Source organism: Celeribacter sp., from assembly GCF_048261515.1.
Taxonomy (GTDB): domain Bacteria; phylum Pseudomonadota; class Alphaproteobacteria; order Rhodobacterales; family Rhodobacteraceae; genus Celeribacter.
Map to the genome: position 1 here is coordinate 343,893 of NZ_JBLXFZ010000002.1, position 101,138 is coordinate 445,030.

Annotated in this window: 105 protein-coding genes, 2 tRNA genes and 1 pseudogene (1 of these 108 only partly in view); 43 read left to right on the forward strand and 65 right to left on the reverse strand. The window is 61.0% G+C overall.

All coding sequences use genetic code 11. From position 1 onward, the window contains the following. From uppS to pyrH, 3 genes are all read right to left on the reverse strand, one after another. Window positions 1-713, reverse strand: partial view of a polyprenyl diphosphate synthase gene (gene uppS / locus ACN0SC_RS06510; RefSeq protein WP_417248848.1) — the 5' portion only. Its footprint begins 4 nt before the window's first position; only the first 713 of its 717 coding nucleotides appear in the window; the start codon lies at window positions 711-713; the stop codon falls past the left edge of the window. Between the two features lie 72 nt (window positions 714-785). Next, a complete protein-coding gene (frr, locus tag ACN0SC_RS06515; RefSeq protein ID WP_417248849.1) occupies window positions 786-1,349 on the reverse strand; it encodes a ribosome recycling factor in 564 nt (187 codons plus the stop codon). 77 nt (window positions 1,350-1,426) lie between these two features. Next, complete coding sequence (pyrH, locus tag ACN0SC_RS06520; RefSeq protein ID WP_417248850.1) at window positions 1,427-2,164, reverse strand: UMP kinase; 738 nt, start codon at window positions 2,162-2,164, stop codon at window positions 1,427-1,429. A gap of 117 nt (window positions 2,165-2,281) precedes the next feature. Between pyrH and miaA the strand changes: the two genes are divergently transcribed. After that, a complete protein-coding gene (miaA, locus tag ACN0SC_RS06525; protein ID WP_417248851.1) occupies window positions 2,282-3,211 on the forward strand; it encodes a tRNA (adenosine(37)-N6)-dimethylallyltransferase MiaA in 930 nt (309 codons plus the stop codon). 180 nt (window positions 3,212-3,391) lie between these two features. Next, window positions 3,392-4,351, forward strand: coding sequence for a helix-turn-helix domain-containing protein (locus ACN0SC_RS06530; protein WP_417248852.1), 960 nt, complete (start codon window positions 3,392-3,394; stop codon window positions 4,349-4,351). A 21-nt stretch (window positions 4,352-4,372) separates the two neighbouring features. On the opposite strand, the gene ACN0SC_RS06535 is transcribed toward ACN0SC_RS06530, so the two are convergent. Further along, complete coding sequence (locus tag ACN0SC_RS06535; protein ID WP_417248853.1) at window positions 4,373-4,960, reverse strand: lytic transglycosylase domain-containing protein; 588 nt, start codon at window positions 4,958-4,960, stop codon at window positions 4,373-4,375. 156 nt (window positions 4,961-5,116) lie between these two features. On the opposite strand from ACN0SC_RS06535, the gene ssb reads away from it, so the two are divergent. Then, on the forward strand, window positions 5,117-5,611 hold the full coding sequence (gene ssb / locus ACN0SC_RS06540) for a single-stranded DNA-binding protein (protein ID WP_417248854.1): 495 nt from the start codon (window positions 5,117-5,119) through the stop codon (window positions 5,609-5,611). Window positions 5,612-5,830: 219 nt separating this feature from the next. Here the strand turns inward: ssb and aroB are convergent, their stop codons facing one another. Continuing rightward, window positions 5,831-6,952, reverse strand: a complete 1,122-nt coding sequence (aroB, locus tag ACN0SC_RS06545; protein ID WP_417248855.1) for a 3-dehydroquinate synthase — start codon at window positions 6,950-6,952, stop codon at window positions 5,831-5,833. Between the two features lie 3 nt (window positions 6,953-6,955). Further along, window positions 6,956-7,498, reverse strand: coding sequence for a shikimate kinase (locus ACN0SC_RS06550; protein ID WP_417248856.1), 543 nt, complete (start codon window positions 7,496-7,498; stop codon window positions 6,956-6,958). 160 nt (window positions 7,499-7,658) lie between these two features. On the opposite strand from ACN0SC_RS06550, the gene ACN0SC_RS06555 reads away from it, so the two are divergent. From ACN0SC_RS06555 to ACN0SC_RS06575, 5 genes are all read left to right on the forward strand, one after another. Then, window positions 7,659-7,796 (forward strand): hypothetical protein, encoded by a 138-nt coding sequence (locus ACN0SC_RS06555; RefSeq protein ID WP_417248857.1) that lies wholly within the window; start codon window positions 7,659-7,661, stop codon window positions 7,794-7,796. After that, a complete protein-coding gene (locus tag ACN0SC_RS06560) occupies window positions 7,789-9,396 on the forward strand; it encodes a hypothetical protein (RefSeq protein ID WP_417248858.1) in 1,608 nt (535 codons plus the stop codon). The genes ACN0SC_RS06555 and ACN0SC_RS06560 overlap by 8 nt, the downstream gene beginning before the upstream one ends. A gap of 7 nt (window positions 9,397-9,403) precedes the next feature. Beyond that, window positions 9,404-10,333: a site-specific tyrosine recombinase XerD gene (locus ACN0SC_RS06565; protein ID WP_417248859.1), complete on the forward strand. Its 930-nt coding sequence runs from the start codon at window positions 9,404-9,406 to the stop codon at window positions 10,331-10,333. 99 nt (window positions 10,334-10,432) lie between these two features. Continuing rightward, the gene (locus tag ACN0SC_RS06570; protein ID WP_417248860.1) at window positions 10,433-11,761 is read left to right on the forward strand and encodes an HlyC/CorC family transporter; all 1,329 of its coding nucleotides are present in this window, start codon (window positions 10,433-10,435) and stop codon (window positions 11,759-11,761) included. Window positions 11,762-11,785: 24 nt separating this feature from the next. Beyond that, the gene (locus ACN0SC_RS06575; protein WP_417248861.1) at window positions 11,786-12,577 is read left to right on the forward strand and encodes a 23S rRNA (adenine(2030)-N(6))-methyltransferase RlmJ; all 792 of its coding nucleotides are present in this window, start codon (window positions 11,786-11,788) and stop codon (window positions 12,575-12,577) included. Window positions 12,578-12,592: 15 nt separating this feature from the next. Here ACN0SC_RS06575 and ACN0SC_RS06580 read toward each other — a convergent pair whose 3' ends face one another. Continuing rightward, a complete protein-coding gene (locus ACN0SC_RS06580) occupies window positions 12,593-14,179 on the reverse strand; it encodes a helicase HerA-like domain-containing protein (RefSeq protein WP_417248862.1) in 1,587 nt (528 codons plus the stop codon). A 531-nt stretch (window positions 14,180-14,710) separates the two neighbouring features. Here ACN0SC_RS06580 and ACN0SC_RS06585 point away from each other — a divergent pair. Next, entirely contained in the window at window positions 14,711-15,349 is a 639-nt protein-coding gene (locus ACN0SC_RS06585; RefSeq protein WP_417248863.1) for an invasion associated locus B family protein, read from the forward strand. Window positions 15,350-15,452: 103 nt separating this feature from the next. Here the strand turns inward: ACN0SC_RS06585 and ACN0SC_RS06590 are convergent, their stop codons facing one another. The 4 genes from ACN0SC_RS06590 to ACN0SC_RS06605 all read right to left on the reverse strand — a co-directional run bounded on the left by ACN0SC_RS06590 (window position 15,453) and on the right by ACN0SC_RS06605 (window position 19,829). Next, window positions 15,453-16,664, reverse strand: coding sequence for a beta-ketoacyl-[acyl-carrier-protein] synthase family protein (locus ACN0SC_RS06590; protein WP_417248864.1), 1,212 nt, complete (start codon window positions 16,662-16,664; stop codon window positions 15,453-15,455). Beyond that, complete coding sequence (locus ACN0SC_RS06595; RefSeq protein WP_417248865.1) at window positions 16,661-16,927, reverse strand: acyl carrier protein; 267 nt, start codon at window positions 16,925-16,927, stop codon at window positions 16,661-16,663. Before ACN0SC_RS06595 ends, ACN0SC_RS06590 begins: the two co-directional genes overlap by 4 nt. Before the next feature lie 114 nt (window positions 16,928-17,041). Next, window positions 17,042-18,115, reverse strand: coding sequence for a UDP-3-O-(3-hydroxymyristoyl)glucosamine N-acyltransferase (gene lpxD / locus ACN0SC_RS06600; protein WP_417248866.1), 1,074 nt, complete (start codon window positions 18,113-18,115; stop codon window positions 17,042-17,044). Between the two features lie 145 nt (window positions 18,116-18,260). Then, on the reverse strand, window positions 18,261-19,829 hold the full coding sequence (locus tag ACN0SC_RS06605; RefSeq protein WP_417248959.1) for a L,D-transpeptidase family protein: 1,569 nt from the start codon (window positions 19,827-19,829) through the stop codon (window positions 18,261-18,263). Between the two features lie 591 nt (window positions 19,830-20,420). On the opposite strand from ACN0SC_RS06605, the gene ACN0SC_RS06610 reads away from it, so the two are divergent. Beyond that, window positions 20,421-20,990, forward strand: coding sequence for a YcbK family protein (locus ACN0SC_RS06610; RefSeq protein WP_417248867.1), 570 nt, complete (start codon window positions 20,421-20,423; stop codon window positions 20,988-20,990). 154 nt (window positions 20,991-21,144) lie between these two features. Here the strand turns inward: ACN0SC_RS06610 and ACN0SC_RS06615 are convergent. The 14 genes from ACN0SC_RS06615 to ACN0SC_RS06680 all read right to left on the reverse strand — a co-directional run bounded on the left by ACN0SC_RS06615 (window position 21,145) and on the right by ACN0SC_RS06680 (window position 30,927). Then, a tRNA-Arg gene (locus ACN0SC_RS06615) sits at window positions 21,145-21,221 on the reverse strand. An 81-nt stretch (window positions 21,222-21,302) separates the two neighbouring features. Then, on the reverse strand, window positions 21,303-21,779 hold the full coding sequence (locus ACN0SC_RS06620; protein ID WP_417248868.1) for a hypothetical protein: 477 nt from the start codon (window positions 21,777-21,779) through the stop codon (window positions 21,303-21,305). Between the two features lie 37 nt (window positions 21,780-21,816). After that, on the reverse strand, window positions 21,817-23,034 hold the full coding sequence (locus ACN0SC_RS06625) for a cysteine desulfurase (RefSeq protein WP_417248869.1): 1,218 nt from the start codon (window positions 23,032-23,034) through the stop codon (window positions 21,817-21,819). Further along, complete coding sequence (locus ACN0SC_RS06630) at window positions 23,027-23,527, reverse strand: YIP1 family protein (RefSeq protein WP_417248870.1); 501 nt, start codon at window positions 23,525-23,527, stop codon at window positions 23,027-23,029. The genes ACN0SC_RS06625 and ACN0SC_RS06630 overlap by 8 nt, the downstream gene beginning before the upstream one ends. Before the next feature lie 3 nt (window positions 23,528-23,530). Then, window positions 23,531-24,826 carry a Fe-S cluster assembly protein SufD gene (sufD, locus tag ACN0SC_RS06635; protein ID WP_417248871.1) on the reverse strand — a complete coding sequence of 432 codons (1,296 nt, stop codon included), beginning with the start codon at window positions 24,824-24,826 and terminating at the stop codon, window positions 23,531-23,533. Next, window positions 24,826-25,590: a Fe-S cluster assembly ATPase SufC gene (sufC, locus tag ACN0SC_RS06640; RefSeq protein ID WP_417248872.1), complete on the reverse strand. Its 765-nt coding sequence runs from the start codon at window positions 25,588-25,590 to the stop codon at window positions 24,826-24,828. Before sufC ends, sufD begins: the two co-directional genes overlap by 1 nt. Window positions 25,591-25,808: 218 nt before the next feature. Continuing rightward, a complete protein-coding gene (locus tag ACN0SC_RS06645) occupies window positions 25,809-26,075 on the reverse strand; it encodes a hypothetical protein (protein WP_417248873.1) in 267 nt (88 codons plus the stop codon). Window positions 26,076-26,225: 150 nt separating this feature from the next. Continuing rightward, window positions 26,226-26,729 (reverse strand): hypothetical protein, encoded by a 504-nt coding sequence (locus ACN0SC_RS06650; protein WP_417248874.1) that lies wholly within the window; start codon window positions 26,727-26,729, stop codon window positions 26,226-26,228. 175 nt (window positions 26,730-26,904) lie between these two features. Next, window positions 26,905-27,111, reverse strand: coding sequence for a hypothetical protein (locus ACN0SC_RS06655; RefSeq protein WP_417248875.1), 207 nt, complete (start codon window positions 27,109-27,111; stop codon window positions 26,905-26,907). A gap of 63 nt (window positions 27,112-27,174) precedes the next feature. Further along, on the reverse strand, window positions 27,175-27,486 hold the full coding sequence (locus ACN0SC_RS06660) for a heavy metal-binding domain-containing protein (protein WP_417248876.1): 312 nt from the start codon (window positions 27,484-27,486) through the stop codon (window positions 27,175-27,177). Continuing rightward, window positions 27,483-27,752: a hypothetical protein gene (locus ACN0SC_RS06665; protein WP_417248877.1), complete on the reverse strand. Its 270-nt coding sequence runs from the start codon at window positions 27,750-27,752 to the stop codon at window positions 27,483-27,485. The genes ACN0SC_RS06660 and ACN0SC_RS06665 overlap by 4 nt, the downstream gene beginning before the upstream one ends. Before the next feature lie 3 nt (window positions 27,753-27,755). Beyond that, window positions 27,756-29,276, reverse strand: coding sequence for a Fe-S cluster assembly protein SufB (gene sufB, locus ACN0SC_RS06670; RefSeq protein WP_417248878.1), 1,521 nt, complete (start codon window positions 29,274-29,276; stop codon window positions 27,756-27,758). Between the two features lie 57 nt (window positions 29,277-29,333). Beyond that, complete coding sequence (locus tag ACN0SC_RS06675; protein ID WP_417248879.1) at window positions 29,334-30,401, reverse strand: cysteine desulfurase family protein; 1,068 nt, start codon at window positions 30,399-30,401, stop codon at window positions 29,334-29,336. A gap of 34 nt (window positions 30,402-30,435) precedes the next feature. Continuing rightward, complete coding sequence (locus ACN0SC_RS06680) at window positions 30,436-30,927, reverse strand: Rrf2 family transcriptional regulator (protein ID WP_417248880.1); 492 nt, start codon at window positions 30,925-30,927, stop codon at window positions 30,436-30,438. 313 nt (window positions 30,928-31,240) lie between these two features. Between ACN0SC_RS06680 and ACN0SC_RS06685 the strand changes: the two genes are divergently transcribed. From ACN0SC_RS06685 to ACN0SC_RS06695, 3 genes are all read left to right on the forward strand, one after another. After that, window positions 31,241-31,894, forward strand: a complete 654-nt coding sequence (locus ACN0SC_RS06685; RefSeq protein WP_417248881.1) for an alpha/beta hydrolase — start codon at window positions 31,241-31,243, stop codon at window positions 31,892-31,894. Window positions 31,895-31,993: 99 nt separating this feature from the next. Then, on the forward strand, window positions 31,994-32,263 hold the full coding sequence (locus ACN0SC_RS06690) for a hypothetical protein (protein WP_417248882.1): 270 nt from the start codon (window positions 31,994-31,996) through the stop codon (window positions 32,261-32,263). Between the two features lie 33 nt (window positions 32,264-32,296). Then, on the forward strand, window positions 32,297-33,511 hold the full coding sequence (locus ACN0SC_RS06695) for an HD domain-containing protein (RefSeq protein WP_417248883.1): 1,215 nt from the start codon (window positions 32,297-32,299) through the stop codon (window positions 33,509-33,511). Between the two features lie 3 nt (window positions 33,512-33,514). On the opposite strand, the gene ACN0SC_RS06700 is transcribed toward ACN0SC_RS06695, so the two are convergent. The 4 genes from ACN0SC_RS06700 to ACN0SC_RS06715 all read right to left on the reverse strand — a co-directional run bounded on the left by ACN0SC_RS06700 (window position 33,515) and on the right by ACN0SC_RS06715 (window position 37,626). Further along, window positions 33,515-33,943 (reverse strand): PaaI family thioesterase, encoded by a 429-nt coding sequence (locus ACN0SC_RS06700; RefSeq protein WP_417248884.1) that lies wholly within the window; start codon window positions 33,941-33,943, stop codon window positions 33,515-33,517. Window positions 33,944-34,109: 166 nt separating this feature from the next. Then, a complete protein-coding gene (locus ACN0SC_RS06705; protein WP_417248885.1) occupies window positions 34,110-35,591 on the reverse strand; it encodes a carboxypeptidase M32 in 1,482 nt (493 codons plus the stop codon). A 1-nt stretch (window position 35,592) separates the two neighbouring features. After that, window positions 35,593-36,738, reverse strand: coding sequence for a heme A synthase (gene ctaA / locus ACN0SC_RS06710; RefSeq protein ID WP_417248886.1), 1,146 nt, complete (start codon window positions 36,736-36,738; stop codon window positions 35,593-35,595). A 117-nt stretch (window positions 36,739-36,855) separates the two neighbouring features. Continuing rightward, window positions 36,856-37,626: an RNA methyltransferase gene (locus ACN0SC_RS06715; RefSeq protein WP_417248887.1), complete on the reverse strand. Its 771-nt coding sequence runs from the start codon at window positions 37,624-37,626 to the stop codon at window positions 36,856-36,858. Window positions 37,627-37,751: 125 nt separating this feature from the next. On the opposite strand from ACN0SC_RS06715, the gene ACN0SC_RS06720 reads away from it, so the two are divergent. Next, the gene (locus tag ACN0SC_RS06720; protein ID WP_417248888.1) at window positions 37,752-38,378 is read left to right on the forward strand and encodes a thiamine phosphate synthase; all 627 of its coding nucleotides are present in this window, start codon (window positions 37,752-37,754) and stop codon (window positions 38,376-38,378) included. Window positions 38,379-38,381: 3 nt separating this feature from the next. On the opposite strand, the gene ACN0SC_RS06725 is transcribed toward ACN0SC_RS06720, so the two are convergent. The 3 genes from ACN0SC_RS06725 to ACN0SC_RS06735 all read right to left on the reverse strand — a co-directional run bounded on the left by ACN0SC_RS06725 (window position 38,382) and on the right by ACN0SC_RS06735 (window position 40,407). Continuing rightward, window positions 38,382-39,227 carry a lysophospholipid acyltransferase family protein gene (locus ACN0SC_RS06725; RefSeq protein ID WP_417248889.1) on the reverse strand — a complete coding sequence of 282 codons (846 nt, stop codon included), beginning with the start codon at window positions 39,225-39,227 and terminating at the stop codon, window positions 38,382-38,384. Then, window positions 39,224-40,003, reverse strand: coding sequence for a GNAT family N-acetyltransferase (locus ACN0SC_RS06730; RefSeq protein WP_417248890.1), 780 nt, complete (start codon window positions 40,001-40,003; stop codon window positions 39,224-39,226). Before ACN0SC_RS06730 ends, ACN0SC_RS06725 begins: the two co-directional genes overlap by 4 nt. A 215-nt stretch (window positions 40,004-40,218) precedes the next feature. Further along, the gene (locus ACN0SC_RS06735; RefSeq protein WP_417248891.1) at window positions 40,219-40,407 is read right to left on the reverse strand and encodes a DUF3553 domain-containing protein; all 189 of its coding nucleotides are present in this window, start codon (window positions 40,405-40,407) and stop codon (window positions 40,219-40,221) included. A gap of 46 nt (window positions 40,408-40,453) precedes the next feature. Here ACN0SC_RS06735 and ACN0SC_RS06740 point away from each other — a divergent pair, with 46 nt between their 5' ends. Then, window positions 40,454-41,056: a histidine phosphotransferase family protein gene (locus ACN0SC_RS06740; protein WP_417248892.1), complete on the forward strand. Its 603-nt coding sequence runs from the start codon at window positions 40,454-40,456 to the stop codon at window positions 41,054-41,056. A 72-nt stretch (window positions 41,057-41,128) separates the two neighbouring features. On the opposite strand, the gene ACN0SC_RS06745 is transcribed toward ACN0SC_RS06740, so the two are convergent. The 7 genes from ACN0SC_RS06745 to ACN0SC_RS06775 all read right to left on the reverse strand — a co-directional run bounded on the left by ACN0SC_RS06745 (window position 41,129) and on the right by ACN0SC_RS06775 (window position 47,773). Continuing rightward, window positions 41,129-42,397: a glutamate-5-semialdehyde dehydrogenase gene (locus tag ACN0SC_RS06745; protein ID WP_417248893.1), complete on the reverse strand. Its 1,269-nt coding sequence runs from the start codon at window positions 42,395-42,397 to the stop codon at window positions 41,129-41,131. Window positions 42,398-42,433: 36 nt separating this feature from the next. Further along, a complete protein-coding gene (proB, locus tag ACN0SC_RS06750) occupies window positions 42,434-43,534 on the reverse strand; it encodes a glutamate 5-kinase (RefSeq protein WP_417248894.1) in 1,101 nt (366 codons plus the stop codon). Further along, window positions 43,522-44,571 (reverse strand): GTPase ObgE, encoded by a 1,050-nt coding sequence (obgE, locus tag ACN0SC_RS06755; RefSeq protein WP_417248895.1) that lies wholly within the window; start codon window positions 44,569-44,571, stop codon window positions 43,522-43,524. The genes proB and obgE overlap by 13 nt, the downstream gene beginning before the upstream one ends. Before the next feature lie 250 nt (window positions 44,572-44,821). Beyond that, entirely contained in the window at window positions 44,822-45,376 is a 555-nt protein-coding gene (locus tag ACN0SC_RS06760; RefSeq protein WP_417248896.1) for a GNAT family N-acetyltransferase, read from the reverse strand. 250 nt (window positions 45,377-45,626) lie between these two features. Beyond that, complete coding sequence (gene rpmA / locus ACN0SC_RS06765; protein WP_417248897.1) at window positions 45,627-45,896, reverse strand: 50S ribosomal protein L27; 270 nt, start codon at window positions 45,894-45,896, stop codon at window positions 45,627-45,629. A 22-nt stretch (window positions 45,897-45,918) separates the two neighbouring features. Then, window positions 45,919-46,560, reverse strand: a complete 642-nt coding sequence (locus ACN0SC_RS06770; protein ID WP_417248898.1) for a 50S ribosomal protein L21 — start codon at window positions 46,558-46,560, stop codon at window positions 45,919-45,921. 331 nt (window positions 46,561-46,891) lie between these two features. Next, window positions 46,892-47,773 carry a DUF2059 domain-containing protein gene (locus ACN0SC_RS06775; protein WP_417248899.1) on the reverse strand — a complete coding sequence of 294 codons (882 nt, stop codon included), beginning with the start codon at window positions 47,771-47,773 and terminating at the stop codon, window positions 46,892-46,894. Window positions 47,774-47,969: 196 nt separating this feature from the next. Between ACN0SC_RS06775 and ACN0SC_RS06780 the strand changes: the two genes are divergently transcribed. Further along, window positions 47,970-48,059, forward strand: a tRNA-Ser gene (locus ACN0SC_RS06780). A gap of 133 nt (window positions 48,060-48,192) precedes the next feature. Here the strand turns inward: ACN0SC_RS06780 and ACN0SC_RS06785 are convergent. Further along, complete coding sequence (locus ACN0SC_RS06785) at window positions 48,193-49,140, reverse strand: aldo/keto reductase (RefSeq protein WP_417248900.1); 948 nt, start codon at window positions 49,138-49,140, stop codon at window positions 48,193-48,195. A gap of 268 nt (window positions 49,141-49,408) precedes the next feature. On the opposite strand from ACN0SC_RS06785, the gene ACN0SC_RS06790 reads away from it, so the two are divergent. The 7 genes from ACN0SC_RS06790 (at window position 49,409) to ACN0SC_RS06820 (ending at window position 56,083) form a co-directional block, all read left to right on the forward strand. After that, entirely contained in the window at window positions 49,409-50,182 is a 774-nt protein-coding gene (locus ACN0SC_RS06790; protein ID WP_417248901.1) for an ATP-binding cassette domain-containing protein, read from the forward strand. Then, window positions 50,175-51,164, forward strand: a complete 990-nt coding sequence (locus tag ACN0SC_RS06795) for an ABC transporter permease (protein WP_417248902.1) — start codon at window positions 50,175-50,177, stop codon at window positions 51,162-51,164. Before ACN0SC_RS06790 ends, ACN0SC_RS06795 begins: the two co-directional genes overlap by 8 nt. A 63-nt stretch (window positions 51,165-51,227) precedes the next feature. Next, window positions 51,228-52,139, forward strand: coding sequence for a sugar ABC transporter substrate-binding protein (locus ACN0SC_RS06800; RefSeq protein WP_417248903.1), 912 nt, complete (start codon window positions 51,228-51,230; stop codon window positions 52,137-52,139). Window positions 52,140-52,196: 57 nt separating this feature from the next. Continuing rightward, the gene (locus tag ACN0SC_RS06805; RefSeq protein WP_417248904.1) at window positions 52,197-53,225 is read left to right on the forward strand and encodes a zinc-binding alcohol dehydrogenase family protein; all 1,029 of its coding nucleotides are present in this window, start codon (window positions 52,197-52,199) and stop codon (window positions 53,223-53,225) included. Then, window positions 53,226-54,002 carry an SDR family NAD(P)-dependent oxidoreductase gene (locus ACN0SC_RS06810; RefSeq protein WP_417248905.1) on the forward strand — a complete coding sequence of 259 codons (777 nt, stop codon included), beginning with the start codon at window positions 53,226-53,228 and terminating at the stop codon, window positions 54,000-54,002. It abuts the gene before it with no gap. Between the two features lie 81 nt (window positions 54,003-54,083). Beyond that, window positions 54,084-54,977, forward strand: coding sequence for an FCD domain-containing protein (locus ACN0SC_RS06815; RefSeq protein WP_417248906.1), 894 nt, complete (start codon window positions 54,084-54,086; stop codon window positions 54,975-54,977). Between the two features lie 161 nt (window positions 54,978-55,138). Continuing rightward, window positions 55,139-56,083, forward strand: a complete 945-nt coding sequence (locus ACN0SC_RS06820) for an ornithine cyclodeaminase family protein (protein ID WP_417248907.1) — start codon at window positions 55,139-55,141, stop codon at window positions 56,081-56,083. A 130-nt stretch (window positions 56,084-56,213) separates the two neighbouring features. Here ACN0SC_RS06820 and nfsB read toward each other — a convergent pair whose 3' ends face one another. The 3 genes from nfsB to ACN0SC_RS06835 all read right to left on the reverse strand — a co-directional run bounded on the left by nfsB (window position 56,214) and on the right by ACN0SC_RS06835 (window position 58,326). Next, window positions 56,214-56,909 carry an oxygen-insensitive NAD(P)H nitroreductase gene (gene nfsB, locus ACN0SC_RS06825; RefSeq protein WP_417248908.1) on the reverse strand — a complete coding sequence of 232 codons (696 nt, stop codon included), beginning with the start codon at window positions 56,907-56,909 and terminating at the stop codon, window positions 56,214-56,216. Window positions 56,910-57,013: 104 nt separating this feature from the next. Further along, entirely contained in the window at window positions 57,014-57,928 is a 915-nt protein-coding gene (locus tag ACN0SC_RS06830) for a LysR substrate-binding domain-containing protein (RefSeq protein ID WP_417248909.1), read from the reverse strand. A gap of 29 nt (window positions 57,929-57,957) precedes the next feature. After that, the gene (locus tag ACN0SC_RS06835; RefSeq protein WP_417248910.1) at window positions 57,958-58,326 is read right to left on the reverse strand and encodes a winged helix-turn-helix transcriptional regulator; all 369 of its coding nucleotides are present in this window, start codon (window positions 58,324-58,326) and stop codon (window positions 57,958-57,960) included. 140 nt (window positions 58,327-58,466) lie between these two features. Here ACN0SC_RS06835 and ACN0SC_RS06840 point away from each other — a divergent pair, with 140 nt between their 5' ends. Further along, window positions 58,467-58,853, forward strand: coding sequence for a nuclear transport factor 2 family protein (locus ACN0SC_RS06840; RefSeq protein ID WP_417248911.1), 387 nt, complete (start codon window positions 58,467-58,469; stop codon window positions 58,851-58,853). 33 nt (window positions 58,854-58,886) lie between these two features. Here ACN0SC_RS06840 and ACN0SC_RS06845 read toward each other — a convergent pair whose 3' ends face one another. The 3 genes from ACN0SC_RS06845 to ACN0SC_RS06855 form a co-directional block, all read right to left on the reverse strand. Then, window positions 58,887-60,011 (reverse strand): hypothetical protein, encoded by a 1,125-nt coding sequence (locus tag ACN0SC_RS06845; protein WP_417248912.1) that lies wholly within the window; start codon window positions 60,009-60,011, stop codon window positions 58,887-58,889. Further along, window positions 60,004-60,708, reverse strand: a complete 705-nt coding sequence (locus tag ACN0SC_RS06850) for an RlmE family RNA methyltransferase (RefSeq protein WP_417248913.1) — start codon at window positions 60,706-60,708, stop codon at window positions 60,004-60,006. Before ACN0SC_RS06850 ends, ACN0SC_RS06845 begins: the two co-directional genes overlap by 8 nt. A gap of 101 nt (window positions 60,709-60,809) precedes the next feature. Beyond that, entirely contained in the window at window positions 60,810-61,682 is an 873-nt protein-coding gene (locus tag ACN0SC_RS06855; protein WP_417248914.1) for an NAD(P)-dependent oxidoreductase, read from the reverse strand. 121 nt (window positions 61,683-61,803) lie between these two features. On the opposite strand from ACN0SC_RS06855, the gene ACN0SC_RS06860 reads away from it, so the two are divergent. Further along, complete coding sequence (locus ACN0SC_RS06860; protein WP_417248915.1) at window positions 61,804-64,266, forward strand: penicillin acylase family protein; 2,463 nt, start codon at window positions 61,804-61,806, stop codon at window positions 64,264-64,266. Between the two features lie 55 nt (window positions 64,267-64,321). Here the strand turns inward: ACN0SC_RS06860 and ACN0SC_RS06865 are convergent, their stop codons facing one another. From ACN0SC_RS06865 to dusB, 10 genes are all read right to left on the reverse strand, one after another. Continuing rightward, window positions 64,322-64,783: a hypothetical protein gene (locus tag ACN0SC_RS06865; RefSeq protein WP_417248916.1), complete on the reverse strand. Its 462-nt coding sequence runs from the start codon at window positions 64,781-64,783 to the stop codon at window positions 64,322-64,324. 74 nt (window positions 64,784-64,857) lie between these two features. Further along, entirely contained in the window at window positions 64,858-66,153 is a 1,296-nt protein-coding gene (gene hflX / locus ACN0SC_RS06870; protein WP_417248917.1) for a GTPase HflX, read from the reverse strand. A gap of 153 nt (window positions 66,154-66,306) precedes the next feature. Further along, window positions 66,307-66,546 carry an RNA chaperone Hfq gene (hfq, locus tag ACN0SC_RS06875; protein WP_417248918.1) on the reverse strand — a complete coding sequence of 80 codons (240 nt, stop codon included), beginning with the start codon at window positions 66,544-66,546 and terminating at the stop codon, window positions 66,307-66,309. Window positions 66,547-66,690: 144 nt separating this feature from the next. Beyond that, window positions 66,691-68,220 (reverse strand): TrkH family potassium uptake protein, encoded by a 1,530-nt coding sequence (locus ACN0SC_RS06880; protein ID WP_417248919.1) that lies wholly within the window; start codon window positions 68,218-68,220, stop codon window positions 66,691-66,693. A gap of 34 nt (window positions 68,221-68,254) precedes the next feature. Further along, window positions 68,255-69,631: a Trk system potassium transporter TrkA gene (trkA, locus tag ACN0SC_RS06885; RefSeq protein WP_417248920.1), complete on the reverse strand. Its 1,377-nt coding sequence runs from the start codon at window positions 69,629-69,631 to the stop codon at window positions 68,255-68,257. A 104-nt stretch (window positions 69,632-69,735) separates the two neighbouring features. Then, complete coding sequence (locus ACN0SC_RS06890) at window positions 69,736-71,139, reverse strand: sigma-54-dependent transcriptional regulator (RefSeq protein ID WP_417248921.1); 1,404 nt, start codon at window positions 71,137-71,139, stop codon at window positions 69,736-69,738. A 15-nt stretch (window positions 71,140-71,154) separates the two neighbouring features. Beyond that, window positions 71,155-73,437, reverse strand: coding sequence for an ATP-binding protein (locus tag ACN0SC_RS06895; RefSeq protein WP_417248922.1), 2,283 nt, complete (start codon window positions 73,435-73,437; stop codon window positions 71,155-71,157). Between the two features lie 164 nt (window positions 73,438-73,601). Then, window positions 73,602-74,978 carry a response regulator gene (locus ACN0SC_RS06900; RefSeq protein WP_417248923.1) on the reverse strand — a complete coding sequence of 459 codons (1,377 nt, stop codon included), beginning with the start codon at window positions 74,976-74,978 and terminating at the stop codon, window positions 73,602-73,604. Window positions 74,979-75,059: 81 nt separating this feature from the next. Next, window positions 75,060-76,136 (reverse strand): two-component system sensor histidine kinase NtrB, encoded by a 1,077-nt coding sequence (locus ACN0SC_RS06905; RefSeq protein WP_417248924.1) that lies wholly within the window; start codon window positions 76,134-76,136, stop codon window positions 75,060-75,062. Then, the gene (gene dusB, locus ACN0SC_RS06910; protein ID WP_417248960.1) at window positions 76,133-77,059 is read right to left on the reverse strand and encodes a tRNA dihydrouridine synthase DusB; all 927 of its coding nucleotides are present in this window, start codon (window positions 77,057-77,059) and stop codon (window positions 76,133-76,135) included. Before dusB ends, ACN0SC_RS06905 begins: the two co-directional genes overlap by 4 nt. A 274-nt stretch (window positions 77,060-77,333) precedes the next feature. On the opposite strand from dusB, the gene ACN0SC_RS06915 reads away from it, so the two are divergent. The 3 genes from ACN0SC_RS06915 to ACN0SC_RS06925 are packed head-to-tail and all read left to right on the forward strand — an operon-like array spanning window position 77,334 to window position 79,524. Continuing rightward, on the forward strand, window positions 77,334-78,494 hold the full coding sequence (locus ACN0SC_RS06915) for a bifunctional 2-C-methyl-D-erythritol 4-phosphate cytidylyltransferase/2-C-methyl-D-erythritol 2,4-cyclodiphosphate synthase (protein ID WP_417248925.1): 1,161 nt from the start codon (window positions 77,334-77,336) through the stop codon (window positions 78,492-78,494). Window positions 78,495-78,541: 47 nt separating this feature from the next. Beyond that, window positions 78,542-79,042 carry a phosphatidylglycerophosphatase A gene (locus ACN0SC_RS06920; protein ID WP_417248926.1) on the forward strand — a complete coding sequence of 167 codons (501 nt, stop codon included), beginning with the start codon at window positions 78,542-78,544 and terminating at the stop codon, window positions 79,040-79,042. After that, the gene (locus ACN0SC_RS06925) at window positions 79,039-79,524 is read left to right on the forward strand and encodes a CinA family protein (RefSeq protein ID WP_417248927.1); all 486 of its coding nucleotides are present in this window, start codon (window positions 79,039-79,041) and stop codon (window positions 79,522-79,524) included. The genes ACN0SC_RS06920 and ACN0SC_RS06925 overlap by 4 nt, the downstream gene beginning before the upstream one ends. 90 nt (window positions 79,525-79,614) lie before the next feature. On the opposite strand, the gene ACN0SC_RS06930 is transcribed toward ACN0SC_RS06925, so the two are convergent. Then, window positions 79,615-80,070: a type II toxin-antitoxin system RatA family toxin gene (locus ACN0SC_RS06930; RefSeq protein ID WP_417248928.1), complete on the reverse strand. Its 456-nt coding sequence runs from the start codon at window positions 80,068-80,070 to the stop codon at window positions 79,615-79,617. A 66-nt stretch (window positions 80,071-80,136) separates the two neighbouring features. Between ACN0SC_RS06930 and hpt the strand changes: the two genes are divergently transcribed. Next, window positions 80,137-80,688 carry a hypoxanthine phosphoribosyltransferase gene (gene hpt, locus ACN0SC_RS06935; RefSeq protein WP_417248929.1) on the forward strand — a complete coding sequence of 184 codons (552 nt, stop codon included), beginning with the start codon at window positions 80,137-80,139 and terminating at the stop codon, window positions 80,686-80,688. Between the two features lie 21 nt (window positions 80,689-80,709). Here the strand turns inward: hpt and ACN0SC_RS06940 are convergent, their stop codons facing one another. Continuing rightward, window positions 80,710-81,336, reverse strand: coding sequence for a LysR substrate-binding domain-containing protein (locus ACN0SC_RS06940; RefSeq protein WP_417248930.1), 627 nt, complete (start codon window positions 81,334-81,336; stop codon window positions 80,710-80,712). Then, entirely contained in the window at window positions 81,337-81,603 is a 267-nt protein-coding gene (locus ACN0SC_RS06945; RefSeq protein WP_417248931.1) for a LysR family transcriptional regulator, read from the reverse strand. Between the two features lie 175 nt (window positions 81,604-81,778). On the opposite strand from ACN0SC_RS06945, the gene ACN0SC_RS06950 reads away from it, so the two are divergent. Both ACN0SC_RS06950 and ACN0SC_RS06955 read left to right on the forward strand, forming a co-directional pair. Then, window positions 81,779-82,273 (forward strand): c-type cytochrome, encoded by a 495-nt coding sequence (locus ACN0SC_RS06950; protein ID WP_417248932.1) that lies wholly within the window; start codon window positions 81,779-81,781, stop codon window positions 82,271-82,273. A gap of 136 nt (window positions 82,274-82,409) precedes the next feature. After that, complete coding sequence (locus ACN0SC_RS06955) at window positions 82,410-83,294, forward strand: c-type cytochrome (protein ID WP_417248933.1); 885 nt, start codon at window positions 82,410-82,412, stop codon at window positions 83,292-83,294. Window positions 83,295-83,297: 3 nt separating this feature from the next. Here the strand turns inward: ACN0SC_RS06955 and ACN0SC_RS06960 are convergent, their stop codons facing one another. Together ACN0SC_RS06960 and lipA are read right to left on the reverse strand one after the other, a co-directional pair. Continuing rightward, window positions 83,298-84,422, reverse strand: a complete 1,125-nt coding sequence (locus tag ACN0SC_RS06960; protein WP_417248934.1) for a THUMP domain-containing class I SAM-dependent RNA methyltransferase — start codon at window positions 84,420-84,422, stop codon at window positions 83,298-83,300. 94 nt (window positions 84,423-84,516) lie between these two features. Beyond that, a complete protein-coding gene (lipA, locus tag ACN0SC_RS06965; protein ID WP_417248935.1) occupies window positions 84,517-85,470 on the reverse strand; it encodes a lipoyl synthase in 954 nt (317 codons plus the stop codon). Between the two features lie 254 nt (window positions 85,471-85,724). Here lipA and ACN0SC_RS06970 point away from each other — a divergent pair, with 254 nt between their 5' ends. Continuing rightward, on the forward strand, window positions 85,725-86,276 hold the full coding sequence (locus ACN0SC_RS06970) for a peroxiredoxin (protein ID WP_417248936.1): 552 nt from the start codon (window positions 85,725-85,727) through the stop codon (window positions 86,274-86,276). Between the two features lie 391 nt (window positions 86,277-86,667). Here the strand turns inward: ACN0SC_RS06970 and ACN0SC_RS06975 are convergent, their stop codons facing one another. Then, the gene (locus ACN0SC_RS06975) at window positions 86,668-87,666 is read right to left on the reverse strand and encodes a DUF6456 domain-containing protein (RefSeq protein ID WP_417248937.1); all 999 of its coding nucleotides are present in this window, start codon (window positions 87,664-87,666) and stop codon (window positions 86,668-86,670) included. A gap of 523 nt (window positions 87,667-88,189) precedes the next feature. Here ACN0SC_RS06975 and ACN0SC_RS06980 point away from each other — a divergent pair. Beyond that, on the forward strand, window positions 88,190-88,483 hold the full coding sequence (locus tag ACN0SC_RS06980; RefSeq protein ID WP_417248938.1) for a DUF6477 family protein: 294 nt from the start codon (window positions 88,190-88,192) through the stop codon (window positions 88,481-88,483). A gap of 57 nt (window positions 88,484-88,540) precedes the next feature. Here the strand turns inward: ACN0SC_RS06980 and ACN0SC_RS06985 are convergent, their stop codons facing one another. Then, window positions 88,541-88,714, reverse strand: a complete 174-nt coding sequence (locus ACN0SC_RS06985; RefSeq protein WP_417248939.1) for a hypothetical protein — start codon at window positions 88,712-88,714, stop codon at window positions 88,541-88,543. On the opposite strand from ACN0SC_RS06985, the gene guaA reads away from it, so the two are divergent. From guaA to ACN0SC_RS07030, 9 genes are all read left to right on the forward strand, one after another. Continuing rightward, on the forward strand, window positions 88,713-90,284 hold the full coding sequence (guaA, locus tag ACN0SC_RS06990) for a glutamine-hydrolyzing GMP synthase (protein ID WP_417248940.1): 1,572 nt from the start codon (window positions 88,713-88,715) through the stop codon (window positions 90,282-90,284). The genes ACN0SC_RS06985 and guaA overlap by 2 nt on opposite strands. A gap of 92 nt (window positions 90,285-90,376) precedes the next feature. After that, the gene (locus ACN0SC_RS06995; RefSeq protein ID WP_417248941.1) at window positions 90,377-90,658 is read left to right on the forward strand and encodes a putative quinol monooxygenase; all 282 of its coding nucleotides are present in this window, start codon (window positions 90,377-90,379) and stop codon (window positions 90,656-90,658) included. Beyond that, entirely contained in the window at window positions 90,655-91,566 is a 912-nt protein-coding gene (locus ACN0SC_RS07000) for a DMT family transporter (RefSeq protein ID WP_417248942.1), read from the forward strand. Before ACN0SC_RS06995 ends, ACN0SC_RS07000 begins: the two co-directional genes overlap by 4 nt. 181 nt (window positions 91,567-91,747) lie before the next feature. Beyond that, the gene (locus tag ACN0SC_RS07005; RefSeq protein ID WP_417248943.1) at window positions 91,748-92,803 is read left to right on the forward strand and encodes an OmpP1/FadL family transporter; all 1,056 of its coding nucleotides are present in this window, start codon (window positions 91,748-91,750) and stop codon (window positions 92,801-92,803) included. Window positions 92,804-92,991: 188 nt separating this feature from the next. Continuing rightward, the gene (locus ACN0SC_RS07010) at window positions 92,992-93,915 is read left to right on the forward strand and encodes a DMT family transporter (RefSeq protein WP_417248944.1); all 924 of its coding nucleotides are present in this window, start codon (window positions 92,992-92,994) and stop codon (window positions 93,913-93,915) included. A 60-nt stretch (window positions 93,916-93,975) separates the two neighbouring features. Continuing rightward, window positions 93,976-94,848 carry an ATPase gene (locus tag ACN0SC_RS07015; protein ID WP_417248945.1) on the forward strand — a complete coding sequence of 291 codons (873 nt, stop codon included), beginning with the start codon at window positions 93,976-93,978 and terminating at the stop codon, window positions 94,846-94,848. Window positions 94,849-94,881: 33 nt separating this feature from the next. After that, the gene (locus tag ACN0SC_RS07020) at window positions 94,882-95,805 is read left to right on the forward strand and encodes a homoserine O-succinyltransferase (protein ID WP_417248946.1); all 924 of its coding nucleotides are present in this window, start codon (window positions 94,882-94,884) and stop codon (window positions 95,803-95,805) included. Window positions 95,806-95,961: 156 nt separating this feature from the next. Continuing rightward, window positions 95,962-96,846, forward strand: a complete 885-nt coding sequence (ppk2, locus tag ACN0SC_RS07025; RefSeq protein WP_417248947.1) for a polyphosphate kinase 2 — start codon at window positions 95,962-95,964, stop codon at window positions 96,844-96,846. Continuing rightward, the gene (locus ACN0SC_RS07030) at window positions 96,846-97,466 is read left to right on the forward strand and encodes a TetR/AcrR family transcriptional regulator (protein WP_417248948.1); all 621 of its coding nucleotides are present in this window, start codon (window positions 96,846-96,848) and stop codon (window positions 97,464-97,466) included. The genes ppk2 and ACN0SC_RS07030 overlap by 1 nt, the downstream gene beginning before the upstream one ends. 21 nt (window positions 97,467-97,487) lie before the next feature. Here the strand turns inward: ACN0SC_RS07030 and ACN0SC_RS07035 are convergent, their stop codons facing one another. Further along, entirely contained in the window at window positions 97,488-98,750 is a 1,263-nt protein-coding gene (locus ACN0SC_RS07035) for a SulP family inorganic anion transporter (RefSeq protein WP_417248949.1), read from the reverse strand. Window positions 98,751-99,085: 335 nt separating this feature from the next. Between ACN0SC_RS07035 and ACN0SC_RS07040 the strand changes: the two genes are divergently transcribed. Then, window positions 99,086-99,454, forward strand: a complete 369-nt coding sequence (locus ACN0SC_RS07040; protein WP_417248950.1) for a hypothetical protein — start codon at window positions 99,086-99,088, stop codon at window positions 99,452-99,454. A gap of 443 nt (window positions 99,455-99,897) precedes the next feature. Here ACN0SC_RS07040 and ACN0SC_RS07045 read toward each other — a convergent pair. After that, a pseudogene (locus ACN0SC_RS07045) lies at window positions 99,898-101,047 on the reverse strand (IS3 family transposase). Window positions 101,048-101,138 lie beyond the last annotated feature (91 nt).

Below are 101,138 nucleotides of genomic sequence, written 5' to 3' on the forward strand. Positions count from 1 at the left end.
GCCTTAACCGCTCCGAAACGGCGGTCCCGCACAGCGTAGCGTTCGATACAGGAGGCAAAAACATCCGAGGTGAAATCGGGCCAGAGCGTGTCGATAAACTCGTATTCCGAATAGGCCGATTGCCACAGAAGGAAATTGGAAATCCGCGCCTCGCCGCTTGTGCGGATCACCAGATCGGGATCGGGCAAGAGGCGCGTGTCGAGGTAACGGGTCAGCGTGGTCTCATCGACGGTATCGGGGTCGAGATTACCCGCAGCTACATCGAGCGCCATTTCCTTGACCGCGCGGGCCACCTCGTCGCGGCCTCCGTAGTTGAGCGCGATGGTCAGGTGGGTGGTCTCGTTGTGGACGGTCTCGGCTTCAAGCTCGTCCATCAGGGCGGCCAGTTTGCGATCAAGACGCACGCGGTCCCCGATGAAGCGAACCCGCACGCCCTCGCGGATCAGCGCCTTCATCTCGGCACGGATATAGGTGCGGAACAGCGACATCAGCCCCGCGACCTCCGACTGGGTCCGTTTCCAGTTCTCGGTCGAAAATCCGAAGATTGTCAGATACTTGACGCCATGGTCAGGACAGGCGCGAACGATCTCCTTGACCCGTTTCGCGCCCGCATGATGGCCGAACAGACGCGGTTTGCCCTGCGCCTGTGCCCAACGGCCATTGCCATCCATAATGATGGCGACATGTTTCGGGCCTTGCGTGTTGTCCACCACAGCCACTGGTCCTTTCCGTTCCGCCAAATACCGTCAGGCGGGTTCACTCACACACCACTCAGCCAGAAACACTCAGACCTGCATGATCTCTTCTTGCTTCTGTTCGAGCATATCGTCGACTTTTTTGATGTGCGTATCGGTCAGGTCCTGCACTTCGGATTCCCAGAATTTCTGGTCGTCCTCGGACATGCCGTCGCCCTTGGCCTTCTTGATCTGCTGCATCCCGTCCTGACGCACGTTGCGGATCGCAACGCGGGCGTGTTCGGCATAGCCGCCCGCCACTTTGGTCAGTTCGCGGCGGCGCTCCTCGTTGAGTTCGGGGATCGGCAGCATGATGATCGTGCCGTTAAGCTGCGGGTTGATGCCAAGGCCGCTTTCGCGGATGGCCTTCTCGACCTTGCCGACAAGCCCCTTGTCCCACACGTTGATCGTCACCATGCGCGGCTCAGGCACGTTCACCGTGCCGACCTGGTTGATCGGGGTCATCTGGCCATAGGCGTCCACCTGAACAGGCTCCAGCATCGACGCGGAGGCACGGCCTGTGCGCAGGGATGCAAATTCGGTGCGCAGATTGGCCAGCGCACCATCCATACGGCGGCTCAGATCGCCAGTGTCGAGTTCGAAATCTTCGGACATGCCCTTTTCCTTCTCCTGTGCGCTCGGGGTCTTGTGACCTGCCCCGCTCGCGCGTCTTTTGCAAGCGTTCTACGCGGTTAGCTCACGGTTGTATAGGTGCCCTTGCCGGCCATGATCTCGCGGAAACCGCCTTCGGCATCCAGCGGGAAGACAATCAGCGGCAGGTTGTTGTCACGCGCCAACGCAATCGCGGAGGCATCCATGACCTTGAGGTTCTTGGTCAGAACCTCGGTATAGGAAATCTTGTCGTAGCGTTTGGCGTCGGGGTTCGTTTTCGGGTCTTTGTCGTAAACACCATCGACCCCGTTCTTGCCCATGAAGATCGCTTCGCAGTTCATCTCATTGGCACGCAGCGTGGCTGCCGTGTCGGTGGTGAAGTAAGGGTTGCCCGTGCCCGCGGCAAAGATACAGATCCGCTTTTTCTCGAGGTGACGCACGGCGCGGCGGCGAATGTAGGGTTCGGCCACCTCGTTCATCGTGATCGCCGAAATCACCCGTGTATGAAGACCAAGGCCCTCAAGCGCGGCCTGCATTCCGAGCGCGTTCATCACCGTGGCGAGCATCCCCATGTAGTCAGCCGTGGTCCGCTCCATCCCCTGCGCCGAGCCTTGCAGCCCGCGGAAGATGTTGCCGCCGCCGATCACCATGCAGATCTCGACGCCCATATCATGCACCGACTTGACCTCGCGCGCGATGCGCTCGACCGTCGGCGGATGCAGGCCAAATCCCTGATCGCCCATCAGCGCCTCGCCCGAAATTTTCAACAGCACACGTTTATATTTCGTGGAAGGTTTGTCCTGTTCCGCGTCCGCCATCGGTGTCCCCGCCTTGCATGTCTGAAATTGGACGCCAAAATGGGGCAAAAGCGGCGGAGGATCAATGCGCGACGTGGGAAAATTTATCATCGGAGCAATCGCGCGGAGGAACGGCGCGTGACGGGACCGTCAAAGGTGCGCACCGCCCCGACCCAGAACCCGCATCCCGACCCCGCGCTGCCCGTGTTGATCGCGGGGCCGACCGCGAGCGGAAAGTCGGCGTTGGCCCTTGAATTCGCCGAGCGCGACGGTGGGGTGATCGTCAATGCCGATGCCTTGCAAGTCTATGATAACTGGCGCGTTTTATCCGCCCGACCTTCTGACGACGATCTCGCCCGCGCGCCTCATGCGCTCTACGGCCATGTGCCGCGCGACGCGGATTATTCCGTTGGCCACTGGCTGCGCGAAGTGAAAGTGCTGCTCGATGACGCCGCCGAGGGCGGACCGCGCCCGATCATCGTGGGCGGCACAGGGCTCTACTTTTCCGCGCTCACAGACGGTTTGGCCGAAATTCCCCCGACCCCGCCAGAAATCCGCGCGCAGGCAGACAGGCGGCGCGCCGAAGACGGGGATCACGCGGGGCTTCTCGCCGAACTCGACGCCGAAGACCCCGAAACCGCGCAGAAAATCGACCGCCTCAACCCGATGCGCGTGCAGCGGGCGTGGGAAGTCCTGCGCGCGACGGGACGTGGCCTGTCCGCGTGGCAGGCAGAGACCCCCGCCCCGCTCCTGCCTCTTGATCGCTGCATGCCCTACGTTTTGGTGCCCGACCCGCAATGGCTCGGCGCGCGAATCGATTCCCGCTTTCAGGCGATGATTTCGGCGGGTGCGCTGGAGGAGGCACGGGCAAATCTGGCTGATTGGGATCCTGCGCGTCCCAGTTCAAAGGCCATCGGTGCCCCTGAATTAATCGCCCATTTGCGCGGAGAGTGTGATCTTGACGCCGCAATTGAGGCCGCCTGCACGGCAACACGGCAATTCGCCAAGCGGCAACGCACATGGTTTAGATCGCGTATGAAGGCCTACCACAAGATATCGTTAGGGTAGGCAGACCTTGGTATCCACTTAACTTTGCCCCCTACCCTATTGAATTTACAAAGATTTCTGGACTCGCGACGCGGGCCGCGTAAACTTGGACTAATTCAACATCCGCCTCGGGCCTCGGGTTACAGTGTATTTTCGTCTGCCCACGTGCCCGCGCGTCGGTCTTTAGAGAGATCCGCTGCCATGCCTGCCAATCGCATTTTCAATACGCCGCCACTGGGCAACTTAAGCGAATATCGCGATCCGCCGCGGGCCAAATCGCATGACCGGCAGGACGATCCCGCCACGCCGCCAAAGCTTAAGTGGAGCAAGACCACGCAGAAGGCCAAGCGCGTCGTGCGCGTGCCCGATATCCCCGAGCCAGCCGCCTACCGTGTCGAACCGCTGGCGCGCACCAATGGGCAGGGCGACAAATGGCGCACCAAGGCGATGCGCTCCCACCGAAGCCCGACGCTGATCTGGTTCACGCGCGGTCAGGGACGGCTGACCGTTTCTGGCGTTACCCGTGGCTTTGGTCCCCACAATCTCGTCTACCTGCCCACAGGCACCATGTATGGATTCGAGCCAATCGGTCAGGTCTACGGCTCCATCATCCACCTCCCGCAGGCCGATGTGGCCACCCTGCCCGACGAGCCGCTGCAGATGCGCTTTACCGAAGTCATCCAGCAAAACGAGATCACGGGCCTGATTGAAGGGTTGGCGCGCGAGATCGCCGATGACCGTCCCGAACGCGACCGTGCGATGGCGCTACAGGCGGGATTGATCTCGGTCTGGCTGGAGCGGCAAATTGCGGTGATGCCCGATTACGACCTCACGCCAGACGCCTCGCGCCGCCTCGTCGCGGCCTATACGTCGCTGGTCGAAAAGCAGTTCCACGAGAGCCATTCAGTCAGCCACTATGCTGCCGCCCTTGGCGTGACACCCACGCATTTGAGCCGCGCCTGCAACACGGCCAACGGTCAGCCTGCGTCGAAAATCATCGCGGATCGTGTGCAATTCGAGGCGCGTCGGCTGTTGGCGGAGACCGATCTTCCCGTGGCGGCGATTGCAGAGAAGCTGGGCTTTCACTCGCCCGCCTATTTCTCCCGCGCCTTCCACAAAGCGGCGGGCATGTCGCCGCGCGACTATCGCAAATCTCTGTAAAACACGCGCGGCGTTTGGGGCTTAGCTGCCCCAGATCACGCGCACGTAGTTGCGGGTTTCCTCATAGGGTGGAACACCGCCGTATTTCTCGACCGCCAGAGGCCCCGCGTTATAGGCCGCCAGCGCCAGACGCCAGTTGCCGAAGCGTTCATACATCTCACGCAGGTATTTCGCGCCGCCCGCCAGATTTTGATGCGGGTCGTTGATGTTGACGCCGAGGATGCGCGCCGTGTCGGGCATAAGCTGCGCCAGACCTGTCGCGCCCTTGTGGCTCTTGGCATTCGGGTTCCATCCGCTTTCCTGCTGGACGAGGCGCAGGAAAAGATCGGTGGGCACCCCGTGTTTACGCGCAGCCTCCTTGGCGGGATCAAGCCACGGACCGTCGTATTTTCCCAGGTAAGGCAGCCCGACGCCGCCGACCGCAACGCGCTCTGGCTGAAGGTTAACGGAAGCCTTGTATTGCTCCGAGGCGCGCCCTTCGAGCACCTTGATCTGCGAGGCATAAATGTCCTTGCGCCCCTTCGACGAGAAAATATCGTCCGCAAACGCAGGCACGGCAATAACCGCACAAAGCGCCAAAGCACTGACTTTTCGGCAAGAATTGGACATCTGTCCCCTCGTCACACCATATGGTTGCACGCCAATATAGGCATTGGCACCCCTCGCGCCAAGTGCGCAGGCACACAGGCGGCGGATTTGCCCCTTTCCATTCCGATCCCTGAATGGTGTAACGTCGAGCAAATAGATTCGAGTGGGAGACTGAATATGGCCGGTTCCGTAAACAAGGTTATTCTTGTGGGAAATCTGGGGCGCGACCCCGAAGTGCGCACGTTCCAGAACGGCGGCAAAGTGTGCAATCTGCGGATTGCGACCTCGGAAAACTGGAAAGACCGCAACACGGGCGAGCGCCGCGAGCGCACCGAGTGGCATTCGGTCGCCATCTTCTCCGAGCCTCTGGCGCGCATTGCCGAGCAATATCTGCGCAAAGGGTCGAAGGTCTATATCGAAGGCCAGTTGGAAACCCGCAAGTGGCAGGACCAAAGCGGCAATGATCGCTATTCCACGGAAGTCGTCTTGCGCCCCTATCGCGGGGAACTCACCCTGCTCGACGGTCGCGGCGAAGGCGGCGGCAGCGGCGGTGGCAACTATGGCGGTGGTGCCGACACGGGCTACAGCAATGACGGCGGATATGGCGGCGGCGAAAGCCAGTCCGCTCCCAGCCGCGCGCCGACGATGGACGACGACGAGATCCCGTTCTGATTTCATTGGGCCGCATCAGCGTGAAAGATGCCGGTTTAAGCGGCGCCATCACAACGGTAGATGCTCTAATTCAAAACCCCGCGGGTCCAGCCTGCGGGGCTTTTCTTTGCGGCAGTCCAATCAACGGCGAGGAAGCGACACTCGCCATGTCACTGACGCCCCCCCTCGTAAAGTTCTGCGACCTCACCGCGATCCGATTAAGCGCATCATCCGCGCCCGTCAGCGCGCCGCAAGCGCATCAATCAAAACGCCGCGCACCTGCTCTTTGGGCACCTCCGATGTGACGAAGGCCTCGCCAATTCCCCGCGCAAGGATGAAGCGCAACTGGCCGTCCTTCACCTTCTTGTCCTGCGCCATGAGATCGAGCAGACCATCGGCGTCGGGAAGCTCTCCCTCGATATCCGACAGATCGGTTTTCATCCCCATTTGCGACAGGTGGGCGCGCACGCGGGAGGGGTCTTCCTGCGCGCAAAGGCCCATGCGGGCGGAGAGTTCAAAAGCCAGAGCGCAGCCGATGGCCACCCCTTCGCCGTGCAGTAAACGCGCGGAATAGCCCGTCGCCGCCTCAAGTGCGTGGCAGAAGGTGTGACCGAGATTGAGCAGCGCGCGATCGCCCTGTTCGGTCTCGTCGCGGGCCACGATTTCGGCCTTCATCTCGACCGAGCGTTTGACGAGGTGGATGCGTTTGGCAACATCCCCCGCAGCCGCCTCAGCGCCGTTGGCTTCCAACCAGTCGAAAAACTCCGCATCTCCAAGAAGCCCGTATTTGACCACCTCGCCATAGCCCGAATGGTAGTCGCGCGGCGAGAGTGATCCCAACAGGCTCACATCGGCCAGCACGAGGCTGGGTTGGTGAAAAGCGCCGATCAGATTTTTGCCGTGGGGCGCGTTGATGCCCGTCTTGCCGCCCACGGAGCTGTCCACCTGCGCCAGAAGGGTCGTCGGGATTTGGACAAACCGCACACCACGACGCAGGATCGCGGCGGCAAACCCGCCCAAATCGCCGATAACGCCGCCGCCGAACGCCACGACGACATCCCCGCGTTCGACCTTTTCCGTCAGGAGCCATTCCACCGCGCGCGACAGTTCGGCCCAGCATTTGGTGGCCTCCCCCGCAGGCAGGGCAAGTGCGGCCATTTCGATCCCGCTCTGGGCCAGACCCGCGCGCAATGTCTCAAGGTGAAGCGCGGCCACACGCTCGTCGGTCAGCACGCAAACCCGCTTCTTCTTCCCTAGAAGCGGCGCGATCCGCGCGCCCGCGTTAGCGACCAGACCCTCGCCGATCACAACGTCATAGGCGCGGTCCCCGAGAGGGACGTGGACAGTTTCGAGTTGGGTCATGGGTCAGTCTCCTAGGATGCCGCCATAGGCGTCGAGCGCCTCGATCACCTTATCGGCCATGCCGTCAATGCTCAGTTCGGGCTCGGCCTCCACGATGATCCCCGCTTTGGCGTAATCGGGGGTGCGCGCGGCCACGAGGTCGCACAGGGTTTGATAGGGGTTGTCGGTGCGCAGAAGCGGGCGGGTGTTCTTGTGCCGCACACGCGACCAAAGGATGTCGGTGTCGGCCTTGAGCCAGACCGCGACGCCCTTTTCGGCGATCAAGCGGCGGTTTTCCTCTGACAGAAACGCCCCGCCCCCCGTCGAGAGCACAGCACGTTCGGTATCAAGCAACCGCGAGATCACCCGCGTTTCCTTGTCACGGAAGAAAGGTTCGCCGTATTTCGAGAAGATTTCGGCCACGGACGAATTGGCGGCCTTTTCGATTTCGGCGTCCGAATCGAGGAACGGCACCCCGAGTTTGAGCGCGAGCGCCTTGCCGACCGCGGTTTTACCCGCGCCCATCATGCCCACCAATGCCACCGTTTTTGCTAGTCCTGTGCCCATGACACCCCTTTTGCCCTGCCCTGAAAGGCACGGCAACATCCCGCTCACGAAAATTTCGCTCTTTCAATGACGTGAAACCCGCTAGAATGCCATATATAAACGCAGGCGAGAGGCGTGGAGATTGAACCGCGCCCCGTGAAAGACCGATGGAGGCAGTTGTTTGCGCAAATTTCTAATCCGACTGGTAGTCATGATCGTGGTGCTCGCCGCGATCGGATTCGTGGGCTTCGCCTATCTGGGCGACCTGACACCAGAACGCAGTGAGACACGTACACCCGTGACGATCACGCTTGAATAGGCATCCTGTGATCCGCCACACCCGACATAGGAGCACGCGCACCCGCGCGATGCTGGTGGCGCTTCTGGCGAGTGTCGCCCCCCTTGCCCATGCGCAGGAGGCGGCGGAGACCGTCGCAGTCGCCGCGCCGATCTCCGCGATCGACTGGTTGTCGGACAGTCTCGATGCGCCGCCGCGCAGCGTGCCTGTGGCGCCTGCCGATGACATTGCGACCAACGCCCTGCCCGAAGATGTGACGGTTGCGCCCCTTGGCGCGGTCAATGTCGATGGTGCGGGGCTGGTGTCGGCGGCACAGGTCGGCTTGCCCCGCAATCTGTGGGGCGCGTCGCAGGCCATTGATCTCGCGCAGCGGATCAACGCGATCGCGTCGCGCACAACCCTGCTTCCCGCTTCACGGCGGCTGCTCAACACATTGGTGCTGGCCGAACTGGACCCGCCGATACAGGCGAGCGAGAAAGGGCGGCTGTTCCTCGCGCGTGTCGATGCGCTTCTGGCGCAGGGGATGCTGGAGGAGGCGGATGCATTGATGGCGCAGGCGGGCGTGCCCAATGCCGCCATTTTCCGCCGTGCCTTCGACACGAAACTCCTGCTTGGCACGGAAAACAGCGCCTGCGAGACGCTGACCTCGACACCCGGACTGTCGCCGAGCCTTCAGGCGCGGGTCTTCTGTCTTGCCCGCTCGGGAGACTGGAACGCGGCAGCCGTGACGCTGGAGACCGCCGATGCGCTTGGCCTGATCGACGAGACGCAATCGGCGCTGCTGGCACGTTTCCTTGATCCCGAACTCTTCGAGGGTGAACCACCCCTGCCCGTGCCTGACAATCCAACACCGCTCACCTTCCGCCTGATGGAAGCCATTGGCGAGCCGCTGCCCACCGTCACCCTGCCGCTGGCCTTCGCGCGATCCGACCTGCGCGACACGGTGGGATGGAAAGCACGCGCAACCGCCGCCGAACGTTTGGCGCGAGTCGGTGCGCTTGATCCCAACCTCTGGCTCGGCATCTGGACCGAGCATCTGCCTGCGGCCTCGGGCGGAATCTGGGACAGGATCGACGCGCTCCAACGTTTCGAGACCGCGCTCAAGACAGGCGATCCCGTGGGCACCTCCCATGCGCTTGCACCTGCGTGGGCCGCGATGCGTGCCTCTGGGTTGCAGACGGTCTTTGCCCATCTCTTCGCTTCCCGCATCTCCGCCCTCCCGCTCACAGGGGACGCCGCAGAAATGGCCTTGGACGTGGGCCTGCTCTCGCCCGATTACGAGTTGATCGCAGACAGCTACGACGGGCCACAAACCGATCACACCGCACTTCTGCTCGCGCTTGCCCGTGGCGAAGTGCCCAACGTCCGTCCGCGCAACTCGCTTGAAAGCGCCATCATCGCAGGCTTCCGTGGCAAGGGCGTGCCCGTGCGGCTCAAGACCCTCGTGGACGAGCGCCGTTTGGGCGAAGCGATCCTGCGTGCGATCACCCTGTTGGAAGGGGGCGCGGCGGGCGACCTCGACGAGTTGACGGACGCGCTGCAATTCTTCCGCGCCGTGGGCCTTGGGGCCACCGCACGCCGTGCCGCGCTGGAACTCCTGCTTCTCGATTTTCGGGGGTGAGGCGCGCATGAGTGTCAACGACCGTTGGATTTCCGCCTATGTCGAGGCGCTTCTGGCCGAACAGGGCGCGTCAGAAAACACGCGGCTATCCTACGGGCGCGACCTCATCACCTTCTCGGACTGGCTGGCGCGGCGCGGCAGTGACTTCGAGCGCGCCACGCGGGCGGATGTCGAGAATTACCTGATCTCCTGCGAGGCCGAGGGGCTGGCCCAATCGACCCGCGCGCGGCGGCTTTCCTCGATCAAGCAGCTATTCCGCTTTGCCTTCGAGGAAGGCTGGCGCGGCGACAATCCCGCGATCCAGATCAAGGGACCTGGACGGGCCAAGCGCCTGCCCAAGACGCTGACCGAGGAGGAAGTCTCGCGGCTTCTGGAAGCGGCCCGTGAAACGGGACGCACTCCTGATGACCGCCTCCGCAACACAGCGCTTATGGAAGTGCTCTATGCCACGGGGCTGCGGGTGACGGAACTTGTCTCCCTGCCCGTCTCGGCAGTGCGCGGCGATCCGCGTCTGATCCTCGTGCGCGGCAAGGGTAACAAGGAACGCATGGTCCCGCTCTCCCCGCCCGCCCGCGCCGCCGTTGCCGCATGGCTGGAAGTACGCGATGCGGCGGAGGATCGTGCGCGAAAAGAAGGCGGCAAGGCCTCGCCCTTCCTCTTCCCCTCATCGTCCAAAGCGGGCCACTTCACTCGCGTGGGTTTCTACCAGCTCATCAAAGATGTCGCCGTGCGCGCGGGCGTGATGCCCTCCAAGGTGACACCGCACACCCTGCGCCACGCCTTTGCCACGCACCTCTTGGCCAATGGTGCCGACCTGCGCGCGATCCAGACGCTTTTGGGTCACGCCGATCTGTCGACCACGGAAATATACACCCATGTACTCGACGAGCGGCTCAAAGAACTGGTGCTGACCCATCACCCTCTAGCCGACGGGTGAGAGTTTGCCGCCTCAAAGGCGTCGCATCGGGGCATCTTCGCCCACTTAGTCACTGCGCCACCTCTTGCCTTGCGCCCTGCCTAACCCCATAACCTCATCATGGACAGTGTAACTTCATTCCTCGACCTCGCGTTCTGGCTCACCTGTGCGGCTATCATCGGCCTACTGGTGCTTTCAGGCTTCTTCTCCGGCTCCGAAACCGCGCTTACCGCCGCATCACGCGGCAAGTTGCGGGCGCAGGCGGATAAAGGCTCCAAAGGGGCTGACCGCGCCTTGGTCGTGACCGAGGACAGCGAGCGGCTCATCGGCTCCGTGCTTTTGGGCAACAACCTCGTCAACATTCTCGCAACCTCGCTGGCCACAGCACTCTTTACCCGCGTCTTTGGCGAAAGCGGCGTGGCGCTGGCCACCCTGATCATGACGGGGCTTGTGCTGATCTTCGCCGAGGTTCTGCCGAAAACCTACGCGATTACCAATCCCGAAGTGGCCGCCTCCCGCGTGGCGGGACCGATTTCCGTGATCGTTGCCGTCTTTTCGCCCGTGGTTTCCTTCGTGCGCATGTTGGTGCGTGCCATGCTCCGCCTTTTCGGGGTCGAGACCGATCCCGAAGCCGATGTTCTGGCGGTCAAGGACGAGATCGCAGGCGCGATTGCGCTTGGCCACAATGAAGGCGCGGTTGAGAAAGAAGACCGCGACCGCCTGCTCGGCGCGCTGGACCTTGGCGAACGCACGGTCGAGGAGATCATGCTCCACCGCTCGAAAATCGAGATGATCGATGTGGACAGCCCGCCCGCCCATGTGCTTGAGCAATGCCTCAAAAGCCCCCACACGCGCCTACCCCTCTATCGCGGCGATCCCGAAAACATCGTCGGCGTCATCCACGCCAAAGACCTGCTGCGCGCGATGTATGCCCTGCGCGGCAGTTCCGTCGGCGGCTCGGAGGAAGAGGCCAACGCGCTTGAAGGCTTTGATGTCCTCTCGGTCGCGATGAAGCCCTACTTCGTCCCCGAGACCACAACGCTGGACGACCAGATGCGCCAGTTCCTGCGCCGCCATACGCACTTCGCACTGGTGGTGGACGAATACGGCTCCCTGCAGGGTCTCATCACCCTTGAGGACATTCTCGAAGAGATCGTCGGCGAGATCACCGATGAATTCGACCCCACCGAGGCCATGCCCGTGAAATCGAAGGAAACGGGAGATTGGGTGATCGACGGAGGTATGACGATCCGCGACTTCAACCGCTCGACCGAATGCCACCTGCCCGACGAAGAAGCCAACACCATGGCGGGGCTGGTGATCCACGAAGCGCAGATGATCCCTGTCGCGGGACAGGTTTTCTCTTTCCACGGCTATCGTTTCGAGGTCGCCGCGCGCAAGGACAACCGCATCACCAAGCTCAAGATCCGCCCGCTCGACGACCTGTAACCCTGTTTTCGAAAGCGAGACGCAATGCTCTCCTACCAACACGGCTTTCACGCCGGAAATCTCGCGGATGTGCAAAAGCACGCGCTTCTCGCCGTCATGCTCGACTACATGACGAAAAAGGACAAACCGCTCTCCTATATCGAAACCCACGCGGGTCGCGGCCTCTATGACCTGCACGGGTCACAGGCGCAAAAGACGGGCGAAGCGGCCAAGGGGATCGAGGCCGTGGGCGAATGGTTCGGAAAGAACCATCCTTATACTCGCGCCCGCGCGGCCATTGCCGACACGCATACCCGCAACATCTATCCTGGCTCGCCCGCCATTGCGCAGGCGCTCTTGCGTCCGACCGACCAGATGCATCTGGCCGAGCTGCACCCGACAGAATTTGAGGAACTCAAGACCGCGATGGCTGCCTCCCCGTCGATGACGGGGCTGCACATCAAACAAGTGGACGGGATGCAATTCGCGCAATCCATCTGCCCGCCCGATCCGCGTCGGGGGCTGATGCTGATTGATCCCTCCTACGAGATCAAAACCGATTTCGAGACATTGCCGAGCGCGATCTACAAGCTGCACCGCAAGTGGAACGTGGGCGTCATCGCCCTGTGGTATCCCGTGCTGAAAAACGGCACGCACCTGCCGCTGGTGGACGGGATGCTCCGCGCCAATTTCCCCAAATGCCTGCACCACGAGGTACGCTTCAAACCTGCGCAGAAGAGCCATGGGATGCATGGCTCTGGCATGTTCGTGATCAATGCGCCTTTCGGGATCGAAGACGAGGCGCGGCGGCTGACCTCCCTGTTCAACCGCCTCTGACCCGCCGACGCGCGATCACCGCGCTTTGAACAACCCGCCCAGAATGCCGCGCACGATACGGCGGCCTGTGGTGCCTTTGAGTTCCTTGATCACCAGATTGGCCACCGTGCCGCCAATGCTGTCGTCTTTTTTCGTGCTGCGCGAGGTGGAGCGGCCATAGGATTTCGTCTCGTAACGGCGGGCCTTGGTAAACTCGCGCTCAAGAGCCGCGCGCTTCTTGTCCTCGGCCTTGGCCTCTTTCTCGGCCAATTCGGCAGCCTCTTCCGCCGCCTCCGCCTCTTCCGCGGCTTTCGCAGCATCTTCGGCGCGTTTGGACAGCACTTCAAAGGCGCTCTCACGATCGAGAACCGCCTCGTATTTCCCCGCAATCGGCGAGGCGTCGATCACTGCCTTGCGTTCGGCGGCGGTGATCGGGCCAAGCTGGCTTGATGGCGGGCGGATCAGCGTTTGCTCGGCAATCCCTGGAACGCCCTTATCCTCCAACATCGACGTGACCGCCTCGCCCGTGCCCACCGACTTGATCGCCTCTTCGATATCGAAACGCGGGTTCGGGCGGTAGGTCTCGGACGCCAGCCGCAGCGCTTTTTGATCCCGCGCGGTGAAGGCGCGCAGGGCGTGTTGGACGCGGTTACCGAGCTGGCCGAGAATATCCTCGGGAATGTCGTCGGGGTTCTGGGTGACGAAATAGACGCCGACCCCTTTGGAGCGGATCAGTCGCGCGACCTGTTCAACCTTGTTGACCAGCGCCTTGGGCGCGTCGTCAAAGAGCAAATGCGCCTCATCGAAGAAGAACACCAGTTTCGGCTTGTCGGGGTTGCCCACTTCGGGCAGTTCCTCGAACAATTCCGACAGCAGCCACAGCAGGAAGGTCGCGTAAAGCCCCGGCGCCTGCATCAGCTTGTCGGCGGCAAGGATCGAGATACGCCCGCGCCCGTCCGCGTCGGTGCGGATGATGTCAGACAATTCCAACGCAGGTTCGCCGAAGAGCTTGTCCCCGCCTTGATTTTCCAAGACCAGAAGCGACCGCTGGATCGCGCCGATGGTAGATGTGGCGACATTGCCGTAGCGCAGGGTCAACTGGTCGGAATTCTCCCCGCACCAGACCAAAAGCGCCTGCAAGTCCTTGAGATCGAGAAGCGGCAGCCCCTGCTCATCGGAGACACGGAACGCCACGTTGAGCGCCCCCTCCTGCGCCTCGGTCAGACCGAGCAGGCGCGAGAGCAGAAGCGGCCCCATCTCCGCGACCGTGGTGCGAATCGGATGGCCTTGTTCACCGTAGAGATCCCAGAAAGTGACGGGAAAAGCCTCGTAATTGTAATCGTCGGCAAAGCCGATGGTCTGCGCACGGCTCATGAAGGCATCGTGGAGTTTGAAATCCGCGCGCCCCGCCTTGGCCAGCCCCGATAGATCGCCCTTCACATCCGAGAGGAACACGGGCACGCCTTGCGCGGCGAACCCTTCGGCAAGGATTTGAAGCGTCACGGTTTTCCCCGTTCCTGTCGCTCCCGCGATCAGCCCGTGACGGTTGCCGTATTCCAGCAAGAGCCGCTGCGCTTCGCCGTAACCTTCACCGCCGCCGCCAACGAAAATTCCTTCGCCCATTTGCCCTGCACTCCTACCGCAAAATAACTGTTGCCCCTGTTATGACGGGGGAGCGTAAGGCGGAACAAGAGATATTTAACCTTTTTGCCCCACAGTTAACCCTGTTCGGGACGGCCCTCCCGCCCCGAACAGACTTCCTCCCTGTCAGACTGGCCGCGTGACTTGCTCACGCGGCATTTTCTGTTGCCCGCCCCTACGTCACCCTTTGGCGCGCAGACCGCCGCTCCTGACACCCCATGCGGCTTCCCGCAATTGCCATCAAAAAATCCGTTGACGGACCGTTTCTTCCCACGTAGCATTTTTGCCAATAAGTCGGCCAAGTCCGGCAGGGAGAAAATCAGATCACCAGATCTCGTGGAGGCTTCGGATCAGTCCGGAGCCTCTTTGTTTAACGGGATACGCGCACGCCACATGACATTTGTCGCGCGAGACTCCGCGCACAAGGCCGCGAAAAGGTGAATTGCGCACTGACACTGCTGCCTGCCCGTGCTACCACTTGCGCAAATCGACACGAGGAGTTCGTTTTCAACAATGGCACGTCAATTCAACACCCTACCTGCCCTCGCACAGAGCGCCGCTCTCGCCGCCCTTCTGGCACTGTCCCCCGCACTCTCCCCTGCCTTCGCGCAGGATGCCGATGCCGCGGGCGAGGCCGAAACCGCTGAGGCCGCAGAAAGCACAGAAGCCGCAGCGACCGATGGCCCCGCAGTCGGCGCGACCTACACCAAGACCACCCACAAGGATTGGCAAGTGCGTTGTGTCAAAGCCGACGAAGGCGTGAAAGACCCCTGCACCATCTACCAGCTTCTTGAAGATGCCGAAGGCAATGCCGTGGCCGAGATCACCATGTTCGCCCTGCCCGAAGGGAACGAAGCCGCCGCTGGTGGTTCGATCATCGCGCCGCTGGAAACCTACCTGCCCGCTGGCGTGTCGCTGATGATCCCTGGCTCCGAAGGCAAGCGCTACCCCTTCACCTTCTGTAATCCGATCGGCTGTTTCGCGCGCGTGGGCTTCACCAGCGCCGAAGTCGCGGCATTCAAAGGCGGCGTCTCCGTGCCTTTGCAACTGCGCCCACTTGGCGCGCCTGATGCAACCGTCGATCTCTCCGTCTCACTCTCGGGCTTCACCGCCGCCTATGACGAGGTTGCAGCCTATAACGCTGCCGAGTAAGCACCGACGCGCAGAACAATACAAAACGCCGCCCCTCATCAGGGCGGCGTTTTTCGTTTCAACTTGATGCTGTCTCAAAGCAATGCGCGGATAAATGCGCCGATCACGCCGCCTTGCGCAGCGCCAGAACCGCGTTCAGCCCGCCAAAGGCAAAGGCATTGGACAGCGCCACATCGACCTTTGCCTCCCGCGCCTCGTTGGGCACCACGTCCAGCGCGCATTCGGGGTCGGGCTCTTCGTAGTTGATCGTGGGAGCGATGACACCATCTTTCAGTGCCATGATACAGGCCAGAAGCTCAACCGCGCCCGTGCCACCAATTAGATGCCCGTGCATCGACTTGGTGGAGGAGATCATGATGTCATCGGCGTGATGGCCAAGCGCATCGGCCACGGCGGCACATTCGGTCTTGTCATTGGCGGCCGTTCCCGTGCCGTGGGCGTTGATATAGCCCACCTCACCCGCGTCGATCCGCGCATCATCCAAGGCTCCCGCAATCGCCCGCGCCGCGCCCTGTTTGGACGGCATGACGATATCGGCGGCGTCCGAGGTCATGGCAAAACCGATCACCTCGGCCAGAATTTCAGCACCGCGTTTCTTAGCGTGTTCGTATTCCTCGAAGACAAAGATCGCCGCACCTTCGCCCTGCACCATGCCGTTGCGGTTGAGCGAGAACGGACGACAGGCGTCTTTCGACATCACACGCAGCCCTTCCCACGCCTTCACACCACCAAAGCAGAGCATCGACTCCGAACCGCCCGTGACCATCGCCGTGGACATGCCGCAACGGATCATGTTGAAAGCCTGACCCATAGCGTGATTGGAGGAAGCGCAGGCCGTCGCAACCGTAAAGGACGGGCCTTTGAGATTGTATTCCATGCTCACATGGGAGCAGCCCGCATTGTTCATCAGCTTGGGCACGACAAAGGGATGGACGCGGTTTTTGCCCTCTTCGTAGACCATGCGGTAATTGTCGTCCTGCGTCGTCAACCCGCCGCCAGAGGTGCCAAGAATGACACCCGAAGTCGCTGCCAGATCACCGACGAACTCCAGCCCCGACTGCGCAATCGCCTCGCGCGCAGCCACCAGCGTAAATTGCGTGAAACGGTCGTAAAGCGCCATCTGCTGACGGTTGAAACGCCCTTCAGCGTTCCAGTCATGGATCTGTCCACCGATACGGATCGCCAGACGTTCGACATCGCGGAAATCGAGATCGGTGATCCCGCACCGCCCCTCGCGGAACCCCTCCAGCGTGGACGCCACATCAAGCCCGAGCGCGTTGACCGTGCCCGCGCCTGTTATCACAACCCTCTTCATGCGGATTGGTCTTTGATCAGTTGCTCAACCGCCGCCACGATGGCCGAGACCGAGGAAATGTCGAACTCGGATTGTTCGGGCTCATTGGCGTTGAAGGGAATGGAAATGTCGAACTCTTCCTCGATGGCGAAAATGCTTTCCACCAACCCCAGACTGTCGATCCCGAGATCCTCAAGGGATTGATCCATGGAAACATCCGCTGGCTCCAGAACGGCCTGTTCCGCCAGAATCCCGATGATCTTGCTTTTTACATCATCCGCCATATCTGCCTCCGAATGCATAAACTTTACCTGATTTAGTCTGTCTTCCGCGTGGTTGAAACAGGTTTTTGTGACACATTGGTATCACGACGCAAAGTCACGTCGGAATCGTGCGACCTATTCCTTGTCTGATCCGCCCTTGAGTTTGGCCAGAATACGCGGAAGGCGGCGCAGGGATTTATACATCTCCACATGTGTCTGCATCGCGACCGCAGGATACCCCATCATCGAGCGCCCCTTGGGAACATTGGACAGAACCCCCGTCCCCGCGCCGATAATGGCACCCGAACCGATGGTAAGGTTGTCCGCCGCACCCGCCTGACCGCCCATGACGACGTAATCGCCCAGAACCGTCGAGCCCGCGATCCCGACCTGACCGCACAGCAGGCAATGCTTACCAACAACCACGTTGTGTCCGATATGCACCTGATTATCGAGCTTGCTGCCCGACCCGATGCGCGTTGCGCGGATGGTGCCTTGGTCAATCGTCACATTCGCGCCGATCTCCACATCATCGCCGATCTCAACACCGCCGATAGAGGCAATGCGCTGCCATGCCTGCCCTTCGGCGGCCACGGAGGCACCGAGGCTTTCGCGCGCCTCCTCGACGTGGCTCTTCTCCACCGTGACAAAGGAAAACCCGTCCGCGCCGATCACGGCACCTGGCTGGATGATGATACGATGACCGATCTGCGCCCGCGCCCCGATCTTCGCACCTGCGTGGATCAAAGCATCATCACCGATCCGCACGCCCGCGCCAACGGAGACCTGCGCCGCGATACGTGCGTTCGCGCCGATCTGCGCGCCCGCGCCGATCACCACAAGCGGACCTATGGTGGCATTGGCACCAACCTGCGCCGTTGGATGGATCACGGCGGAGGGATGGATACCGTCCTCAAGCCCCAAGCCCTTGTCGAAAGCGGCGGTGATCCCCGCCATGGCCAAACGCCCGCGCCCCACAAGGATCGCCGCATCCAGCCCGAGCGCCTGCGCATCAGCATCCGCCCAAAGCACCGCCGCGCGGGCCTCGCCTGCGGCAATCGCATCGGCAAAGCGCGGGTCCATGGCAAGCGCAAGATCGTCCTTGCCCGCGTCCTGTGGCTCGCAAGCGCGCGCCACCGTTAGCGCCCCGTTGCCCACGAAAGGAGCCCCAAGGGCGGCGGCGAGTTCGGAAATGGTGATACGGGTCATGGCGGCCTCAAAATGTCAGTAGCCTCCGACATAAGGACTTTGGCGGCGCTTGGAAAGACTTGCCCCCGATCCGGCGCATCGAAACGAAAACGGGCGCCCCGCATTCGGGACGCCCGCACATCTTGATGACCTTGTGTCTCGCGGCTTAGCCGCTGACCGCGCGCAGCTGCACGCCCTTGTCTTGCAAGGCACGCCAGATCTTCGCATCGCGACCATAGACATCGCGGCGATATTCCATCCCGCCTTTGGGCAGTGCCACCGCCGTGCGGTAGACGATATGCACAGGAACCTGCGTTTCAAGCGGCACAGTGGTCTCGGTGCCCGTGTTCAGCCGTGCATGGAAGAAACCCTTCGGATCGCTCGTCTGTTTCGACAAGAGTTCGTAGGCGAATTCAAACGGCTGCTGAAGGCGAATGCACCCGTGGCTGAAGGCACGCGATTCACGGCCAAACAGCGACTTGGCGGGCGTGTCGTGCAGGTAAATGTTGTATTTGTTGGGGAACATGAATTTCACCAGACCCAACGAGTTGCTGCGCGAGGGCGGCTGCTTCATCGCGAAGGGGAAGGTCCGCGCGGTGTAGCTGGCGAAGTCCACTGCCGAACGCGGCACGGTGCGGCCTCGGCTATCAACAAGACGAAGATGGCCCGCAGCATTCGGGTTCTTCTGCATCATCGGCAGGTATTCCTTAACCGTGATGGAGCGCGGCACATGCCACGTGGGATTGATTACCATATGCTCCATAACGTCGGAGAATTCAGGGCTGCGACGGTCACTCTGGTTTTTGCCCACCACCGAACGGGTCTGGAAGGTCACACGGTCGTTGTCGATGATCTTCGCAGTGAAGTCGGTGAGGTTGACCCAGATATGGCGCTTGCCGCGCGGCATGTTGGTCCAGCGTTCGCGCTCAAGAGCGACAATCACGGAGGCCAGCCGTTCGGCGGGTTCCTTGTTGATCTCTTTGAGCGTGCCCGCACCCGCAACACCATCGGCCGCCAGACCGTGGCGAAGCTGGAACAGCTGCACGGCCTTTTGCATGTTGGCGTCATAGGTGGCGCTCGCGGTGCGCTTGAGATAGCCCATGGCTATCAAACGGTTACGCAGCGCAATCACGCCGTTTCCGCCCTGACCAGGCTCATATTTGCTACCTGGAACCTTCGGACCCCAGCCACCCTTGGCGAGCAGCGTTTCAAGTTTGGTCTTTTCCTTGAGAAGCCGCGCATATTCGGGCGAGGACGGGATCAGCTTGCGCAGGTAGCCCGCAGGGTTCGACTTGGCGAAATTGTTCAGAAGCGATTGCGCATCGCGGTAAGGCACCTGACGGACGATGCCGTTATCGACGCGCGAGGGGATCAACTGCCCCGTCTGGATGTCGCGGGCGTAGTCGAGGAACATCTGAGCCATCTGCACTTCGGCACGGCCCAGATCGCGCTCGGATTTGATACCGCGCAGATTGGCCTCCAGAAGCGATGTGTCATAAGGCGCCAACCCGTGTTCGGGCGCATCGTTGAGCGCACGCAGCAATGCGGTGCGTCGCGCACGGGCGCGGCTCGAGTTATCGACGAAGAGCGGCTTGTAGCCTGTCGTGCGATAGAATTCCGAGAGGTCTTTGGACTTCGCGGCAGCTTCGGCAATCGACTGCATCATCGCTGTGACCTGCTGCGCGGAGGCAGCGGAAGGAAGAACTGTCACGGCAAGCGACAGAACCACCGACATCGTGATGAACAGGCGGGCGACCGATTGAGCAATCGGGGTCCGTAGAACTGTGGAACGCATCATGGTGATACCTCTGGAAATTGTGCGGTGTTAGAGCGTTTAGCCCCCAACCTAGCTGACGCCTGCCCCATGCGGGAAGACCGCCCATCGGTTAAAAGCCGCACAATCGCGTGCAGTGACGACAAAAACACAGTTTCACCCGAAATCGCCCCTCTCTAGCTTGCCCCGCCCACGCTCTGCCCGTGAAATGGGCACTGTTACATCCCCGCAACAGGGCCAGTTCAGACGCACTTGCCTGCAAAATGCGCAAAATCCCGCCGATTTCGACGCGAAATCAGGCGTGTACCCACGGAACGCTTGGACAGAGAATCGCTTTGTGCCATAAAGCCGCCATCTGCTGAGAATATGGTTGGTTAACGAGACATCATGGTTGTTGGATCGCAGTAGGGAACAGGGATGTCCGCGACGGGCGAAAATGCCCACGACACGGAACACGTCATCCCGAAGAAAACGATGCTAAAACCGCGTGAAGCGGTGCATTAGAACACACCGCGTGAGGCGGGCTAGGTAAGCGACGGGACGCTTTGAGATATGACGAAGAACGGGTCTAGCGATATTTCGCGCCGCATGATTTTGCGCGGATTTGCAGCAGCAGCAGTTTCAGCAGCGCCAGTATATGCCAATGCCGCAGGGTTCCTGCGTGGCGCAGGCGACATCCGCAGGATCAAGATGTATTCGGGTCGAACCGGCGAAAGCATCGACACGATCTACTGGATCGAAGGCAAATACATTCAGGACGCCCTGAAGGAAGTCACCTACTTCATGCGCGACTGGCGCAACTCCGAAGTTAAATCGGTGGACGCGCGCACGGTGGACATCATGGCCGCTGCCCATAACCTGATGGATATCGACGAGCCGTACATGCTTCTGTCGGGCTATCGCTCCCCCGCAACCAACGCAATGCTGCGCTCCCGTTCGCGCGGAGTAGCCAAGAATTCGCTTCACATGAAAGCACAGGCCGCCGATCTGCGTCTCAAATCGCGCTCGGTCAGCCAGATGGCCCAAGCCGCGCAAGCCTGTTCCGCTGGCGGTGTCGGCACCTATCACGGTTCCAACTTCGTTCACATGGACTGCGGCCCCGTCCGCTCATGGCGCGGTTGATCCACTCCCGTTGACCACGGCGGCGCACCCGCGTCGCCACGACAACAACCACACCAAAGAAGAGCCGCCCCAATCGGGCGGCTTTCTGGTTTTCAGGCACCTGCGATCCCGCAGAGCCGCGAAACAGGCAATTCACAATGGTCGAAAAGAGAGTTGGTGCACCCAGTAGGATTCGAACCTACGGCCTCTGCCTTCGGAGGGCAGCGCTCTATCCAGCTGAGCTATGGGTGCACGTGGGGAGTTCTATAGTGAATGGCCCCGCGCGGTGCAATCGGTTTTGCACCCAGTTTCGCGATGACCTTTCCGCAGCCCCTACCCGCCCACGCGGGTGTGATCCACGCGACTGTCCACGACACAAGGCCCACCAACGCCGAGCATGTTGGCGAGCTTTTTCGGCAGGGTCATTTCAATGGTCGACCGCTGATCCATCTGCGTCTCCGACAAAACGGTGAGCGTATGGGTAAAAGCAAGTTTGACGCGACCCACGGGGGTTTTCTGAGTCTGCTTGTCGGACGCGGTCCAGACGTTCTCCCCCGTCCGCGTCCATTTGAAATCCCCCGCGATGGCTTCGGGGCCGAATGGATCGGGGAAGGTGATCTGCTCGTTCTCGTAGCCGCCTTGCGAAAAGGTATCACTCAGCCCCTGACGAATTTCCGTGGGGCAACCCCGCTCCCCCACCACATGCAGGGCGCCGCTCCAAAGACCCGATTGCGGCTGGATATCAGCCGCGGCATGGCTGGCGACAAAGGCAAGCGCAGCGGCGGCGGAGAGACGACGGATCATAGACATGGATTGACTCCTTGAGACGGGCAGACGCGCGGTCGCGTCAGGCGAAAAACTCGTGGCAAAGTTCCAGCGCATCGACCAGCGTGTCAACCTCTTCGCGGGTGTTATACATCCCGAAGGAGGCGCGACAGGTGGCCGTGACACCGAAATACTGCATCAACGGTTGGGCGCAGTGATGACCCGCGCGGACCGCAACGCCTCTCTTGTCCAACACCGTCGAGAGGTCATGAGCGTGGGCCCCGTCCATGGTGAAGGAGAAAATCGCGCCCTTCTCCTCGGCCGTTCCCTGAACCGAGAGCCAGTTGAGGTTTTGCAGCCGTGCCGCGGCATACCCCGCCAGATCGCGCTCATGGGCGGCGATGCGCTCCATGCCGATTCCCATCAGATACTCCAGCGCCACACCAAAACCGATGGTCTGCACAATACCAGGCGTGCCCGCCTCGAACTTCATCGGGGGCTTGTTGTAGGTCACGCTCTCGCGCGTCACCACGTCAATCATATCGCCGCCGCCCATGAAGGGGCGCATCTCCGCCTGACGCTCGGCGCGGATATATATCGCACCCGACCCCGTGGGGCCGTAGAGCTTGTGACCCGTGATCGGGTAGAAATCGCAGCCCAGATCCTGCACATCGACAGGCCCGTGAACCGAGCCTTGCGAGCCGTCCACCAGCGAGGCAATCCCGCGCTCGCGTGCCGCCGCGCAGATCGTTTTCACATCGACCCGCGTGCCCGTGACATTCGACATCTGCGTGACCGCGACCAGTTTGGTCTTCGGCCCCATGGCGTCAATCACCGCCTGCGCATCAAGGCTGCCGTCAGGCGCACAATCAACCCATTTGATCACCACACCCATCCGCTCGCGCAGGAAATGCCACGGCACGATATTGGCGTGATGCTCCAACGTGGTGAGCAATATCTCGTCACCCGCCTGCAATTGCTCCATCGCCCAAGCGTAGGCCACGAGGTTGATCCCCTCGGTGGTGCCAGAGGTGAAGACGATCTCACTCTCCGAGGCGGCATTAAGGAAGCGCTTTATCGTATCGCGCACGCCCTCGTATTTCTCGGTCGCAAGATTGGAGAGATAGTGCAAGCCACGGTGAACATTGGAATATTCGTGGCTGTAGGCATTGGTGATCGCGTCAATCACGACCTGCGGCTTTTGCGCCGAAGCCCCGTTGTCGAGATAGGTCAGCGGCTTGCCGTTCACCTCCCGCGCAAGGATCGGGAAATCGGCGCGGATTTTCTGAACGTCATACATCAGTCTCGGTGTCCTTCGCAAAAGCAACCTCGGTAAGGCCCGCGCCCCAGATCACCACAAAGGCAATCAGGGCAATCGCGCCTGTGAGGGATGTGGCCGCACTCGGTCCGACCAACCCGCCCGCAAGCCCCGCCAGAAGCCACAGGGGTGCGGCGGCGAGCAAGGCCCAGAATGTCGCAACCCGCACCGCGTAGCCCGTGACCTCGCGGCTGGCCACGCGCAACACGAGCGCGACAAGCGCGGCCAGAACGTAAAAGGCCAGAGGCGCGATGAACATCCAGCCGAGCAAAGCCCCGCCGATCAACATCTGCACCTCCTGCCCCGTCTCGAAGGCAATGCGCGACAGGCGCGGCCATTGCGCCACAAAGATCAGGCCACAGGCCAGCACAAGCGTGATCAACGCGCGCGCCTCGTCCTGCGTCTTGCCGACGCGATGACGGACCACGGCGCGCGGTTGTCGATAGCTGCGCAGGATGTCGGAGACGACGCCCACGCCCTAGCCCGCCCGCCGTGCAAGCCACGCCTCAAGACGCGTGACGATAGCCTCGGAAATGGCCTCGTCCTCGATCTCTTCGACCGCTTCGGCCAGAAACGCCAGCGTCAGCAGGTTCGTCGCCTGCGCCGCAGGCACCCCGCGCGAACGCAGGTAGAACAGAGCCGTGTCGTCAATCGCGCCCACCGTGGAGCCGTGCGAACAGGCCACGTCATCGGCGTAGATTTCCAACTCGGGCTTGGCGAGGAATTGGCTGTCACCGTCGAGCAAGAGCCCCTGACTGATCTGGTAGCCATCGGTCTTCTGCGCGCCTTCCTTAACGAGGATCTTACCTTGGAACACGCCCTCGGCCCCGTTGCGCAGCACCTTCTTGAACACCTGACGGCTTTCGCAGTTCTCGGCGTCATGGGTGATGAACACCGTGTCGTCGTGATGGAAATCGCCATCACCCATGGCCGCACCCGCAACATGCGCGGAGGCATTGTCGCCCGTGATCTCGATAAACACCTCGTTGCGCGTCAGGACGCCATTGGCGGTCATGGTGAAGCTCTTGAACAGGCTTTCCTCACCCACGGTGGCAAAGATATGCGTCACCGCGCGGCGTTCGTGGTCGCGCCCTTGGGTGCGGATATGGTGGAAGGATGCGCCATCGGCCACCTCCACTTCCATCACCTTGTTGAACCGCGCCGCCGCTGGACCGTTTTCCAGAAGCGTCATCTCCGCGCCCGCATCCAGCTTGACCACATGGTGCAGGATCGCATCCGAAGTCGTCATCTCGTGCAGGTAGGTGATGTTCACGGGACGGCTCACCTTGCCCGTTGCACGGATCACCACGCCATCGGTCGCATAAGCGGTGTTAAGCGTGGCAAGGGGACGCGGCACGGGGTCTTGTGCCTTTGTCTCCAGCACGCCGTAAAGGTCTTTTGCCCAATGGATATCGGCGGAAAGCGCCTCGGAAAGCCGCGTGATTTCAATGTTTTCGCCAGACAGGTCGTCCGAACGCGCCGCGTCGAACGCACCATCGACAAAGACGATCTCAAGACGGTCGATCCCCTCGAACACAGGCGCGTCATCAGAGCGGAACACCTCTGCTTCGGGCGCATCCACCGCCGTAAGGCTGTCGGGACGGGTCCAGCGCCAGTATTCGTCGCGTCCCTGCGGCAGACCGCTGGCGGCCAGTCGCGCCCGCGCATCCTCGCGCGCAGCCCGCGCCCATGCCGCCCCGTCAGGCAGCGTCATCGCCGCGACACGTGCGGCCGTGGCGTCGAGTTTTCGTTGCAATGCATCGGCCCGTTTCATTACGCCTCAACTCCCACGTCTTTGAGCAGGTCTTCGTAACCGTTGTGCTCAACTTCAAGCGCCAGTTCGGGGCCACCCGTCTTGATGATGCGGCCATCGGCCATGATGTGAACGACATCAGGTTTGATGTAGTCGAGCAGACGCTGGTAGTGGGTAATCACGAGGAAGGACCGCTTCCCGTCGCGCAGGGCGTTTACACCTTCAGCCACCAGTTTCATCGCGTCCACGTCGAGACCCGAATCCGTCTCGTCGAGGATGCACATCTTCGGCTCCAGCATCGCCATTTGCAGGATCTCGTTGCGCTTTTTCTCACCGCCCGAGAAGCCCACGTTCACAGGGCGCTTGAGCATATCGGCGTCGATTTTCAGCTCTTTGGCCTTGGCGCGGATTTCCTTGAGGAATTCACCTGCCGACAGCTCCTCCTCGCCGCGTGCCTTGCGTTGTGCGTTCACGGCGGTGCGCAGGAAGGTCATGTTGCCGACACCCGGAATTTCCACGGGGTATTGGAACGCGAGGAAGACACCCGCTGCAGCGCGCTCTTCCGGCTCCATGTCGAGCAGGTCTTCGCCCTCAAGCGTTGCCGAACCCTCGGTCACTTCGTAGCCGTCACGGCCAGAAAGGACATAAGAGGTCGTCGATTTGCCCGACCCGTTCGGCCCCATGATGGCGTGGACTTCGCCCGCGCCGACAGAGAGGTCGACCCCTTTGAGGATTTGTTTATCCTCTTCTTCAAGTTTGACGTGCAGGTTTTTGATTTCCAACATGGTTTAGCCTTTCAACATCGAGAGACCCCGTGCGCGGTGATCCGCGACGAGGTGCATGTGCGTGGGAGTTTTCTGATGGGTTTTGGACATGGGCCAGCCGTGCTGTGCGCCCGTGTCGATCGGGGCCACCGCCAGCGGATGCGGGCGGGGCATGATTTGAGTGGGGAGGCTGGCCGTGGCCGCCGCCCCTGTTTTGGTCTGCGCGACTGCGTTCGGGATCAGACCCCGACGTAGGCCACATAGAGGACGATGCACAGGCCGCAAGCCGCGACCTGCATCAGCCCTTTGAGCAATCCGCCACGCATCAGACGCGGGGCGCTGTCGGGATCGACCTCCACCGCGGCGACCGTCACGCCTTTGACCTTCTTGTTCTTGGGCGTATCCACATCCTGCACACCGCAATAGACCGTGCCGAAGGTATTCGGCCCGCCGCGCTCCACGCGCTTGATACGGTCGTGAAATTCCTGTTTTTGCGCCATCTGCATGGGCTCTTCCTTCCACCTGTCGGATCAATGATCCTCTTGTCAGGTGAGAGTCGCGGGAAAATCCGACCGAAGTTGGGCACGGATCTGGCGCTGCTGTGCCCATTGTTTCCAATGCGACAGGGAAATCACGCGCACAGGCTGTGCACGAAGTCAGATCGGATAGCTCTCGCCACGGAAGTAAAAGGAATGCGGATCGGTCGTGTCCTGCACATGGGCAACCCATTCGGGCGAAAACAGCCGTTCGAAGGGCACGGGATAGGCGTGGACCACGTTGTGCATAGTGACCAGCGCCAATGCGATCCCCGCGAATTGCGTACCCATCCGCTTGACCGCCGAGAGCGACAGCGCCTCGCGCAGCAGGAAGGCCACCGCGATGGCAAAGGAGAAGTCGACGATCAGCGACACATCCGCGCCGAAGCTGTCGATCGGCGTGGGCGCGATCAGGAATAGTATGAATTGCGACAGGAACACCGCCAGCATCCCGAGCGCAATCGCCAGAAACACCGACAGGTAGGGCGTCAGCCGCGCCACGGGATCGTAGGCCTCCGACATGCGTCCGATCAGCTCGTCGTGGCGTTCGAGCATCTCCGACAAATACCGGTTGCGCGCCGCGTTGCGGTGCTCTGATGGTCCGACAAAGGGGTTGCTCGTCATGGTCGAGGCTCCCGATCCAGGCGTGTGACAATGTGCTATGCGTCGCAACCAAGGGCGCGGATTGCACATCCTTAACCCTGTTGCTTACCCACAGGAATACACCCCGAATATGGCAAATATCGGGCGTCGGCGTCACGGCCATATGTGGATCGAAAAACGTCATGATTACAGATTGTTAACCGAGGATTCCCTTAAGCATAATGGCGATGAACCATGCCATCATCGAGGCCAGAAATGCCGTAGCGTAAACACTGTTTCGATACAGGAAACTCGTCTGCCCCCGCTTGGCGGCCACCGACAGGCCGATAAGCGCGCCGAGGAAGACGCCAACAGCGACTCCCATAGTGCCGAGTGCAGCGGCGGGGATTTGGTCGGGGGTCATGATCGTCTGTCTCCTGTCATCGCACCGCGCTATCGCGGCACCCATAGTCATCTGTCGCGTGGCCTAGCCCAGCGTCACGGCAGTGCCCGAGGCGGACACCATCAGCATGTTGTTGATCACCTCGTAGTCGAGATCGACACCCACCACCGCATCCGCACCCATTTGCGCGGCGCGTTGCTCCATCTCGCGCAGGGCGGTTTCGCGCCCTTCCCCGAGCTTCTGCTCATAGGCACCCGAACGGCCGCCGATGATATCGGTGATCCCCGCAAAGATGTCGCGCACGACATTGGCGCCCATGATGGCCTCGCCCGTCACGATGCCCTTATAGCCCGTGATGGTGCGCCCTTCGATTGAGGGGGTGGTCGTGGTGATCATTGATCCTGTCCTTCTACAGTCGGGCTTGCGGCCTGCTTCTGCACACGGCGAAAGAGAACCCGCGCGAAGAAAAGCTGCACGACGAAATAGATCGCGGCGAAGGTGAGCGCCTTGCTCATAAAGCCCTCGTTGACGCGCATCAGATAGCTCGCGCCGCCCGCCTCCTCGTCAGGCAACAGCGCGAACAGGAACGGAAAGAGCACCCCCGCCAGAAGCGAGGACACCCAAGCGTGCCTGAATTGTGCGCTGCGCCAGAAACCACTCATCGGTTAACCCACCGAGCCTTCAAGGGAGATCGCGACAAGCTGCTGCGCTTCCATGGCAAACTCCATCGGCAGCGCCTGCAACACGTCCTTACAGAAGCCGTTGACGACAAGCGCCGTGGCCTCCTCCTCGTCCATGCCGCGCTGGCGGCAGTAGAAGAGTTGATCCTCGTCCACCTTCGACGTGGTGGCCTCATGCTCGACGCGGGACGAATTGTTCTTCACCTCGATGTAAGGCACGGTATGCGCTCCGCAATCGGAGCCAATGAGCAAGCTGTCACACTGGGTAAAGTTACGCGAGTTCTTCGCCTTCGGGTGCATGGAGACCTGACCGCGGTAGGTGTTCTGCGCCTTGCCCGCCGAGATACCCTTGGACACGATCCGCGAGCGGGTGTTCTTGCCCAGATGGATCATCTTCGTGCCCGTGTCGGCCTGCTGGTAGTTGTTGGTGATGGCAATCGAGTAGAACTCGCCTTGGCTCTCATCCCCGCGCAGGATGCATGACGGGTATTTCCACGTCACCGAGGAGCCCGTTTCCACCTGCGTCCACATCACCTTGGCCCGATCACCACGGCAATCGGCGCGCTTGGTCACGAAGTTGTAGATGCCGCCCTTGCCGTTCTCGTCACCGGGGAACCAGTTCTGAACGGTGGAATATTTCACCTCCGCGTCGTCCATGATGACGATCTCGACCACCGCCGCGTGAAGCTGTGCGATGTCGCGTTGCGGCGCGGTGCAGCCCTCAAGGTAGGAGACATAGGCCTCCTTGTCACAGATGATCAGCGTGCGCTCGAACTGGCCCGTGTTCTCCGCGTTGATGCGGAAATAGGTGGACAGTTCCATCGGGCAGCGCACACCCGGCGGCACGTAGACGAAAGACCCGTCGGAAAAGACCGCCGAATTGAGCGTTGCGTAGTAGTTGTCGGAGACAGGAACGACCGAGCCGAGGTATTTCTTGACCAACTCGGGATGCTCGCGAATGGCCTCCGAGATGGAGCAGAAGATCACACCGGCCTTCTTGAGTTCCGCTTGGAAGGTCGTGCCGACAGACACGGAGTCAAACACCGCGTCCACGGCCACCTGACGCTCTGCATTCGGGTCGATTTCCTCGGCCCCTTCGACGCCCGCAAGGATCATCTGTTCCTTTAGAGGAATGCCGAGTTTCTTGTAAGTTTCCAACAGCTTGGGATCGACGTCGTCGAGCGACTTCGGCTTTTCGATCATCGACTTGGGACGGGCATAGTAATACTGGTCCTGAAAATCGATTTCGGGATAGTCGATCATCGCCCAATCGGGTTCCTCAAGGGTGAGCCAACGGCGATAGGCTTCAAGGCGCCATTCGGTCATCCATTCGGGTTCTTCGTTCTTGGCCGAGATCAGACGCACGATATCCTCGGTCAGCCCTTTGGGGGCGTATTCCATTTCGATATCGGTGTCCCAGCCGTATTTATACGTGCCTGCCAGAGATTTGACCGCCTCGACGGTCTCCTCTTCAACACCTTCTTTGACCTGAATGTCATCCACCATGGATGCCTCCTTCGTGTGCGTTTCGCGCGTGTTGCCCGCGCGGTTTTCTATTCTGTCTCACGCCGCGCGCATTTTGCGGGCGTAGGCGGCCAGCCATGCATCGGCAAACCGCTCAATCTCTTCCATCGTCGTCTCGGGACCAAGGGAGACCCGCATCGCGCAGGCCGCTTGCTCGTCCGTATATCCCATAGCGACCAGAACCTTGGACGCCTTGACCTTGCCGCTTGAACAGGCCGATCCCGCACTGACCGCAAAGCCCGCGAGGTCCATCTGCATCACCTGCGTCTCGCCCTTCCAGCCTTCGGTGACGATACTGGCCACGTTCGGCAGGCGCTTGTCCGCACCCTTCCCTACACAGATGGGGCCAGTTGTCTCCGCCTCAAGGCGCGCTTCGAGATAATCGCGCATTTCCGCTACGCGTTCCCAAACCCCGTCCGCAAGCATCTGCGCCGCCCGCTCGGCGGCTGCACCAAACCCCGCGATACCGATCACGTTTTCCGTGCCCGAACGGCGTCCCATTTCCTGACCGCCGCCCTTGATCGTCGCCGCCACATCAAACCCCTGCTTGAGCACCAGCGCGCCGATCCCTTTGGGACCGCCGATCTTATGCGCAGAGATCATCGCCATATCGCAGCCAAGCCAGTTGAAGGCCACGGGGATCTTGCCAAAACCCTGCGTTGCATCGCACAGCGCCAACCCTTGCGGCAGGTCTTGCACCACGCCCGTCTCGGAATTGGCCAGTTGCAGTGCACTTGTCGCGGGATCGCCCACCGTCACACGACCCTTGGCATCGACAGGCAGATCAGCCACGCCCCACGCCGTCACCGCCTCGTGTTCGATCCCCGCGCAGTGCAATTCCCGCCCCGCCATCGCAAGGCCCGCCGCCTCCGTCGCGCCAGAGGTAAAGACGATATCCGCCCCGCTCGCACCGAAAGCTTCCGCCACCTGCGCCCGCGCGGCCTCGATCAACCCCTTGGCCGCACGCCCCTCGGCATGGACGCTCGACGGGTTGCCCACCACATCCATCGCCGCAATCATCGCCTCACGCGCCGCAGCCGTCAGCGGCGCGGTGGCGTTGTGGTCGAGATATATGCGCGATTTGGGCACGCGGGCTCCTTTGCTCATGACCCGCAGGTCGTTGTTATCGTCGTCGAAATCGTCAGGCGTCAGTGGCGGCCGTGTCTGGTGCAGGTGACTCGTCTACCACCTCGAACAGATGCGGCACCGCAGGACAGGGGCGCAACTCGTTCTCGATCACATCCGAAAGCCGCGTCTGATGGAGGAAGACATAGACATGCGCCGAAAGCCCTTCCCACAGACGGTTGGTCATCGACTGCGCGCGACTGCCCGACACACCGCCTGAAGCGCCCGCGCCCGTGTGCATAGCCGAAACGGTCTCGTCCACCGCCTCCATGATATCGGAGACGCGGATCTCGGACGCAGGGCGCGCCAGCTTGTAGCCGCCACCTGGTCCACGCACGGATGTAACCAGTTCAGCACGGCGCAATTTCACAAAGAGCTGTTCGAGATAGGGCAGCGAGATGTCCTGACGCTTGGAAATCTCCGCCAGCGACAGCAATTGGCCCGCCTTCAGAAGCGCCAGATCGGCCAGTGCGACCATCGCATAGCGTCCCTTCGTAGATAGCTTCATTGCCCTATCCTTTCCAAAGCCCCGCCAAAGCAGTCAATTTAACACGCAAAACCGCGCAAATACATTGACGTAGGCGGCGCGCGGCCTTACCTCCATACCACTCACATGTGGCATGTGTTCGGGTAATTTAGAATGCTTCTAAGTAATCCGAGCAATTCCGTCAATTATAAAGCGGCGCGCCCGCATGTGCGAGTGCAAAAAGAATGCTGCAAGGGGAAATGCGTCGACGCGCCCCTAAGGCCCCAACCCGACCGCCCCGCCTCATGCGGATGCGACGAACGGGGCCGATGCGAGATGAGGAGACAGGGACGACATGCCCGAAGTTATTTTTCCCGGCCCCGAAGGCCGCCTGGAAGGCCGATACCACCCGCAAGCCGCCAAAGACGCACCAATCGCCATCATTTTGCACCCCCACCCGCAATTCGGCGGCACGATGAACAACCGTGTGGTCTACAACCTGCACTATGCCTTCCACAACATGGGCTTCACCGTGCTGCGCTTCAACTTCCGTGGTGTGGGCCGCTCGCAAGGTGAATACGACCAAGGTGTGGGCGAACTGTCTGATGCCGCCTCCGCGCTCGACTACCTGCAATCGCTCAACCCCAATGCCAAACATTGCTGGGTCGCGGGGTTCTCGTTCGGCGCATGGATCGGGATGCAACTGCTGATGCGTCGCCCCGAGATCACGGGCTTCATCTCGGTCAGCCCGCCTGCGAACATGTATGACTTCTCCTTCCTCGCCCCCTGCCCGTCGAGTGGCCTGATCATCAACGGCACCGCCGACCGCGTTGCCCCGCCCAAGGACACCCAAGGGCTGGTGAACAAGCTCCACGAGCAAAAGGGCATCACCATCACCCACGAGGAAGTCGAGGGCGCGGGACACTTCTTTGAAGATCCGCATATGGATACCATGATCAACAGCGTGGACACCTACGTGCGCCGCCGCCTGACCGAGAACACGCGCTAAGCGCCCCTCGGACAGATCGTAAAATCCTGCTGATCGGCGCACCCGCGCCGCAGCACCACAACACCAAAGACGACGATATCGAAGACGGAGACCGACCCCATGGGGATCATGGAAGACCTCGCCGACAAAATCGCCCAAGACACCATCGACGCGCTCGACGTGATCGAGGATGAGGAGTTGATTCAGGACGTGGCCCGCGTGATCGGCGCCTCCTCTGTGACGACGCAGGAAGCCTTCCTGACGGCCGTGCGCGTGCGCCTCTCGGTCAAACGCGCCTCCGATTATCTCGCCAATCGTGTGAAAGAGGCCAAGTTGGGACTGGAGGCCTCCGCGCCGCCGCCCTCCGAGGACGATGACATCCAATATTGAGGCTCCTATGCGGGTCACATTGAAAGCACCCTAATGAGCCAATCCGACCTTGCGACCCCCGACGTCATGACCGCCAATCTCACGGCTCCCGACATTGAACACTGCCTGAGCTTCCTGATCGAGGCCGATGCGCTCAAATCCGTGCTGCGCGCCAATCAGCTCATGGACCGCACACGGTTCGAGAACTCCGCCGAACATAGCTGGCACGCCGCGCTGGCCGCATTGATCTATGCCCCGTTGGCGGGCGCGGATGTGGATATTGCCCGCGCGATCGAGATGCTCATTGTCCATGATCTTGTCGAGATCGACGCGGGCGACCATCCGATCCATATCTCCCACGATCCTGCCTCCGTCCGCGCCTTGGAAGATGCCGCCGCCGACAGGCTCTTCGGCCTCCTGCCTGCCGAGATCGGAACGCGCCTTCGCAGCACTTGGGAGGCCTTCGAGGCGATGGACAGCCCCACGGCGCTCTATGCCAAATCCATCGACTTCCTCACCCCCGCGCTGCAATCCATCGGTGCGCCCGAGCAACTCGACGAGGAACGCGCCATCGTGGAGGCAAATCTGCGACAGGGTCGCGCCTCGCGCATCGCCCCGAACCTGCCCGCGCTTTTCGAGTTCACGCTGGCCAGCTTCGAGGGTCGCGCCACCGATCCCGTGATGCAGGCGCGTTTCGATTTCTGGTGCGAGGCCGACCGCCTGAAAACCGTTCTGCGCGCCACGCCGATCATGGACGGATCGCGCCCCGAAAACTCCGGCGAGCATAGCTGGCACGTCGCACTCTGGGCGCTGACCTTCGCCCCGCTTGCTGAAAAGAATGTGGATATCGCGCGGGTGATCTCCATGCTCCTGCTGCACGACATTGTGGAAGTGGACGCGGGCGACCATCCGATCCACGGCCATGTGACGCCTGAAGCCCTCGCCGCCCAAGATGCCGCCGAACAGGCCGCCGCCGACCGTCTCTTCGGCCTTTTGCCCGAGGGAGAAGGTGCGGCACTGCGTGCGATCTGGGAAGAGTTCGAGGCGGCCGAAACACCCGCCGCCATCTTCGGAAAGTCCATCGACCGCGCCCAGCCTGTGCTGCACAACCTCGTCAATGACGGTGGATCGTGGCGCGTCTATTCGGTCACGCTGGCGCAGATCGACACGCGTGTGGGCGTCAAGGTCGCACGCGGTGCCCCTGCCCTCTGGCCCGTTATCCGCGAGCGGATCACGCCGTGGTTCGCAGCCAATGCACTTGCCGATTGAGGCTCACCGTTCTGGCGGGATCGCGTAGGTCATCTGCGCCTGCGCCAGCACCTCATCGGCACCCGCATTGCGCAGCGCCACCGAGCAAACCGCCAGCCGCTTGCCCAGTTTCAGCACTTCCGCCCGCGCCTCTATCGGCGTCTCTGCGCTCGGCTTGCGCATGAAGTCGATATGCGCCCCCGTCGTCACGGCGAGCGCCACGGGACCGATCCGCGACAGGATGGCGAAGTAGACCGCCACATCGGCCAGCATGAACATCGACGGCCCCGACACCGTGCCGCCGGGTCGCAGGTGCCGCGCATCGGGTGTGAGCCGAAGCGTCACCCCGCCCGCATCCGCCGCCACCACATCCATCACATCGGCCACCTGTGCAAACTCGCGGGCCATGAATGCGTCGAGCGCGGCTTTGTCCATTTTCAGCGTCTGGGTCATAGGATCACCTGCTCCCCCTCATGTCATCCACGCACCACAATGCCGCCCGTCAGGACGCAGGACAAGGCTTTGGCGCGGCCGTTTTCAACCGCGGCACCGCGCCTGCCCGTGCCAGACGTTTGCCCGACAAATGTCCGACGGATAGCCGACACGCCTTTTCGCAGGATCAGAAGCCGTAGATCGCGCCGAATTTCTCTTCGAGATAATCGAGCAGCGGCACTTCCGAGGGCGCAAATCCGCAGGCATGTTCGATGGTCTCGCGCGGTGTGCGCAGCCCGCCGTGGCGTTGCAGATTTTCGCGCAGCCACCCCGTCGCAGCCCCCGTCTCGCCCTTGGCCAGATCAGCGTCCAGATCGGGCAACGCGCCGCGCATCGCCTGATGCAGACAGCCCGCGTAGACATTGCCGAGACTGTAGGTCGGGAAGTAGCCGAACAGCCCGACAGGCCAATGCACATCCTGCAAACAGCCGTTGGCAATCGTGTCCACCTTGACCCCGAAATCCGCCTCGAACCGCGCGTCCCACGCCTCTGGAAGATCGGCAATTTCAAGCCGCCCCGCGATGATGTCACGCTCCAGATCGAAGCGCAAAAGGACGTGAAGGTTATACTGCACCTCGTCGCTTTCGGTGCGGATATAGCCCGGCGTGACACGGTTCACGGCGGCGAAGAATGCCTCCTCGCTGTCGATACCCAGATCACCGAAGGTGTCGCGCATCCGCCCGTAGAGATAGCCCGTGAAGGCCCGCGAACGGCCCAGCTGGTTTTCGTAGATACGGCTCTGGCTCTCATGCACACCCATCGACACGCCTGCGCCAAGCGGCGTCAAAAGGTAAGCGTCATCAATGCCTTGCTCGTAGCAGGCATGGCCGACCTCGTGGATTGTGGAATAGAGGCAGTTGAAGGGATCGCTCTCGTTTGTGCGCGTAGTGATGCGCACGTCCTGACCCGAGCCCGAGGAGAAGGGATGCACCGCCTTATCGATGCGTCCTTGCGAGAAATCATAACCGAAGGTGCGGGCAACCTCCTCCGAGAGTGCCAGTTGTTTGGCTTCGTCGAACGTGCCGCTGACACCCTTGGGCTGGTCGGCACCGAGGATCTTGTCGCGCAGCGCCACCAGACGTGGACGCAGCGCGCCGAACATCGCGTCGAGTTCCGCACCCGACGAGCCAGGTTCATAGTCCTGATGCAGCGCGTCCCAGAGGTCCATCTCAGTCCCCTCGGCCAGTGCGGCGGCCTCCTCGCGGCGCAGACGGACCACCTCTTCGAAGGTCGGTGCGAAATGGGCGAAGTCGCCCTTGGCCCGCGCCTCGGCCCAGATGCCCTGCGCCATCGATGTGACCTTCGCCAGCTCAGCGGCCAGACGTGCGGGCACCTTGGTGTTGCGGGCGTAAGAGCGGCGGATGTGACGCATCTGCGCCTGCCCGACCGTGTCCAACGTGGTGTCGTCAATTGCGTCGAGCCATTCGCCCAGACGCGGATCAACACGACGCGCGTGCAGCACGCTTTCCAGCGCCGCAAACTCCTCGCCCCGTTGCTCCACCGCCCCGCGCGGCATCACGGTTTCCTGATCCCAACCAAGCCGCCCCGCGATCTGCGCAAGCGCCTGCGTCTCGCGATCAAAGGCCATCAAGTCATCATAAGCAGTCATATCAAAGCCCCTCTCGGACGGATTGTTGCGGCGCGTAACGGCTCATAAACCGCGCGCGCAGGATCAAGACGAAGAGCGCCACCGCGCCCACTTGGTGCGCCAGACCGAGGGCCAGAGGCGCCCCTTTGAGCACCGTGACAATGCCCAGCACCACTTGCAAAAACAGAACCGCCCCCATCAGGTTGAACGCGCCAGCCGTGGTGCGGTTGGCCGATTTGCGCCCCTTGAGCCAGACGGCAACGCCGAAAGCAAAGAGCAGGTATCCCGCCATGCGATGCATGAATTGCACGGTCGCCGCGTTTTCAAAGAAATTGCGCCAAAGCGGTGTCAGCTCGAAAGGATCGGGTGGCAACACCTGCCCGCCCATCAAAGGCCAGTCGGTATAGCCGCGCCCTGCGTCAATCCCCGCGACCAGAGCGCCGAGCAGGATTTGCAGGAAGGCAAAATGCAACATCCCCGTGGACATGCCAAAGAGCTTCGCATCGCCCGACCGCCGTGCCTGCATCAACTCCGCCTCGGTGCGACCAAGCAGGAAGACATACCACGCGATGAAACCGAGGATCACAAAAGCCAGACCAAGGTGCGTGGCAAGGCGGTAGGAGGCAACATCAAGCATCTCGCCCTCAAGGCCGCTGGACACCATCCACCAGCCAATCGCGCCCTGAAGCCCGCCAAGCGCACCGATCAAAAGCAGGCGCGAATGCCACCCCGCAGGCACCTTGCGCGCCAAGGCAAAGCCCGCGAACCCAAGCGCCCAGACAAGACCGATCACACGGCCCAACTGGCGATGGCCCCACTCCCACCAGTAGATCGACTGGAATTCGGAGAGAGACATGCCCTCGTTTTGCAACTGGTATTCAGGGATTTGCTGGTATTTCTCGAACTCCGTCTGCCATGCCTCATGCGACATCGGCGGCAGCGCGCCCGTGACAGGTTTCCATTCGGTGATCGAAAGCCCTGAATCGGTGAGCCGCGTCAGACCACCAACGGCAATCATCAGCATCACCAGAGCGAAAAGCACCATGAGCCACAGGCGAATGCCGCGCCGTGCGCCCTTGCCCCCCTTCTCGATCAACCCGCCACTCACGGGTGTCGATTGCTTTTCGGTCGTTGCGACCTCTTCGAAAATCGAGCGTTTCTGCGCCATGGGAGACCCCTGTCGTTGATTGCCTGAGAACCTATGCAGCGGCTCGGACAAGGGCAAGCGCATTGCCGCTTTTTCTTGGTGCAAACGGCCCTTGCGGCCTGCGACACGGGCGCGCGTCTAGCTGCGATCCTTCCAGCGTTTCATCTGGCGCATCATGCCGTGGAAAACCGCCACGTCCGATTGCGTGAGCGGCATACGGCTCCACAGGTTCCGCAGCACCGCTTTCATGCTGGCGGCCTTATGTTCGGGGAAGAAGAACCCCGCCTGATCGAGCATCTCCTCGTAGTGATCGCCCAGCTTCTGCACCTCGATATTGGAGGCCCAGTCCGTCTTGGCCATCTCGACCACTTCAGGCACGACATCGGCGGTCTGACGTTGCCACTCGTAGGCATTGAGCAGAACGGCCTGCGCGAGATTCAGCGAGGGGAAATCGGGATTCACGGGCACGGTGATAATCGCATTGGCCAGAACCACATCGTCATTTTCTAGCCCCGCACGTTCGGGACCGAAAAGCACGCCGACCTTGCCGCCCTGCGCCACGATTGCGCGGGCGTGTTCCATCGCGCGTTCGGGGCTCATGACGGGCTTGGTGATTCCGCGCATCCTTGCGGTGGTGGCAAAGACATAGTCGCAATCGGCCACCGCCTCGCGAACGCTGTCGAAATGCCCCGCCTCATCAAGAAGCCGCCCTGCACCGCTGGCCATCGCCACGGCCTTCTCATTGGGCCAGCCGTCACGCGGGGCCACCACGCGCATTCGGTCGAGGCCGAAATTCCACATCGCACGCGCCGCGCCGCCGATGTTCTCACCCATCTGCGGGCGCACGAGAACGAAGGCAGGTGTCGGCCCTGCGGTTACAGGGCTTTGGGCTGCAGGAGCGTCGGTCATGAATGGTCGGCCTTTCACATCAAATGCGGGTTGGGGCCTGATAGGGCGACAAAGCGGCGCTGGCAAGCCTTCCCGCCGCCAAACAAACCCGCTATAGAACGCGAAACTTCAGCCGGAGAGCCGCTATGTCCGACAGTCACGAGAAGCCGCAAATCTATCTGGTCAGCCCCGCCACTATCGACGTGCAGACCTTTCCCGACCGTCTGGCGGCGGTGCTCGACGCCCATGAGATCGCCTGTGTGCGCCTTGCCCTTGCCTCACGCGACGAGGACGAGTTGGGCCGTGCCGCCGATGCCTGCCGCGAGGTCTGTCACGCGCGCGATGTCGCCATCGTGATTGACACCCATGTTGCCCTCGCCGAACGTCACGGGCTTGACGGGGTGCATCTCACTGACGGCGCACGTTCGATCCGCAAGGTGCGCAAGACGCTTGGCGATGACGCGATCATCGGGTGTTTCTGCGGCGCCTCGCGCCATGACGGAATGACGGCGGGCGAGATCGGCGCGGATTACGTCGCCTTTGGCCCTGCGGGAGCCACCGATCTGGGCGACGGGACGCAGGCGGAGAAAGAACTCTTTGCATGGTGGTCGCAGATGATCGAAGTGCCCGTTGTGGCCGAAGGGGCGCTCGACACCGAAACGGTGCGCAACCTCGCACCCGTGACGGATTTCTTTGCCATTGGCGACGAAATCTGGCGCGAAGAAGATGCGGCCAAGGCGCTCGGCGATCTGATCGCGGCGATGGACGCCTGAGCCTTAAGCGCCTTCAAACTCTACGGGAGTGGGCGGCAAGCCTGAGCGCACCGCCACCTCGCAACGACGTGCGAGCTCTTTGCGATCCTTGACCGATGCCACCTCAATGGGGTCGTGGAACGTCACCTCCACCCGTCCCTGCGGCGCGGCCTTCAGCACGTCCATAAGAGACACGCCGAAGTCCATGTCGCCCCACCAGCCATAAAACCGCACATCCTGCCCCTCGGGCGCGATATAGCGCACGGTGACGGGCTGAACCCAACATTCGTGGCGCAACTGGGGATCGAAGAGCGCGGCGAAGAGTGTTGGTTTGAACGGCAGGACGCGCAGGCTGTCCGTGGATGTGCCTTCAGGGAAAAAGAGCAGCTTGTGCCCGAGCTTCAGGCGGTTTTCGAATATCGCCTTTTGCTCAGCGGCATGCGAACGGTCGCGGGTGATGAATACGGTCCCTGCCGCCTTCGCCATCGCTCCGACCCCCGGCCAGTTCGCAACTTCCGCCTTGGAGACAAAGAACACCCTTTGCTCCGCGTTGAGCACGAGAATATCGAGCCAACTTGAATGGTTCGCCACCACGACGCCATGCTGGCGCATTGGGGTGCCCGTCACCGTCAGCCGCAGCCCCAAGAGCCTTAGAGCGTTGCGCGATACGAAACGGGGAAAGACACTCGACCACGGGCGGCGCGCACCGACGAGAAGTCGCTCGATCCCGCGCGTTATGAGCAACAGGATCAGACAGACAACGATCATCAGGAAAAGCGGAATACCCCGCCGCAGCGCGCGCCACGTCCCGCCCCGTGTCGGTTTCGGTCGGGTCGGAGGAATGCGGCTATCCCACAGGGCCCCGCTCACAGGCCCTTCCCGCGGGTATACATCTCGCGCTGGCGCTCCGAGACATTGGCCACGTCGAGAATGAGGCAGACATCCACCGTGTTGAAGGCGTGATCGACAAAAGCCCCCTCGCCCACAGTGCCACCCATCCGCAAGTAGGCCTTGATCAGCGCTGGCACGGAACGCATGGCGCGGGCACGGTCGATCTCATCCTCGGGCACGAGGTCCATGGACTGGAAATGCTCCTCGACCGCACGCACGCGCAGGGCATCCGTTGCAAGATGGCGATGATGGAGCAACGACAACGGCTCGGCCAGCGCCTCTACATCGGTGCCGTGGAAGGAGGCCACGCCGAAGAGAACGTCAAATTCGTTCTCCAACACGTATTTCGCCAGACCGCCCCACATCTTGTAAAGCGCCGTGCCGCCGCGATACTCTTTGGCCACACAGGACCGACCAAGCTCCAGCAGACGCTTGCCCGATGCTTTGAGCGGCGCGAGGTCGTATTCGTCCTCGGTATAGAACCGCCCCAGCACATTGGCCTTTTCATCGGTCAACAGACGGTAAACGCCCACGCATTGCTCCAAAGGGTCATCGGAACGCTTCGGGTCCATCAGCATCAGATGGTCGTAATGTTCGTCAAAGGCGTCGCGCTCGAGGGCAGCCTCATGATCAACCATTTCTCCATCCGACCCCAATTCTTCGACAAAGACACGATACCGCAACCGCTGCGCGGCACGCAGATCGGCCTCGCTCTCGGCAAAACGCAGTTTCAGATCAGTCGCGGGTTCTTTCATATCGGGTCGGTTGTCCTAAAGGTGAGCGGGTCTTAGGGGCTTGTGGCGCCTATTGCAATGGCTGAGCCGCCCCGCGCGACACTGCCGCATCCTTGCAACACCCTTGGTTGGTTGCCACCGCTTAGCGGGACCGCACCAAAATTCCTGTTAAAGAGTCTTGATTTACTCTTCTTACGGTTGTTCAAATATTGCCAGAACACAAGTAAACCGAGCACTCACTCGTAGACAGGATGGACCGCAACACGCTTGCTATCAATCACGACCTTGCCTTCATGTTGGAACATGACCGTCAGCCGCCCGTTGATATTGGACTGCACCTGGCCCAAGCCCCAGTCCGCCTCGCGCGGATGGCGCACCATCTGGCCAGGTTCCAGCATCGCATTAAGATCGTTGGGATCGTGCATATTCTGTCTCGCATTTCCTGTCGCGCTCGGTGAAAGGAACGCTTAAATGGTCAAAGAGCCGATTTCTACCGTCGCCGCCCTGTTGGGCTCACGCATTTGCCACGACCTGATTTCGCCCATCGGGGCCATTTCCAACGGCGTGGAGCTTCTCGGCCTGTCGGGAACGTCCGACACCTCCGAACTTAGTCTTATTTCCGACAGTGTCGACAATGCAAACGCACGGGTGAAGTTTTTTCGCATCGCCTTCGGTCAAGCCAGCGCTGGCCAGTTTTCAAGCAGCGCGGAGATGTCCGCAATCCTAAGCGCACTCGGCACGGCGCGGCTCACCTATAGCTGGGCGGTAACAGGCGACCAATCACGCGACGAGGTCAAGATGGCCGCGCTCATGATGATGTGTCTGGAGACCGCTTTGCCGCGTGGGGGCAAGATCACGGTGGAGCGCAGCGACGACGGTCATTGGTCGGTCTGCGCGCGCGCCGAGCGCCTTGAGCCCGACCCTGCGCTTTGGGCGCGTCTGGGACAAATCACCGATATCGAGGACCTCCGTCCCGCCGATGTGCAATTCTTCCTCGCGCCCGTTCAGGCAGCACTTCTGGGCCGCCGCATTACACACATCGCCACGGAAGGCATGTTGCGCCTTTCTGCGTAGCACAATTGTTCACGTGAATTATCCGGCGCCGCGAGCTTCCCAACGACGCCGTTTCTGTGCCAGATCGTCGCTTCAGGCGCGGGTCGCGCCGTCGGATGTGACGAGGTATTTGAAGGAGGTCAGTTGCTCGGCCCCAACGGGTCCACGTGCGTGCATCTTACCCGTGGCAATCCCGATCTCCGCACCCATCCCGAATTCGCCACCATCGGCAAATTGCGTCGAGGAGTTGTGCATCAGGATCGCACTATCAATCCGCTCGAAGAACCGTGCAACCGCCGCATTATCCTCGGTGATGATGCAATCGGTGTGGCTCGACGAATACTTGCGGATGTGGGCAATAGCGTCATCAAGGCTTGAGACGGTCTTGGCCGCGATGATGCTGTCGAGATACTCGGTGCCCCAGTCGTCCTCACTCGCGGGCACAACCCCGTCGATCTGCTGCAGGGTCGCATCGCCGCGCACCTCGATGCCCTTTTCGACCAGCGCCGCAATCACCGCCGCGCCAAGGTCTTGCGCGATGTCCTCATGGATCAACAGACACTCCGCCGCACCGCAAATCCCCGTGCGCCGCGTCTTTGCATTCACCACCACGTCGAGCGCCTTTTGCGGGTCGGCAGACTTGTCGATGTAGATATGTACGATGCCTTCGAGGTGGGCGAATACTGGCACGCGGGCCTCGCGTTGCACCAGCCCCACAAGCCCCTTGCCACCGCGCGGCACGATCACGTCGATATAGTCGGTCATGGTCAGCAGCTTTTGCACCGCCGCACGGTCGCGGGTCGGAACCCGCTGGATCGCATCTTCGGGCAGACCCGCATCGCGCAGGCCCTTTTGCAGACAAGCATGGATCGCAGCCGAGGAGTGAAAACTCTCCGACCCGCCGCGCAGGATCACCGCATTGCCCGCCTTGAGACAGAGGGCACCCGCATCCGCCGTCACATTCGGGCGGCTTTCATAGATGACGCCAATCACGCCAAGCGGCGTGCGCACGCGTTGGATATGCAGGCCATTGGGACGGTCCCATTCCGCCAGTACCGCGCCAACAGGATCGGGCTGTTCGGCGATGGTGCGCAGACCGTCCATCATGGCGCGAATGCGGTCTTCGTCGAGCATGAGCCGATCCATCATCGCATCGGTCAGACCCTTTTCACGGCCAAAGGCGAGGTCTTTTTCGTTGGCCGCCATGATGTCCTCACGCGCGGCCCAAAGAGCATCCGCCGCCGAGATCAGCGCCGCGTGTTTGCGTTCGGCGCTGGCAAAAGCCAACTTGCCTGCCGCCGCCCGCGCCCGCTCGCCCAGATCACGCATTACCGCGCCAATATCCATATTGTCTGTCGTCATCATCTCAGCCCTGTTTTAAGCCGTATCATCCGTATCCTAGAGCACCATATCGTCGCGATGGACGAGCGCCGCCCGCCCCGCGTAGCCCAGAATACCTTCTATTTCGTCCGTATGCGCACCCTTGATCGCCTCCGCCTCATCGGCCGTATAGCGCGACAGGCCGATGCCAAGACGCGTGCCATCAGGCCCGAGGATCAACACAGGATCGCCGCGTCCGAAAGCGCCAACCACATCCTCAACGCCCGCAGGCAAAAGCGACTTGCCCGCCGAGAGAGCACGCGCCGCACCTGCGTCGATGGTGATTTCACCCTTGGGCTTCATCGCACCGATCCAGTTTTTGCGGGCGTGGACGGGATCACCGAGCGCCTCAAACACAGTCGACCGCGCCCCGCCATGCAAGGCCGCGAGCGGGCGCGTCACTGCGCCTTGGGTAACCGTCATCGCGCAGCCGCCCGCCGTTGCGGTTTTGGCGGCCATCAGCTTCGTCTTCATCCCGCCTTTGGACAGACCTGACACGGGATCGCCCGCCATGGCCTCAATCTCGGGCGTAATCGCGCAGACGCGCGGAATATGGGTGGCGGTCGGGTCCGTGGCGGGGTTGGCCGTATAAAGCCCGTCGATGTCGGAGAGCAGCACCAGATGATCCGCCCCCGCCATCACCGCAATCTGCGCGGCCAGTCGGTCGTTGTCGCCATAGCGGATTTCGTCTGTGGCCACCGTGTCATTCTCGTTGACAATCGGCACGGCCCCAAGCCCCAAGAGTGCCTCCAAAGTGGCACGCGAGTTGAGGTAGCGACGGCGGTCGGCGGTGTCTTCGAGTGTCAAAAGCACCTGCGCCGTGGTGATATCATGCGGCTCCAGCGCCTCCTGATAGGCGCGTGCGAGACGGATTTGCCCCACGGAAGCGGCGGCCTGACTTTGCTCCAGCGGCAGATCACCCGCCGCCAGCCCCAGAATGCCACGCCCCAAGGCAATGGAGCCCGAGGAGACAAGGATCACGCCCACGCCACGGGACCGCATCTCGGCCACATCCTCGGCCAGCCCGTCGAGCCAGTCGCGGCGCAGCTCGCCGCCCTCAACCAAAAGCGCCGAGCCGATCTTTATAACGACCAATCGCGCTGCGTTCAGGGCTGCCACGTCTCGTCCTCCTCCGCGTCCCCTCCTTCGGCCTTTTTGGTGCGAAGGCGGTCCATCGAAATCTCGGCCTTGAGCGCGCGCAGCACGGTTTCGGTGCCCTGCCCTGATACGCCTGACATGGTGTAAACACGGCCACCACTCGCCTCTTGCAAGGCGGCCTGCTTCTCCTCGATCTCCTCGTCGAGAAGGCTGTCCACCTTGTTGAGCACGGTCACGCGGGGCTTGTCGCCAAGCACATCGTTGTAGTTGGAAATCTCGGTGATGATGGTCTGGTAATCCGCGACCACATCTTCAACCGTGCCGTCCACTAGGTGCAATAGCACCGCGCAACGCTCGACGTGGCCAAGGAAGAGGTCGCCAAGACCCCGCCCCTCGGACGCGCCTTCGATCAGGCCCGGAATGTCGGCCACGACAAATTCCGCACCGTCCACACCAACCACGCCCAGATTGGGGTGCAGAGTGGTGAAGGGGTAATCGGCAACCTTCGGACGTGCATTCGAGGTCGCGGCCAGAAATGTCGATTTCCCCGCATTAGGCAGCCCCAAAAGCCCCGCATCCGCGATCAGCTTCAACCGCAGCCAGATGGTGCGATCGAGACCGGGCTGGCCTGGATTGGCCGAGCGCGGCGCTTGGTTGGTGGAGGATTTGAAGTGCAGGTTGCCCCAACCGCCGTTGCCGCCCTTGGCAAGCACCACACGGTCGCCCACCTCGGTGAGATCGGCAAGAACCGTCTCTTGGTCCTCGTCGAGGATCTCGGTACCCGCAGGCACGCGCAGGATGATGTCATCGCCATCCTTGCCCGTACGGTTGTTGCCCATGCCACCCTGCCCGTTCTGAGCAAAGAAGTGCTGTTGATAGCGGAAGTCGATCAGCGTGTTGAGACCGTCCACGGCCACGGCAATCACCGACCCGCCCGTGCCACCGTCGCCACCATTCGGACCACCGTATTCGATGTATTTCTCCCGCCGGAACGACACGCAGCCGTTCCCGCCCGAACCTGAGCGGATGTAGACCTTGGCGAGATCGAGAAATTTCATGTGTATATCCTTGTCTGCCCGCAAAGGGCGCGTTTGGCAGAGATGTATCCCGCGCAGGCCACAAACTCAATGCAGCTTTACTTGTTCGAGATATCACCGCATTCAATGAAAGGTGAAAACCCTGCAGGATCAGGACCAAACGCACTCCCCTCCCGTCAGGTAGAGCACCGACGGAACCTGCGGCTCTTGCAGCAAACACGAATTAAACATGGGGCAAGGCCGCTCAAACGGCCCCGCCCGTCACATCAGGTCAGAGTTTGCGCGTGTAGGTCCATGTTGGAGAGGTACTGCCACGCGAGACGGAATAGGCTTCCGCGTCCCCGAGATATTCAAAACCACAGGCAGTGACGACACGCGCCGAGGCCTGATTGTCCTGAAAGATCGAGGCGAACATCGTCTTTGCCTGCAAGGGGTTGGCCGCCACCAGTGCGCCGAGCGCCGTGCGCGCCAGACCAGTGCCCCAGAAACTCGGCGCAACCCAGAAGGACACTTCGCATTGCTCACGGTCGAGCGGTTTGAGCGTGATGACACCCAGAACTTCGCTCAGCCCCTGAACAGCGCCATCAAGAACCCAGGATTTCGTTTCTGTCTCGGGATCAAGCGCGCGATCGATGAAGGCTTCCGTTGCGCCAGGGGGCAAGGGATGAGGAATCGAGCGCGTGGCATCGGCCACACGTTTGTCACCCGCATAAAGCGCCAGCAAACCCGCATCAGAGGCTCGTGGCGGGCGCAGGGTGAACCGCTCTGTCTCGATCACAGCTTGCGCGCTGTCTTTCTCGGCTGCAGTCACAATGTCCATCGTCATAGTCTAACCTCCTAACACACCCACCATCTAAGGTGGGACGGGCGCAATTGCGACCCTTGGCGGGTATCGGGCACAGGCGGCGCTGCACCACAATCCGCTGGATGTGTCGCGCCGCTTACGGGCGGATCGACCTATATTAGCGGCCCTCAAAGCGGGGCCTGCATGTAGGATACCGCAAGAGTTTGTCCAATACATGAAAGGGGACCGGCTTTCGCCGATCCCCTTGATTTCTTACCGAATTCGGGTCGGCTTACTCAGCGGCCTCCGCCACGGGAAGCACGTCCACGAAGGTACGGTTTTTGAGACCTTTGCGGAAGGTCACTTTACCGTTCGCGGTCGCGAAGATGGTGTGATCCTTGCCAAGGCCAACGCCTTCGCCCGGCCAGAACTTGGTGCCGCGCTGACGCACGATGATGTTGCCAGCAATCGCTGCCTGACCACCGTAGAGTTTGACGCCGAGACGGCGACCAGCGGAGTCGCGACCGTTACGGGATGAGCCGCCTGCTTTTTTATGTGCCATGGTGTTCTCTCCTTAACGTGTCTTATTTGGCCAGTTCTTTGGCCTGTTCAACCCAGCCTTCGCGCTCGATGCGGCCTTTGAAGGACAGTTTCTCGTCCATCTCGGCAATATCGTCAGCGCCCCAAGCAGCGATCTGAGCGAAGGTGGTCACACCAGCTTCGTGCAGTTTCTTCTCAAGTGCGGGACCCACACCGGAGAGTTTCTTGAGATCGTCACCACCTGCGGATTTCGCAGGAGCGGCTTTTTTCTCGGCCTTCGGTGCGGCTTTCTTAGCAGCAGCCTTGGGCGCGGCAGCGGCAACAGCGGCACCCGAAACGGAGCCTGCACCAACGGCAGCTTTGACACCGGACTTGTCGGCGCCTTTTTCGAGAATGTCGGTCACGCGCAGGAGCGTGAGCTGCTGGCGGTGGCCTTTGCGACGCTGCGAGGAGTGCTTACGGCGACGCTTTACGTAGTGGATGAGTTTCTCACCCTTGATCTGGTCGATCACTTCCGCCTGAACAGCAGCACCCTCGACAAGAGGAGCGCCGATGGTGGAGCCGACCATCAGAATCTCGTTGAACTGGATTTTTTCACCAGCTGTGGCCGCAAGCTTTTCCACGCGCAGAACGTCGCCGCTCTGGACTTTGTATTGCTTACCGCCGGTTTTCAGAACCGCAAACATGCAGTCGTCCTTTCCATATACCCGCGTTCTTCGGCCCCGACTGTGTCGGCGTTTGATGCCTCGAACTGCGCGCCCCTCTCTTCGGGGACGAGATTATCATTTGGCTGCCCGCCTGCGCCCTGCGATAAACGCTCGGGCACAAAGAACAACACCCGGTCGAGCCGATCAGCCCACCAGGTGGCGCGTGTATCGTGAATCAGCGCCACCAAGTCAAGCTATTATTGGGGATTGCGCATCGGGCGTAACGGGTCGTGACAGATGTCTCATCCAACACGCGGGTGCTTTAGCCCCCACCTCGGCACAACCCTCGGCATCCTCAAACGCGCGGAAGTTACAATTCCTCGCCGTCAAACTGCGAAAGCAACTGCGCCGTTCCCGCGCCAAGCGCTCTCGAAATATCCGTATAGACCGCATCAAAGGCGGCAAACAGCGCGTAATTCAACTTCTGCCCTGCGGGCGTGCGCGCGAATGCGAGTAGCTCTTCGAACTCGTCATCAGAAAGCGGCTCGTAGGCCAACGTGGAAAACCCGTAAACCCATTCGGACACTTCGGCCCGCACATCGCCCTCGTAGGCCCATATCTCGCGCAGGATGTCCTCGTCGGAAAGAAGACCCTGCTCCTCCCCTGCGCCTCCCTGCGAAAGCGCACTAAGATAGGCGTAATCGGAGGTCATGGCCCCCGCAACATTCATCTCGACCATATCGTAGACTTCGACATAGTCCTCAATCAGCCGCGCCCGCGTGCTATCGGGATCAATCTCTGCCCAAGCCTGCGCCGCCATATCGCGCGCATCATCTCCCGACATGGCGCGGCGGGCATCAAGCTCCAACGTCGAGACCTTCATCCCCAACGGGCTTTCGAAAAAAGCGATCATCGGCACGATATCCGCCCCCTCCAGAGCCGCGGTCAATTCGGCCTGAAAGGCATCCTTCATCGTGTCGTCGCGATAGAGCGCATTGAGCATCGCCGCCCAAGCCGCACGCGGGATCATCGAACCCTGCGCTTCGAAATCGGGCGACACGCTGCGCCCTTCGCTGGCAAGCACCTCGACCATTTCATCCAGACGCATCGCATCAAACAGGGCCTCATACCCCTGCCCCGCGGCCTTTGCAGGACGGGCGATGGCGAAAACCATCAGAGCCGCCATCACCACCGCCAATATCGGTTTGAGACGGTGTAGAGACGAGTGGCGATCAGGCATTGCGCGTGTCATGGGCGTCCTTAAAACATGAAACCAGTGCATAAGAGGTAAACACCCGCCCGTGCTTTGCCAAGCCCGCGCCCGCCCCCACACGAAGATGTGCACCCTCCCGCGCAAACCCGCTCCAACAGCACCCTTTTGAGGATTTTTTCGAAAACCCCTTGCACCCCCCCCGCCACACCGCTAAATCGGCATCCCAGACCCCCGCGGAGAGGTGCCGGAGTGGTCGAACGGGGCGGTCTCGAAAACCGTTGTGGGTGCAAGCCCACCCAGGGTTCGAATCCCTGTCTCTCCGCCACTTCCCCCCGACAGAGTTTTTCTATCTCGCGAAAGCGTAGTGGCTGGAATTGGAACGCGCGACCTCTAGCGGCCTGCGCTCCAACCAAGCGAATTCACCTCTTTAGTCCAGAAGTTTCGATGCGCCGTGACTTTCAAGCGGCGCCTTCAAGTTCGGCCCAAAGCACATCGGGAATATCCGCGCCGAATTGCTGCACGTTACGGGTCAGGGAGCTGACCTTGGCAGTTCCGATGAGCGTCGATGCCACCAACGGATGGCGGTCAGGATAGCGCAGCGCCGCCGCGGCGAGCGGGGTATCATGACGTTTGCAAATCGCCTCCAGTCGCGCGGTGTGGTCAAGGATCTCCTGCGGTGCGGGGGCATAGTTGTAGTGTGCGCCCTCAACTGGACCTGTGGCAAGGATGCCCGAATTGAAGACGCCGCCAATAACAAAGCGAATTCCGTGCTTTTCAGCCATAGGGAACAACCGCGCCGTAGCGGATCGGTCGAGCAAGGTGTAGCGCCCAGCCAGCAAGATCAGGTCGATGGGCATCTTGCCGACCAGCTCTTCACATATCTCCACCGTATTGACGCCCAACCCCACTGCGCCAACCGTGCCCGAGGATTTCAACTCTTCCAGCGCCCGCACGCCGCTATCGAGAAGCTGCGCGCGATGCTCCGCCGTGTCCGTGCCGGCATCGGGATCCCCGATGTCATGGACATAGAGAATGTCGATCCGGTTCAACCCGAGGCGCTGATAGCTGTCTTCCACTGACCGCATGATGCCGTCGTAGGTGAAATCGAAATGCTGACGAAAAGGGAGCGCACTATGAAAGCCGTTCACTTCCGCCGGAGGATTGGCATCGGGGGTCAGAATACGTCCGACCTTAGTCGACAAAACCCACCCGTCGCGATCACGCAGGAAACGCCCCAGACGATGCTCGGAGGCGCCGTGCCCGTAATGCGGAGCGGTATCAAAGTAGCGGATACCCTGATCCCATGCGGAGGTCAGCACCTCCCATGAATCCGCTTCGCTCACAGGACGATAGAGCCCTGCAATCCCTGCGCAGCCAAAAGACAGGCGATGTTTCTCGGTCAGCATTCTATCTCTCCCCTTAAACTTGGCAGTTCGGCAAGGAGCCCCCTGCCCTCGTTTATCTCAAAACAAATTGGACCCGCGCCTCGGACTTGGCCCGCACCAGTGGGGAAGATCGCCGCATGAGCGCCACAGGCAATCAACGCGAACCCTCCCTTTCCAAAATTGTGCTAAATGCAAAAAAAACCTTTGACAAGAATTTTCTGTTCTTTAAGCATTTTAAACCTATTCGCTGCTCTACGCATTGCAGCACGAAAAAACGGGAGGGACCGCAATGGCGGCACAGCCAGTCTTGGAGGCGCGAGGAATATCCAAGCATTACGGGGGCATTGTTGCGCTCGACAATGTGGATCTTACTCTTGAAGAGGGCGAGGTTCTCGCAGTTGTTGGAGACAACGGAGCTGGAAAATCGACACTGATCAAAGCATTAACAGGCGCGATACCCCGCACCAGTGGCACAATTCGCTTCGACGGCAAAGAGGCCCATATCGAGACGCCCACGGACGCCAAGGCGGCGGGCATCGAAACCGTTTATCAAGACCTCGCACTGGTCAACGAAATCCCGATCACCCAGAATGTCTTTCTGGGAAGAGAGATTTTGCGCGACGACTGGCTCGGCCGCTTTTTCGGTGTACTCGACTTCAAAAAGATGGACCGCGAAATCCGCGATCTCTTTGGCAAGCTCGACATCCGCATCACTGACATTTACCGCGACGCGCAAGCCTTTTCCGGCGGACAGCGGCAGGCAGTGGCACTGTCGAAAACAGTCATGTTCGGCAAACGGGTCGCCATTCTCGATGAACCCACGGCCGCATTGGGGGTTCGTGAAAGCCAAATGGCGATGGACCTCGTGCGCTCACTCAAGGATCACGGCCTGTCCGTCATCATGATCACGCACAATATGCAGCACGTCCTGAACTATTGCGACCGCGTGATGGTGCTGCGGCTGGGCAAGCTTACCGCCGTGCGCAAGGTCAGCGAGGTCGACGGTGACACGCTGGTCGGCCTGATTACCGGAACACTGGAAGGAGATGCGGACAATGGCTGACGCAAAAAACAGTTCCAACGCCGTCTCCAACCCTGGTGCGACGTCCCGTTCATTTGATCGTCTGATCCATGAATTTATGCAGATATGGCAGGTCATCGCCGCTTTGGCCCTGATCTACCTCGTGTTTTTCATCCTCTCCCCGCCCTTCCGCAGCTTTGATACATTGCTGTCGATCTTCGGGCAGGCATCAATCCTCGCCGTTCTGGCCTGCGGCACCACAGTGGTGTTGATTTCAGGGGGCCTCGACCTGTCTGTTGGGTCGATCTTTGCCGTTGTCGGTGTCTCTGTCGGCATCCTGCTGGCCGAGATGGAATTGCCAGTCTGGCTCGCAGTGCTCGGTGGGCTCGGCATTGGCGCGGGTCTGGGGGCATTGAACGGCATCGTTCAGGTCGCAACTGGCGTCCCTGCATTCATCGTCACGCTGGGTGGTCTGACCGCCTACAAAGGTCTGGCCGAAATTTTGGCCAGCGGGCGGGATCTGTCGCGCTTCCCTGATGCGTTTCAAACACTGGGCTCGGGCTACGTGGTTCCCATGACAATCATGTTTGCAGCCGCCATCCTGACTGGCCTGTTCCTGACCAAGACCCGCCTCGGGAGTCGCGCCTTTGCCATTGGTGGCAACGAGGAGGTCGCGCGCTTGGCTGGTGTGCCCGTGAAACGCAGCCGTATCTACTACTACATGCTGGGCGGCATGATGGCGGCACTGGCGGCGATCATGGAGGTTTCCAAGCTGAACTTCGCCATGCCCGCCCGTGGCCAGAGCTACGAGCTTTTCGCCATCGCGGCAGTGGTCATTGGCGGCACCAGCCTGTTTGGCGGGCGCGGTGGTGTGGGCAAGACACTGATCGGGATGCTGATCATGCAGACCATCACCGTTGGCCTGTCCTACATGGGTGTAGGCACATCCTATCAGCGCATTGCCATCGGCATCATCATCATCGCCGCCGTCTACTGGGACGTCTGGCGCCGATCCGCGCGGTAGTTCTTCTACCGCGACGAAAGAAGCTCCGCACAAGGAGCACAACCCCAAGGGAGGACCTTGACCATGACACTTAACAAACTGAAGACCGCACTGGCGGCCACCACTCTGACACTGGCCGCGACCACCGCCGCTTTCGCTCAGGACATGCGCATCGCGTATACTGGCTACTCCACCGACAACACTTTCTGGATCGGTGTCGCCAACGCAGCCGCAGCCGAGGCCGAGAATCAGGGTGTGGAATTCATCGACATGACCGCCTCGTCGCCAGATTCCGCGGCACAACGCGACGCTGTGGACCGCGCGATCGACATGGGCGTTGACGGCATCATCATCGGCGCTGTCGACAACCGCGCCTTTGACTCCTCGCTCGACGCGGCCGCCCAAAAAGGCATCGCAGTCGTGGCCGTGGACACCTCCATCGACCATGATCATGTGTCCAGCCTTGTGCAGACCGACAACCTCGCCGCAGCGGGCATCGCGGGCGACTACATCGTGGACCAACTCGACGGCGGCAAGGTGCTGATCCTCGGCGGTTCGGCAGGCCACCAGACTGGCAATGCCCGTCGTGACGGCGTGAAAAATGCGGCCGAAGCAGCAGGTCACGAAGTGATCTTCCAGATTTGTGACTGGCAGGATGCCTGTGCATTCGAGACCGCAACCAACTTCCTGCAATCGGACCCCGAAATCAAAGCCATCTTCTCGGCTTGGGATCCGGGCGCGCTGGCTGCTGTCTCCGCGGCTAAAGCTCTTGGCAAGCTCGACAACCTCGTGATCGTTGGCTTTGACGGCAACCCCGCAAACCTCGTCGCCATCGCCGAAGGCGAACAGGACGCGACAATCAAGCAGGACAACACCCGCATGGGCACCGAAGCGGTTCAAAACCTGCTTAGCGTCATCAAGGGCGAAGAAGCTCCTGCCGTGGTGCCGATCGACGGTATCCTGATCACCTCCGACAATGTGGCCGAATACCAGTAAGCCTACCTCTGGCGGGCGCATCTCGCGCCCGCCACCCCCCTCACAGAAAGACCCACAATGAAGTCCCTCGTTATCGACAAGATCGGCCATACAACCTTCCGCGACATCCCTGCCCCGACCCCTGGCACGGGCGAGGTGTTGGTGGACGTTCGGCATGTGGGGCTTTGTGGAAGCGATCTGAGCACCTTTAATGGCGCCAACCCGCTGGTCGACCTGCCACGCACTCCCGGTCATGAGATCGGTGGTGTGATCCTTGAAACGGGCGCCGATGTGGCCGAGGACTTTGCGCCTGGCTCGCGTGTGGTCGTTATCCCCTACACCACCTGCGGCGAATGTCCTGCCTGCCTCCGTGGCCGCGCCAATGCCTGCCAGTTCAACCAGACACTCGGCGTGCAGCGTGACGGGGGTCTGTGTGATCGCATCGCCCTCCCCGCCGACAGGCTGATCCTCAACGACACGCTACCCGTGCATCATCTGGCACTGGTCGAGCCCCTATCCGTCGGATTCCACGCGGTCTCTCGCGGGCAGGTCAGTACGGATGACACTGTGCTGGTGCTTGGCGGCGGCATGATCGGTGTCGGAGCCATACTGGGCGCGAAAGCGCGCGGTGCGCGGGTCATCGTCAGCGAAATCTCGGCACGGAAATCCGAAACCCTGCGCAAGTTGGGCGCAGAAGCGGTGATCGACCCGACCAAGACCGACCTCGCGCAGGCAGTCGACGAAATCACCGAGGGCCGTGGCGCCGATGTTGTAATTGAAGCCGCAGGCGTGGCCCAGACATTTAGGCTGGCCGTGGACCTCGCGCCGTTCACTGGGCGGATCGTCTATATCGGCTATGCCAAGGGTGAAGTCGCGTATGAGACAAAGTTCTTCAACCTGAAAGAATTGGACATTCGCGGATCGCGCAATGCCACCCGCACCGATTTCGACGCGGTGATCGCCTATCTCGAACAGAACGGCCACCTCGCCAACCTGCTTATTTCCAAGGTCTTTAAATGGGAGGACGCAACGCAGGCCTTCGACCATTGGGTCGCGCACCGTGACGAGACCTTCAAAATCCTTATCGACTTCGGAAAGGACGCCTGAATGACCAGCGACATCCTGAGCCAGACCTACGGGCTACATGGTAAGACAGCACTTGTGACCGGAGGCGGGTCTGGCATTGGCAAGGCCATCGCGTCCTGCCTTGCACAATCTGGTGCCAAGGTCGTGATCGCTGGCCGCCGCGCTGATGTTCTGGAGGCCGCCGCCACCGAGATCGGCCACGGGTGCGAAACCGCCGTTCTGGACGTGACCGACATTGCCGCCCTGCCCGATGCCGAGGCCGCGATTGCCCGCAAATTCGGGACCATCGAAATCCTGATCAACAATGCGGGCAACACGCTGAAGAAACCCTTCGAAGAGTCGGACATGGCCGATTTCGATCAGGTGTTCGACGTGCATGTGCGTGGCGCGCTGGAACTAAGCCGCTGCGTCATCAAGCGTCTGTTGGCCGAAGAGCGCCACGGCTCCATTTCCTTCATCTCGTCCATGACCGCCTATATCGGTCAGCCTCTGGTGCATGGCTACACGATCTCGAAAACGGCAATTGATGGCGTCATTCGCGGCCTCTCCGCAGAATTCGCCGCGCGTGGAATACGGATCAACGGCGTCGCACCTGGCTGGATTGATACCGAGATTTTCCGCAAGGCGACCGACGGCGACCTGCCGCGCAAGCAAAAGATCATGAGCCGTATCCCGATGCAGTCCCTTGGCGAGCCCGAAGATATCGGTTGGGCCTGCGCCTTCCTGTCGTCGCCTGCCGCCAAATACATCAACGGTCAGGTGATCCTTGTCGACGGCGGAGGCGCAACAGGATTCTGAGCCGTCCGCGCCATACAGCCACCTATGGACTTGATCGTTCCTAAAGCGATAGTCTGTGCGCCAATTTGAAAGGCAAAGGCAATGTCTCGAGACAGTAGCACGTTCAAAGAGAGCTACAATCATGCGCTCGATATCGTCCGCGATATCGGCGTCTCCGAGACATTGCCGACCGAAAACGCGCTCTCGCAATCGCTGGCGGTCAGCCGCACCACCGTGCGCACAATTCTGAAGAACCTCAATAAGGCAGGGATCATCAAATGGGAGGGGCGGCAGAAACAGGTGCTGCGCGCCCCGAAACAGACCGACTATTTCGGCGACGACGAAACCGCGTCCGCCACCGAAAGGGTCTCGTCGCAATTCATGGAATATGTGCTCAACAGTGACTTGGCCCCTGGTACCGCGCTACATGAATCCGACCTCAAGAAGAGGTTCGACGTCAGTTCGTCGGTCATCCGCGAGTTCCTTATCAAGTTCTCGCGGTTCGGTCTGATCACGAAGGAACGCAACCGCTCGTGGGTGCTGCGCGGGTTCACACGGGAATTCGCCGAAGAACTCTTTGAAGTGCGCGAGATGTTCGAGATGCGGGCCTTTCGACACCTTATTGAACAAGGCGCGGATTCTCCGACGGCTCAGGCATTAATTGCTCTGGCGCCCAAACACGAACAGATTCTTGAGCAGATCGACACCAACTTCCTCGACTTTCCACGGTTGGACGAACGCTTCCACCGCACGCTGATCGAATACTACGACAACCGCTTCATGACCGATTTCTACGAAGTGGTGGCGATGGTGTTTCACTATCACTACCGCTGGCACCGCGCCGATGAAAAAAGGCGCAACCGTGATGCGCTCACGGAACACCTTGCGATCATCTATGCCCTTGAAGCTGGTGATTTCAAAAAAGCAGACGAGGCGTTTCGAGCCCACCTGTGTAATGCCAAGAAAACCATGACCGCCTCCGCACTCTGGGATTGAGCATATCTGAGGCCCAGCGTTGCGCTGACACCTGAAACGCGACGTCTCAGGTATCAGGCCCGACACGCTGGTTTGCACGTCCCAAGGCAATGGGCCTATGCTTCACGAAATCCGACACCACGTTTTCTTTTGTCTTCGACAGCAATGCATAAGGCGCATCCATGAGTGATACTCCCGAACTTCTGACTTTAGACCGCACGAACACCCCCTGCCCTTATGACTGGTTGAATTTCGTCGAAGCCATCAAGCGCGGACACCAACGCCCCAAGGCCGTATTGAAAGATGTGTTTCTCGGCCCCGCCAACAAGACCCTTCTAAGCCGCGCGGCATTAATCGAAGGGCTGGGATATGGCGTCAAAAGCGTGACCGTTATGGCCGAAAATTCAAAGCGGAACCTGCCCACGGTTCAGGGCGGCATGTTGGTTTTTGATCCCGACACAGGCGCCATGCGCGGCCTCATCGACAGCGGCCTCGTAACCGACTTAAAAACCGCCTCTGATAGCGTTCTGGGGGCCATGCTGCTTGCCAGACCTGACGCCAAGCACCATTTGATTATCGGTGCTGGTGCCGTGGCTCACAACATCGCTGTGGCCTATCAGACCTGTCTTCCCCATCTGTCCGAAGTGACGATCTGGAACAGAAACAGGACGAACGCCGAAGCACTTGTCGAGCAACTGGCGTCCGAGGGAATTACCGCACGTGTGGCGGATGATCTGCCTTCTGCTGCCGCTCAAGCAGACATCATTTCAACCGCCACAATGGCGACCGAACCTGTGCTACTGGGCGAGTGGGTCCAGCCTGGAACACATGTTGACCTGATCGGGGCATTCAAAGCGGACATGCGCGAAGCGGATGATACGTTGCTCCAGAAAGCACGGCTCTTCGTTGACAGCTTTGACACGACGATTTCGCATATTGGCGAAATTGCGATTCCACTGGCATCTGGAGCGATTTCTCGGGACGACATCCAAGCTGATTTCTACGACCTCATCGCGGGTCACACAGGCAGGGAAAACGCCAAAGAGATCACCGTCTTCAAGAACGGAGGCGGCGCGCATCTGGACCTGATGATTGCCGATACGCTTCTTCAGATGCACGCGGGGTAAAACCTAGCATCCATCCGACTGGACATGAGCGCTTTGCTACATAGTGACACCGCATCCGCCAAACTGACGGATGCGGCGTGCATCTCATTCAAAGGAGCGCAACAGCGCGCTGACTGCGTAAGCGGTGCACTCAGATTTCCGTCAGGATCTCATCCAAAGGCAAACGCGATTTCGGCAAGGCTGCGTTGAAGTCTTCAGCTGCATTCCTGTAGCCAATCGGAACAACCACAAGGCTTGCCAACCCCTTCTCGGTCAGCCCGAATTCAGCATCCACGGCCTCAGTGTCGATCCCTTCCATGGGGGTCGCGTCGATCCCGAGAGCAGCCACGCCGAGCAGGAACTGACCAACGTTTAGATACACTTGATGAGCGTTCCATTGAGCGACATCATCAAGCTCTTTGTGAATGTTCACAAACATGCTGCGCCCCGCATGCATCTGCGGCTTGTGTGTTTCGGGATCGGAGTCAAAGCGGCCATCTGCGTCTTCCTGTGCCAGTACGTGCAACAGGTAGTCTTCTGTGATGTCGGTCCGCGCCGCGAAGATAACGACGTGCGAGGCGTTGCGGATCGACGGGTTGTTGAACGGAAACTTGTTCTCGTTTGCCGTGGCAAGACGCTCTTTTCCCTCGTCGCTGGACAGCATCAAGAAATGCCATGGCTGCGCGTTGGTGCTCGACGGGCTGAATTGCAAAAGCTCTTTCACGCGCTTGATGTCTTGGTCCGAGATTTTGTTGCTCGGGTCATAGGACTTCGCCGAATAGCGGGCCTTGGCAATATCGGTGATGTTCAAGCCGGTGTATGCGGGAATTTCTGTGGCGGTGTTCATGTCAAACCTCATGTGAAAGCATTGCCGCACAGATAAAGACTTCCACGGCCAAGACTATCGCTGTGGAACGAAAATGATAATCCTGTCTCACGGGATAATACCGACTACATCAGCGCGCCGTACCGCGCTTTGTTTGTCGCAATGATCTTGGCCTGCATGAAACTCATAAAGGCGTGGACGCGGGCGGGCATAAGACGTCCGGGCGGGCGGACAGCCCAGATACTGCTGCGTGGCAGGATGTCGTAGTCTGGCAAAACCCGCACCAATCGCCCTGCCTCAAGATCCGGCCCCGCGTGCCACAGGGACGCCAGCGCAATGCCCATTCCCGCGACGACCCATTCCCCGATGGCATCCCCGAAATTGACACTCAATGGTCCGCCGACTTGCACATCATATTGACGCCCATCCGCCGAAGTCAGGTGCCAGTTCTGGACCTTTCCCAATGTAAGGCAAGCGTGGCGGGTTAAATCCTCGGGGAGTTGTGGCGTGCCTGCGCGCTCCAAATACGCAGGAGACGCCACCAGCCATGACGGATTGTCATCAATCTTTTGCGCCAGAAGGCTGGACGGCGGCAATGCACCGATGCGGAATGCCATGTCATAGCCCTGCTCAACAATGTCCACGACCGTGTCTGTCAGATTGAGATCAAGGGTCACATTCGGATAGAGGCGCATGAATTCCGGCACATACGGGATAATATGTGCCCGCCCGAAGGATGCCGAGGCAGTAACGCGCAAATGGCCCGATACGGATTGTGCGGTATGTGTCAGAACAGTGCGCAGGTCTTCCACATCATCCAAAATGCGTTTTGCATTTTCTAACAAGACCTCCCCATCAGGTGTGAGCGAGACAGCCCTCGTGGTCCTGTTCAACAGTTTGACGCCCAATTCGGTCTCAAGGGACTTGATCCGCTGCGAGGCATTGGTCGGTGACATACCGAATTCTTCCCCTGCCCGTCCAATCGCACCAAGAGTGGCCACTCGCACGAAAAGCTCGAGAGTTTTGAGATCAAAAGACATTGCATCGCCCCTTTGTACGGATCGTGCCCCTATCGCCCATCATAGGCTTCCCGCGCGTTGCGAATATGATCGTGATTTTCGGCCGCCCAAGTGACCAATGACTTCAGTGGTGACAGGAGTTCATACCCCAGCGGGGTCAACTCGTAGAACACCGCAAGTGGCGGACCCGCCTCAACCCTTCGGGTCAGATAGCCATCGCGCTCCAGACTGCGCAGGTTTTCGGTCAGAACGCGCTGCGTGATGTCGCCAACCGTTCGCTTGACCGCGCCAAAACGCAAAGGCCCATCCTCAAGGGCCAGCACAATCAGCACCTGCCACTTGCCCGTGACCTTGGACAAAACCTCCCTGATCGGACAGTTCTCGGCGTCCTCTTTTGAAAGGGCGGTTACCTGAAGCATACTTGGTTCCTAATTAGTGCGTAATTGTTACTTGGTTCTATATTGCTACTTACTTCTGACAGACGAAACAATCGAGTTGGAACAGGCGACATACGCCCTCGCCGCCTTCACACTCTTGTCCAAACAGCAGCAAGTGCAGCATGCCCCACGACCCGCAGGCAAATATAGAAAACGCAATCGCCTTCTATGATCTGATGTTCAACCAATGCAAACCGCGCGAGGCCGTCGCGCAGTTCGTGGGGGACGCCTACATCCAACACAATCCGCATGTTGCCGACGGCAAAAAGGCGTTTATCGACTACTTCGAGCGCATGGCCACTGAGTATCCAGGGAAAGTGACCCACTTCAAAAGAGCAATTGCAGAGGGCAACCTCGTGGTTCTGCATTGTCATCAAATCTGGCCAGGCAGTGACGATTACGCAGGCATGGACATCTTCCGCTTCGACGACAACGGAAAGATCGTTGAACACTGGGACGTTTTGCAGGTAATTGGGGACAGGTCAGAAAATGACAATGGCCTGTTCTAAATCTGGCCTCATCCACATCGCGCAGGCCCCAAGTCAGGCGAAGAACCCTTGATCAAAGGGAATGCCGATCTCCGTGCCCTGCGTGCCTGTAACCACCAGCCGCCCGCCCGCAAGTCGCACATCGGCCACACCTTCAAACCCCTCGGGACGCGGCAGGACAACCGTGGCGTGGCGTATCTCGTGCGTTGTTGCGGGCGAGAGGGGCAGCGCCGTCGGCACGCCTTCTCTGGCAATCGCATTGTCGGACATGGCAGCGCGATGGCCCTCTGCCCCTGCCGCGCGCCCGTCCTCGATCCCGAGCACGCCGCGATGCCGCCCGTCCCATGGCGCATATTTGCGCCCGCCGTTCGACATCCACAGCATCGTCACGGGACAAAGGCGCGGGTCTTTGAGGAAAATCACGATATCCCCCTCCGCCGCCCGCGTCACCGCCGTCCAGCCGATCCGCGCGACGCTGCGCATCTCGACCATGGTGAGGAAATCCTCTGTGCCGTCCTCGCCCTCTGGCACGGGCGCATAGTGCGTCAGGTCCAGCGTTCCACGATCGCGCGCGGCCACAGCATCCAGACTGGCGCTACGGGCGGGATAGGCGAGAGCGTGCGCAGGTTCCAACGGCGTCTCTGGCGTGAGAATGGCGCGTTTGCGCGAGGTCGCGATATGTGCGCTTTCGGCAATATGCAGCATCGGGTGATGCGCAAAGGTCAGCGCCCCCTGCCCGCCCGTGATAATGTGTCGCTGGTAGAGGACGGGCGCATTGGCGGCCAGCCGCAGCGCCATGCGGACATGCGCCCCCATGACAGGCTCCAGAAGTTCAAGCCGCATGGTCGCGGCATCAGCGGCCTGTGCCCGCGTATCGAGCCGCCATGCGCTGTTGGCGCAGGGTCCGTGGATCGGTCCATCAATCACATCGGAGGCGCCAAAAGGCGCGGCAAAGAAACTCCCGCACAGGGCACTCTCAATCGGCGCTCCCGCGAGATGCGCTGCAGGCGTTCCCACCCAGTGCGCCCGATGCAGAACCTCCCGCCCGTCGAGCGCCAGCGAGGTGATTTGCCCGAGCGCGGGGTCGAAGGTGAGCGACATCTTCTCGAAGTCAACGTCACGGATCGCAGGACGCGCCGCGATGTTGAGTGTTACGGGATGAGGAGTCTTCTCAGCCACGGAACCCTGTCGCCACAACGAATTTCTCGGAACTGTCGGACCGCGACGCAGGCGGCTTCATATGCACAACCTTGGTGAAGTTCTTCTTGAGCAGCTTTTGCAGATCACCCTCGGCACCACCCGCGAGCACCTTGGCCACGAAGGTCCCGCCAGGGGAAAGGACATCAAAAGCCAGATAGGCCGCCGCCTCGCAAAGCGCCATGATGCGGTTGTGGTCGGTCTGCTTGTGACCAGAGGCCGAAGCCGCCATATCCGACATCACCACATCGGCCTGACCGCCGAGCCATTCCTTCACCTTGTCGTCGGCGCCATCCTCCATGAAGTCGAGCTGATGGATTTCCGCGCCCGCAATGGGATCAACCGCCTGCAAGTCCACACCGAGGACGGTGCCGACCTTCTTGCCAGACTTCTCGCCCAGTGCATTGACGCGCTTGACCGCGACCTGACACCAGCCACCCGGCGCACAACCCAAATCGACCACCCGTGCACCAGGCACGAGGAAGCGGAATTTTTCGTCGAGTTCGAGGATTTTATACGCCGCGCGCCCGCGATAGCCCTCGGCCTTCGCGCGTTTGACGTATGGATCGTTCAACTGACGCTCAAGCCAGAGCGTCGAGGAGAGTTTGCGCCCGCGCGCGGATTTGACTTTGACACGCAGATCGCGCGCGCCACGGCCCGAGGTTTTCTTCGGAGGCATGGTAACATTCCTTTGTTGCCTGCCGTTTTACATGACGGTTGCGGCGGGCGAAAGGGGCGTTCACGGTTGCCCGCGCCGCCCCCCTGTCCCGCATCAGTCGATCAGTCCACCGCTTTGAGCCGCTTGAGCAGGCTCGATGTGTCCCAACGACCGCCGCCCATCTTCTGCACATCCTTGTAGAATTGGTCGACCAAAGCCGTCACAGGCAGGCTCGCGCCCACGTCATCGGCGGTTTCCAGACAGATCTTGAGATCCTTGCGCATCCAATCGACGGCAAAGCCATGCTCGTATTCATCGGCGAGCATCGTCTTGTGGCGGTTGACCATCTGCCAGCTTCCTGCCGCGCCACCAGAGATCACTTCGACCAGAGCCTCACCATCAAGGCCAGATTTCTCCGCCAGATGCAGCGCCTCGGCCAGCCCCTGAACCAGACCCGCGATGCAGATCTGGTTGCACATCTTCGCGGTCTGGCCCATGCCAACCTCGCCAAGCCGTTTGACGGTCTTGCCATAGGCGGCCATCACGGGTTCGGCGGCGGCGAAATGCTCTTCCGACCCGCCACACATGATCGCGAGCACACCGTTTTCGGCTCCTGCCTGCCCGCCAGAGACAGGCGCATCGACATAGCCGATGCCCTTGGCTGCAGCCGCCTCGGCCAACTCGCGCGTCACCGCCGCCGAAACGGTGGTGTGATCGACAAAGATCGCGCCTTCCTTCATCCCCGCAAACGCCCCGTCATCACCGAGACAGACCGCGCGCAGGTCATCATCATTTCCCACGCAGGCCATTACGAAATCCGCCCCAACGGCGGCCTCGCGCGGCGTGGAGGCGAAAGCGCCATCATGCGCCTTTGCCCATTTTTCGGCCTTCTGTGTGGTGCGGTTATAGACGACGACCTCGTGGTCCGCGGATGCAAGGTGCCCCGCCATCGGATATCCCATCACACCCAGTCCCAGAAATGCGGTCTTCGTCATGGCTTTTCCCCTGTGCAGACTTGTGCTTTAACGCAGGCCGAAACCTAACCGCATCCGCGCGGCGGTCAAGGCGAAACGCCGCCCGTCACGCGCCCTGCACACACCCCGTCAAGGAGCGCCCATGGCCCAGATTTTCCGATGGCTTTTGCGCATTGTCACGGGTGCGGTGGTATTGATCACCGCCGCCGTCCTGCTGGCCTACTGGCTGGCTGCACGGTCCCTGCCCGATTATGACGCCACGCATGAGGTTGCGGGGATTGCCGCCCCGCTGGAGATCGCGCGCGACACCGCCAATGTGCCCCATATTTTCGGTGAAACCGATGAGGACGTCTATTTCGGCCTCGGGTTTGCCCATGCGCAAGACCGCCTGTTCCAGATGATGTTGATGCGGCGCACGGTGCAGGGCAAGCTGTCGGAAGTCTTTGGCGAGCGCACGCTGGCCACCGACGAGTTGATGCGCCGTTTGGGCCTTTATGCCGCCGCCGAGGCCTCCGTGGCCCATCAGACGCCCGAGGCGCTGGCCGCGATGGAGGCCTATGCGCGCGGCGTCAACGCATGGCTTGAAGAGGTCAATGACGGCGCAAGGGGACGCGGGGCACCCGAATTCTTCCTCTTTCCCTCCGAGATCTCCTATTGGCGACCTGCCGACAGTATCGCGATCCTCAAACTCGTCGCCTTCCAGCTTTCCGATCAAGCCTCCAACGAAGTGCTACGCGCGCGGCTCTCGCTTCTGGTACCCGAGGAGCGGGTGGGCGATCTGTTGCCCGATGCGCCTGGGTCTAGCACAACGCTCCTATCCGACTATGCCGCGCTCTTCCCGACGATGCCGGCCTATACGCCTGACAACACGACCGACTACGCCTTGCTCGATTTGCCTCAATGGCCCTTGGGAGGCGCGTCGAATGTCTGGGCCGCCGCCCCCGGCCGCTCGGCGTCAGGCGCCACGCTTCTGGCCAATGACCCGCACCTCGGCCTGACCGCCCCTGGTGCAATGTATCTGGCGCGGCTGGAACTCTCGACAGGTGGCGTGATCGGTGCGTCGATCCCGGGTGTTCCCGCGATTGTCACAGGACGGAGTGAGGATTTCGGCTGGGGCATCACCGCCGCCTATCTCGACGACGCCGACCTCTATGTTGAAAAGCTCAACCCCTCGAACCGTGAGGAAGTGCTCACGCCCGACGGGTTTGCGCCGATGGTCTCGCGCCCGTCGATCGTGCGGATCAAGGATGCCACCCCCGTCACCCTTGATCTGCGCTGGACCGAGAACGGCCCCGTGCTGCCGAGTGCGGCCTTCAACGTGGGCACCGTGACGCCCCCCGATCATGTGATGAGCGTCAACTGGACCGCACTTGCGTCCGACGACACCTCCATGTCGGCGGCCATTGCGCTGATGCAGTCGAGCAGCATCGAAGAGGGGCTTGCCGCCGCTGAAGGCTTTGTCGCCCCCGCGCTCAACCTCACGCTGGCCGATACCTCGCGCGCTGTGCTCAAGGTGATCGGACGCGCCCCTGCCCGCGACCCGCGCCACCAAAGCGAGGGCCGCATTCCCACGCCAGGCTGGATCACCGCGAACCACTGGCAAGGCTGGCGCGATTTCGCCGACCTTCCGCTCTACGCTTCGGGGCCTGATGGGCTGCTCGGCAATACCAACAACAAGACCACCGACGCCCCCTTCCCCAACCACATCTCGCACCATTGGGGTGACACACAGCGCATCCAGCGCTGGCGCCGCCTGATGCAAAACCGCGAAGTCCACACCCGCGAGAGCTTCATTGAGGCACAGACGGATGTTGTCTCCTTCTCCGCCCGCGCGCTGCTGCCGCTTGTCGGGGCCGATCTGTGGTTCACGGGCGAGGCCGCGCCCGAAGGCACACCAGAGGCCTTGCGGCAGAAGGCGCTAACGCTCATGGCGGAATGGAACGGCGAGATGAACGAACACCTGCCCGAACCGTTGCTCTATTCGGCATGGATGCGCGAGCTGCAAAGCCGGCTGATCCGCGACGACCTTGGCCCGCTGGCGCGCGCCTTCACCCATGTGGAGCCTCTCTTCATCGAGCGGGTGTTCCGCGACATTGGCGGAGCGTCGAAATGGTGCGACGTGATCCAGTCGGCGGCCACGGAAACCTGCTCCGATATCGCGCGGCTGGCGCTCGACGATGCACTGGTCTGGGTGAGCGAGACCTATGGAACGGCGTTGGAATCGCTCCGCTGGGGCGATGCCCATGAAGCCCATCACGACCACGCAGTGCTGGGCGATGTGCCCTTCGTAAAATGGTTCGTGAACATCCACCAATCGACATCAGGCGGCGATAACACACTGATGCGCGGGGTGACGGCGGGAACAGGGGATGCGCCCTTTGCCAATGTCCACGGCGCAGCCTATCGCGGGGTCTATGACTTTGCCGATCCCGACAGCTCGGTCTTCATCACTGCGACGGGGCAATCGGGCCACCCGCTTTCACGCCACTACGACGATCTTGGCGAGATGTGGCGGCGGGGCGAATATGTGCCGATGAGCCTAGACCCCGATCTCGCCCGTGCGGCGGGTGTCGGCGTCACACATTTGATGCCTGAAGGGCAGTAAAAGGACAACGCGAGGCAGCGAGCGTCGCGCTCACGGGAATGGCTTCGGGGCAGTGCTACTGCCCTGACCAGCCCGTGACGTAGCCTACAGGCACGTTGCTGCGGTCAACGTCGTAGTCGGGCCGGAAGCTGTCGTAGATCGCCAGCCGCATCCCCTCTTCCGTGCGCGGCACGACCACCTCGTTTTCCCCGTTGAGAAAGACCAGATTGCGCGGCCGTATCTTGAGCCGCACCCCCTTCTCGATACGGGTCATCTCGAAGGTGAATTCCTCGGTTTCCATGGCATAGGGCACATCGACGGCACAGGTCCGCGACAGCGCGGCTGTAACCTCCTCGACCTGAACAAGCACGCCACATGGCACCGCGACCGCCTCCTGCGCAATCCCCGCAGCGGGAAGAACAGCCACGCCGAAAGCAAGAGCCGCGACCGATGCCATGGCCGAACGCGCCAGTTGATAACGCAGGCGTGCGGCGGAGCGACGGGATCGGCTTTGAATGCTTACGGGTGTGACTGTCATATGCAATGGTGTGGTGAATTTGGCGGAAACGGACCTTTTCCTCGCGCAATCACGCGCGTCAAACAAGTCCCCACTCACATCTCCCGAAACTGTTTTTCCTGTCGCGGCGTCCAGAGCACGGTGAGCGCATAGCCCTCCTCGGAGGCGCGTTCCTCCATGACCACGCCCTGATCGAACAGCCACGCGCGCTTCTTGCCCTCAGAGAAAGGCACGACCAGTTCGCGCTCGATCTTGTCCTCCTCGAAATGCGCGGAAATGGCGGCGAGAAGCCCTTCGACCCCCTCGCCCGTCACCGCCGAAATCGCGTGAACGCCCTCCTGCGCCTCGGCGCGGGCAAGGCGCGCGGCCTTGCTCTCCTCATCGAGCAGGTCGATCTTGTTCCACACTTCGATCATCGGCGCGTCATCCTTGATGCCCAGATCGCTCAGGATGGTCAGAACATCCTCTTTCTGCTCCTCGGTCTCATCAGACGAAATATCACGCACATGCACGATCAGATCAGCGTCGAGAACCTCCTCCAAGGTCGCGCGGAAGGCGGCGACAAGCTGGGTCGGCAGGTTGGAGATGAAGCCCACGGTGTCAGACAGGATGATATCCCGATCCCCGCCATGCGCGGTTTCGAGTTTCAACTGGCGCATGGTCGGATCGAGCGTGGCAAAAAGCATGTCCTTGGCAAAGACATCTGCCCCCGTCACCGTGTTGAAAAAGGTAGATTTTCCCGCGTTGGTATAGCCCACCAGAGCCACAATCGGGAACGGCACCTTGGCACGGGAGGCGCGGTGCAGTTCGCGGGTCTTGGCGACCTTTTCGAGCTGCTTGCGCAAACGGTTGAGTTGCTCGTCAATGGCACGGCGGTCGGCCTCGATCTGTGTCTCGCCAGGCCCGCCGACAAACCCCAAACCCCCCCGTTGGCGTTCAAGGTGGGTCCACGCCCGCACAAGGCGGGTCCGCTGATAGGACAGCGCCGCCATCTCCACCTGCAACACACCCTCACGGGTGCGGGCACGATCCGAGAAAATCTCAAGGATAAGCCCCGTCCGGTCGAGCAGTTTGACCTTCCATGCCTTCTCCAGATTGCGCTGCTGAACAGGGGTAACTGGACCATCAACTAGCACCAACTCAATCTCTTCGGCCTTCAGATTGGCGGCAATCTCGTCGATCTTTCCCGATCCGAACAAAGAGCCTGGCTGGATTTTCGACAGCCGAACGATCTCCGACCCAACAACCTCAAGATCAGGCAGAGCCGCCGCCAGCGCCACGCCCTCCTCCAGTCCCGCCTGCGCATCGCGGCGATCTCGGTCAGAGGTGATTTCGGGATGCAACACCCATGCGCGGGTCGGTTGCTCCTCGTGGTCGTAATAGTCGCCCAATATGCGGTCCTTTGGTGGTCGTGGTAAATGCTATGACGTCTTGAGCTATGTCACTCGCAGGGCAATGACAAGGGCAAGGGCTTTGCACAAATAGCACAAGGCCCGCGCGGGACATCGCCCGTGCAGACCTCGATCACGTCGTTTTTGTCAGACTTACTGCGCGTCTTCGCCGTCGTAGAGGTTAATCGGCTGGGCTGGCATGATCGTGGAGATCGCATGCTTGTAGACCAGCTGCGACTGACCGTCACGACGCAAGAGAACACAGAAATTGTCGAACCACGTAATAACGCCCTGAAGCTTTACCCCGTTGATCAAAAAGATTGTCACGGGAACCTTCGTCTTGCGGACGTGGTTGAGGAATGCATCTTGCAGGTTCTGTTTGTCACCGGCCATTGGGCTTGCCTTTTTCTTGCGCTTTTAATGCGGACTGTCCCTCGGGCGACAGTAGCTTGAGGCCACCACGCAACATCTTTAACGGATTGTCAAGATTTCAGCCTGCTTTTCAGGCGGTTGAGTGTCAGCGCGATAAAAACCGTGTCATCTGCGCCAAAACTCAGGGTTGAACAGAGCGATCATGGCCAGCAATTCGAGCCGTCCCAGAACCATCGCCGCCGCCAAGACCGCCTTGGCCACCGTGCCCAGATCACCGTAGCTATAGGGGACTTCCGCGGCCACTTGCGCCAGCGGCCCCGTGGTGGTGATCGCCGCGATGGTAAACACCGCCGCCTCTTCGAAATAGATCCCCGTGAGCGACAGTGTGATCATCACAATGGCGATGGTGAAGGCGAAGGCCATGAAATAGACCCATGCCACATAGGCCCCCTCACGACGGATGCGCCGCGCCAGAGCGCCTGCGCCGCCTACGGAATTGGGGGAGATGAGTTTCTCGATTTCGCGCTCGCCGTGACGCACAAGGGCATAGAGGCGCAGCAGTTTCACGCCCCCTGCCGTTGTCGCCACCCCGCCGCCGAAAATCGCCAGTCCCATCAGCAACACACCAGGTGCATGAAGCCCCGACCACATCCGCGCCTGATCCCACGAGGCGCTCTCGAACCCCGCCGTAGACAGGAAGGACAACACCATGAAGACACCGCCCCAAAGCGCCGACAAAGCCGCACCGAGATCCCAAACCTGATCCACTTCCAGCGCGCCATCCCAATGGCGCAAGAAGAGCAGCAGGGGCAGCGTTGCGATGAGCAGCAGAGCGATCTTCATTTCGGGGTCTTTGTGCAGCGGCGGCCCAGAGGCACGCACTTCCTCGGCGGTGAATGTCTTGCGCGATAAGGCGAGGAAGAGGAAGGCAAAGACCAGCACTTCGGCAGGGAAGCCCCCACCCGTCCCCGAAAGCCCACCCACAGGGCTGATACCGGAGGTCGCCATGACCGACATGGCATGGCAAAGGGCCACATAGGGTGTCGATCCCACCATCGACAGCGCAAGCCAGAGCGCCGCCGTGAGCCCTACATAGATCGGCACGAAGCGCATGGTGTAGCGCGCGATACGGGCAGGCGCTGCGGCGACACGAACGATCTGCGAAACATTGGTCACACCCTGCCCCGCCTGACGGGTCGAAAGCACTTCAAAGCCGCCGAGGTTCATCGGCGCCAGCACCGCAATCGCCGTGATCCACGCCAGCAACCCGCCAAACCAGCCCACCACCGCACGCCACAGATGCACCGTGCGCGACAGCCGATCAGGCTCGTCAAAAAGCGTCGCCCCCGTGGTGGTCAACGCCGAGACCATCTCGAAATAGGCGTTAAAAAAGGACGTGTCGCGCGTGGCCTCGACAAAGGGCACGGCCAGCGCCAGCGGCAGGATCGTATAGGCCGCCAGAAGTGTGAGAAGTTGTGTGCGCCCCTCACGGTCGCGGTCGCGCTTGCTGTCACGGTCCTCGGTCGCCTGAGGTCGGTTGCGCGCAATGGCCAGCATTGCCCCCAGCACCAAAAGCATCACGCCCGAGTAGAAAAACGCACGCGAATCCGCGTGCTCACCAATGGCGAGCCCGTAGATCGCGGGGATCATCATCGCCGCACCCGCCACCAGCATCAGCTGGACGAAAAAGGACATGCGCGCAAAGCGGTTCATTTCGGATCGTGGCCCATCAGAAGAAGTCGATCGACACCTGAAGGAGTCGTTCCACTTCGGGCACATCGGAGGCCAGCGAGAAGATCGTCACCACGTCGCCCTCTTCAATTCGCGTGTCACCCAAGGGTTTGACATAGGAACCCCCTTTCGTCAGCGCACCGATCAGCACGCCTTCGGGGAAATCCACGTCGCGGATCAACTGGCCCGCCAGCGGCGATGTGGAGAGCACCTGCGCCTCGATGACTTCCGCCTCGCCATCGCCCACCGAATAGACGTTGCGCACCCGCCCGTGGCGGATGTGGCGCAGGATGGAGGACACGGTCGTGGAGCGCGGGTTGATGTGGGCGTCGATGTCGAGCGCGGTCAGGATCGGCACCAGCGAGGGGTCATTGACCAGACAGATCGCCATGGCACAACCCGCCTGCTTGGCGCGCACGGCGGAGAGCATGTTGACCTTATCATCGTCGGTCACGCACAGCACGGCGGAGGCACGGGTCACGCCCGCCTCCTCCAGCAATTCCTGATCGAGCGCATCGCCGTGCAACACAATCGTGCGCTCCAGCGTGTCGGCGGCCTTCTCCGCGATGCGGCGGTCCTTCTCGATGATCTTTGCGCGGATGCGCTCGGTGCGCGCCTCCAGAGCCACAGCCACGCCCAGACCGACATTGCCGCCGCCAAGGATCACAACACGCTCCTGCTTGGCCTGCGTTTTCCCGAAGACCTCCAGCATACGGTTGATGTCTTCGGAGTGGACGAAGCAATACACTTGGTCGTCTGCGAAAAGTTGATCGGAGGGTTCGGGCGCGTAGAGATGGCCATCGCGGCGCACCCCCACAACTGTCACCCGCAGCGTCGAGAATAGTTCCGACAACTCGCGCAGCGCAGTGTTGAGCACGGGGCATTCCTCGCCCAGATGGATGCCCATCATCTGCACTTCGCCAGCCAGGAAACTCTGCGTATCGAAAGCAGCGGGCGCGGCCAAACGGCGCAATGCGGCCTCGGCCACCTCGCGTTCAGGGGAAATCACCACGTCGATGGGCATGTGATCGCGGCGGTAGAGATCGGAGTAGATCGCGGTCAGATAGCTCTGCGCGCGTAGACGTGCGATCTTGCGCGGCACGGCAAAGACCGAATGCGCGACCTGACACGTCACCATGTTGACCTCATCGGAGTGGGTCGCTGCGATGATCATGTCTGCGTCGCGTGCCCCCGCCTTGTCCAGCACATCGGGATAGGAGGCGTGCCCCTCGATCCCCTGCACATCCAACGTATCCGTCGCCCGCCGCACCAGTGCGGGGTTGTTGTCCAACACGGTAACGTCGTTGTTCTCGCCCGACAGTTGCTTGGCGATTTGCCAACCCACCTGCCCCGCGCCGCAAATGATGACCTTCATTGCATCACCCTTGTGAGCTTCATGTCCTTTGCCCCTTTATCGTCGCATTGCGACAGGGCTGCGCAAGCCATGGCACCAATCGTCCGCGCGGTCAACGCGCGCCGCTACTTGGCATCCTCTTCCACATAGGCCACGCGCCCACCCTGTTTGGAGCCTGTGACCACGCCAAGCGATTTGAGTTTGCGGTGCAGCGCGGAACGCTCCATGCCCACAAATGTCGCGGTGCGCGAGATATTGCCGCCGAAACGGTTGATCTGCGTCAGCAGATATTCACGCTCGAACATCTCGCGCGCCTCGCGCAGGGGCAATGTCGCGATCACGGGCGAGAGGATCGCACGGCCATCGTCCTCGGCCGTACCGTCCTGCTCGGGCAGTTCCGCCGCCTCGATCTCCCCCGTGCCTTCGCCAAGGATCAACACCCGCTCAATTACGTTCTTGAGCTGACGCACGTTTCCCGGCCATGACATCGTCTGGAGCAGCGCAGAGGCATCCTCCGAGAGCGTGCGCAGCGGGAGGCCTTGGGTGCGGTGGAATTCCTCGATGAAGCGCGCGGCCAGTTCGGGAATGTCCTCACGCCGCTTTTCAAGGCTCGGCACCTCGATCGGCACCACGTTAAGGCGGTGATACAATTCCTCGCGGAAACGCCCCTCGGCAATCTCCGTCTGGAGATCGCGGCTGGTTGAGGAAATCACCCGCAAATCCACCGTCACCTCCGAGGCCCCGCCGACACGGTTAAACCGCTGATCCACAAGCACACGCAGGATTTTCGACTGGGTGCCCAGCGGCATATCCGCCACCTCGTCGAAGAAAATCACTCCACCATTGGCCTCTTCCAAAAGCCCCTTCTCGATCCCGCGCTCGACGCTTTCGCGACCGAAGAGAACCTCCTCCATGCGGTCAGGCTCGATGGTGGCGGAGGAGACTGTCACGAAAGGAGCATCACGGCGATCCGAATGGGTATGAATGAACCGCGCGGCCACTTCCTTGCCCACGCCCGCAGGACCAGTGAGCATGACACGGCCGTTGGACTTGGTGACTTTATCGAGGTTGGATTTGAGTTGCTTGAAGGGCGCGGAGATGCCGAACATCTCGACCTCGCCACCGCCCGACCGTTTCAACGTGGCATTCTCGCGCCGCAGCGCGGCTGTCTCCATCGCGCGGCGCACCACAACCATCAACTGGTCAATGTTGAAAGGCTTCTCGATAAAATCATAGGCCCCCTGTTTGATGGCCGCCACCGCGATCTCGATATTTCCGTGGCCCGAAATGATGATGATCGGAACCTCGGGATGCTCGCGTTTGACGTGCTTAAGGATGTCGATCCCGTCCATCGAGCTGTCCTTGAGCCAGATGTCGAGAACCATCAGCGCGGGCACCGCCTCGCTGATCTCCTTCATGCAGGCATCAGAGCCTCCCGCCAGCCGCGTCTCATACCCCTCATCACGCAGGATATCCCCGATCAATTCGCGGATGTCCCGTTCGTCATCGACAATTAAAATGTCAGACATTGCTCAGCCCCCACATCAGCTTTCAACTGCAAGTTTACGTTTCAACTCTTCTTTTACCGATTTGGCACCTTCCGACTGCAACGACAGACGAATGGTTGCCATGGCGCCCACGCGCCCCGTGTCATCCAGCGGCGCGCCATCCTTGAGCGTCAGCGTGCCACCATGTTCCTCGATGATCTTCTTCACAATCGGCAGGCCCAACCCCGTGCCCTTTTCGCGCGTCGTCACATAGGGCTCGAACAGGCGCGAACGGTCTTCTGGCAGGCCGATACCATTGTCGGTCACGGTGATCACCGCATCCTCGCCATCCACATCAAGCGTGACCCGCACCCGCGCCGCATGACCCTCGGGTGCATCGCCGCTTTCGTGAAGGCTTTCAATGGCTTCTCCTGCGTTCTTTATCAGGTTTGTCAGGGCTTGACCGATCATGGTCGCATCCACTTCGGCCAGAGCGGTCTGAACGGAAATCTCGCACTGGATATCCACATCAGGCTGCGCATTGCGTTGCAACAGGACCGCGCCGTTCACCAACTCCACCAGATCCTGCTCCCGACGCTCAGGGCTGGGCATCCGCGCGAACTTGGAGAACTCGTCCACAATACGGCGAAGGTCGCCCGTCTGCCGCACGATCACACCCGTGTATTGCTCCAGATCGGCATAGGCATCCTCGTCGAGCCCTTTGCCGAACTTGCGAAGGATGCGCTCGGCTGACAACTGGATCGGGGTCAGCGGGTTCTTGATCTCATGGGCAATCCGCCGCGCCACATCGCCCCATGCCGCCATTCGCTGCGCACTTACAAGGTCGGTCACATCATCAAAAACGACCACATAGCCCTCAAGCGCGCCATTCACATCGCGCCGTGTCGCGATCCGCACCAGAAGGCTCTCCTGCGCCCCCGAGCGGATGAGCCGCAACTCTTCCTGCGCGATCTCGCGCCCCTGCGCGCGTAGCCCATCGTAGAGAGGACCAAATTCGGGCACGGCCACCGCAAGCGGCTCGCCCGACACATCGCGTTCACCCAGAGACAAAAGCGCGGTGGCAGACTTGTTGGTCAGCGTCACCTTGCCATCAGCATCAAGCGCAATCACGCCCGCCGTGACAGAGGACAGAACACTATCGAAGAGGCGGCGGCGGCGGTCGATCTGCTCGTTGCGCTCCAGAAGCGTGTCGCGCTGAACTTTAAGTTGCCCCGCCATCGCATTGAAAACACGCCCCAAAGTAGCAATCTCGTCGTCGCCTTTTTCTTCAATCACCCGCACATCCAGATCGCCCTCACCAACGCGCTGCGCCGCACCTGCCAGCCGCCCAACGGGCCGCGCAAGACGCTCGGCGAACCACAGGCCAAGCCATGTCGCGGCCAGAATGAGGATCAGCGCAAAGCCTATGTAGAGCAGACCGAACTCGAACAGCAGCCGCCCGCGCTCGCTTTCCAGCTGGTTATAAAGCGCGATGGTTTCCTGCGTTTCGTCAAGAAGGTTCAGGATGCCCCCGTCCACCTCACGGGTGACGTAGAGATAGCGGTCGGCAAAGCCCGACAGACGTTGCAGCGCACGGCTCTCGTTGCGGTCCCAATCGTCGATCAGCACCAACTCTCCCGATTCCGCGCGGTCCAGTTCTTCCTCTGTGGGGCGTTCGTAGTCGAAGAGATAGGAGCGTTCACCACGGGCACGGATCTCCCCCGCGCGGTCAATGACATAGGCTTCGCGCAACCCGCGCTGGATCAGACCCTGCCCCTGATTGAGCGCCACGCGCAACGCCCCGTCAGGCAGGATCGTCACATTGCGCCGCCGCTCGGTCAGGTAGGCAGCAAGTGCGCGGGTGTCTTCGGCCAGCCCTTCGCGGTGTTCCGATTCATAGGCCGTCGCGGCGGAAAGCGAGGAGCCGACCACGTTTCGCACCCGCTCCGAGAACCAGCCTTCGAGGCCGAAATTCACCGTCACAACGGCAAACACCGCCACCGTCACTGTCGGGATCAGCGCCAGAAGGACGAAAACCCCTGTCAGCCGCAGGTGCAACCGCGACCCCGCCGAATGGGCCCGCCGCGCCGCGATCATGCGCGCAACGCGGGCTGCAACCAGCCCCGCCACGACAAGCACATAGATCAGGTCGCTGAGAAGAATGAGCCGCAGCGGCGTGGAAACAGCAGGATGATCGAGAGGGCCAAGCACGAGGAAGGTCGCCACGGCCAGAACAGGACCGAGCACGAAAACCGAGAGCGTCGCAAGGTTTTGCCACCGACGCGCGCGTCGCAGGCGTTGCAGCCTGTTCCAACTCTCCCTGCCGATCGACCGTTGCAAAATCGCCCCGCCCCCAACCTGACACCGATACCACCGCCTCGCAGGGTCACGAAGCAAGAGGCACACGGACTACCTCGTCTGCGGCGTTGCTCCGCCGCTCGCGCCGCGTCGTCGAAGAGTGACAGATTCGTCACTGCGCCCTCAAAGACACGATTGTGGCCGTTTTACATCAGTTTGCGGCGGCGTGTCACCTGAATACCGAGGTCATTGATCTTTTTACGCAAGGTATTGCGGTTGATGCCGAGCAAATCGGCACATTTAGCCTGATTTCCGCCAACCGCATCCAGCGAGATTTCGATGAGCGGAAGCTCCACTTCGCGCAAAATCCGCTGATAAAGCCCTGGAGGCGGCAGGACACCGCCGTGCAGATCGAAATAGCGACGCAGGTGTTTTGCCACCGAGGACGAGAGCTTTTCGCCTTCGCCGCCCCCCTGAAGCGGCTCCATCGCGGGCTGGTTGCCCAGAACGGCCTCCACATCAGCGCGCGAGATTTCCTCTTCGGGCGAAGTCAGCACGAGACGGCGGATGGTGTTTTCCAACTGCCGCACGTTGCCAGGCCAGCTATAGCTGCGCACTAGGTCCATCGCATCGTCGGTAAATCGACGCAGGTTCAGCCCCTCGCGCTCGGCCTTGGCAAAGAAATGCTCGGCCAGAAGCGGGATGTCATCGACCCGCTCGCGCAGGGATGGCACCGCAACGCTCACCCCGCCGAGGCGGTAGTAAAGGTCTTGGCGGAACACGCCGCTTTCCATTTTCGAGGACAGGTTGGCCTGCGATGTGGCCATGATGCGCGGAGCGTTGTCGGTGAAGCTGTCGAGCATCCGCACCACGCGGGCCTGCGCCTCCTCATCCAGATCGCCCACCTCGTCAAAGAGAATCGAGCCGTTGCGCGCCCGAGAGATGACCGAAGCAGGCCCCTCCATCGTCGCCAGATCGGAGGCTGACACCACCACGAAAGGCAGCGTGCGGCGGTCGGAGAAGTCGTGGATCGCGCGGGCGATGAGGCTTTTTCCCGTCCCGCTTTCGCCCGTCACCAGCACGGGCAGATCGGTGTTCATCACGCGGGCAACAAGGCGGTAAAGCGTCTGCATCGCAGGTGTTCGTCCCACCAGCGGCAAATCCTCGCGCGCGGCCTCCGAAGGAGCCTTGGCATTGGACGGCGCGGGGTTGACGCGACGTTTGACTTCCAGCGCCTTGGCCGCCCGCTTCATCAGATCGGGCAGGTCGAAAGGCTTGGGCAGGTAGTCGAAGGCTTCCGCTTCCGCGGCCTGAATGGCGGTCATGATGGTGTTTTGCGCGGAGATCACGATGACGGGCAGGCCGGGACGTTCCTCGGCAATCCGCGGAAGCGCCTCAAGGCCGTTACCATCGGGCATCATCACGTCCGAGATCACCAGATCCCCCTTCCCCTCTTCGACCCAACGCATGAGCGTCACAAGCGAGGAGGTGGCGTGGACCTTGCAACCCGCACGGGTCAAGGCCTGCGTGAGGACCGTGCGGATCGTGCGGTCGTCGTCGGCAACGAGAATTGTACCGTCCATATCTGTTTCTCCTTCAATGTGCCGCGTGTGGCCCGTTGTGTCGGGCGAGGCGGTCCGTATCGGTGTCGTGCCCGCGATGCATCAGTCGGCATCCTTGGGGGCAACGGGAAGCGAAATGCGGAAGACAGTGTGACCAGGCACGCTGTCGACCGAAACCCAACCTTCGTGATCGGAGATAATCTTCGAGACCAGCGCAAGGCCAAGCCCTGTGCCGTTCTCACGCCCCGATACGAAGGGTTCAAAAATGTCCTGCGCGATCTCGGGCGGCAGGCCCGGACCGTCGTCGATGATCTCCACCTGAAGCGGCAAGGCGCCCCCCGTGCCGTCACGTCGGCGCAGGCGCAGAGAGATGTCATAGAACGTGCGCACACGGATGGTGCCACCGTCCTTGCCTGCGGCTTCCGAGGCGTTCTTGAACAGGTTGAGAAAGACCTGAAGCAACTGATCGGCATCGACATAGGTGTGCGGCAGCGAGGGATCGAATTCCTCCACGAACCGCATATTCGCGCCATAGGAGACTTCCGCCGACTTGCGCGCGCGATCGAGAAGGTCGTGGACATTGACCGAGCTGCGCGCGGGTGGGCGCAGGTTGCCAAATTGCTCGACCTGCTCCAGAAGCGCCACGATGCGGCGGCTTTCGGCCACGATCAGATCGGTAAGTTCAAGGTCGTCCTTGTCGAGGTTCATCGACAAAAGCTGTGCCGCGCCTGTGATCCCCGCTAGCGGGTTCTTGATCTCATGGGCGAGCATTTCAGCCATGCCAATGGCAGATCGGGCCGATTTCTTTACCTGATGGGAACGGCCCAGACGGTCGGCAATGTGGCGCGGTTCCATCAGCAGAAGCACGCTGTCTTCCTGCCCCTGAAGCGGCGCAAGCTGGATATTGCATTGCACGGGTGCCGCGTTGCCGCCCGACACGTCCACGTTATTAATGAACATCGGAGAGACATTGCGCCGCACGCGTGCAAGCGCCTCTTCGAGCGGCGCGTCGATCGCGAGCTTGTCGAGAACAGGCACGCCCGTAAGCGATTTCACCGAGGCGTTGAGGAAGAGTTCTGCGGCGGGGTTGATTCCCACGATCAGATCATCTTCCGAGATCACCAGCGAGGGCACGGGCAGCGAGGCCCAAAGGTTGTCCAGATTGACGTCGTCACTCATGCTGCCACTCCCTCTCCAGTCAGTGCTTCAAACAGCGTGTCCAGAACGGCACGCGGATCACGTTCAGTTAAAACCGCACGGCGCAGATCTGGGGAGCTGCGGGCGGTGTCCATGTACCAGCCGAGATGCTTGCGCATCACACGGCTTCCCAGATCGCGGCCATAGAAGGACAGCCCTGCCTCATAGTGGTCGCAGGCCATCCGCGCGAAATCCGCACCTTTCGGCACCTTCGGCGCGGGCGCACCCACCATGTTTGCGGCGACCTCGGCCAGAATCCATGGCGCGCCCTGCGCCCCGCGTCCGATCATCACCCCGTCTGCGCCCGATTGCGCCATAGCCGTGCGCGCGGCCTTGGGATCGGTAATGTCGCCATTTGCAATCACGGGAATGGACACGGCCTCTTTCACCGCTCGGATCGCGGCCCAATCGGCATGTCCTTTATAAAACTGACAGCGCGTGCGGCCGTGGATGGTGATCATCTGGATGCCCGCCGCTTCGGCGCGTCGCGCCAGTTCGGGCGCGTTCATCAGGTCGTCATCCCAACCCAGCCGCGTCTTGAGTGTCACGGGCACGTCCACCGCGCCCACCACCGCGTCGATCAGCGTCAGCGCGTGGTCGAGGTCGCGCATGAGTGCCGAGCCAGAGTAGCCTGAAACCACCTTCTTCGCAGGGCAGCCCATATTAATGTCGATGATCCGCGCGCCATTGCCTGCCGCCATTTTCGCAGCCAGCGCCATCGGTTCGGCCTCGCGTCCGGCAAGCTGCACGGCGGTGTTCTCCACCCCGAAGCCAAGCTCGGCCTTTTCACGCGATCCAGGACGGGCGTTCAGCATGTCGTGGCTGGCGACCATCTCGGAGACCACGAGGCCCGCGCCGAAGGAAGACACCAGATTGCGGAAGGGCAAATCTGTGATTCCTGCCATTGGGGCAAGAAAAACGGGCGGGTCGAGGGTGATGTCTGCCAAACGAACAGGCAAGCGATTAATCCTTGTGCGGTGCCCCCTTGTCGTATCGGGCTGCTCAAGAAGGCGCAAAGGGTTTAGGGGTATTTCTGCGCGGAAAAATTGCATTGCCTAAAATTTAATCACTCACCCTGCGCGCAGCACCCCATTCTGACGCGGAAACCGCAGGTTGCAAAAGGTCGCGGCCTGCACGAGAGGATTGCCAGCAGCGCACGCGGTCGGTATCTCCCCCTGCATGACATGCGCAGCCCTCATCGTCGCCGCAGGCCGCGGCACCCGTATCGGTGGTGAAACGCCGAAACAGTGGCGCCCGCTCGGGGCGGCCCGCGTGATCGACCATGCCATCGCCGCCTTCACGGGTCACGTCGAAACACTCGTGGTGGTCCACCATCCGCAAGACGCGGATTTGGCCGAAGACCTGCGCACGACCTATCCCGACCTGATCCTCGTGGCAGGCGGCGCGACCCGTGCCGCCTCGGTGCGTGCAGGGTTGGCGGCACTTGAGGGAAGCGCCGTCGAAAAGGTTTTGATCCACGACGCGGCGCGCGCCCTCACCCCGCCCGAAGTCATCCAGGGCGTGATCGACGCCCTCGCACATGGCCCCGCCGCCGCCCCTGCCCTGCCCGTGGTCGATGCGCTTTGGCGCGGCGACGGCGACATGGTTGTCGGTACGGCAAGCCGCGAGGGGCTCTATCGGGCACAGACACCGCAAGGGTTCGCGCGCGACACGATCACCGCCGCCCATGCCGCCTTTGATGGCGAGGCCGCCGATGATGTGGAAGTGGCCCGCGCCTTCGGTCTGCCCGCAACCATCACCAAGGGGCATGAAGACAATTTCAAGATCACCCACGCCGAGGATTTCGCCCGTGCGGAAGCCACCCTCGCCGCGCGGGTCAGCACAGGAGACAGGCCAATGAACATCCGTCTTGGCAATGGTTACGATGTCCACCGTTTCGGAGAAGGCGATCACGTCTGGCTGTGCGGTGTCAAAATCCCCCACGGGCGCGGCCTTCAGGGCCATTCGGACGCTGATGTGGGAATGCACGCGCTCACGGATGCGCTCTATGGCGCGCTGGCCGAGGGTGATATCGGGCGTCACTTCCCGCCCACCGACCCGCAGTGGAAAGGCGCAGAGAGCCATATCTTCCTGCGTCACGCCATGGAACGGGTGCGCGCCCGCGGGTTCGAGTTGAGCAATTGCGACGTGACACTGATCTGCGAACGACCCAAGATCGGCCCGCACGCAGAGGCGATGCAACAGGTGCTGGCCGAGATCATGGGCGTCGAGGCGGGCCGCGTCTCGGTCAAGGCGACCACCTCGGAGCGACTCGGCTTTACAGGCCGCGAGGAAGGCATCGCCGCCATCGCCACCGCCGCGCTGCAATCGCGCGCCTGAGCCAAGAAATTGAGTGCCACGAGGCACAAAAAGGAACGGACAAAGCCATGAAAGAACTCGCCGAGGTTTTCGCCACATTCGCCCGCGTGGGCTATCTCAAGCCCGCACCGGGGACATGGGGATCACTGGCCGCCGTGCCGCTTTTCTGGGCGCTGCACGAGGCGGCGGGGCCTTTTGCCGTGGTGGCGGGGATCGTTGTGGTCTTTATCGTGGGCCTGTGGTCGACGGGCGAGATGACACGCGGCGCGCTTGACCATGACCCCTCCGAGATCGTGATCGACGAGGTTGCAGGGCAATGGATTGCGCTGCTGCCCATCTCGATCGGCGCGGCTTATATGGGCGTGGACAGCTCCAAACTCTGGCCGGGCTACCTCGCGGGCTTTCTCGCCTTCCGCCTCTTTGACATCTGGAAACCGCTGTGGATCGGGAAAGCGGATGCGCGCGGGGATGCGCTTGGCGTGATGCTCGACGATGTGATTGCGGGGGTCTTTGCCGCCGTGGTGGTGGTCGCACTGGCCGCCCTGTCACACGGAATGATGCGGATATGAGCGGAACCGATGCCCTCGCCGCCGCCGTCCTTGATGCCGCGCGCGCCAAAGGAATGACGCTGGCCACCGCCGAAAGCTGCACGGGTGGGCTGATCGCAGGCGCTCTCACGGAAATCGCAGGCAGCTCCGATGTCGTGGATCGCGGCTTTGTCACCTATTCCAACACCGCCAAAACAGGAATGCTCGGCGTCTCGCCCACCACTCTTGCCGCCCATGGCGCGGTTTCAGAAGAGGTTGCCCGCGAGATGGCCGAGGGTGCGCGGGTGCATGGTGGCGTCGATATTGCGGTCTCGGTCACGGGCATCGCGGGGCCAGGGGGCAGTGAGCACAAGCCCGAGGGCCGCGTCTGCTTCGGTCTGGCCACGGCACAGGGTGTGGCCACCGAGACGGTAGAATTTGGCGCTCTGGGCCGCGCGCAGGTGCGCGAGGCTACGGTGCGACACGCTCTGGCAGCCCTCCTTGCACGGCTGCGCGACGGGTAAAGACGGCGCACGCAGTCACCCATTTCGCGGCTCTCATCGCCCCATGTCTCTTCTGCTTTGCTTGGCCTATCCGCGCTTGGTGCGGACGGATCAGACCCCTGCGCCGTAGAGATCCTGTGCGCGTCGCTCGAAAGCCCGCACGATGCGATGCATAGCCTCGTTGAACACCACGCCGATCACCCCTTGCAGGATCGCGTTCTTGAACTCGAAATCCACGAAGAATTCGACCTCGCAGCCGCCACCTTCGGCATCGCGGAACTTCCACCAGCTTTTCATATAGCGGAAGGGACCGTCGAGATATTCGGTGTCGATGCGCATGTCTTGCGGATAGAGCGCCACGCGGGAGCCGAATTTCTCACGGAAAACCTTGAAGGAAATCACCAGATCGGCGTGCATGATCTCATGATCGCCCTTATCCTCGCGCGAGCGGATACGCGCAGCCGCATTCCACGGCAAAAACTGCGGATAACGCTCCACGTCCGCAACAAGATCGTACATTTGCTGCGCCGTATACGGCAGGTGTTTTGTCTCTTGATGCGTCGGCATGGTCTCTAGTGCTTTAATTGTTCTGTGATATCTCTTAAACGGGAACGGGAATTGCAAGGGGATAGCATGACGCAGCGGCCATATCACATCGAAGAAATGATCTCGGCCAAGGCGATTGCCGCACGGATCGAGGATCTGGCGCGCGAAATCCGCCGTGCCTATTCGGAAACGGACAAGCTGGTCGTCGTTGGCCTCTTGCGCGGATCCTTCGTCTTCATCGCCGATCTCGTGCGCGAGTTGGACATGAATGTGGAGGTCGATTTTCTCGAAGCCTCCTCCTACGGCAATGCCACCGAATCTTCCCGTGAGGTGAAAATCCTCAAGGATCTGCGCGGCCCCATCGAGGGGCGCGACGTTCTGGTGGTGGAAGACATCGTGGACACGGGGCATACGCTCCATGCCGTGCTGGACCTGTTGCGGGCACGCAGGCCCAACAAACTGGAAACCATCGCGCTTCTCGACAAACCCGTGCGACGCGAAGTCGATCTCAAGGCGACATGGACGGGCTTCGACATCCCCGACGCATTCGTTGTGGGCTACGGCATCGATTTTGCACAGGCCAACCGCAACCTGCCCTTTATCGGCTCGGTGGTCTTTGACGATGATGCGGCGGAATAGTTCCGCCGCACTCCTCTAAAATCACGCGCTGTTACTCGCTTCCGTTGGAATGATGCCGAGCAGGCGATCACTCTGCGCGGCCAGTGCTGCCGCCACCCGACGCCGCGCCAGACGCAGCCGCGGCGCATCGGCCAGATCGGCGTGAGACGCGACAAACACAGGGATCGGCGAAATCTCCAGCGGTGGCGCGATACGGTGCAGCTTGGGTGAGGCATCCCCGAGGACACAGGGTAAAACCACACGGCCAAGCCCCGCCTCCGCCATCGCACGCAGGGTGAGGAAGCTGTCGGCGGCGGCGACCAGCTTGATGCCCTTCGGCTCCATCGCCTCCATGAACCGCTGCGCGAAATGCGCCCGCGCAATCACGCCCGACAGGCCGAGCCAGTGGTCTGGCGGCACATCATCGGCGGAATAAAACCCCACACCCAGCTGTGCGGCAACTTCGCCGTAAAGATCGTCGGGCAGCTTGAACGTCGGGCGCACCGTCACATCGGCGTGCATTCGCGACAGATCAAGATGGGCATTGGAGCACAGAAGCTCAAAGGAGAGATCATCGGCCTGCTTGGTCAGCCGCGCCACGATCTCGGGCAGAACCGCATGGCAGAAGGTATCGGTCGAGGTCACACGGATCACCCCCGCAAGCGGCACCTACCCCGCGCGCGCCAGCCGCTCGACCGCCCCCACGGCGGCCTCGACCTCGCGCGCCGCCTCGATCAGCCGCAATTTCTCTGGCGCAATCTCGTAGCCGCGCACCGATTTCTCGAAAAGCTCCACCCCAAGCCGCGCCTCAATCCCCGCCACCCGTCGCAGGACCGTCGCGTGGTTGACGCCCAACTCGCGAGCCGCCCCCGACACCGAACCCGCGCGCGCCACCGCAAGCACATATCTATAGTCGTCCCAGTTCGCTTTGTGCATATTTCCCTCAACTCCCCGCAAGAATGGTAAGTTTACTTTACCATGGACACAGGTAGGCTGACTTTGAGGGAGATCACATTCCGCAAACTCGCGCACAATCTGCGGGTCGTTCGGTTCTCACCCACATGGCCCCGCCCCTCATCCGCTCTGAAAGCGAGATCGAAAGGAGACTACCATGACCATCCTGACCACGTTTCACAGCCTTCCCCGCGTCACTCTGGCGCTTGCCGCGGCTGCGACCCTTGCCCTTGGCGTGCCCCACGCAGAAGCGCAGGACGCCGCATCCGCCGCCGTAAAAGCCCGCCAGTCGCACATGCAGCTCTACGCCTATAACCTCGGCATCCTCGGCGGCATGGCGCGCGGCCTTGTGGACTATGACGCCGCCACAGCACAAACCGCCGCCGACAACCTTTCCACGCTGGCACATATGGACACGCGCAGCTACTGGCTGCCCGGCACGGCCATGGGCGAACAGGACGGCTCCAACGCCCTGCCAGCAATCTGGGAAGACGGCTCCGACATCGGCGCGAAAGCGGGCGATCTTGCTGCAGCCACCGAGGCCTTGCAAGCAGCCGCGGGCAGCGATCTGGCCGCGTTGCAAGGCGCAATGGGACCGCTTGGTGCCGCCTGTAGCGCATGTCACAAGAGCTATCGCCACTCCGACGAGTGAGATCATCCGCGCACTTTGAATCCACACGGAAAGCACGCTACACTCACGGATAACACATCATGTGAACGAGGGGCGGCGCAGGCCGCCCTTTCCGACTGTTCGACCGCCTGTCCATTGAGCCACACGGAGCCACCCCATGCGCCGCCTTGTTTCCCTCATCCTTGCCGCCGCTGTGATCGGTCTGGCCGTCTTCTGGATTCTCACCATGCCGAAACAGGCCGATGAAGAGCGGCTTGCAGGGATCACGCCCGACCTTGAGCGTGGCGAGTTTGTCTATATCGCGGGGGGCTGTGCCTCCTGTCACGCGGGCGTCGACGGGGATGCGGAAGCGCTTGAGGGCGGCATGGCGCTCGCCTCGCCCTTCGGCACCTTCCACGCGCCCAATATCTCGCCCTCGGATGCGGGCATCGGCGGCTGGACCGCGCAGGATCTCGCCTCCGCGCTCTGGCATGGCACCTCGCCCGAGGACAAACACTACTACCCCGCCTTCCCCTACGCCTCCTACGTGCGTATGAGCGCCGAGGATGTGGTCTCGCTCCACGCCTATCTAATGACTCTGCCGCCGTCCGATGTGGCCTCCCTGCCCCATGAGATCGGCTTTCCCTTTAACATCCGGCGTCTTCTTGGCGGGTGGAAACTCCTGTTCCTCAACGACGATCCCGTTCTCGAAGACCCCAACCTCACGCCTGAAGAGCAGCACGGGCAATATCTGGTCGAGGGCCTCAGCCACTGCGGCGAATGCCATACGCCGCGCAATGCGCTTGGCGGGATGAAGCGGAGCGAATGGCTTGCGGGCGCACCAAACCCTGCGGGCAAAGGCACCATTCCCAACATCACCCCCGCCGAACTTGACTGGTCGGAGGCCGACATCGCCTATTATCTGGAGACGGGTTTCACCCCCGACTACGACAGCGTCGGCGGGCATATGGCACATGTGGTGGACAACTACGGCAAACTCGCGCCAGAAGATCGGGCCGCGGTGGCAGCCTATCTCAAACGCGTCCCGCCCGTTGCCCGATAACGCCTAGAGCGGATCGGTGCGGTAGAGGCGGACCTTGAGCCCACCGTGAGCAATGGGGGCCTCCACGGGCAGCCACGGCAGTTTCGTCGCTTCAGCGAGTTGCGCCTCCGATGTCACCATGCCGACACGCCAGCCTTTGAACTCTTCGCGCATCTTATCCCCGAAGGCACCGTAGAGGGCGAAGAGATCCTTCTTCTTACCCACCCGCGCGCCATAGGGCGGGTTGACCACGACAAGACCCGCAGGCCCCTCGGGCCGTGATATCGCGGAGACGGGTTTTGGCGCGAAGGTGATGAGATCGCCCACCCCTGCCCGTGCGGCATTCTCACCCGCCATGCCGATGACATTCACGTTGCGATCCGAGCCGTAGAAATGCAGATCGGTGTCGCGCTCGGCCCAAGCCTCACGCAAGCCCGCCACCGCCTCGGCATCGAAGGTCGCCAGACGCTCGAAAGCAAAGCCGCGACCGCGCCCCGCCATAAGCCCCCGCGCAATCTCCGCCGCTTCAATCGGAAAGGTGCCAGAGCCGCACATCGGGTCCAGCACAGGTTCGCGCCCCGCATAGCCACAGGCCCGCAGGATCAGCGCCGCCATTGTCTCGCGCATCGGCGCCTTGCCCATAGCCTGTTTGAAGCCGCGCTTGTGCAGCCCGTCGCCGCTGGTATCGACCGAGAGGATTACGTTGTTGTCGTCGATCCGCGCCTTGATCACGATCTGTGCATCTTCCAGACCTTCGGCAATCGGTGCGCCGAATTCCTCCGCAATTGCCCGTTCCAACCGCTCTGTGGCCGCGCCCGCGTGGTAGATCTTGGATTTGCGGTTGGTGGCGACCTCGACCTTGACCCGATGGCCTTCGGTCAGGACATCGCCCCACGGGAATTTCCGCGCCCGCTTGTCGAGTTGTGCAAGGTGGAAAGCACGAAACGTGCCGATCCGTGCCAGCACCTTCGACGCGCCGCGCAGCACCAGATTGGCCCGCCACACATCCGCCCAAGTGCCCTCGAACGTCACCCCGCCCCCAGTGGGGGACACGCCGAGAAAGCCCGCCTCCACCATCTCGTCGGCAAGGTAGGTCTCCAACCCCGGAGGGCAGGCACAGAAAATCTCGAAAGGGGTGCTTTGTATCATGATGGCCTGTCTAACGGCAATCACGGGCGCCGCAAACGAAAAAGGCCGCCCGCGACGGGACGGCCTCTTTGAATAGATGCGGCGCAGGCGCGGATCAGGCGCGACCGAGTTTCTTGAGACGGTTCTCGCGCAGCTTCGCGAAATCGTCACCCGCGTGATAGGAGGAGCGCGTCAGCGGCGAGGCGGACACCATCAGGAAGCCTTTGTTATAGGCCGCGCGTTCGTAGACCTTGAATTCCTCGGGCGTCACAAACCGATCCACCGCGTGGTGCTTCGGCGTTGGCTGCAAATACTGGCCGATGGTGAGGAAGTCGATGTCGGCGGCGCGCATGTCCTCCATGACCTGAATGACGGCCTGCTTATCCTCGCCGAGCCCCACCATGATGCCCGATTTGGTAAACATAGACGGGTCGATCTCCTTGACCCGCTGAAGCAGGCGCAGCGAATGGAAATACCGCGCACCGGGGCGCACTTCGGGATAGAGACCGGGGACGGTTTCGAGGTTGTGGTTGAACACATCGGGTTTCGCCGCAACCACCACTTCCAACGCACTGTCGTCGCAGCGGATGAAGTCGGGCGTCAGGATCTCAATGGTGGTGTCGGGCGACCGCTTGCGGATCGCGCGGATCGTCATGGCGAAATGCTCCGCCCCGCCGTCCTCGATATCGTCGCGGTCCACGGAGGTGATCACGACGTGATTGAGGCCGAGCTTTTGAACCGCATCAGCCACACGGCCCGGCTCGAACACATCAAGCTCCTCTGGCGGCTTGCCCGTTGCGATGTTGCAGAAGGAACAAGCCCGCGTGCAGACCTCACCCATGATCATCATCGTGGCGTGGCCCTGCGACCAGCATTCGCCCGCGTTCGGACAACCCGCCTCTTCGCAGACCGTCACCAGCTTGTGCTCGCGCATGATGGCATGGGTCTTCTTGTAGCCCTGCGACGTGGGGGCCTTCACCCTGATCCAGTCGGGTTTCTTGGGCTGGGCGTTATCGGGGCGGTGCGCCTTTTCGGGGTGGCGCTGCTCGGGGATCTTGAGATCACGCATGGTCGGGTCTGCCTTTCGTGCCTTTGAAGGATCATATAGTGGCAGCGCACACAAATGTCTCGCAAAATCCGTCATGCCAGCACCACGCGCCAAGGCATTTCTGCACCTGCATTGTAGCCCAATGAGAATCATTCTAAATAGACCCCAAGAGCGCGGCACGCCATGACTGCACAGCCGCCGCGCCATCCTGTTTCACCCAAGGCCCTGTGCCTGACCGACGCGGATATACCGCGCAAATAAACGGAGTTCTCATTATGAAAGCTGGCTTCAAACTGCCCGATGTTACTTTCCACACCCGCGTGCGCGACGAGAGCATCGGCGGCGACAACCCGTTCCGCTGGGAAGACAAGACCACTGCCGACTATTTCGCGGACAAACGCGTCGTTCTCTTCTCCCTGCCTGGCGCGTTCACGCCCACCTGCTCGACCTACCAGCTGCCTGGTTTCGAGAACGGCTTTGACGATTTCAAAGCGAAGGGCATCGACGAAATCTACTGCATGTCCGTAAACGACAGCTTCGTGATGAACAAATGGGCGCAGAGCCAGAACCTTGAAAACGTTAAGGTAATTCCTGACGGCTCTGGTGAGTTCACCCGTCGCATGGGGATGCTCGTGCGCAAAGACAACCTCGGCTTTGGTCTGCGCTCGTGGCGCTATGCCGCCGTGGTCAACAACGGCGTTATTGAAGCATGGTTCGAAGAGCCAGGCCTTGCCGACAACCACCCCGAAGATCCCTATGGCGTCTCCTCGCCCGAAACCGTTCTGGCCTATCTCGAAGAGGCCTCCAAGAGCGTCGCAGCCGAGTAATCGGCCCGCCCGTTCCCTTTCGGGCACCTATGCACTCACGACACGGCGCGCGGGAAACTGCGCGTCGCTTTTCTTTGGACAAGAGATGTGGTGTGCTGATGGTCCGCGCGACACTGAGCCACCCTTTCGCAGTCGCAGCATTTTCGCGCCATTTCCCGCCCCGCTCGCGCCCCCTGCCCGCTATCGAATAACGGGCTTGCGAATAGGTCATAGGTCACAGGCCGCCGCGCAATCCGAGAGATTGCCCTGCGGGACCGGCCTGCCGGGGCTCCGCCCGTTCGAGCCTCAATCGCTCCACTGGAGCGATTGCCCTACGGGACCGATTTGCCAGGGCTCCGCCCGTTCGGATCTCAAACATGCCCCCGGCATGTTTGCCCTGCGGGACCGATCCTCACCCAATCAAATTCGAATAGCCTGCCCGCTCATAATGCCGCGCCAGACGTTGCAGGGCGATGCGCAACACGATCTTGCCCGAACGCGCTGACCAGCCCAATTGGCTTTCCGTCTGCTCCATCCCGTCGAGATAGCAACAGCATCGCAGAACCACTTCCGCCAGACCTGGCCCCAAATCATTCAGCACCATGCAGACCCGCGCGCGCGCTGGATCGGGACCGAAACCGTTAGGATCGCCCCACGGACCACGATCTTCGCCGCGCACCACCGCCTCCCAAGCCTCGCGACCGTAGCCGCCCATCTGCGCCAGTTCGAAATCCTCCCGCACCCGTTCGGCGGCGGCCACCAGTTCGGGCGCGAGAAACATGGACCCGTCCTTGTCCCGCCGCCGCGCCAGCATCATCACGGGGCTCTCGGGCGCGCTGTAACGGATACGCTTGGGCGTGCCCCGATCAAGCGCCTCGGCCCCGCCCCACGGCAGCGCCCCGTCAAAACCTGCGGGTGCCTCAGCGAACCCTGCCCGTGCGCTCTCGTCAGCGGCCAGAAAGGCCCGCAGCGCGGACCGCCCCGCAGCAGTCATGGAATAGCGTGTGATCTTCCCCTTCACCTGCGGCGCGATCCAGCCCTTGAGCGCAATTGCCTGCGCCACACCGCGATCCAGCACGGCAGTACGCATGGTGCGCCCGTCAGGCAGGTCGCGCACGACAACGGCCTTTTCCATATCCATCGCCACGGCCAGACAGGCCCCCTGCTCGCTCAGGCGGCGCAACACCCGTTTGGCCTCGCGCGCAACCGTCGCCTCGTCGAGAGCGGCGGGATCATTGAGATCGGCGTGCTTCGGTGGCTTTGACCTTGAGGCGGTTTCTCCGGGTTGGAAGAGATCGGTTGAACGCGCGGATTGGCCTTCACGGCGCTGGCTGGCGGCCCGCAGACCTTCCAACGCCTCGTCTATCAGGGGGTCGTCCCGCTTCTGTTCGACCCGCCGCACCTGACGCATGACCGTCGAGGGTGCGCAGCCCCCCCTTGCGGGCCAGTTCGCGGATCGACTGGCCTCCTTCGGTATGGGCGAGGTAATGTTTCGCGTCTTTGGGTACCCAGGACGGAATTGGTGAGACCGTTTGAGTTGGATGGCCCGTTCCATTCGTAGATCTTTGCATGGTTCCCCCGCAGTGTTTTTGCGCGCGCACTGTCTCCATATGCGCAACAATTATCGTCAGGGAGTAACGATCCACAAGATCTCCAGCCATTACCCACAGCGTTATCCCCGCCTTGAGATCAACCTAAAGTTGCATTCCTTTCACAAAGGTTAACGGTTTCCTAACAATTCCTATGGTGCGCCAAATTGTTAAAGCTTCGTAAAAACGACCGTTCGCAATTTGGAAACAATACGCAACACCCGCTTAGGTTGTGCGAAACTCGAACCCCAGACGGCACACGTCGGATGCCATCACAGGCCACACCAGAGCCGATGGCAACCGCGACAACGTGCAAGCCGCGCAGCCAACCAACAGGAGACCGTGATGACCGACACAACCACCCGCCTCAAAGCCCTTCGCCGCCCACGTTTGTTGATCCGCGCCGCCCGTTGCGGGGTTGGTGACTACATCCGTGCACGCGATCTCAAACGGGTCTTGCGGCGCACCGAACTGCCCACACCCAGCCGCGCCGTCAGCGCCCTTTTGGACGCCGAAGCAGGCATGGAAGAGGCCCGTCGCGCGGGCGATCAGGGCTACAATCCGCAGCGCCACGTCGACATCCTCATTGCTCTTATGGGTGAGGCGCGCCTGCTGTCCCTCGACACGCAGGCCGCATGACGCAGGCTATTTGTCACCAGCGCATCCCGTCAGGCGTTAACCTTCGTAACCGCCGCGTTAACCTTCTGGCTCGCCCATATGGCGAGGTCGGATCGCGGTTTGAGAGAGAAGCGCACCGCGGGCAAACCCTGCCCAGAACACGGGCAGGGTGTCATATTTCCACATCTCGCCGCGCGAGAGGCGCGAATCCATCTTGCCTGAACGCGCACTCCCGCATAAACGCTGGAACATGACCCAGACATCCCATGACCGCCTCCTCATCATCGACTTCGGCTCTCAGGTGACGCAGCTCATCGCGCGGCGTCTGCGCGAGTTGAACGTCTATTGCGAAATCCACCCCTATCAGAAAGTCACCGACGACAGCCTGAAAGCCTTTGATCCCAAAGCGATCATCTTTTCCGGCGGCCCCGACTCGGTGATGCGCGAGGGTAGCCCCCGCCCGCCGAAAGCCGCCTATGAGATGGGCGTGCCGATCCTTGGCATCTGCTACGGCCAGCAGGTCATGATGCATGATCTCGGCGGCCGCGTGGAAGCGGGCGAACATGCCACCGCCGAATTCGGGCGCGCTTATGTCACGCCCACAGACAAACATGCCGATTTCCTCAACGGCTGGTTCATGGACGCCTCTGGCCGCGAACAGGTCTGGATGAGCCACGGTGACCACGTTGCCGAAATCGCGCCGGGCTTTGAGGTCTACGGCACCTCGCCCGGCGCCCCCTTCGCCATCACCGCCGATCTGGCGCGCAATTTCTACGCCGTGCAATTCCACCCCGAAGTGCACCACACGCCCAACGGCGCGACGCTCTATGAGAATTTCGTCAAACTCGCAGGGTTCAAGGGCGACTGGACGATGGGCGCTTACCGCGAAGAAATGATTGCGAAAATCCGCGAGCAAGTGGGCGACAAGAAAGTCATCTGTGCGCTGTCGGGCGGCGTGGACAGTTCCGTGACAGGCATCCTGCTGCACGAAGCCATCGGCGATCAGCTCACCTGTGTCTTTGTTGACCACGGGCTGCTGCGTCTCAACGAGGCCGAGCAGGTCGTGGCCATGTTCCGCGACAATTACAATCTGAACCTGATCCATGCTGACGAGAGCGATCTTTTCCTCGGTGAGTTGGAAGGCGTTTCCGATCCGGAAACAAAGCGCAAGATTATCGGCAAACTGTTCATCGACGTATTCCAGAAATACGCCGACCAGATCGAAGGCGCGGAATTCCTCGCCCAAGGCACGCTCTATCCCGATGTGATCGAATCGGTCTCCTTCTCCGGCGGCCCTTCGGTGACGATCAAATCGCACCACAATGTCGGCGGTCTGCCCGAGAAAATGGGCCTCAAACTGGTCGAACCTCTGCGCGAACTGTTCAAGGACGAGGTCCGCACACTGGGCCACGAATTGGGCCTGCCCGCCAGCTTCATCGGGCGTCACCCCTTCCCCGGTCCGGGTCTGGCCATCCGCTGCCCCGGCGAGATCACCCGCGAAAAACTCGAAATCCTGCGCAAGGCGGATGCGGTCTATATCGACCAGATTCGCAAACACGGGCTTTACGACGAAATCTGGCAGGCCTTCGCCGCCATCCTCCCCATGCGTACCGTAGGCGTGATGGGCGACGGGCGGACCTATGACTTTGCCGTGGCCCTGCGCGCGGTGACCTCCGTGGACGGGATGACAGCGGATTACTACCCGTTCACCCACGAGTTCCTCGGCGAAACCTCCACCCGCATCATCAACGAGGTCAAAGGCGTGAACCGCGTGTTCTACGACTGCACATCGAAACCGCCGGGCACGATCGAATTGGAGTAAGGCACGCCGCCTCCCACATAATCGCAAGGGCCGCTTCCGATGGAGGGCGGCCCTTTTTCCTTGCCCTGCAACCTGCCCGCGGGCTAGCTGGAATGATGACAAAAGTGCTGCTGACTGGAACCATGACCTGCGCCCCTTCGGAGGTTGAAGATGTGCTCGCCCTGATGGACGAACACATTCGCAAGACCCGTGCCGAACCGGGGTGTCTGGAATTTGAACTGTGGCAGGACGAGTTGACGCCAACGCGCTTTCACGTCAACGAGGTGTTCGTCTCCGAGGTCGCCTTTGAAGCGCATCAGGATCGCACGCAACGCTCCGACTGGTTCCGCGTGACGCATCATATGTCTCGTGATTTCAGCAAGGTATCGGCATGAATTCGGAACAGACCCACCCTCTCAAGGCGGCCGCCTGGATGCTTGGAGCGGTCTTCGGATTTTCCTCTATGGCGGTGCTTGCGCGCCGCCTCACGCTCGACCTCGACACTTTCGAGATCATGGCCTACCGCTCGGGCTTCGGGCTGATCGCCGTGCTCATAGTGGCTTCCGTGGCGGGCACCGCCCATCAGATCCGCGCCACCGCCATGCCGCTCCATTTCGGGCGCAACGTGGCGCATTTTGCGGGTCAGAACCTGTGGCTCTTCGCCGCCCCGCTCATCCCGCTCTCACAGCTTTTCGCGTTGGAGTTTGCCTATCCGATCATCGTGGCCATCGGTGCGAGCATCTTCCTTGGCGAGCGGCTGACGCAGATGCGGGTGATCACGGCGGCACTCGGCTTTACGGGCATCATGATTGTCGCGCAGCCCTTCGGCGCGGGCGGGCTCTCCATTGGTACGCTCGCCGCGATTGCTTGTGCTTTCGGTTTCGCCGGATCGGCGCTTTTCACCAAGCGGCTCACGCGGCGCGCGGACGGAACTGTGACGAATGTCCTGTTCTGGCTGTCGGTGATGCAGCTCGTATTCGGCATCATTTGCGCCATGCTGGACGGGGAAATGCGGTTCTTCACACTGGCCGAAGCTCCCTTGCTGGCGGCTTTCGCGCTGGCGGGCTTGTTGGCGCATTTCTGTCTGACCACCGCGCTCAGCCTTGCGCCCGCCTCTGTCGTCACGCCCATCGACTTCCTGCGCCTGCCTCTGATCGCACTGATAGCGCTGGTGCTTTACGGAGAGCCGACCACGGTGGAGACCTTCATCGGTGCCGCAATTATCTTCGGCGCCAACTACGCCAATATCGTCGTCGAATCCCGTCGCGCCCGCACCCTCTCCCAGAGCCGACGCGCAGGCTAGAACCACTGCCAAAAAGCAACGCTTTTCGCAAAATTGTGACGCTACGCGAGAGTTACGCCGCGTCAGAATTGCGAGTTCTCAACCGTTGCGCCTAGGCTTGGATAGTTCCGCATTCACGGGAGAGATGCGGCATACAAGCAAAAATTCTAGCGAGCCCAGTGCTCGATAAGGGATGGAGATCATGAAGACACACTTGACACTGGCCGCGACATTCGCGGCCTGCGCAACAGGCGCATTTGCAGGCGGCATCGATCGTTCGGGGCAATCGGTCGCAGTCATTTTCGAGGAGGGCAACCACTTCGAAGCGAATTTGTCCTACGCAATTCCGAAAGTTTCCGGCGCGGCGGGCCCCGCTGAATCGGGCGACATGGCAGGCGACTACATGCAGTTCGGATTCGCCTATAAGACCGACCTCAACGACAAGGTTTCCCTCGCGGTGATCGCGGATGAACCCTTTGGCGCGGACGTCTCCTACCCGACGGGCACACCCTACCCGCTTGCAGGAACATCGGCCGAGGTCGACAGCTTTGCAATCACGGTGCTCGGCAACTATCAGGCAACCGACCGCATCAGCGTTCACGGCGGTATTCGCCTCGTTACGGCCAGCGGGTTCTATAACGCCCCTGTGGTCCCATACGCCTCCACCTACTCCAGTGCCTCCGACGTCGGCTATGTGATCGGTGCAGCCTATGAAATTCCCGACATCGCGCTGCGCGCCGCCCTGACCTACTCCTCGGCAACCGAGTTTTCCATGGACGGGACTGTGGGCAATTTGACCGCGAAGATGCCGCAATCGGTGAACTTCGAATTCCAGACGGGCATTGCCGCCGACACGCTGCTCATGGCCTCCGTTCGTTGGGCCGATTGGTCGGAAGCAACGATTGATGACGATCTCGCCGGTAATCTGACCGACTTCGGCAACAAGGACACCTACACTTATACGCTTGGCGTCGGTCGCCGTTTCTCTGACAAGTTCTCGGGCAGCTTCACCATCGGCTACGAGAAGGCGGCGGGTGATCTGACAGGGAACCTTGCGCCGACAGACGGCTACTGGAGCGCCAGCATTGGCGGAGAATATGACCTCGGCAACGGGGCCAAAATCTCGGGCGGCATCCAGTATCGCGCAATCGGAGACGCCACCACGCAGGCTCCGGGTGCACCTGCAGGGACACCGTTCGGGACGTTTACCAACAACAACGCTGTCGCGTTTGGTGTGAAGTTCTCGCAGACTTTCTAAGACACAGTCCTACAACCAAAACACCAAAGGCCCTGCGAAAGCGGGGCCTTTTCATTTGCTTCCTGTCACGGGGGGCTTTCTGCCTGCGGGCTCATCACAAACCGTGATCCCCTTTTGCACAAATGCCCGTTTGCGCATCGCGGCTTACGCGGGGCACAAGTGTCGGGTAATGACGAAGGACGCGCGCAATGGCACCGCAAAAAACCATCTCTACTGCCGCATGGATCGGGCTGGGCCTGATGGGTTTGATGTGGGGCGGCTCGTTTCTCTCCATCGAATTGATGCTGCGGCAATTGCCCGTGGAAACCCTTGTGGCGCTGCGTGTGGCGGGGGGCGCGACAGTGCTGTGGCTCTATGTCATCATTGCGCGCCTGCCTGTGCCGCGCGATGTGGCGACGTGGTTTGCCTTCCTTTGGATCGGCTTTCTCAACGTCGCCCTGCCCTTTGCGCTCATCACATGGGGGCAGCAGCATATCGCATCAGGGCTTGCGGGCATTCTCAACGCCGCCACCGCGATTTTCGGCCCGCTCGTGGCCGCGCTTCTCTTTGCCGATGAACGGCTAGGTGCGCGCAAGGCCGTTGGCGTGACCCTTGGTTTCTTTGGCGTGGCAACGGTTCTGGGGCTGGAAGCGCTGCACAGTTTCGACCTGCGTTCGGCGGGGCAACTTGCGCTGATCGGTGCGGCACTGTGCTATGCCTTCGGGGTTGCCGCCGTGCGCCAGTATCTTGGCGGTGTGCGCTCGGAGGTTTCCGCGGCAGGGATGATCGCCGGCGCCGCGCTGTGGATGGTGCCCGTGGCCCTGTTCCGCAACGGCTGGCCCGACTTTGGCACGTTTAACGCGACGACATTGGGGGCATGGGCCTATATCTCGATCTTTTCCACCGCGCTGACTTACCTGATCCTGTTTCGCGTGATCAAGGCGGCGGGATCGGGCAACGCCACCCTCGTCACACTCTTCGTCGCGCCCGTATCGGTCATCCTCGGCACGGTTGTGCTGGGCGAGCGGCTGCCACCATCGGCAATTGCTGGCTTTGTCCTGATCGCTCTGGGGCTTCTGGTGATCGACGGGCGGCTCGTGGCGTGGCTGCGTCACCGCGCGCGGCACTCATAAATCCCCCTTCCATTTTCCGCCCGCCCGTGGCACCCAAGAGGCGGTTTAAGGAGCCTTTTGATGAAATACGAAACGGGTGATGACTGGCGTGAGAGCGCGGAGAAGCGCGTGGTTCTCTTCGGCATGTCGGGGCTTGGGAAAACGCATGTTTCCAACATGTTGCGTGACACGGGTGCGTGGTATCACTATTCCATCGACTACCGCATCGCGACGCGCTACCTCGGTGAAGCGATCGATGACAACCTCAAAGCCGAGGCGATGAAACTGCCTTTCCTACGCGAACAGCTTCTCTCCGACAGTATCTTCATCAGCTCCAACGTGACCTTCAACAACCTCGCGCCTGTCTCCCATTACCTCGGCAAACCGGGTGATGAGACGAAAGGCGGAATGCCGATTGAAGAGTATCGCCGCCGTCAGGCGCAGTTCGAGGCCGCGGAGATCGCCGCCCTCATGGACACGCCGCATTTCATCGAGCGGGCGCAAAACCTTTACGGCTACCCGCATTTCGTCTGCGACACGGGCGGGTCGATCTGCGAATGGGTGGATATCGAGGATGACACCGATCCGATCATGACGGCGCTCTCGGATGCGGCCCTGCCCGTGTGGATAGAAGGGTCGGAGGCGCATACCGATGCGCTGGTCAAACGCTTTGATCGTGCCCCCAAGCCGATGGCCTACCAACCCGCCTTCCTCGAAGCGATCTGGGACGAATACCTAGAGCAAGAGGGCGTCACGGCCGATGAGGTCGATCCCGATGCCTTCATCCGTTACACCTATGCCCGTGCGCTCAAGCACCGCCAGCCGCGCTACCGTGCCATGGCTGATCGCTGGGGCGTGACGGTCTGCGCCGAGGAGATCGCGCAGGTCGATGGTCCCGACGCCTTTACCGCGCTGATCGGTGAGGCGCTTGATAACCGCAACCGCACAGCCTAACTAAACCTTCCCGCAACACTCAGGACGATACAAATGCCCATTACCCTGCCAGAGAACCTTCCCGCCTTCGACGTTCTTTCGTCCGAGGGTGTTATGGTCATGGGCGAAGGTCGGGCAAAGTCGCAGGAAATCAGGCCCCTGAGGATCGCGCTCCTCAACCTGATGCCGAAGAAGATCCAGACGGAAAACCAGTTCGCCCGCCTCATCGGCGCGACCCCGTTGCAGATCGACTTCCAACTGATCCGCATGAGCGAACATCAGACCCGCAACACCGCCGCCGAACATATGGCGCAGTTCTACCGCCCCTTTCAGGATGTGAAGGAGAGCGGCGAGAAGTTCGACGGGCTGATCATCACAGGCGCCCCCATCGAGCACCTGCCCTTCCAGGACGTGACCTACTGGGACGAACTCGAGGAAGTCTTCGAGTGGACGCAGAGCCATGTGCATTCGACCTTCGGCGTCTGCTGGGGTGGCATGGCGATGATCAACTACTTCCACGGGGTGAAGAAACACATTCTGGATGCGAAGACCTTCGGCCTGTATCGCCAGAACAACCTCGCCCCTGCTTCGCCTTATCTGCGCGGGTTCTCCGACGAATGCTATATCCCCGTGAGCCGCTGGACCGAGATGAAGCAAAGCGAGATCGACGCCGTGGGTGCGCTTGTGCCGCTGCTCGGATCTGACGAGACAGGCCCCTGCCTGGTGCAAGATCCCGAGCATCGTGCGCTCTATATCTTCAACCACTTCGAGTATGACACGGGCACGCTGCACGAGGAGTTGATGCGCGACAAGGAGGCGGGCAAACCGATCCAATTGCCCGTGAACTACTACCCCAACGACAATCCCGAATTGCGTCCTGTGAACCGCTGGCGGTCCCACGCGCATCTGCTCTACGGCAACTGGATCAACGAGATCTACCAGACGACGCCCTTCAACATGGCTGAGATCGGCCAATAGACCCCTGCCCGCGCGTGGATCTGCGCGCAGGCGGGTCGGTTTGTCACCACAACCGCAGTTGACGTCACGAACGGGCCGCTCCCTGTGCGGATCGCATTGCCATAAGCACCGTCAGGCCCCATATTGTTAAAGCAATTAACACTACAGGCAGTCCAGATGAGTGATCTTCCTTTCGACGGCGCAATCTCGCGCTTCTTCACCGACGATGCGCCCGAAGAGATCCGGGAGGCCATCAAGGACGGCGAGAAGAAAGACATTCTCGACCCAACCTATCCCTATGACCGCTGGATGAAGAAATCGGACTACAACGACGAGATCGACGCGCTCCAGCTTGAACTGGTGAAAATGCTCAGCGATGTACGCGCGACGGGAAAGCGGATTGTCGTGGTGTTCGAGGGGCGCGATGCGGCGGGAAAAGGCGGCACGATCAAACGCTTCCGCGAGAACCTCAACCCACGCGCGGCGCGTGTCGTGGCCCTGTCCAAACCCAGCGACCGCGAGGCGGGCGAGTGGTATTTCCAACGCTACATCGACCACCTGCCGACCGCAGGCGAGATCGTCCTCTTCGACCGCTCGTGGTATAACCGTGGTGTCGTGGAGAAGGTTTTCGGCTTTTGCACCGATGACCAGCGCGAGAAATTCTTCCATCAGGTGCCCGAATTCGAGGCTATGCTGGCCGACGAGGGTATTCAGCTTTTCAAGATCTGGCTCAATGTGGGCCGAGCCGAACAATTGCGCCGTTTTCTGGAGCGCGAGACCAATCCGCTTAAACAGTGGAAGCTCTCTGGTATCGACGTGAAGGGGCTGGCGCTTTGGGATGCTTATACGGATGCGATCACCGAGACTCTTGAACGCTCGCACACCTCTGTTGCCCCTTGGACCGTGGTGCGCTCTGACGACAAATATCGCGCGCGCCTCAATGCCATCCGCACGGTTCTGAGTGCCATTGACTACGCGGGCAAGGATAGCGACGTCGCCCATGCCCCCGATGAGAAGGTCACAGGCGGCCCCGACATGCTCGCGCGCGGTGAGGACGACTGATGGTCAAGAAGCGCGGCTACCACCACGGCAATCTGCGGCAGGCCCTCGTGGACGCCGCCCTCAAGCTCATTGAAGAGAAGGGCCCGACAGGGTTCACGCTCTCTGAGGCGGCCAAATCGGCAGGCGTGACCCCTGCGGCCGTCTACCGCCATTTCGAGGGCCGCGAGGATTTGATCGCGGAGATTGCACGGCAGGGCTACGAGGTCTTTGCCGATTTACTCGACTACGCCTATTCAACAGGGCAACCCTCGGCACTGGCCTCTTTCGAGGCCGTGGGCCGCGCCTACCTCGCATTTGCGCGCAAGTATCCTGGCCATTACGTTGCCATGTTTGAAAGCGCGATTTCGATCCAGCGCACGCCAGAGCTTTACGCTGTGGCGACCCGCGCTCAGGGCGTGCTGGAGACCGCCGCACTGGAGTTGTCGGAGCATATCCCCGAAGAGAACCGCCCGCCGCCGCAGATGTTCGCCGCCCATATCTGGGCGCTCAGCCACGGTGTCGTGGAGCTTTTCGCGCGCAACAGCCCGGGGACAAAAAGCCCCTTCCCGCCCGAGGACTTGCTGGAGACTGGGATCGGCATCTACCTGCGCGGATTGGGATTGTTGCCAAGTGACGGGTGAGCGGCCTGCGCCGCCCTGCCCTTAGCGTTCAGGGTCTGACCACTCAGGCGGTGGCACATCACGCCGCAGCATCCGCATCGCCAGACCGAGAGCCACACCCGTTCCGATCGCAACGGTGAGATCCGCGATCACGGTCAGCACCAACGTCAGGATCAGAAGGAACAGGTCGGACTTGCGCTCGGAGGCATAGCCGCGCCATTTGTGCGGCTCGCTCATGTTCCACGCGGTCAGGACCAGCAGCCCCGCCAGTGCGGGCATGGCCATGTAACCAACAACCTTCGACGCCACGAGCATCACAACCAGAATGGTCAGCGCATGGACAAGCCCCGCTACGGGTGTCTTGCCGCCTGCGCGGATGTTGGTCGCCGTGCGCGCAATCGCCCCCGTTGCGGGCATCCCGCCGAAGAGCGCGGAACCGATATTCGCAGCACCCTGCGCGAGAAGCTCGGCGTTCGGACGGTGTTTGCCCGCAATCATACGGTCGGCCACCATCGCCGAAAGAAGGGATTCAACCCCTGCCAGAAAGGCGATGATCATCGCGGATGGCAGCAGTTCCACGATCCGCTCGAACCCCAGTTCGGGCAGCGCAGGACGGGGCAACGTGTTGGGCAGATCGCCAAAACGCGACTGGATCGTGTCCACGGGCAGATCGGCCAGTGCGACAATCGCGGAGGTGACGGCAACGGCTACAATAAGGCCAGGAAGTTTTGGCGCGGCGCGGCGGAACAGCACGATCAGAGCCATCGTAGCAAGCCCGATCAGTGTCGAGGCAAGCGAGAAGGTCGGACGCGCGCCCCAAAGCACTTCGATCTTGGCGATAAATTCGGCGGGCACTTCCGCCACGGTGAGGCCAAGAAGGTCGTTGAGCTGGCTGGTTGCGATGATAACCGCGATCCCGATGGTGAACCCGTTGATGACAGGTTCAGGGATCAGCCGAATGAGCGCGCCCGCGCGGAAGTAACTGGCCACGAGCAAAATCAGCCCCGCCATAAGCGTGGCGACCACCAGACCGTCATAGCCATGCTCGGCAACGACGCTGTAAACCACGACGATAAACGCCCCCGTAGGCCCGCCAATCTGCACACGGCTGCCACCCAGAAGAGAGATCAGGAAGCCGCCGATGATGGCGGTGATCAATCCCTTCGAAGGGTCGGCCCCCGAAGCAATAGCGATGGCGAGACTAAGGGGCAGCGCCACCATAGCCACGGTCACACCCGCAAGAGCATCCTGCATGAAGAGCCCACGCGAATAGTCGGTCAGAGTCGTTAGAATTTTGGGTTTCATATGGCCTAGTTACGCCATGGCCCTGCTCTTGTCATCAGCCAAACGGTCGCATGTCGTTCAGGAGCGCGCCGCCGAGGATCGACCCGAGACGGGTATTGGGCTACCTGCGCGGGCTTGGGTCGTGGCCACAGGATCACTTAATGCGACGCATCTGCTCCGAAGATACTCAAGCGATTTTCGCGTAGATTTCCATGTGCTTCACATTGCCCGCCAACCGCTTTCGCAAGGCGCTAAACCGTTGTCGCTCAACAAGAAGGACGTGACACTTTACAGATTCACATCTTTGTGATGCAGTGGAGGCTGTTTAACCTGCAAAAATTAAGAAAGTTTTGTCTATGTCTTCACGTATCAAAGCCGTTGTAGTTCTAGCTGTCATTGTTATCGCGGGCGGCGGCTACTATTTCTGGTCGCAAAAAAGTGGCGGTGACGATGCCGCAATGACCATTCAATTCCGCAGCAACTCTTGGGACACTTTCACTTCTGTGGAAATTTCTCCCGCTGGCGCGGACACTTTTGTGAGCATGCCGCTGACCGATGGGACAATGAAGCCCGCAGAAGTTCTCCCCTACGAAATTGCCGATGGACATAACATCTGCAACTACGACCTGCGCGCGACGAAGGAAGACGGATCGGTCGGAACTTATGATAACGTCAACCTGTGCGAGAATACGTTTTATCACTTCGAGGAAGCGGGTTTCGAATAATCGACGGTTTTCTCTTCTACCCGAAACAGCACACAAAAAAGGCCACCCGAAAGGGTGGCCTTTTCCAATGTCTTTGATCGGTGATCGATCCAGTAGGCGATTAACGCTTGGCTAACCTGAAGCTATATTTTTATAAATGAATAGATATACTTACAGCATATTAAGAAATCTGCTAACAAACTGCTAACACCTATCACTGCCCATGTTTTGCAGTGTAAACCAACTCTCTCATCTCTCTCGTCACCACAATCAAGAAACTTGTAAATGCCGCATCAACACTGCCGCGCTGCTTAACAATAGAGGTGAGAGGTGGTCGCGTAAATTCGGACCATTGTTTAAGGTGGATCGCATAACGAACGAGACGATCCATAATGAGCAAAAGAAAGAACTATTCACTTGACTTCTGAGCTACTCCCCAGTTGTTGGACAGGATCTGGCGTAAATTAAGCTACTCTCTGCTCCTGCTGATCGGGTTTTGTTCTGTCATTTCTCAGCCAATAGACCACGGCTGGCGGCCTGCCGCCAAGGGCTGAGTGTGGGCGTTGGTTGTTGTAAAAGGTCATCCATTTCCGGATGCCTGCCTTCGCTTCTGATCCGGTCTCCCAAGCATGCAGGTAGACACACTCGTATTTCAGGGTTCGCCAGAGCCTCTCAATGAAGATATTGTCCAGGTAGCGGCCCTTCCCATCCATTGAGATACGCACGCCGGATCGGCGGAGCCGGTCGGTCCAGGCGAAGGACGTGAACTGAGATCCTTGATCTGTATTCATGATCTCGGGCGGGCCGAACTTGTGGATGGCCTCGTTCAGTGCCTCAACACAGAAGTCCGCCTCCAGAGTATTCGAGATGCGCCAGGCCAGCACCTTACGGGTGTGCCAATCCATAATGGCGACCAGATACAAGAACCCTCGGCGCATAGGCAGATAGGTAATATCCGAGCACCAGACCTGGTTCGGGCGTTCCACCCGTAGACCTCTGAGCAGGTAGGGATAGGTCTTGTGGCCCTTCGTCGGCCTGCTCGTGTTGGGCTTCTGGTAAATCGGCACTAGCCCCATCAGGCGCATCAGCCGCCGGATGCGCTTCTCGTTCACTAGGTGGCCGTCGTTGCGCAGGTGCCAGGTCATTTGCCGGACACCGAAGAACGGCGTCTCAAGAACTGCTCGTCGATCCGCCGCATCAGGCCGAGGTTCTGTTCGGTCTCGCCCTTGGGCGTGTAGTAGAAAGACGAACGCGCGATCGACAGCAACTTGCACTGCTGGCCGATCGACAGATCCAGGTGGTCAGGCTCGATCATGCCGCGCCTCACTTCCCGCCCCAGGGCTTCAGCTTTCGTTCCAAAAAGAGTTGGCACCGCCAGCTCCCGATCTTGGCGTGGAGCTCCTTCACCTGCTCCTCGTCAATCTCCGGCTTCTTGCGGCCCCCGCGTTCGAACACACCGGAGGCGCCTTCGAGCAGGGCTCGCTTCCATTGATGGATCATCGTCGGATGCACCCCGAACCGGCTTGCCAGTTCGGCAGCCGTCTCCTCGCCTTTCAGGGCTTCCAGCGCGACCTTCGCCTTGAACTCAGGCGCGTGCTGCTTCCGTTTCGACATCTCTGATCTCCTTCTCGTCGAAGATCAGCAGACTGCAAATCGTAGCTTATGTCAGTGTCCGAATTTCGGGGGGTAGCTCAAGAATCCGGTC

Excerpts from the sequence above, each read along its gene's own strand:
- ACN0SC_RS06720 (WP_417248888.1), top strand. The coding sequence starts at position 37,752 with ATGTCCGACAGTCACGAGAAGCCGCAAATCTATCTGGTCAGCCCCGCC.
- hpt (WP_417248929.1), top strand. The coding sequence starts at position 80,137 with ATGACGCAGCGGCCATATCACATCGAAGAAATGATCTCGGCCAAGGCG.
- ACN0SC_RS07000 (WP_417248942.1), top strand. The coding sequence starts at position 90,655 with ATGAATTCGGAACAGACCCACCCTCTCAAGGCGGCCGCCTGGATGCTT.
- ACN0SC_RS06695 (WP_417248883.1), top strand. The coding sequence starts at position 32,297 with ATGAGCCAATCCGACCTTGCGACCCCCGACGTCATGACCGCCAATCTC.
- ACN0SC_RS06580 (WP_417248862.1), bottom strand. The coding sequence starts at position 14,179 with ATGGGCGAAGGAATTTTCGTTGGCGGCGGCGGTGAAGGTTACGGCGAA.
- rpmA (WP_417248897.1), bottom strand. The coding sequence starts at position 45,896 with ATGGCACATAAAAAAGCAGGCGGCTCATCCCGTAACGGTCGCGACTCC.
- ACN0SC_RS06665 (WP_417248877.1), bottom strand. The coding sequence starts at position 27,752 with ATGAGTGGTTTCTGGCGCAGCGCACAATTCAGGCACGCTTGGGTGTCC.
- ssb (WP_417248854.1), top strand. The coding sequence starts at position 5,117 with ATGGCCGGTTCCGTAAACAAGGTTATTCTTGTGGGAAATCTGGGGCGC.
- hfq (WP_417248918.1), bottom strand. The coding sequence starts at position 66,546 with ATGGCCGGTGACAAACAGAACCTGCAAGATGCATTCCTCAACCACGTC.
- trkA (WP_417248920.1), bottom strand. The coding sequence starts at position 69,631 with ATGAAGGTCATCATTTGCGGCGCGGGGCAGGTGGGTTGGCAAATCGCC.
- ACN0SC_RS06900 (WP_417248923.1), bottom strand. The coding sequence starts at position 74,978 with ATGGACGGTACAATTCTCGTTGCCGACGACGACCGCACGATCCGCACG.
- ACN0SC_RS06700 (WP_417248884.1), bottom strand. The coding sequence starts at position 33,943 with ATGACCCAGACGCTGAAAATGGACAAAGCCGCGCTCGACGCATTCATG.
- ACN0SC_RS06775 (WP_417248899.1), bottom strand. The coding sequence starts at position 47,773 with ATGACACGCGCAATGCCTGATCGCCACTCGTCTCTACACCGTCTCAAA.
- ctaA (WP_417248886.1), bottom strand. The coding sequence starts at position 36,738 with ATGGCGCAGAAACGCTCGATTTTCGAAGAGGTCGCAACGACCGAAAAG.
- ACN0SC_RS06575 (WP_417248861.1), top strand. The coding sequence starts at position 11,786 with ATGCTCTCCTACCAACACGGCTTTCACGCCGGAAATCTCGCGGATGTG.
- ACN0SC_RS06565 (WP_417248859.1), top strand. The coding sequence starts at position 9,404 with ATGAGTGTCAACGACCGTTGGATTTCCGCCTATGTCGAGGCGCTTCTG.
- ACN0SC_RS06835 (WP_417248910.1), bottom strand. The coding sequence starts at position 58,326 with ATGCTTCAGGTAACCGCCCTTTCAAAAGAGGACGCCGAGAACTGTCCG.
- ACN0SC_RS06980 (WP_417248938.1), top strand. The coding sequence starts at position 88,190 with ATGACCGACACAACCACCCGCCTCAAAGCCCTTCGCCGCCCACGTTTG.
- ACN0SC_RS06920 (WP_417248926.1), top strand. The coding sequence starts at position 78,542 with ATGAAAGAACTCGCCGAGGTTTTCGCCACATTCGCCCGCGTGGGCTAT.
- ACN0SC_RS06760 (WP_417248896.1), bottom strand. The coding sequence starts at position 45,376 with ATGACGATGGACATTGTGACTGCAGCCGAGAAAGACAGCGCGCAAGCT.
- ACN0SC_RS06810 (WP_417248905.1), top strand. The coding sequence starts at position 53,226 with ATGACCAGCGACATCCTGAGCCAGACCTACGGGCTACATGGTAAGACA.
- ACN0SC_RS06795 (WP_417248902.1), top strand. The coding sequence starts at position 50,175 with ATGGCTGACGCAAAAAACAGTTCCAACGCCGTCTCCAACCCTGGTGCG.
- ACN0SC_RS06970 (WP_417248936.1), top strand. The coding sequence starts at position 85,725 with ATGAAAGCTGGCTTCAAACTGCCCGATGTTACTTTCCACACCCGCGTG.
- ACN0SC_RS07015 (WP_417248945.1), top strand. The coding sequence starts at position 93,976 with ATGAAATACGAAACGGGTGATGACTGGCGTGAGAGCGCGGAGAAGCGC.
- ACN0SC_RS06880 (WP_417248919.1), bottom strand. The coding sequence starts at position 68,220 with ATGTCCTTTTTCGTCCAGCTGATGCTGGTGGCGGGTGCGGCGATGATG.
- dusB (WP_417248960.1), bottom strand. The coding sequence starts at position 77,059 with ATGGCAGGAATCACAGATTTGCCCTTCCGCAATCTGGTGTCTTCCTTC.
- nfsB (WP_417248908.1), bottom strand. The coding sequence starts at position 56,909 with ATGAACACCGCCACAGAAATTCCCGCATACACCGGCTTGAACATCACC.
- ACN0SC_RS06595 (WP_417248865.1), bottom strand. The coding sequence starts at position 16,927 with ATGGCGGATGATGTAAAAAGCAAGATCATCGGGATTCTGGCGGAACAG.
- ACN0SC_RS06800 (WP_417248903.1), top strand. The coding sequence starts at position 51,228 with ATGACACTTAACAAACTGAAGACCGCACTGGCGGCCACCACTCTGACA.
- ACN0SC_RS06675 (WP_417248879.1), bottom strand. The coding sequence starts at position 30,401 with ATGAGCAAAGGAGCCCGCGTGCCCAAATCGCGCATATATCTCGACCAC.
- ACN0SC_RS06785 (WP_417248900.1), bottom strand. The coding sequence starts at position 49,140 with ATGCTGACCGAGAAACATCGCCTGTCTTTTGGCTGCGCAGGGATTGCA.
- ACN0SC_RS06975 (WP_417248937.1), bottom strand. The coding sequence starts at position 87,666 with ATGCGTCAGGTGCGGCGGGTCGAACAGAAGCGGGACGACCCCCTGATA.
- frr (WP_417248849.1), bottom strand. The coding sequence starts at position 1,349 with ATGTCCGAAGATTTCGAACTCGACACTGGCGATCTGAGCCGCCGTATG.
- ACN0SC_RS06945 (WP_417248931.1), bottom strand. The coding sequence starts at position 81,603 with ATGCACAAAGCGAACTGGGACGACTATAGATATGTGCTTGCGGTGGCG.
- ACN0SC_RS07010 (WP_417248944.1), top strand. The coding sequence starts at position 92,992 with ATGGCACCGCAAAAAACCATCTCTACTGCCGCATGGATCGGGCTGGGC.
- ACN0SC_RS06930 (WP_417248928.1), bottom strand. The coding sequence starts at position 80,070 with ATGCCGACGCATCAAGAGACAAAACACCTGCCGTATACGGCGCAGCAA.
- ACN0SC_RS06960 (WP_417248934.1), bottom strand. The coding sequence starts at position 84,422 with ATGATACAAAGCACCCCTTTCGAGATTTTCTGTGCCTGCCCTCCGGGG.
- aroB (WP_417248855.1), bottom strand. The coding sequence starts at position 6,952 with ATGACCCAACTCGAAACTGTCCACGTCCCTCTCGGGGACCGCGCCTAT.
- ACN0SC_RS06860 (WP_417248915.1), top strand. The coding sequence starts at position 61,804 with ATGGCCCAGATTTTCCGATGGCTTTTGCGCATTGTCACGGGTGCGGTG.
- obgE (WP_417248895.1), bottom strand. The coding sequence starts at position 44,571 with ATGAAATTTCTCGATCTCGCCAAGGTCTACATCCGCTCAGGTTCGGGC.
- ACN0SC_RS06770 (WP_417248898.1), bottom strand. The coding sequence starts at position 46,560 with ATGTTTGCGGTTCTGAAAACCGGCGGTAAGCAATACAAAGTCCAGAGC.
- ACN0SC_RS06805 (WP_417248904.1), top strand. The coding sequence starts at position 52,197 with ATGAAGTCCCTCGTTATCGACAAGATCGGCCATACAACCTTCCGCGAC.
- ACN0SC_RS06610 (WP_417248867.1), top strand. The coding sequence starts at position 20,421 with ATGACGAAGAACGGGTCTAGCGATATTTCGCGCCGCATGATTTTGCGC.
- ACN0SC_RS06955 (WP_417248933.1), top strand. The coding sequence starts at position 82,410 with ATGCGCCGCCTTGTTTCCCTCATCCTTGCCGCCGCTGTGATCGGTCTG.
- ACN0SC_RS06790 (WP_417248901.1), top strand. The coding sequence starts at position 49,409 with ATGGCGGCACAGCCAGTCTTGGAGGCGCGAGGAATATCCAAGCATTAC.
- ACN0SC_RS06620 (WP_417248868.1), bottom strand. The coding sequence starts at position 21,779 with ATGTCTATGATCCGTCGTCTCTCCGCCGCCGCTGCGCTTGCCTTTGTC.
- ACN0SC_RS06995 (WP_417248941.1), top strand. The coding sequence starts at position 90,377 with ATGATGACAAAAGTGCTGCTGACTGGAACCATGACCTGCGCCCCTTCG.
- ACN0SC_RS06650 (WP_417248874.1), bottom strand. The coding sequence starts at position 26,729 with ATGACGAGCAACCCCTTTGTCGGACCATCAGAGCACCGCAACGCGGCG.
- sufB (WP_417248878.1), bottom strand. The coding sequence starts at position 29,276 with ATGGTGGATGACATTCAGGTCAAAGAAGGTGTTGAAGAGGAGACCGTC.
- ACN0SC_RS06645 (WP_417248873.1), bottom strand. The coding sequence starts at position 26,075 with ATGCAGATGGCGCAAAAACAGGAATTTCACGACCGTATCAAGCGCGTG.
- lipA (WP_417248935.1), bottom strand. The coding sequence starts at position 85,470 with ATGCGTGATCTCAAGATCCCCGAGCAGCGCCACCCCGAAAAGGCGCAC.
- ACN0SC_RS06740 (WP_417248892.1), top strand. The coding sequence starts at position 40,454 with ATGGTCAAAGAGCCGATTTCTACCGTCGCCGCCCTGTTGGGCTCACGC.
- ACN0SC_RS06590 (WP_417248864.1), bottom strand. The coding sequence starts at position 16,664 with ATGAAGAGGGTTGTGATAACAGGCGCGGGCACGGTCAACGCGCTCGGG.
- ACN0SC_RS06655 (WP_417248875.1), bottom strand. The coding sequence starts at position 27,111 with ATGACCCCCGACCAAATCCCCGCCGCTGCACTCGGCACTATGGGAGTC.
- ACN0SC_RS06850 (WP_417248913.1), bottom strand. The coding sequence starts at position 60,708 with ATGCCTCCGAAGAAAACCTCGGGCCGTGGCGCGCGCGATCTGCGTGTC.
- ACN0SC_RS06685 (WP_417248881.1), top strand. The coding sequence starts at position 31,241 with ATGCCCGAAGTTATTTTTCCCGGCCCCGAAGGCCGCCTGGAAGGCCGA.
- ACN0SC_RS07005 (WP_417248943.1), top strand. The coding sequence starts at position 91,748 with ATGAAGACACACTTGACACTGGCCGCGACATTCGCGGCCTGCGCAACA.
- ACN0SC_RS06925 (WP_417248927.1), top strand. The coding sequence starts at position 79,039 with ATGAGCGGAACCGATGCCCTCGCCGCCGCCGTCCTTGATGCCGCGCGC.
- ACN0SC_RS07030 (WP_417248948.1), top strand. The coding sequence starts at position 96,846 with ATGGTCAAGAAGCGCGGCTACCACCACGGCAATCTGCGGCAGGCCCTC.
- ACN0SC_RS06735 (WP_417248891.1), bottom strand. The coding sequence starts at position 40,407 with ATGCACGATCCCAACGATCTTAATGCGATGCTGGAACCTGGCCAGATG.
- ACN0SC_RS07040 (WP_417248950.1), top strand. The coding sequence starts at position 99,086 with ATGTCTTCACGTATCAAAGCCGTTGTAGTTCTAGCTGTCATTGTTATC.
- ACN0SC_RS06840 (WP_417248911.1), top strand. The coding sequence starts at position 58,467 with ATGCCCCACGACCCGCAGGCAAATATAGAAAACGCAATCGCCTTCTAT.
- ACN0SC_RS06530 (WP_417248852.1), top strand. The coding sequence starts at position 3,392 with ATGCCTGCCAATCGCATTTTCAATACGCCGCCACTGGGCAACTTAAGC.
- ACN0SC_RS06715 (WP_417248887.1), bottom strand. The coding sequence starts at position 37,626 with ATGACCGACGCTCCTGCAGCCCAAAGCCCTGTAACCGCAGGGCCGACA.
- ACN0SC_RS06815 (WP_417248906.1), top strand. The coding sequence starts at position 54,084 with ATGTCTCGAGACAGTAGCACGTTCAAAGAGAGCTACAATCATGCGCTC.
- pyrH (WP_417248850.1), bottom strand. The coding sequence starts at position 2,164 with ATGGCGGACGCGGAACAGGACAAACCTTCCACGAAATATAAACGTGTG.
- ACN0SC_RS06985 (WP_417248939.1), bottom strand. The coding sequence starts at position 88,714 with ATGTTCCAGCGTTTATGCGGGAGTGCGCGTTCAGGCAAGATGGATTCG.
- ACN0SC_RS06550 (WP_417248856.1), bottom strand. The coding sequence starts at position 7,498 with ATGGGCACAGGACTAGCAAAAACGGTGGCATTGGTGGGCATGATGGGC.
- ACN0SC_RS06865 (WP_417248916.1), bottom strand. The coding sequence starts at position 64,783 with ATGACAGTCACACCCGTAAGCATTCAAAGCCGATCCCGTCGCTCCGCC.
- lpxD (WP_417248866.1), bottom strand. The coding sequence starts at position 18,115 with ATGACCCGTATCACCATTTCCGAACTCGCCGCCGCCCTTGGGGCTCCT.
- guaA (WP_417248940.1), top strand. The coding sequence starts at position 88,713 with ATGACCCAGACATCCCATGACCGCCTCCTCATCATCGACTTCGGCTCT.
- ACN0SC_RS07035 (WP_417248949.1), bottom strand. The coding sequence starts at position 98,750 with ATGAAACCCAAAATTCTAACGACTCTGACCGACTATTCGCGTGGGCTC.
- ACN0SC_RS06585 (WP_417248863.1), top strand. The coding sequence starts at position 14,711 with ATGGCACGTCAATTCAACACCCTACCTGCCCTCGCACAGAGCGCCGCT.
- ACN0SC_RS06605 (WP_417248959.1), bottom strand. The coding sequence starts at position 19,829 with ATGTCGGTGGTTCTGTCGCTTGCCGTGACAGTTCTTCCTTCCGCTGCC.
- ACN0SC_RS06660 (WP_417248876.1), bottom strand. The coding sequence starts at position 27,486 with ATGATCACCACGACCACCCCCTCAATCGAAGGGCGCACCATCACGGGC.
- ACN0SC_RS06855 (WP_417248914.1), bottom strand. The coding sequence starts at position 61,682 with ATGACGAAGACCGCATTTCTGGGACTGGGTGTGATGGGATATCCGATG.
- ACN0SC_RS06705 (WP_417248885.1), bottom strand. The coding sequence starts at position 35,591 with ATGACTGCTTATGATGACTTGATGGCCTTTGATCGCGAGACGCAGGCG.
- ACN0SC_RS06890 (WP_417248921.1), bottom strand. The coding sequence starts at position 71,139 with ATGTCTGACATTTTAATTGTCGATGACGAACGGGACATCCGCGAATTG.
- ACN0SC_RS06905 (WP_417248924.1), bottom strand. The coding sequence starts at position 76,136 with ATGAGTGACGACGTCAATCTGGACAACCTTTGGGCCTCGCTGCCCGTG.
- ACN0SC_RS06830 (WP_417248909.1), bottom strand. The coding sequence starts at position 57,928 with ATGTCTTTTGATCTCAAAACTCTCGAGCTTTTCGTGCGAGTGGCCACT.
- ACN0SC_RS06915 (WP_417248925.1), top strand. The coding sequence starts at position 77,334 with ATGACATGCGCAGCCCTCATCGTCGCCGCAGGCCGCGGCACCCGTATC.
- ACN0SC_RS06690 (WP_417248882.1), top strand. The coding sequence starts at position 31,994 with ATGGGGATCATGGAAGACCTCGCCGACAAAATCGCCCAAGACACCATC.
- ACN0SC_RS06625 (WP_417248869.1), bottom strand. The coding sequence starts at position 23,034 with ATGTATGACGTTCAGAAAATCCGCGCCGATTTCCCGATCCTTGCGCGG.
- ACN0SC_RS06950 (WP_417248932.1), top strand. The coding sequence starts at position 81,779 with ATGACCATCCTGACCACGTTTCACAGCCTTCCCCGCGTCACTCTGGCG.
- ppk2 (WP_417248947.1), top strand. The coding sequence starts at position 95,962 with ATGAGTGATCTTCCTTTCGACGGCGCAATCTCGCGCTTCTTCACCGAC.
- ACN0SC_RS06730 (WP_417248890.1), bottom strand. The coding sequence starts at position 40,003 with ATGAAAGAACCCGCGACTGATCTGAAACTGCGTTTTGCCGAGAGCGAG.
- sufD (WP_417248871.1), bottom strand. The coding sequence starts at position 24,826 with ATGAAACGGGCCGATGCATTGCAACGAAAACTCGACGCCACGGCCGCA.
- ACN0SC_RS06535 (WP_417248853.1), bottom strand. The coding sequence starts at position 4,960 with ATGTCCAATTCTTGCCGAAAAGTCAGTGCTTTGGCGCTTTGTGCGGTT.
- ACN0SC_RS06570 (WP_417248860.1), top strand. The coding sequence starts at position 10,433 with ATGGACAGTGTAACTTCATTCCTCGACCTCGCGTTCTGGCTCACCTGT.
- ACN0SC_RS06745 (WP_417248893.1), bottom strand. The coding sequence starts at position 42,397 with ATGACGACAGACAATATGGATATTGGCGCGGTAATGCGTGATCTGGGC.
- sufC (WP_417248872.1), bottom strand. The coding sequence starts at position 25,590 with ATGTTGGAAATCAAAAACCTGCACGTCAAACTTGAAGAAGAGGATAAA.
- ACN0SC_RS06680 (WP_417248880.1), bottom strand. The coding sequence starts at position 30,927 with ATGAAGCTATCTACGAAGGGACGCTATGCGATGGTCGCACTGGCCGAT.
- ACN0SC_RS07020 (WP_417248946.1), top strand. The coding sequence starts at position 94,882 with ATGCCCATTACCCTGCCAGAGAACCTTCCCGCCTTCGACGTTCTTTCG.
- ACN0SC_RS06820 (WP_417248907.1), top strand. The coding sequence starts at position 55,139 with ATGAGTGATACTCCCGAACTTCTGACTTTAGACCGCACGAACACCCCC.